This is a genomic window from Pseudomonas nitroreducens (assembly GCF_024170165.1).
GTDB classification, from domain to species: Bacteria; Pseudomonadota; Gammaproteobacteria; order Pseudomonadales; family Pseudomonadaceae; genus Pseudomonas; species Pseudomonas nitroreducens_C.
This window is the reverse complement of record NZ_JALJXP010000005.1, coordinates 172,002-284,521: the sequence shown is the minus strand read 5'-3', so window position 1 is coordinate 284,521 and position 112,520 is coordinate 172,002. Positions and strand designations below refer to the sequence as shown.

General features: G+C 66.1%; 101 protein-coding genes (2 of these 101 cut by a window edge). 36 read left to right on the top strand and 65 right to left on the bottom strand.

From position 1 onward, the window contains the following. The 10 genes from J2T47_RS12610 to J2T47_RS12565 all read right to left on the bottom strand — a co-directional run. Window positions 1-167, bottom strand: the 5' portion of a protein-coding gene (locus J2T47_RS12610; RefSeq protein ID WP_253446972.1) for a mechanosensitive ion channel domain-containing protein. 1,294 nt of this gene lie to the left of the window's left edge; 167 of the gene's 1,461 nt are visible here — the first part of the coding sequence; its start codon is at window positions 165-167; its stop codon lies off the left edge, out of view. 60 nt (window positions 168-227) lie between these two features. Beyond that, window positions 228-845: a histidine phosphatase family protein gene (locus J2T47_RS12605; RefSeq protein ID WP_253446969.1), complete on the bottom strand. Its 618-nt coding sequence runs from the start codon at window positions 843-845 to the stop codon at window positions 228-230. 136 nt (window positions 846-981) lie between these two features. After that, on the bottom strand, window positions 982-1,941 hold the full coding sequence (locus J2T47_RS12600; protein WP_253446966.1) for an HlyD family efflux transporter periplasmic adaptor subunit: 960 nt from the start codon (window positions 1,939-1,941) through the stop codon (window positions 982-984). Next, a complete protein-coding gene (locus J2T47_RS12595) occupies window positions 1,942-2,148 on the bottom strand; it encodes a DUF1656 domain-containing protein (protein ID WP_045207441.1) in 207 nt (68 codons plus the stop codon). It abuts the gene before it with no gap. Further along, window positions 2,138-4,303 (bottom strand): FUSC family protein, encoded by a 2,166-nt coding sequence (locus tag J2T47_RS12590; RefSeq protein WP_253446963.1) that lies wholly within the window; start codon window positions 4,301-4,303, stop codon window positions 2,138-2,140. Before J2T47_RS12590 ends, J2T47_RS12595 begins: the two co-directional genes overlap by 11 nt. 101 nt (window positions 4,304-4,404) lie before the next feature. After that, window positions 4,405-5,310 (bottom strand): LysR family transcriptional regulator, encoded by a 906-nt coding sequence (locus tag J2T47_RS12585; protein ID WP_253446960.1) that lies wholly within the window; start codon window positions 5,308-5,310, stop codon window positions 4,405-4,407. A gap of 159 nt (window positions 5,311-5,469) precedes the next feature. Further along, a complete protein-coding gene (locus J2T47_RS12580; RefSeq protein ID WP_253446957.1) occupies window positions 5,470-6,252 on the bottom strand; it encodes an SDR family oxidoreductase in 783 nt (260 codons plus the stop codon). A 168-nt stretch (window positions 6,253-6,420) separates the two neighbouring features. Next, window positions 6,421-7,431, bottom strand: coding sequence for a zinc-binding dehydrogenase (locus J2T47_RS12575; protein WP_253446954.1), 1,011 nt, complete (start codon window positions 7,429-7,431; stop codon window positions 6,421-6,423). A 58-nt stretch (window positions 7,432-7,489) separates the two neighbouring features. Beyond that, window positions 7,490-8,293, bottom strand: a complete 804-nt coding sequence (dkgB, locus tag J2T47_RS12570; protein WP_253446949.1) for a 2,5-didehydrogluconate reductase DkgB — start codon at window positions 8,291-8,293, stop codon at window positions 7,490-7,492. 19 nt (window positions 8,294-8,312) lie between these two features. Then, window positions 8,313-9,512: an MFS transporter gene (locus tag J2T47_RS12565; protein ID WP_253446946.1), complete on the bottom strand. Its 1,200-nt coding sequence runs from the start codon at window positions 9,510-9,512 to the stop codon at window positions 8,313-8,315. A gap of 153 nt (window positions 9,513-9,665) precedes the next feature. Between J2T47_RS12565 and J2T47_RS12560 the strand changes: the two genes are divergently transcribed. After that, window positions 9,666-10,022 (top strand): GFA family protein, encoded by a 357-nt coding sequence (locus tag J2T47_RS12560; RefSeq protein WP_253446943.1) that lies wholly within the window; start codon window positions 9,666-9,668, stop codon window positions 10,020-10,022. Between the two features lie 117 nt (window positions 10,023-10,139). Here J2T47_RS12560 and paaZ read toward each other — a convergent pair whose 3' ends face one another. The 13 genes from paaZ to paaF all read right to left on the bottom strand — a co-directional run bounded on the left by paaZ (window position 10,140) and on the right by paaF (window position 23,660). Then, window positions 10,140-12,191: a phenylacetic acid degradation bifunctional protein PaaZ gene (gene paaZ, locus J2T47_RS12555; RefSeq protein ID WP_253446940.1), complete on the bottom strand. Its 2,052-nt coding sequence runs from the start codon at window positions 12,189-12,191 to the stop codon at window positions 10,140-10,142. Window positions 12,192-12,551: 360 nt separating this feature from the next. Next, window positions 12,552-13,628 carry a 1,2-phenylacetyl-CoA epoxidase subunit PaaE gene (paaE, locus tag J2T47_RS12550; RefSeq protein WP_253446936.1) on the bottom strand — a complete coding sequence of 359 codons (1,077 nt, stop codon included), beginning with the start codon at window positions 13,626-13,628 and terminating at the stop codon, window positions 12,552-12,554. Window positions 13,629-13,653: 25 nt separating this feature from the next. After that, window positions 13,654-14,187, bottom strand: a complete 534-nt coding sequence (paaD, locus tag J2T47_RS12545) for a 1,2-phenylacetyl-CoA epoxidase subunit PaaD (protein ID WP_253446932.1) — start codon at window positions 14,185-14,187, stop codon at window positions 13,654-13,656. Continuing rightward, on the bottom strand, window positions 14,174-14,947 hold the full coding sequence (gene paaC, locus J2T47_RS12540; protein WP_253446927.1) for a 1,2-phenylacetyl-CoA epoxidase subunit PaaC: 774 nt from the start codon (window positions 14,945-14,947) through the stop codon (window positions 14,174-14,176). The genes paaD and paaC overlap by 14 nt, the downstream gene beginning before the upstream one ends. A 10-nt stretch (window positions 14,948-14,957) precedes the next feature. Further along, window positions 14,958-15,239 (bottom strand): 1,2-phenylacetyl-CoA epoxidase subunit PaaB, encoded by a 282-nt coding sequence (gene paaB / locus J2T47_RS12535; protein WP_017520939.1) that lies wholly within the window; start codon window positions 15,237-15,239, stop codon window positions 14,958-14,960. A 20-nt stretch (window positions 15,240-15,259) separates the two neighbouring features. Then, a complete protein-coding gene (gene paaA / locus J2T47_RS12530; protein ID WP_253446923.1) occupies window positions 15,260-16,252 on the bottom strand; it encodes a 1,2-phenylacetyl-CoA epoxidase subunit PaaA in 993 nt (330 codons plus the stop codon). A gap of 470 nt (window positions 16,253-16,722) precedes the next feature. Further along, window positions 16,723-17,076, bottom strand: coding sequence for a DUF1428 domain-containing protein (locus tag J2T47_RS12525; protein WP_253446918.1), 354 nt, complete (start codon window positions 17,074-17,076; stop codon window positions 16,723-16,725). Between the two features lie 288 nt (window positions 17,077-17,364). After that, window positions 17,365-18,684 carry a phenylacetate--CoA ligase PaaK gene (paaK, locus tag J2T47_RS12520; protein ID WP_253446913.1) on the bottom strand — a complete coding sequence of 440 codons (1,320 nt, stop codon included), beginning with the start codon at window positions 18,682-18,684 and terminating at the stop codon, window positions 17,365-17,367. A gap of 174 nt (window positions 18,685-18,858) precedes the next feature. Then, window positions 18,859-20,064 carry a 3-oxoadipyl-CoA thiolase gene (gene pcaF / locus J2T47_RS12515; protein WP_253447323.1) on the bottom strand — a complete coding sequence of 402 codons (1,206 nt, stop codon included), beginning with the start codon at window positions 20,062-20,064 and terminating at the stop codon, window positions 18,859-18,861. A gap of 5 nt (window positions 20,065-20,069) precedes the next feature. Next, entirely contained in the window at window positions 20,070-20,510 is a 441-nt protein-coding gene (paaI, locus tag J2T47_RS12510) for a hydroxyphenylacetyl-CoA thioesterase PaaI (RefSeq protein WP_301295496.1), read from the bottom strand. After that, window positions 20,507-22,036: a 3-hydroxyacyl-CoA dehydrogenase PaaH gene (paaH, locus tag J2T47_RS12505; RefSeq protein WP_253446908.1), complete on the bottom strand. Its 1,530-nt coding sequence runs from the start codon at window positions 22,034-22,036 to the stop codon at window positions 20,507-20,509. The genes paaI and paaH overlap by 4 nt, the downstream gene beginning before the upstream one ends. A 3-nt stretch (window positions 22,037-22,039) precedes the next feature. Beyond that, on the bottom strand, window positions 22,040-22,831 hold the full coding sequence (gene paaG, locus J2T47_RS12500; RefSeq protein WP_253446905.1) for a 2-(1,2-epoxy-1,2-dihydrophenyl)acetyl-CoA isomerase PaaG: 792 nt from the start codon (window positions 22,829-22,831) through the stop codon (window positions 22,040-22,042). A 55-nt stretch (window positions 22,832-22,886) separates the two neighbouring features. After that, the gene (gene paaF / locus J2T47_RS12495) at window positions 22,887-23,660 is read right to left on the bottom strand and encodes a 2,3-dehydroadipyl-CoA hydratase PaaF (RefSeq protein WP_253446896.1); all 774 of its coding nucleotides are present in this window, start codon (window positions 23,658-23,660) and stop codon (window positions 22,887-22,889) included. A 377-nt stretch (window positions 23,661-24,037) separates the two neighbouring features. Between paaF and paaY the strand changes: the two genes are divergently transcribed. The 5 genes from paaY to J2T47_RS12470 all read left to right on the top strand — a co-directional run bounded on the left by paaY (window position 24,038) and on the right by J2T47_RS12470 (window position 29,059). Beyond that, on the top strand, window positions 24,038-24,649 hold the full coding sequence (gene paaY, locus J2T47_RS12490; protein WP_253446892.1) for a phenylacetic acid degradation protein PaaY: 612 nt from the start codon (window positions 24,038-24,040) through the stop codon (window positions 24,647-24,649). 77 nt (window positions 24,650-24,726) lie between these two features. Further along, entirely contained in the window at window positions 24,727-25,650 is a 924-nt protein-coding gene (gene paaX, locus J2T47_RS12485) for a phenylacetic acid degradation operon negative regulatory protein PaaX (RefSeq protein WP_192210683.1), read from the top strand. A gap of 164 nt (window positions 25,651-25,814) precedes the next feature. Further along, window positions 25,815-26,732, top strand: coding sequence for a transcriptional regulator FeaR (feaR, locus tag J2T47_RS12480; RefSeq protein WP_253446886.1), 918 nt, complete (start codon window positions 25,815-25,817; stop codon window positions 26,730-26,732). A 415-nt stretch (window positions 26,733-27,147) separates the two neighbouring features. Further along, window positions 27,148-27,552 (top strand): c-type cytochrome, encoded by a 405-nt coding sequence (locus J2T47_RS12475; protein ID WP_253446883.1) that lies wholly within the window; start codon window positions 27,148-27,150, stop codon window positions 27,550-27,552. A gap of 16 nt (window positions 27,553-27,568) precedes the next feature. Further along, a complete protein-coding gene (locus J2T47_RS12470) occupies window positions 27,569-29,059 on the top strand; it encodes an aldehyde dehydrogenase family protein (RefSeq protein WP_253446879.1) in 1,491 nt (496 codons plus the stop codon). 269 nt (window positions 29,060-29,328) lie between these two features. Here the strand turns inward: J2T47_RS12470 and fahA are convergent, their stop codons facing one another. After that, window positions 29,329-30,633 (bottom strand): fumarylacetoacetase, encoded by a 1,305-nt coding sequence (fahA, locus tag J2T47_RS12465; protein ID WP_253446873.1) that lies wholly within the window; start codon window positions 30,631-30,633, stop codon window positions 29,329-29,331. A gap of 1 nt (window position 30,634) precedes the next feature. Then, window positions 30,635-31,927: a homogentisate 1,2-dioxygenase gene (gene hmgA, locus J2T47_RS12460; protein WP_253446869.1), complete on the bottom strand. Its 1,293-nt coding sequence runs from the start codon at window positions 31,925-31,927 to the stop codon at window positions 30,635-30,637. A gap of 99 nt (window positions 31,928-32,026) precedes the next feature. Here hmgA and J2T47_RS12455 point away from each other — a divergent pair, with 99 nt between their 5' ends. After that, window positions 32,027-32,758: an IclR family transcriptional regulator gene (locus J2T47_RS12455; RefSeq protein WP_253446864.1), complete on the top strand. Its 732-nt coding sequence runs from the start codon at window positions 32,027-32,029 to the stop codon at window positions 32,756-32,758. 107 nt (window positions 32,759-32,865) lie between these two features. On the opposite strand, the gene J2T47_RS12450 is transcribed toward J2T47_RS12455, so the two are convergent. Next, window positions 32,866-33,759, bottom strand: coding sequence for a LysR family transcriptional regulator (locus J2T47_RS12450; RefSeq protein WP_253446859.1), 894 nt, complete (start codon window positions 33,757-33,759; stop codon window positions 32,866-32,868). Window positions 33,760-33,884: 125 nt separating this feature from the next. Between J2T47_RS12450 and J2T47_RS12445 the strand changes: the two genes are divergently transcribed. From J2T47_RS12445 to J2T47_RS12430, 4 genes are all read left to right on the top strand, one after another. Then, a complete protein-coding gene (locus tag J2T47_RS12445; RefSeq protein ID WP_253446856.1) occupies window positions 33,885-34,583 on the top strand; it encodes a CoA transferase subunit A in 699 nt (232 codons plus the stop codon). A 26-nt stretch (window positions 34,584-34,609) separates the two neighbouring features. Beyond that, window positions 34,610-35,266, top strand: coding sequence for a CoA transferase subunit B (locus J2T47_RS12440; protein WP_253446853.1), 657 nt, complete (start codon window positions 34,610-34,612; stop codon window positions 35,264-35,266). Window positions 35,267-35,429: 163 nt separating this feature from the next. Next, window positions 35,430-36,611 carry an acetyl-CoA C-acetyltransferase gene (locus J2T47_RS12435; RefSeq protein ID WP_253446850.1) on the top strand — a complete coding sequence of 394 codons (1,182 nt, stop codon included), beginning with the start codon at window positions 35,430-35,432 and terminating at the stop codon, window positions 36,609-36,611. 250 nt (window positions 36,612-36,861) lie between these two features. Then, window positions 36,862-38,301, top strand: a complete 1,440-nt coding sequence (locus J2T47_RS12430; protein ID WP_253446847.1) for a short-chain fatty acid transporter — start codon at window positions 36,862-36,864, stop codon at window positions 38,299-38,301. A 76-nt stretch (window positions 38,302-38,377) separates the two neighbouring features. Here J2T47_RS12430 and J2T47_RS12425 read toward each other — a convergent pair whose 3' ends face one another. From J2T47_RS12425 to J2T47_RS12400, 6 genes are all read right to left on the bottom strand, one after another. Next, window positions 38,378-39,298, bottom strand: a complete 921-nt coding sequence (locus J2T47_RS12425) for a LysR family transcriptional regulator (protein WP_253446844.1) — start codon at window positions 39,296-39,298, stop codon at window positions 38,378-38,380. 19 nt (window positions 39,299-39,317) lie between these two features. Further along, window positions 39,318-39,845, bottom strand: coding sequence for a cysteine hydrolase family protein (locus tag J2T47_RS12420; RefSeq protein WP_253446841.1), 528 nt, complete (start codon window positions 39,843-39,845; stop codon window positions 39,318-39,320). A 60-nt stretch (window positions 39,846-39,905) separates the two neighbouring features. Beyond that, the gene (locus J2T47_RS12415; protein ID WP_253446838.1) at window positions 39,906-40,952 is read right to left on the bottom strand and encodes an AraC family transcriptional regulator; all 1,047 of its coding nucleotides are present in this window, start codon (window positions 40,950-40,952) and stop codon (window positions 39,906-39,908) included. Between the two features lie 116 nt (window positions 40,953-41,068). Next, on the bottom strand, window positions 41,069-42,460 hold the full coding sequence (locus tag J2T47_RS12410) for a DUF1254 domain-containing protein (RefSeq protein ID WP_253446835.1): 1,392 nt from the start codon (window positions 42,458-42,460) through the stop codon (window positions 41,069-41,071). 61 nt (window positions 42,461-42,521) lie between these two features. After that, window positions 42,522-43,868, bottom strand: a complete 1,347-nt coding sequence (locus tag J2T47_RS12405; protein WP_253446832.1) for a DUF1329 domain-containing protein — start codon at window positions 43,866-43,868, stop codon at window positions 42,522-42,524. A gap of 2 nt (window positions 43,869-43,870) precedes the next feature. After that, window positions 43,871-45,691: a DUF1302 domain-containing protein gene (locus tag J2T47_RS12400; RefSeq protein WP_253446829.1), complete on the bottom strand. Its 1,821-nt coding sequence runs from the start codon at window positions 45,689-45,691 to the stop codon at window positions 43,871-43,873. Between the two features lie 245 nt (window positions 45,692-45,936). Here J2T47_RS12400 and J2T47_RS12395 point away from each other — a divergent pair, with 245 nt between their 5' ends. The 5 genes from J2T47_RS12395 to nahK all read left to right on the top strand — a co-directional run bounded on the left by J2T47_RS12395 (window position 45,937) and on the right by nahK (window position 54,736). Then, window positions 45,937-46,869 (top strand): helix-turn-helix transcriptional regulator, encoded by a 933-nt coding sequence (locus J2T47_RS12395; RefSeq protein ID WP_253446826.1) that lies wholly within the window; start codon window positions 45,937-45,939, stop codon window positions 46,867-46,869. Between the two features lie 147 nt (window positions 46,870-47,016). Then, the gene (gene pqqF, locus J2T47_RS12390) at window positions 47,017-49,311 is read left to right on the top strand and encodes a pyrroloquinoline quinone biosynthesis protein PqqF (RefSeq protein ID WP_253446823.1); all 2,295 of its coding nucleotides are present in this window, start codon (window positions 47,017-47,019) and stop codon (window positions 49,309-49,311) included. Between the two features lie 287 nt (window positions 49,312-49,598). Continuing rightward, complete coding sequence (locus tag J2T47_RS12385; RefSeq protein WP_253446820.1) at window positions 49,599-50,801, top strand: porin; 1,203 nt, start codon at window positions 49,599-49,601, stop codon at window positions 50,799-50,801. 220 nt (window positions 50,802-51,021) lie between these two features. Next, window positions 51,022-52,179, top strand: a complete 1,158-nt coding sequence (gene nosP, locus J2T47_RS12380; protein ID WP_253446817.1) for a nitric oxide-sensing protein NosP — start codon at window positions 51,022-51,024, stop codon at window positions 52,177-52,179. Next, window positions 52,109-54,736, top strand: coding sequence for a hybrid sensor histidine kinase/response regulator NahK/ErcS' (nahK, locus tag J2T47_RS12375; protein ID WP_253446814.1), 2,628 nt, complete (start codon window positions 52,109-52,111; stop codon window positions 54,734-54,736). The genes nosP and nahK overlap by 71 nt, the downstream gene beginning before the upstream one ends. 198 nt (window positions 54,737-54,934) lie before the next feature. On the opposite strand, the gene J2T47_RS12370 is transcribed toward nahK, so the two are convergent. The 7 genes from J2T47_RS12370 to J2T47_RS12340 all read right to left on the bottom strand — a co-directional run bounded on the left by J2T47_RS12370 (window position 54,935) and on the right by J2T47_RS12340 (window position 60,959). After that, window positions 54,935-55,795 (bottom strand): DMT family transporter, encoded by an 861-nt coding sequence (locus J2T47_RS12370; protein ID WP_253446765.1) that lies wholly within the window; start codon window positions 55,793-55,795, stop codon window positions 54,935-54,937. A gap of 46 nt (window positions 55,796-55,841) precedes the next feature. Next, entirely contained in the window at window positions 55,842-56,507 is a 666-nt protein-coding gene (agmR, locus tag J2T47_RS12365; protein WP_192431265.1) for a response regulator AgmR, read from the bottom strand. 42 nt (window positions 56,508-56,549) lie between these two features. Next, window positions 56,550-57,113, bottom strand: coding sequence for a PQQ-dependent catabolism-associated CXXCW motif protein (locus J2T47_RS12360; protein WP_253446762.1), 564 nt, complete (start codon window positions 57,111-57,113; stop codon window positions 56,550-56,552). Window positions 57,114-57,218: 105 nt separating this feature from the next. Continuing rightward, window positions 57,219-58,037, bottom strand: a complete 819-nt coding sequence (locus tag J2T47_RS12355; RefSeq protein ID WP_253446759.1) for an ABC transporter permease — start codon at window positions 58,035-58,037, stop codon at window positions 57,219-57,221. Further along, a complete protein-coding gene (locus tag J2T47_RS12350; protein WP_253446756.1) occupies window positions 58,034-58,765 on the bottom strand; it encodes an ABC transporter ATP-binding protein in 732 nt (243 codons plus the stop codon). Before J2T47_RS12350 ends, J2T47_RS12355 begins: the two co-directional genes overlap by 4 nt. Then, entirely contained in the window at window positions 58,762-59,730 is a 969-nt protein-coding gene (locus J2T47_RS12345) for a YVTN family beta-propeller repeat protein (RefSeq protein ID WP_253446753.1), read from the bottom strand. Before J2T47_RS12345 ends, J2T47_RS12350 begins: the two co-directional genes overlap by 4 nt. An 11-nt stretch (window positions 59,731-59,741) precedes the next feature. After that, window positions 59,742-60,959: an ABC transporter substrate-binding protein gene (locus J2T47_RS12340; protein ID WP_253446750.1), complete on the bottom strand. Its 1,218-nt coding sequence runs from the start codon at window positions 60,957-60,959 to the stop codon at window positions 59,742-59,744. Window positions 60,960-61,119: 160 nt separating this feature from the next. On the opposite strand from J2T47_RS12340, the gene J2T47_RS12335 reads away from it, so the two are divergent. After that, window positions 61,120-61,278 carry a hypothetical protein gene (locus J2T47_RS12335; RefSeq protein WP_168190533.1) on the top strand — a complete coding sequence of 53 codons (159 nt, stop codon included), beginning with the start codon at window positions 61,120-61,122 and terminating at the stop codon, window positions 61,276-61,278. A 10-nt stretch (window positions 61,279-61,288) separates the two neighbouring features. Here the strand turns inward: J2T47_RS12335 and J2T47_RS12330 are convergent, their stop codons facing one another. Next, window positions 61,289-62,383, bottom strand: coding sequence for a GNAT family N-acetyltransferase/peptidase C39 family protein (locus J2T47_RS12330; RefSeq protein WP_253446747.1), 1,095 nt, complete (start codon window positions 62,381-62,383; stop codon window positions 61,289-61,291). A 141-nt stretch (window positions 62,384-62,524) separates the two neighbouring features. Between J2T47_RS12330 and J2T47_RS12325 the strand changes: the two genes are divergently transcribed. Together J2T47_RS12325 and J2T47_RS12320 are read left to right on the top strand one after the other, a co-directional pair. Further along, on the top strand, window positions 62,525-64,015 hold the full coding sequence (locus J2T47_RS12325) for a RimK family protein (RefSeq protein ID WP_253446744.1): 1,491 nt from the start codon (window positions 62,525-62,527) through the stop codon (window positions 64,013-64,015). Window positions 64,016-64,146: 131 nt separating this feature from the next. Next, entirely contained in the window at window positions 64,147-65,481 is a 1,335-nt protein-coding gene (locus J2T47_RS12320) for a sigma-54 dependent transcriptional regulator (RefSeq protein ID WP_253446741.1), read from the top strand. Between the two features lie 640 nt (window positions 65,482-66,121). Here J2T47_RS12320 and J2T47_RS12315 read toward each other — a convergent pair. The 6 genes from J2T47_RS12315 to J2T47_RS12290 form a co-directional block, all read right to left on the bottom strand. Further along, window positions 66,122-67,396, bottom strand: a complete 1,275-nt coding sequence (locus J2T47_RS12315) for a transporter (RefSeq protein ID WP_253446738.1) — start codon at window positions 67,394-67,396, stop codon at window positions 66,122-66,124. Between the two features lie 52 nt (window positions 67,397-67,448). Then, window positions 67,449-68,189, bottom strand: a complete 741-nt coding sequence (locus tag J2T47_RS12310) for a hypothetical protein (protein ID WP_253446735.1) — start codon at window positions 68,187-68,189, stop codon at window positions 67,449-67,451. Between the two features lie 46 nt (window positions 68,190-68,235). Then, window positions 68,236-68,916 carry a C39 family peptidase gene (locus J2T47_RS12305; RefSeq protein WP_253446732.1) on the bottom strand — a complete coding sequence of 227 codons (681 nt, stop codon included), beginning with the start codon at window positions 68,914-68,916 and terminating at the stop codon, window positions 68,236-68,238. A gap of 76 nt (window positions 68,917-68,992) precedes the next feature. Further along, a complete protein-coding gene (locus J2T47_RS12300) occupies window positions 68,993-69,991 on the bottom strand; it encodes a heme utilization protein (protein WP_253446729.1) in 999 nt (332 codons plus the stop codon). Window positions 69,992-70,046: 55 nt separating this feature from the next. Beyond that, a complete protein-coding gene (locus J2T47_RS12295) occupies window positions 70,047-70,625 on the bottom strand; it encodes an adhesin (protein ID WP_253446726.1) in 579 nt (192 codons plus the stop codon). A gap of 1 nt (window position 70,626) precedes the next feature. Beyond that, on the bottom strand, window positions 70,627-71,079 hold the full coding sequence (locus J2T47_RS12290; RefSeq protein WP_253446723.1) for a hypothetical protein: 453 nt from the start codon (window positions 71,077-71,079) through the stop codon (window positions 70,627-70,629). A gap of 628 nt (window positions 71,080-71,707) precedes the next feature. On the opposite strand from J2T47_RS12290, the gene J2T47_RS12285 reads away from it, so the two are divergent. Continuing rightward, window positions 71,708-72,538, top strand: coding sequence for an undecaprenyl-diphosphate phosphatase (locus tag J2T47_RS12285; protein ID WP_253446720.1), 831 nt, complete (start codon window positions 71,708-71,710; stop codon window positions 72,536-72,538). Window positions 72,539-72,555: 17 nt separating this feature from the next. Continuing rightward, window positions 72,556-73,266, top strand: coding sequence for a DUF1294 domain-containing protein (locus tag J2T47_RS29340; protein ID WP_253446716.1), 711 nt, complete (start codon window positions 72,556-72,558; stop codon window positions 73,264-73,266). 25 nt (window positions 73,267-73,291) lie between these two features. On the opposite strand, the gene J2T47_RS12275 is transcribed toward J2T47_RS29340, so the two are convergent. Continuing rightward, on the bottom strand, window positions 73,292-74,197 hold the full coding sequence (locus tag J2T47_RS12275; RefSeq protein ID WP_253446713.1) for a LysR substrate-binding domain-containing protein: 906 nt from the start codon (window positions 74,195-74,197) through the stop codon (window positions 73,292-73,294). A 131-nt stretch (window positions 74,198-74,328) separates the two neighbouring features. Here J2T47_RS12275 and J2T47_RS12270 point away from each other — a divergent pair, with 131 nt between their 5' ends. Then, window positions 74,329-74,937, top strand: coding sequence for an FMN-dependent NADH-azoreductase (locus J2T47_RS12270; RefSeq protein WP_253446710.1), 609 nt, complete (start codon window positions 74,329-74,331; stop codon window positions 74,935-74,937). 196 nt (window positions 74,938-75,133) lie between these two features. Then, window positions 75,134-76,147: an alpha/beta hydrolase family protein gene (locus tag J2T47_RS12265; protein ID WP_253446707.1), complete on the top strand. Its 1,014-nt coding sequence runs from the start codon at window positions 75,134-75,136 to the stop codon at window positions 76,145-76,147. 127 nt (window positions 76,148-76,274) lie between these two features. Here the strand turns inward: J2T47_RS12265 and J2T47_RS12260 are convergent, their stop codons facing one another. Beyond that, complete coding sequence (locus tag J2T47_RS12260; RefSeq protein WP_253447316.1) at window positions 76,275-77,864, bottom strand: ABC-F family ATPase; 1,590 nt, start codon at window positions 77,862-77,864, stop codon at window positions 76,275-76,277. Window positions 77,865-78,101: 237 nt separating this feature from the next. Here J2T47_RS12260 and J2T47_RS12255 point away from each other — a divergent pair, with 237 nt between their 5' ends. Both J2T47_RS12255 and J2T47_RS12250 read left to right on the top strand, forming a co-directional pair. Next, window positions 78,102-79,052, top strand: a complete 951-nt coding sequence (locus J2T47_RS12255; protein WP_253446704.1) for a phospholipase D family protein — start codon at window positions 78,102-78,104, stop codon at window positions 79,050-79,052. 154 nt (window positions 79,053-79,206) lie between these two features. Further along, a complete protein-coding gene (locus tag J2T47_RS12250) occupies window positions 79,207-79,488 on the top strand; it encodes a hypothetical protein (protein ID WP_253446701.1) in 282 nt (93 codons plus the stop codon). 87 nt (window positions 79,489-79,575) lie between these two features. On the opposite strand, the gene J2T47_RS12245 is transcribed toward J2T47_RS12250, so the two are convergent. The 5 genes from J2T47_RS12245 to J2T47_RS12225 all read right to left on the bottom strand — a co-directional run bounded on the left by J2T47_RS12245 (window position 79,576) and on the right by J2T47_RS12225 (window position 83,688). Continuing rightward, the gene (locus tag J2T47_RS12245; RefSeq protein ID WP_253446698.1) at window positions 79,576-80,868 is read right to left on the bottom strand and encodes an OprD family porin; all 1,293 of its coding nucleotides are present in this window, start codon (window positions 80,866-80,868) and stop codon (window positions 79,576-79,578) included. 281 nt (window positions 80,869-81,149) lie between these two features. Further along, on the bottom strand, window positions 81,150-82,331 hold the full coding sequence (locus J2T47_RS12240; RefSeq protein ID WP_253446695.1) for an MFS transporter: 1,182 nt from the start codon (window positions 82,329-82,331) through the stop codon (window positions 81,150-81,152). A gap of 127 nt (window positions 82,332-82,458) precedes the next feature. Then, window positions 82,459-83,016: a putative glycolipid-binding domain-containing protein gene (locus J2T47_RS12235; RefSeq protein WP_253446692.1), complete on the bottom strand. Its 558-nt coding sequence runs from the start codon at window positions 83,014-83,016 to the stop codon at window positions 82,459-82,461. Further along, window positions 83,013-83,375: an MmcQ/YjbR family DNA-binding protein gene (locus J2T47_RS12230; RefSeq protein WP_253446689.1), complete on the bottom strand. Its 363-nt coding sequence runs from the start codon at window positions 83,373-83,375 to the stop codon at window positions 83,013-83,015. The genes J2T47_RS12235 and J2T47_RS12230 overlap by 4 nt, the downstream gene beginning before the upstream one ends. A 34-nt stretch (window positions 83,376-83,409) precedes the next feature. Next, on the bottom strand, window positions 83,410-83,688 hold the full coding sequence (locus J2T47_RS12225; RefSeq protein ID WP_253446686.1) for a peptidylprolyl isomerase: 279 nt from the start codon (window positions 83,686-83,688) through the stop codon (window positions 83,410-83,412). 185 nt (window positions 83,689-83,873) lie between these two features. Between J2T47_RS12225 and J2T47_RS12220 the strand changes: the two genes are divergently transcribed. Then, a complete protein-coding gene (locus tag J2T47_RS12220) occupies window positions 83,874-85,103 on the top strand; it encodes a PilT/PilU family type 4a pilus ATPase (RefSeq protein WP_253446683.1) in 1,230 nt (409 codons plus the stop codon). Between the two features lie 196 nt (window positions 85,104-85,299). Here J2T47_RS12220 and J2T47_RS12215 read toward each other — a convergent pair whose 3' ends face one another. Then, on the bottom strand, window positions 85,300-86,550 hold the full coding sequence (locus tag J2T47_RS12215) for an OprD family porin (protein ID WP_253446680.1): 1,251 nt from the start codon (window positions 86,548-86,550) through the stop codon (window positions 85,300-85,302). A 516-nt stretch (window positions 86,551-87,066) separates the two neighbouring features. Between J2T47_RS12215 and J2T47_RS12210 the strand changes: the two genes are divergently transcribed. Continuing rightward, entirely contained in the window at window positions 87,067-87,951 is an 885-nt protein-coding gene (locus tag J2T47_RS12210) for a DMT family transporter (protein WP_253446677.1), read from the top strand. Between the two features lie 18 nt (window positions 87,952-87,969). On the opposite strand, the gene J2T47_RS12205 is transcribed toward J2T47_RS12210, so the two are convergent. Further along, a complete protein-coding gene (locus tag J2T47_RS12205) occupies window positions 87,970-88,788 on the bottom strand; it encodes a helix-turn-helix domain-containing protein (protein WP_253446674.1) in 819 nt (272 codons plus the stop codon). Window positions 88,789-88,955: 167 nt separating this feature from the next. Here J2T47_RS12205 and J2T47_RS12200 point away from each other — a divergent pair, with 167 nt between their 5' ends. Together J2T47_RS12200 and J2T47_RS12195 are read left to right on the top strand one after the other, a co-directional pair. Then, entirely contained in the window at window positions 88,956-90,398 is a 1,443-nt protein-coding gene (locus J2T47_RS12200) for an alanine/glycine:cation symporter family protein (protein ID WP_253446671.1), read from the top strand. An 86-nt stretch (window positions 90,399-90,484) separates the two neighbouring features. Beyond that, entirely contained in the window at window positions 90,485-91,474 is a 990-nt protein-coding gene (locus tag J2T47_RS12195) for an asparaginase (protein ID WP_253446658.1), read from the top strand. Between the two features lie 36 nt (window positions 91,475-91,510). On the opposite strand, the gene J2T47_RS12190 is transcribed toward J2T47_RS12195, so the two are convergent. Continuing rightward, window positions 91,511-92,137 (bottom strand): response regulator transcription factor, encoded by a 627-nt coding sequence (locus J2T47_RS12190; protein ID WP_253446654.1) that lies wholly within the window; start codon window positions 92,135-92,137, stop codon window positions 91,511-91,513. Between the two features lie 281 nt (window positions 92,138-92,418). On the opposite strand from J2T47_RS12190, the gene hpaC reads away from it, so the two are divergent. Together hpaC and catA are read left to right on the top strand one after the other, a co-directional pair. Continuing rightward, window positions 92,419-92,940, top strand: coding sequence for a 4-hydroxyphenylacetate 3-monooxygenase, reductase component (hpaC, locus tag J2T47_RS12185; protein ID WP_081519852.1), 522 nt, complete (start codon window positions 92,419-92,421; stop codon window positions 92,938-92,940). Between the two features lie 33 nt (window positions 92,941-92,973). Beyond that, window positions 92,974-93,906, top strand: a complete 933-nt coding sequence (gene catA, locus J2T47_RS12180; protein ID WP_253446651.1) for a catechol 1,2-dioxygenase — start codon at window positions 92,974-92,976, stop codon at window positions 93,904-93,906. 243 nt (window positions 93,907-94,149) lie between these two features. Here the strand turns inward: catA and fhuB are convergent, their stop codons facing one another. From fhuB to J2T47_RS12155, 5 genes are all read right to left on the bottom strand, one after another. Further along, window positions 94,150-96,159, bottom strand: a complete 2,010-nt coding sequence (gene fhuB, locus J2T47_RS12175) for a Fe(3+)-hydroxamate ABC transporter permease FhuB (RefSeq protein WP_253446648.1) — start codon at window positions 96,157-96,159, stop codon at window positions 94,150-94,152. After that, complete coding sequence (locus J2T47_RS12170; RefSeq protein ID WP_253446644.1) at window positions 96,152-97,057, bottom strand: ABC transporter substrate-binding protein; 906 nt, start codon at window positions 97,055-97,057, stop codon at window positions 96,152-96,154. The genes fhuB and J2T47_RS12170 overlap by 8 nt, the downstream gene beginning before the upstream one ends. A gap of 136 nt (window positions 97,058-97,193) precedes the next feature. Beyond that, window positions 97,194-99,590, bottom strand: coding sequence for a TonB-dependent siderophore receptor (locus J2T47_RS12165; protein ID WP_253446641.1), 2,397 nt, complete (start codon window positions 99,588-99,590; stop codon window positions 97,194-97,196). Window positions 99,591-99,762: 172 nt separating this feature from the next. Next, the gene (locus J2T47_RS12160; protein ID WP_253446637.1) at window positions 99,763-101,451 is read right to left on the bottom strand and encodes a cyclic peptide export ABC transporter; all 1,689 of its coding nucleotides are present in this window, start codon (window positions 101,449-101,451) and stop codon (window positions 99,763-99,765) included. Window positions 101,452-101,809: 358 nt separating this feature from the next. Further along, the gene (locus J2T47_RS12155) at window positions 101,810-102,835 is read right to left on the bottom strand and encodes a FecR family protein (protein WP_253446633.1); all 1,026 of its coding nucleotides are present in this window, start codon (window positions 102,833-102,835) and stop codon (window positions 101,810-101,812) included. Window positions 102,836-102,961: 126 nt separating this feature from the next. On the opposite strand from J2T47_RS12155, the gene J2T47_RS12150 reads away from it, so the two are divergent. From J2T47_RS12150 to fhuF, 4 genes are all read left to right on the top strand, one after another. Continuing rightward, window positions 102,962-103,468: a sigma-70 family RNA polymerase sigma factor gene (locus tag J2T47_RS12150; protein ID WP_437180977.1), complete on the top strand. Its 507-nt coding sequence runs from the start codon at window positions 102,962-102,964 to the stop codon at window positions 103,466-103,468. A 433-nt stretch (window positions 103,469-103,901) separates the two neighbouring features. Further along, entirely contained in the window at window positions 103,902-105,236 is a 1,335-nt protein-coding gene (locus J2T47_RS12145; protein ID WP_253446625.1) for a lysine N(6)-hydroxylase/L-ornithine N(5)-oxygenase family protein, read from the top strand. Window positions 105,237-105,335: 99 nt separating this feature from the next. Beyond that, window positions 105,336-106,322: a GNAT family N-acetyltransferase gene (locus J2T47_RS12140; RefSeq protein ID WP_253446622.1), complete on the top strand. Its 987-nt coding sequence runs from the start codon at window positions 105,336-105,338 to the stop codon at window positions 106,320-106,322. A 31-nt stretch (window positions 106,323-106,353) separates the two neighbouring features. Beyond that, entirely contained in the window at window positions 106,354-107,109 is a 756-nt protein-coding gene (gene fhuF, locus J2T47_RS12135; RefSeq protein ID WP_253446619.1) for a siderophore-iron reductase FhuF, read from the top strand. A 329-nt stretch (window positions 107,110-107,438) separates the two neighbouring features. Here the strand turns inward: fhuF and J2T47_RS12130 are convergent, their stop codons facing one another. Then, window positions 107,439-108,206: an ATP-binding cassette domain-containing protein gene (locus J2T47_RS12130; RefSeq protein WP_253446615.1), complete on the bottom strand. Its 768-nt coding sequence runs from the start codon at window positions 108,204-108,206 to the stop codon at window positions 107,439-107,441. Window positions 108,207-108,372: 166 nt separating this feature from the next. On the opposite strand from J2T47_RS12130, the gene J2T47_RS12125 reads away from it, so the two are divergent. After that, window positions 108,373-110,337 (top strand): DEAD/DEAH box helicase, encoded by a 1,965-nt coding sequence (locus J2T47_RS12125; protein WP_253446611.1) that lies wholly within the window; start codon window positions 108,373-108,375, stop codon window positions 110,335-110,337. A 15-nt stretch (window positions 110,338-110,352) separates the two neighbouring features. Here J2T47_RS12125 and J2T47_RS12120 read toward each other — a convergent pair whose 3' ends face one another. The 3 genes from J2T47_RS12120 to J2T47_RS12110 all read right to left on the bottom strand — a co-directional run. Continuing rightward, on the bottom strand, window positions 110,353-110,694 hold the full coding sequence (locus tag J2T47_RS12120; RefSeq protein WP_253446608.1) for an FKBP-type peptidyl-prolyl cis-trans isomerase: 342 nt from the start codon (window positions 110,692-110,694) through the stop codon (window positions 110,353-110,355). An 87-nt stretch (window positions 110,695-110,781) separates the two neighbouring features. Continuing rightward, window positions 110,782-111,798, bottom strand: coding sequence for an SLAC1 anion channel family protein (locus tag J2T47_RS12115; protein WP_253446605.1), 1,017 nt, complete (start codon window positions 111,796-111,798; stop codon window positions 110,782-110,784). A gap of 118 nt (window positions 111,799-111,916) precedes the next feature. Then, window positions 111,917-112,520: the 3' portion of a LysR substrate-binding domain-containing protein gene (locus J2T47_RS12110; protein WP_253446602.1), read on the bottom strand. 308 nt of this gene lie beyond the right edge of the window; the window shows 604 of its 912 coding nt (coding positions 309-912); its start codon lies off the right edge, out of view; its stop codon occupies window positions 111,917-111,919.

Here is a 112,520-nt window from a genome sequence, read left to right as displayed (position 1 = left end):
TTCATGCCGGCGTTGAACAGCAGCAGGCTGAACAGCAGGAAGCCGAGCAGGCGTACGGCCAGCCGCCAGTGCGGATGAGCCGGGCCGACCAGCCGCCAGAGCAGCAGGTCGATCAGCAGCAGAATGGGGGCGGCGAACAGCGGGTGACTGGTGAGCAGGGTGGGCATCGAGCCTCTCCTTGGAACGATCGCAAGAAGATGGCACAGAAAGCGCTTTCTGGCAGCGGCTCAGTGGGGCTTGTGCGGGTCCACCAGCGCCAGCCACTCATCGGTCTCGACTTCGCCGGCAATGCGCAGCTTCGGTTCGTTCTCGTCGAACAGCACCAGGGCGCTGCCGTACTCGGGTGTGTCGGATTCGCGCACCTTGAGATTCTCCCGCAGCAGGTCGAAGCACTCGCTGTGGGTGACCAGCACGAGGTTGCGGTGTACCGCCTTGTGTTCACGGATCTGCTCGGCGAGGTCGCCATCCTTGCAGGTGAGCAGCCAGTCCTGGCGCGCCACGCTGCGGTCGAACATCAGGTCGGCAGTCTGCATGGTGCGGTTGGCCGGGCTGCTGTAGATGTCGGTGGTGGTCAGGCCGAGTCGGGAGATGCTCTCGCCCATGCTCCTGGCCAGGGCAGCGGCGCGGGCGGTGATGCCGTCGGCGGCGCCCAGGCACTCGGCGGAGGAGCGATCGCAGCGCTCCATGTGGCGCACCAGCAGGACGACCCCGCCGCGGGCCCAGTTCTGTGCGAACAGGCTGCTGCTCGGCACGTCTTCCAGAGGCGAAGGCAACGCACGCCAGGCCACCAGGGCGAGGGTGGTGCAGGTCAGCAGGGAAGCGGCCAGAAGGCGAAAGCGGGGCAAGGGGCATCCTCATGCGCGGGCGTCCGCGCGGAATGCGGGAAGCTGGGGGCATGCTGCACCCGGCGGGTGACAATCACGCGATGGGTTGATGACGGGGCGATGATGAAAGTTCCGCCTGCCCATCGGAATATCGGTTTTATCGAGAGCCTTCGACCACGCTGACGGTCGCGGTGGTGCCTGCTCGCAGGCGTTCGCGGCCCTTGTAGTCGGGGTCGATGCTGAGGCGCACGGGGATGCGCTGGGCGAGCTTCACCCAGGTGTAGCTCGGGTTGATGTTGGCCAACAGGCGCGCGCCGGCGACGTTCTCGCGGTCGGTGATGGCGAAGGCGATGCTCTCGACGCGGCCGTCGAAGCGCTCGCCGCTCATCAGCTGCACGTCCACCGGATCACCCTCACGGATGCGCGGCAGCTTGGTCTCCTCGAAGTAGCCACCGACATAGAAGGAGTCGCTGTCCACCAGCGCCACCAGCGAATGGCCGGCGGTGGCGTAATCTCCGGCGCGGGTCAGCAGGTTGGTGACGTAGCCGTTCACCGGTGCCACCACCTGGGTGCGCTCCAGGTCCAGGCGGGCCTGTTGCTGTGCGGCTTCGGAGAGGGCCACACTGGCTTGAGCCAGGCCCAGGTTGGCCTGTTCGCGCAGCAACTGCGCCTCGGCCACGGTGACATCGGTCTGGGCCTTCTCCCACTCTTCGTTGGAGATCGCCGAGCGAGCCTTCAGCGCCCGGCGGCGGACTTCCTCGCTACGGCGCTGCTGCAACAGCGCCTGGTTGGCGGCGATCGCCGCCTGGGACTGGCCGAGCGCGGCGCGGGCGACTTCCACAGCGCGGTCGGCATGCAGCACCGCCAGCTCGTAGCGCGCCGGGTCGATGGTCAGCAGCAGCTCGCCCTTGCTGACGTGCTGGTTGTCCTTCACCCGCAGTTCGACGATGCGCCCGGTGACGTCCGCCGAGAGCGTCACCACGTCGGCGCGCACGCGGGCGTCGCGGGTCCAGGGCGCCCGGGTGTAGTAGGTCCAGGCGAAGTAGCCGAGGATCAGGGCGAGCGCGACCACGGCCAGGGTGAGCAGTGGCGGCAGGGCTTTGCGCAGGCTGGCCATTCAGTGCAGCGCTCCCATGAGCAGGATCAGGCCCGCGCAGATGCAGGCATAGAGCGCGCCTTCGAACAGCGCCTCGTGCCAGACCAGGCGCAGGACTCCGAGGCGACGCAGGCTCCAGTCCAGCAGCAGGAAGATGGGCAGGGCCAGCAGCAGGGCCTGGGCCAGCGGTGGCAGGTAGACCCCGCCCAGTTCGATATCAACGGGCATGCAGCGCGGCTTCCCCGTGGTCGTCGTGGAGGTCGGCGGATTCCCCGTAGAGGTCGCGGAAACGTTCCAGCAGGTCGGCGGCCACCAGCAGCGCAACGCCGCTGACGAATACCGGGCGCATGGCGTCGCCGCTGGGGTGGCTGCCTTGGCTCTGCAGCTCATCCAGCTCGTTGCCCAGCTCGCGCATGGCGGGCAGCACCCGGTGCAGCGGCGCGGCAGGCGGCTGGTCGAGGCAGGCGGCGAGTTCATCCAGCAGCAGTGACAGACGCTCGCGCAGGGCTTGCGGCAGGCCGTTGGCGTTCAGGCTCTCACGGCGCAACTGGTGCAGCACCACGCCCAGGGTCATGCTCGCCAGACTGCACTGGAAGCGCTCGCCGGACTGGCTGTCGCGCGCTGCCGGCAGCAACCCGAGCATGATCGCCAGGCGATCCAGCATGCGGCTCTCGAACAGGAAGCGGCGTGCCTCGCTGGGCTTGGACAGCAGCACCGCGCGCACTTCGGCGCGGGTGCGGCGCGACTGGCGGCGCAGGCGTGCATCGGCGTCGAAGGGGAAGACCCAGGCGTACACCAGCAAGGCCAGCACCCCGGCGCTGACGTAACCGCCAGCGAACTCGAACCATTGCAACGAGGTGTTGATCCAGGCGCCCTGGTTCTGCGGTCCGACCAGGAGGAAGGTGGACAGTCCCAGGCCGATGCCAATTCCGGCGGTCTGCGGGTTGGCCAGCCCCACTGCGATCACGTACAGCAGCGGTGTAAGGAACAGCGCGAGCATTTCGAAGTCGCCCACACTGGGCAGCAGCAGGAACTGCAGCAGCGCCGCCGCTACCAGAGCCATGGCCAGGCCGCGCATGTAGGCCAGGCTCGCCATCAGTGGGCGCGGGAAGGTGGCGAGCAGGGAGCAGAGGATGCCGACCAGGATCATCCCGGCACGGGCGCCGTCCCAGGCGGTCTCGATCCAGATCCAGCCGGCGCAGCACAGCGCGAGGAAAGCGCGGGTGGCGTTCATCGCGGCGAGGTGGAAGTCCAGATGCAACGCGTGGGCCTGGCTCTGCGGGTAGGAGCTGCTGCCGGGGCGGCCTTCCTGGATCGCTTCGCTCAGCTCGATCATCTCGTCCAGTTGCTGCATCAGCCGCGCCTGCTCGAAGCGCAGCGCCCAGGCCAGTGAGCGCAGTGAGGTGGGCAGTCCGTCCGCCAGCTCCTCGGCCTGCCTGGCGGCGGCGTCGAAGCGCTGGCGCAGCTGGGTAATACGCTTGCGGGTAGCGCTGGGCAGGTCGCGGCCGAACTCGGCCAGCTCGGCGAGGCAGGCCAGTTCGTCCTCGCGCAGGCGCCGCACCGATTCGGGCAATGGGCCGCTCAGGCGTGCCTCGATGAGCTTGCGCTGGCGCCGCAGGATCGCCAGTCGCGAGGTCATCAGTACCAGCTGGTTGGCCAGTTGCTGCACCAGTTCATCGGCGCCGCGCAGGCGAGGAGCGTCGAAATACAGGTGGCGGCGCAACATTTCCAGGGCGGCGATCTCGCCCAGCAGTTGTTTCTGCCGTTGCTGGAAGTCCTCCTCCAGCTCCTCGCCACGGATCACCGCGGCGGCGTGCACGGCAATCAGGCGGATCAGCTGGTCGACCTTGGCGAAATAGCCGCGCGCCACACTCTGCGGGCGGGCGAAGAACAGGCTGACCAGGGTCACGCAGGCGACGCCCAGCAGGGTTTCGGTGACGCGGGTGATGGCCAGGGTGTAGGTGGACTCGGGCGCCGGCTGGGCCAGCAACGCGACTATCACCGCGGTGAAGCCGCTGAGGACGAAGGCGTGGGAATAGGTGAAGCGCATCAGGGTGCCGCCGGCCGTGCACAGCGCCAGCCACAGCGCCAGGGTGACGATGAAGGGCAGCGGCGCCTGGGGAAACAGCGCCATGATCGCCACGGCGACCATGGCGCCGATGGTGGTACCGATGACCTGGGCGAAGCTTTTCTGCAGGGTCATGCCGGCCAGCGGGGTGCTGATGATCACCACCGTCATGGTCGCCCACTTGGGCTGGTCGAGGTCGAGCAGGAACGCCAGGTACAAGGTCAGCAGCCCGGCGAGCACAGTGCGCAGGGCGAACAGCAGGGTATCGCGGCCAGGATGGATGATGGCGCGCAGGTACAGCAGCATGGGTGACATGCCAGGCCCTCGATCTCGGCGGGAAGACGCCCCCGGCGTTGGAGCGTCGCGAACCCTGTTGAGTGTGGTCGAGGTTTTCCGGCTGTGGGAAATTTCTTGGCTTAGCCGGTGGCGTGCAGCGACTGCGCCAGGCGCTCCTGGATGAAGTCGAGGAAGCACTGGATACGCAGCGCCAGCTGCGAATTGCGGTAGTACACCGCGTGGATCGGCTGGCGGCGTTCGCTGGTCATCTCCGGCAGCACGCGCACCAGTCGCCCGGCGCGGATGTCATCGCAGGTCATGAAGCTGGCGAGGCAGGCGATGCCCTGGCCACCGATGGCCAGCTGGCGCAGGGTCTCGCCGCTGGAAGCGGACAGCGACGGATCGACTGTGAGGGTGTCGCCGCCGGCGTGGCGGATCGGCCAGACGTTCAGCGCCTCGGGCTGGGTGAAGCCCAGCAGCGAGTGGCCGAGTAGTTCCTCCAGGCTGGTCGGAGTGCCGTGGCGTTCCAGGTAGTCCGGTGCGGCGAGCAGGTTCAGGCGGCTGCTGCCCAGCGGACGGGCGTGCAGGCTGGAGTCGGCGAGGTGACCGATGCGGATGGCGATGTCGGTGCTCTGTTCCAGCAGGTCGATGTTGAGGTCGTTGGTGTTGAGCTGCAGCTCGATATCCGGGTAGCGCTCGCGGAAGGCGCCGATGTGCGGGACCACGGCGTGCAGCATGAAGGGCGACGCCGCGTTGATCCGCAGGCGCCCGGCCGGGGATTGCTGGCGCAGGGCCAGGCGTTCTTCCAGGGCGTCCATCTGCTCGAGGATAGGGCGGGCGTTCTCCAGAAAGAACTCGCCTTCCTCGGTCAGCTTCATGCGCCGGGTGGTGCGGTTGAGCAGGGTGGTGCCGAGCTTTTCCTCCAGCTTCGACAACGCCCGGCTCACGGCCGAGGGCGTCAGCCCCAGCTGTTCGGCGGCGGCGGTGATGGAGCCGCAGTCGATCACCGTGGCGAAGGTCTTGAGTTCGTCGGAGTGGGCTTTCATCGATGGGCCTGTTGGGGAGCGGCGGGGGGATTGTAGATCCAGGGGCGGTGATTGTAGGAGCGAGCTTGCTCGCGAACCGCATCGCAGCGGGGGCGGGTTCGCGAGCAAGAACTAGGCGTCCCCCTCGGTCCTACGAAAAGCGTTCAGATCACGGACGTATCAGTAGGTGCCCGGGTAAGCCCCGCCATCGAGCAGCAGGTTCTGCCCGGTCAGGTAGCCGGCGTGGGTGCTGCACAGGAAGGCACAGAAGGCACCGAATTCCTCGGCGCTGCCGAAACGCCCGGCGGGGATTTCCTGCTTGCCGGCCTCCACCAGTTCGCCTTCATCGCGGCCACTGAGGGTCGCCGCACGGTGGTAGCCGCTGCGCAGGCGGTCGGTATCGAACGAGCCGGGCAGCAGGCCGTTGATGGTGACGTTACGGCCAGCCACTTGCGGCTGGCGGGCAACGCCGGCGACGAAACCGGTCAGGCCGCTGCGCGCGCCGTTGGACAGGCCGAGGGTGGCGATGGGCGCTTTCACCGAGCCGGAGGTGATGTTGACGATGCGCCCGAAGCCGCGCTCGGCCATGCCGTCGAGGGTGGCCTTGATCAGCTCGATGGGCGTGAGCATGTTCAACTCCAGGGCGCGCAGCCAGTCCTCGCGCTCCCAGTCGCGGAAGTCGCCGGGCGGCGGGCCGCCGGCGTTGTTGACCAGGATGTCCACCTGCGGGCAGGCGGCGATCAGCGCGGCGCGCACGTCAGGCTGGCTGATGTCGCCGGCGACTTCGCGCACTTCCACGCCCAGCTGGCGCAGTTCGGCAGCGGTGGCGGCGAGGGTGTCGACGTCGCGGGCATTGATCGCCAGGTTCACGCCCTCGCGGGCCAGCGCCAGGGCGCAGCCCTTGCCCAGCCCCTTGCTGGCGGCGCAGACCACGGCCCAGCGGCCCTTGATGCCCAGATCCATGATGTTCTCCTGTTCGATGAGAGTGTTTGGCGGAACTGTCCGGGGAGCGCCTTTGTAGGATGGGTGGAGCGCAGCGATACCCATGCTGCAGGCGCATGGTATCGATGGGTATCGCTGCGCTCCACGCCATCCTACGAATTGTTCATCCTGCGAAATCGGTGTTGCCGATCAGGCGATGACCATCGGCGCCGGCAGGCGACTGATCCATTTACCGCTGCCTGCGCCGGACTTCAAGCGGCGCAGCGCTTCGGGCAGCTCGGCGAAGTCGAAAAACTGCTTCACCGGCGCCTGCAGCTGGCCATGGGCGACGCCCAGCATCAGGTGCTCTGCGCCGGCGTGCAGCTCCTGCCAGTCGAGGGTTTCGCCGTGGGCGTGGATGCTGTTGAGCGCCACTTCGTGCAGCGAGAGGGCAGTGCTGAAGGCCGGCAGCGGGGCGCTTTCCTGACGGTCCTGGATGCACACCAGGTGGCCGTTGTAGCCCAGCAGCGGAGCGAGGCTGGCGGCATGGTTGCCGCTGACGGTATCGAAGATGCCGTGCAGGCGGCGCGGGCCAAGGGCGGCGAGCAGTTGCTGGATCCATTGGCCGTCGCGGTAATCGAAGACCCCGGCGACACCCAGTTGCAGCAGGTGCTCACGGTGTTTCGCCGATGCCGTGACCCAGACGCGCAGGCCACGTTGCAGCGCAAGTTGTGCCAGCAGATAGCCGACCGCGCCGCCGGCGCCGGTCACCAGCACGTCGCGGTTACTGCAGGCCGGCAGTTTATCCAGTGCCTGCCAGGCGGTGAGGCCGGGGCAGGGCAGGCTGGCGGCGGTGGCGTCGTCCAGGGCCTCCGGCACCGGGTAGACGGCGCGGGCGCGCAGCAGGGTGACTTCGGCGAAGCTGCCACCGCGGGTCAGCGCCTGGTGATAGGCCACGCGGGCCCCGGCGCGCAGGTTCACCTCGCTGCCCACCGCAATGACGATGCCGACGCCATCCACGCCGGGCACCTGGCCTTGCTGCCAGTCGTCACGGCCCCAGTCGATCATCTTCCAGTCCACCGGGTTCAGCGCGATGGCGGTGTTGGCCACCAGTACTTCGTCCGGGCCCGGCATGGGGACTGGCAGACGCTTGAGGCTCAGGCCGTCGAGGCCGGCGCCGGGTGTCCAGGTCCAGGCTGCATAGTCGTTTGCTGCGCTCATCCGTACTCCTAGGCAATGGCAGAGCCGCCCCGAGGGGCGGCTGTCGATCAAGGGTGGGTCAGTCCCAGTCCGGGGCCAGGCTTTCCGGGCTGGTGATGCGCTCGTTGCGCTCCAGCGCGGCGATGGCGGCCATGTCGGCGTCGGTCAGACGCAGGTCGACGGCGCGCAGGTTGCCTTCGAGGTTCTCGCGTTTGGTCGACGACGGGATCACCGAGTAGCCCAGTTGCATGGCCCAGGCCAGGGTGACCTGCGCCGGCGTGACGCCGTGGCGCCTGGCGATCTGGATGATGGTTTCGTCGCCGAGCACCTTGCCGTAGCCCAGGGTCATGTACGAGGTGATGTGGATGCCCTGGCTCCTGGCGAAATCGACGACCTTGCGGTTCTGCAGGTAGGGGTGCAGTTCCACCTGGTTGGTGGCGATCTGGCCGGCGCCCACGGCGGCGATGGCTTCCTGCATCAGCGCGATGGTGAAGTTGGAGACGCCGATCTCGCTCGTCAGGCCCTGGGCCTTGGCTTCGGCCAGGGCGCCCATGAACTCGGCGACCGGCACTTCGCCCTTGGGCGACGGCCAGTGGATCAGGGTCAGTTCGACGCGGTCGGTACGCAACTTGTGCAGGCTGTCCTTGAGGCTGGGGATCAGCTTGTCGGCCGCGTAGTTCTCGGTCCAGATCTTGGTGGTCAGGTACAGCTCGTCACGCTTGATCTTGCTGCCGGCGATGGCTTCGCCGACGTCGGCTTCGTTGCCGTAGATCTGCGCGGTGTCGATGGCGCGATAGCCCAGGTCCAGCGCGGTGTGGATGGAGTCGATGACGGTCTGGCCCTTGAGGCGGAAAGTGCCGAGGCCGAATGCGGGAACGCTCATGGGAAGTCTCCTAGGTCGATCAGTGAGTGGGAACCGCGCCAGGGGCGGCGGGTTCCATGGAATTGCTACGGTCCAGGCGGCCGCTCAGGGCGGTCAGGCCGAAGGCGGCGAGGGTGACGACAGCGGCGATCCAGGGTGTATGGCCCAGGCCCAGGTGGCTGACGACGAGGCCGCCCGCCCAGGAACCGCCGGCCACGCCGAGGTTGAAAGCGGCGATGTTGAAGCCGGCGGCCACGTCCACGGCATCCGGCGCCACGCGCTCGGCCTGTTGCACGACATACACCTGCAGGCCGGGCACGTTGCCGAAGGCGACTGCGCCCCAGGCCAGCACCGTCAGCACCACCAGACACGGGTTACCGGCGGTGAAGGTCAGCACCAGCAGGACCGAAGCCAGCAGGCCGAAGATGAACTTCAGGGCGCTGACCGGGCCGCGTTTGTCGGCCAGGCGGCCGCCCCAGATATTGCCGATGGCCACCGAGACACCGTAGGCCAGGAGCACGGCGCCGACCATGTTCGGACTGAAACCGGCCAGGTCCTGGAGGATCGGCGCGAGGAAGGTGAAGGCGATCAGCGAGCCGCCGTAGCCCACCGCAGTCATCGCATAGACCAGCAGCAGGCGCGGCTGCAGCAGCACGCGGGCCTGGCGCAGCAGCGGTGCTGGCGGGCTGTGCTGGATGTTCTTCGGTACGAACAGCAGGCTGCCGAGCAGGGCGACCACGCCGAAGGCGGCGACCACCAGGAAGGTCACGCGCCAGCCCAGGTGCTGGCCGATGAAGGTGCCCAGCGGGATGCCGGTGACGAAGGCGACGGTCATGCCGCTGAACATGGTGGCGATGGCGCTGGCGGCCTTGTCCTTGCTCACCAGGTTGGTGGCGATGATCGAGCCGACCGAGAAGAACACGCCGTGGGCGAGACCGGTGAGGATCCGCGCGACGATCAGCGATTCGTAGCTGGGCGCCTGCCAGGCCACCAGGTTGCCGACGGTAAACAGCGCCATCAGCCCTACCAGCAAGGCCTTGCGCGGGATGCGCCCGGTCATGGCGGTGAGCAGCGGTGCGCCGATGGCGACGCTCAGGGCGTAGAGGCTGACCAGCAGGCCGGCGGAGGGCAGGGTGACGCCCAGGTCGCTGGCGATGGTCGGAATCAGGCCGACGATGACGAACTCCGTCGTACCGATGGCGAAAGCGCTGAGGGTCAGCGCCAGGAGTGCGAGGGGCATGCTGTGGGGCTCCGGACGAATGGGCTGCGATGGGAGGCATTGTCCGGAAGTCGGCCCATGAGAAAAACGCGATGAACGGCAAAGGATAGTTGAGCTGGAATCACGAATAGGCTCGCCGTCTAGGCTGAGTGCATCCATGACGAGGAATCAGCCATGCACTACACCGGCACCTGCCACTGCGGCGCGGTGGCTTTCGCCTTCGAGGCGGAGCTCGATGAACTGGTGCGCTGCGACTGCTCGCTGTGTCGCAAGCGCAACGCCCTGATGGCGACCGTGCCGAAGGACAACTTCCGATTGACCCGCGGGGATCAGGCCTTGCGCCTGTATCGCTGGAACAGCGGCGTGGCGCTGCATTACTTCTGCGGGACGTGCGGCATCTACGTCTACCACCAGCGCCGCAGCAATCCGGCGCTGCTCAGCGTGAATGCCTGCTGCATCGATGGCTTCGATCCGCAGTCGCTGCCGACGCGGCGGGTGGACGGCAAGAGCATGACCACCGTTGGCGACTGAAACCGCGGCCGACCTGCAGAGGCGCCCCGGGGGCCGTACGCCTCAGGGCCGACCGGCATAAAAAGACCGGCCCGAAGGCCGGTCGAAGATGACACCGGAGTCGCTGCGCTCAGCGCATCAAGCGCGCTTGAGCACCAGGGTGAGGATGTCGTAGCTGGCCACCAGTTCGCCGAGCTGGTTGGTGACTTCCACGTCCCAGGCCACCACGCCCTGCGGCTCGCCCTTGGGGCTCTTCTTGCCCTGGTCGATCTTGCGCTTGCAGGTCAGGCGCGCCTGGATGGTGTCGCCGATGCCCACCGGGTTGATGAAGCGCAGGGTGTCCAGGCCGTAGTTGGCCAGCACCGGGCCGACGCCGGGGGAAACGAACAGGCCAGCCGCTGCGGAGAGTACGAAGTAGCCGTGGGCGATGCGTTTGCCGAACTGCGAGTCCTTCGCCGCCAGCTCATCGAAGTGCATGTAGAAGTGATCGCCCGACAGGCAGCCGAAGTTGACCAGGTCGGCTTCGGTGACGGTGCGGCGGTGGGTCAGCAGCGATTCGCCGATCTTCAGGTCGTCGAAGAAGCGGCGGAACGGGTGCACCTCGGTCTCGTAGACCTTGGCGCCGCGCACGTATTCGCCGGTGACGGCCATCAGCATGGTCGGCGAGCCCTGTACCGCAGTGCGCTGCAGGTAGTGCTTCACCGCGCGCAGGCCGCCCAGTTCTTCACCGCCCCCGGCGCGGCCCGGGCCGCCGTGCTTGAGCACCGGCAGCGGCGAGCCGTGGCCGGTGGATTCGGCAGCGGATTCGCGGTCGAGGATGTGCAGGCGGCCGTGCAGCGCGCCCATGGCCGGGACGACTTTCGCCGCCACCTGCGGATCGCGGGTGATCAGGCTGGCCACCAGGCTGCCCTTGCCGCGAGCGGCCAGGGCGATGGCTTCGTCGATGTCGTCGTAGGCCATCAGGGTGCTCACCGGGCCGAAGGCCTCGATGTCGTGGGCGCCGCCTTCTGCGTGTGGATCACGGCTGCGCAGCAGGGTCGGGGCAAAGAACGCGCCTTCGCTGACGCCGTCGCCGCGCGGGGCGAAGCCGTCCTTGGCGCCGAAGACCAGTTCGCTGGATTTCAGCAGCGCTTCGACGCGCTCGGCGACGTCCGACTGCTGAGCGTGGGAAGCCAGAGCGCCCATCTTCACGCCTTCCACCGACGGGTCGCCGATCACCACCTTGGCCAGGCGCTCACGCAGGCGCTCGGCCACGGCGTCGATGTGTTTGGCGGGGACGATGGCGCGGCGGATGGCGGTGCACTTCTGTCCGGCCTTGGCGGTCATCTCGCGGGCCACTTCCTTGACGAAGAGGTCGAACTCTTCGTCGTCCGGGGTGACGTCCGGGGCGAGGATGGCGCAGTTCAGCGAGTCGGCCTCGGCGTTGAACGGCACCGAGTGGCGGATCAGGTTGGCGTTCACGCGCAGCTTGGCGGCGGTGTCGGCGGAGCCGGTGAAAGTCACCACGTCCTGGCCCTGCAGACGGTCCAGCAGGTCGCCGGTGCCGCCGATGATCAGCTGCAGGCTGCCGGCTGGCAGCAGGCCGGACTCATGCATCACCCGCACGGCGGCTTCGGTGATGTAGCTGGTGGCGGTAGCCGGTTTGACGATGCAGGGCATGCCGGCGAGGAAGCTCGGCGCGAACTTCTCCAGCATCCCCCAGATGGGGAAGTTGAAGGCGTTGATGTGCACGGCGATGCCGCCGCGCGGCACCAGGATGTGGCTGCCGGCGAACTTGCCGGTCTTGCCCAGCGGGATGGCCGGGCCTTCGTGGACGACGTTGCCCGACGGCAACTCGCGGCCACCGACGCCGGCGTAGGCGAACAGGGTGCCGGCACCGCCTTCGATGTCGATCCAGCTGTCGGCGCGGGTGGCGCCGCTGTGGCGGGAGATCTCGTAGAGCTGTTCCTTGCGCTCGGTCAGGTACAGCGCCAGGGCCTTCAGGCGCTGGGCGCGCTGCTGGAAGTCCATGGACATCAGTTCTTTCAGGCCCTGCTCGCGGGCATGGGCAACGGCTTGCCCGAAGTCCAGCACCTCCTCGTGGGTGCGCGCCACGGTCTGGCCGTTGAGCGCGCTACGCAGCACCTGGGCGCCGTGCTGGCCGACCCAGCGGCCGCCGATGAAACTTTGCAGGATTGGCTCTTGGGCCATGGTTGTCTTCCTCCGGATCGCTACGCAAGGGGGCCGGCTGCTGCCGGTGACCGCCGCGCTGGGTGGGCGTCGGCGGTACTTATGAAGTGGCGGGACTGGGCCGCCGGATTAGGTTCGCCAGGAGCCTTGTGAGCCGCTGGCGGTGGAGCCGAGTTGTTTTCCTTTCGTAGGAGCGAGCTTGCTCGCGAACCTGGTTGGCACCGGCTCTGCCGGCGAATCGCGGACAGAGTCCGCTCCTACTGTGGGATTGGCTTTCGTAGGAGCGGACTCCGTCCGCGATCAGGGTTCCGCTTCATGCCGGGATTTCGGCAGAGTGCGGTTCGCGAGCAAGCTCGCTCCTACGAGAAGCGAAAAGCGAAATCAGAGCTGATCGAAGTCGAGCACCACGCTGTCGCTGATCGGGTACGCCTGGCAGCTCAGCACGTAGCCGGCCGCCACTTCGTAGTCCTCCAGGGCGAAGTTGCTGTCCATCTCCACCTCGCCGGAAACCACCTTGCACTTGCAGGTCGAGCACACGCCGGCCTTGCAGGAGTAGGGCAGTTCGGCGCCGTGTTCGTTACCGGCATCGAGCACGCTGACGCTGTTGCGGGCCAGCTCGAAGGACAGCTCGCGGCCATCGCTGATCACGGTGATCTGGCTCTTCGCGCTGTCGATCGCGGCGGCGGCCTGGCGAGCCTCGCGCTTGCTCTCGCTGCCAGCGGCGGCGAACAGTTCGAAATGGATGCGCTCGGCCGACATGCCGTTGCCCTTGAGCTGGTCGCGCACGGTCTCGGTCATCGCCTGCGGGCCGCAGATGAAGGCAGCGTCGAGGCTCTTCACGTCGAGCCAGCGGCTGAACAGCTGGCCGCATTTGTCGGCGTCGATGCGGCCGTTGTAGAGGTCCACGTCCTGCTGTTCGCGGCTGAACACGAAGATCAGGTTGAGGCGCTGCAGGTAGCGGTTCTTCAGGTCTTCGAGCTGCTCGCGGAACATCGCGGCATTGCTGGAACGGTTGCCGTAGAGCAGGGTGACGCCGCTGTGCGGCTCGGTTTCCAGGGTGGTCTTGACGATCGACAGGATCGGCGTGATACCGCTGCCGGCGGCGACCGCCAGGTAGTTGCCGTGGCGCGCCGGGTCCAGCTGGACGTTGAAGTGGCCGGCCGGCGGCATCACTTCCAGGCTGGCGCCGACCTTCAGCGCTTCGTTGGCATAGGCGGAGAAACGCCCGCCCGGCACGCGCTTGATCGCCACGCGCAGCTCGCCGTCATTGACGCCGCTGCAGATGGAATAGGAGCGGCGCACTTCCTCGCCATCGAGCTGGGTGCGCATGACCAGGTGCTGGCCGTGCTGGAAGCGGAAGCTGTCGGCGAGGGCCGCCGGGACGTCGAAGGCGATGGACACGGCGTCACGGGTTTCCGCGCGCACTTCCTTGATTTTCAGGCTGTGGAACTTGCTCATTGTTCTTCTCCGGCGGCGTCGCCGCTCAGATGCACTTGAAGTAGTCGAACGGTTCGCGGCAGTCGACGCAGCGGTACAGCGCCTTGCAGGCGGTCGAGCCGAACTCGCTGAGCAGCTCGGTGTGCGCGCTGCCGCACTGCGGGCAGCAGACTTCCGGGCTTTCGCCGAGCAGGCTGCGCTTGCTGGTGCTGCCGGCCGGCGGGGCGATGCCGTAGACGCGCAACGCTTCGCGGCCGCTGTCGCTGATCCAGTCGGTGGTCCAGGCCGGGTTCAGCCGGCGTTCCAGTTGCGGCGCGGCGAAGCCGGCGTGCTCCAGGGCGTGCTGGATGTCCTGCTCGATGACCTCGGTGGCCGGGCAGCCGGAGTAGGTGGGGGTGACCACCACGTGCAAGTGCCCGTCCTGCCAGTCGAGCCCGCGCACGATGCCCAGTTCGACGACGCTGACCACCGGCACTTCCGGGTCCATCACCGCGCCGAGCACGTTCCAGGCGCGGCTGAGGTCGTCAGCCGTGCCTGCGCGCGCGCCGCGGTCGCTGGTAATCAGCTCACCAGGTCGCATCGGGGTAGGCCCGCTGGAGGAACTGCATCTCGGCCAGGAGAATGCCCAGATGCTCGGTGTGCACACCGCGACGACCACTGAGGTAGAAGTTCACCGCAGGCTCGGGCAGCGGCAGGGTCGCGGCGGCGAAGATGTCGGCGACCTTGGCTTTCCAGGCGGCGGCGAGTTCTTCCGGGTTCGGCGCGACGCCTTCGGCGAACAGCCGCTGCTCGATCTCGTCGGCTTGCTCTTGAGAGGGGCACAGCTCGACGGTGAAGCGCCACACCTGCGGGATCGCCGCGAGCATGCGCGCATGGCTTTGCTCGGTGCCATCACCCAGGCGCTGCATCCACTCGCCGGAGCGGCGCAGGTGGTAGGTGACTTCCTTCAGACCCTTGGCGGCGATGGCGGCGATGCGTTCGTCGCTGGAGGCGCTCAGGGCGTGCAGCACGTGGAAGTGCCAGGCGTCATAGAGGAACTGCTTGGTGATGGTCACGGCGAAGTCGCCGTTGGGCTGCTCCACCAGCAGCAGATTGCGGAAGGCGCGCTCGTCGCGGCGGAAGGCCAGGGCGTCGGCGTCGCGGCCGTCGTCCAGCAGCTCCACGGCGTACTCGTACCAGTTGCGCGCCTGGCCCACGAGGTCGAGGCCGACGTTCATCAGCGCCAGTTCTTCTTCCAGCGCCGGGGCGTGGCCGCACCATTCGCACAGGCGCTGGCCCTGGATCAGGGCGCTGTCGGCGAGGCGCAGCAGGTATTCGATCTTGTCGGAATTCGGATTCATCGCACGCGTCTCACATGTGGCCGACTTCGGGCGGCAGCTCGTAGAAGCTGGCGTGGCGGTAGACCTTGTCCTGCGACGGGTCGAACAGCGGGTCCTTCTCGTCGGGGGAGGAGGCGGTGATCAGCGCGGAGGGCACGACCCACAGGCTCACGCCTTCGTTGCGGCGGGTGTACAGCTCGCGGGCGTTCTCGATGGCCATGGCGGCGTCGGCGGCGTGGACGCTGCCGACGTGCTTGTGATTGAGCCCGTGCTTGCTGCGTACGAACACTTCAAAAAGGGTCCACTCGGACATGACTTCTCTCTCCTCGCGGCTCAGGCGGCGTCGCGTTTCTGTTGTTGTTTGCGGGCGTAGGCGACCGCGGCTTCGCGGACCCAGGCGCCGTCCTCGATGGCCTTGCGGCGGGTGGCGACGCGCTCGGTGTTGCACGGGCCGTTGCCCTTGAGCACTTCGTAGAACTCTTCCCACTGGATGTCGCCGAAGTCGTAGTGGCCGCGTTCCTCGTTCCACTTCAGGTCCGGGTCCGGCGCGGTGCAGCCGAGCAGTTCGAGCTGCGGCACGGTCTGGTCGACGAAGCGCTGGCGCAGTTCGTCGTTGCTCTGCCGTTTGATCTTCCAGGCCATGGACTGGGCGCTGTTGGGGGAGTCGGCGTCGCTCGGGCCGAACATCATCAGGGCCGGCCACCAGAGGCGGTTGATGGCGTCCTGGACCATGTCCTTCTGCGCCGGGTTGCCATGGCGCATCATGGTCAGGAGGATTTCGTAGCCCTGGCGCTGGTGGAAACTTTCTTCCTTGCAGATGCGGATCATCGCGCGGGAGTACGGGCCGTAGGAGGTGCGCTGGAGCACCACCTGGTTGACGATGGCGGCGCCGTCCACCAGCCAGCCCACTGCGCCCATGTCGGCCCAGTTCAGCGTCGGGTAGTTGAAGATGCTCGAGTACTTGGCCTTGCCCGAATGCAGCTTGGCGATCTCGGCGTCACGGTCGGCGCCCAGGGTTTCCATGGCGCTGTAGAGGTACAGGCCGTGGCCGGCCTCGTCCTGGATCTTCGCCATCAGTTGCAGCTTGCGCTTCAGGGTCGGCGCGCGGGTCACCCAGTTGCCTTCGGGCAGCATGCCGACGATCTCGGAGTGGGCGTGCTGGGAAATCTGCCGGATCAGCGTCTGGCGGTAGGCGTCGGGCATCCAGTTCTTCGCTTCGATCTTGATCTCGGCATCGATCTTTTCCTGGAAGGCGCGTTCCTCGGGGGACATCTCCTCCAGCGCCTTGATGCGCTTCACGCCGGTCTCAACCAGTTGTGCGTACATGCTGTGTCTCCAGCCTTTTGTCTTGTTCGTGGGACGGCCTTGGCCATGGCTGTATTTTTAAATGATACAGAAATGAATGTCTAACACTAAATGATGTGTCGTAATTGATTTTGGTATCGCTTGGGCGAGTTTTTGGGGTGTCGCGCAGGGTGAGAAAACGGCGAATAGGGTCTCTATTTCGGAGATATGTGCAGAAAATAGGAGGTATGTGGATTGTCTGAGGCGGTCATGTGCGACGACGTCCGGTCGTCGTCCTATGCTTTTAAAAAGCTGACGTGATACGGATATTCGCATTAAAGATGGATTTATTGCGGAGGAACTGCAGGATTCTATAGGGGCGAGCTTGCTCGCGAACGGCACTCGCCGATGTGTCAGCGCTGCTTGGGGGCGATCGCGAACAGAGTCCGCTCCTGCGCATCGACCTGCCGCGCGGGAGGGGCTCTGTTCTCGATCTGCTGCCTGCCTGGGCGTCAGGCTTGGACGATGACTTCGAAGCCGCCGAAGATCATGCGCTGGCCATCGAAGGGCATGTCGGCGAATTCGGTCTTCATCCGCGGGTCTTCCATGAACTGCTTCATGCCCGCGTCGCGCACCTCCTTGCTCGGCCAGGTGATCCAGGAGAACACCACGGTTTCGTCCTCCTTGAGCTTCACCGCCATGGGGAAGGAGGTCACCTTGCCTTCGGGCACGTCATGGCCCCAGCACTCCACGACGCCCAGCGCGCCGTACTCCCTGAACATCGCCGCCGCCTTGCGCGCGACCTCTATGTAGCGCTCGCGCTTGGTAGTGGGTACCGGTACGAGGAAGCCATCGACATAGTTCATCGTTCATCTCCTGCGGTGTGCGGACGGCCGTATGCCGCCTGCTTTTGAGGAATAGTCGAAGGGAGGGGCGGGAGATCGACAGCAAAGGGTGGTGGGGCGACGGGTGGTCGCGAGTCAGGCGCCGGAGTGAGGAGCAACCCGCCGAGGTTTCAGGCTATCTGTAGGAGCGAGCTTGCTCGCGAACCCGCCTGACGCCGGCGTTGCCTGCGATTCGCGAGCAAGCTCGCTCCTACGAAGAGCGCAAAAGCAAAAGCCCCGCCGAGGCGGGGCTTTCGATCACGCGATGACTCAGCCCTTCGGCCGATTGTCATACACGTGGCAGGCCTTGCCCTCCGAGCGCTTGAGGCTGTGCGAAGGCTGCACCAGCACGCGGGCGCTGACGCCGATGTGGGTCTTGATCTGCTTGCCGAGCTCGCTGCCGATGGCTTTCTGCTCGTCCGCCGAGAGGCCCTGCAGGTCGTGGCGCAGTTCGACGTGGATGTCGATGCAATCAAGGTTGCCGTTGCGGTGCAGGTGGATCTCGTAGCACTCGGCGAGCTGCTTGATCTTCAGCACCTGCTCCTCGACCTGGGTCGGGAAGACGTTGACGCCACGGATGATCAGCATGTCGTCGCTGCGCCCGGTGATCTTGTCGATGCGTCGCATCGGCCGCGCGGTGCCCGGCAGCAGGCGGGTCAAATCGCGGGTGCGGTAGCGGATCATCGGCAGCGCTTCCTTGGACAGCGAGGTGAACACCAGTTCGCCGTATTGGCCGTCGGGCAGCACGGCGCCAGTCGCCGGGTCGATGATCTCGGGGTAGAAGTGGTCTTCCCAGACGGTCGGGCCGTCCTTGGTCTCGGCGCACTCCATGGCCACGCCCGGGCCCATGATTTCCGAGAGGCCGTAGATGTCCAGGGCGGTGATGCCCATGCGCTCTTCCACGGCGCGGCGCAGTTCGGCGGTCCAGGGTTCGGCGCCGAAGATGCCCAGGCGCAGCTTGAGGCTGTGCGGGTCGACGCCCTGGCGCTCGATCTCGTCGGCGATGTTGAGCATGTAGGACGGGGTGACCATGATGATGTCCGGCTGGAAGTCGCGGATCAGCTGGACCTGCTTCTCGGTCTGGCCGCCGGACATCGGGATCACGGTGCAACCCAGACGCTCGGCGCCGTAGTGCGCGCCCAAGCCGCCGGTGAACAGGCCGTAGCCGTAGGACACGTGCACCTTGTCACCCTTGCGGCCGCCGGCGGCGCGGATGGAACGGGCGACCACGTTGGCCCAGGTGTCGATGTCGTTCTGCGTGTAGCCGACCACCGTGGGTTTGCCGGTGGTGCCGCTGGAGGCGTGCAGGCGCACGATTTCCTGCTGCGGCACGGCGAACATGCCGTAGGGGTAGTTGTCGCGCAGGTCGTTCTTGCCGGTGAAGGGGAATTTGGCGAGATCGTCCAGGGAGGTCAGGTCGTCCGGGTGTACGCCGGCTTCAGCGAAGCGTTTGCGGTACAGCGGGACGTTGTCGTGGGCGTGCTTGAGGCTCCAGCGCAGGCGCTCCAGCTGGTGCTGGCGCAGCTCGTCGACACTGGCGGTCTCCATCGGGTCAAGCAGGGCACGTTCGGCATCATGGTACATGTTCATGGGTTCACTCGATTTGTTCTTGTACGCCAGCCCTGGTGAGGGCTGCGAGTGTCATGGGAGCAGCATAGCGCCCCCGTTCGCGGAAGGATTCGAACCCCTGCCAGAGACTTTGCTCGGCCTGCCAGTCGTTGCACGAAGGCGACTGGCGGTGCGGGGTTCGATCCCGCCGATGGATCAGATTCGTTCGATGATCAGGGCGATACCCTGGCCGACGCCGATGCACATGGTGCACAGCGCGTAGCGGCCGCCGCGTTCCTCCAGTTCATGCAGGGCGGTGGTGACCAGGCGCGCGCCGCTCATGCCCAGCGGATGGCCGAGGGCGATGGCGCCGCCGTTGGGGTTGACCCGCGCGTCGTCGTCCGCCAGGCCCAGCTCGCGCAGCACGGCGAGGCCCTGGGCGGCAAAGGCTTCGTTCAGCTCGATCACGTCCATGTCGTTCAGCGACAGGCCGGCCAGTTCCAGCACCTTGCGGGTCGCCGGTACCGGGCCGATGCCCATGATTCGAGGCTCGACGCCGGCGGTGGCCATGGCCACCACGCGGGCGCGAGCCTTCAGGCCGTGGCGCGCGGCGGCAGCCGGGGTTGCCAGCAGCAGCGCGCAGGCGCCGTCGTTGACGCCCGAGGCGTTGCCGGCGGTGACGCTGCCGTTTTCGCGGAACGGCGTGCCGAGCCTGGCCAGTTGTTCCAGGGTGGTGTCGCCGCGCGGGTGTTCATCCTGCTCGACGACCTTGGCCGGGCCTTTGCGCTGGGGGATCTCCACCGGGACGATTTCCTTCGCCAGGCGGCCGTTGGCTTGCGCGGCGGCGGCCTTGTGCTGGCTGCGCAGGGCGAAGGCATCCTGGTCGGCGCGGCTGATGTTGAACTGCTCGGCGACGTTCTCCGCCGTCTCCGGCATGGAGTCGATGCCGAACTGCTGCTTCATCAGCTTGTTGACGAAGCGCCAGCCGATGGTGGTGTCGAAGATTTCCGCGCTGCGGCCGAAGGCCTGCTCCGATTTGCCCATGACGAAGGGCGCGCGGGACATGGATTCCACGCCGCCGGCCAGCATCAGCCCGGCTTCGTTGCAGCGCAGGGCGCGCGCGGCGCTGCCAACGGCATCCAGGCCCGAGCCGCACAGGCGGTTCAACGTGGTGCCGGGCACGCTCACCGGCAGGCCGGCCAGCAGCGAGGCCATGTGGGCGACGTTGCGGTTGTCTTCGCCGGCCTGGTTGGCGCAGCCGAAGATCACGTCGTCGATGGCGCTCCAGTCCAGCTCCGGGTGGCGCTGCATCAGGGCCTTCATCGGGATCGCCGCGAGGTCGTCGGCGCGCACGCCGGACAGGGCGCCGGCGTAGCGACCGATGGGCGTGCGCACGGCGTCGATGATCAGGGCGTCGGTCATATCGCTCATTCGGAGGTCTCCTGCGCCAGCACGGTGCCGCGCACTTTGTAGGATTTGCCGTGGAACAGGGCGATCAGCTGGCCCTGGGAATTCTCGATGCGCACGTCGTAGTTGCCGGTGCGGCCGCTGCGGCTCTGCTCGAAGGCGCTGGCGATCAGCTCGTCGCCTTCGCGGGCCGGCGCCACGTAATCGATGCTGCAGCCGATGGCGACGGTGGCGTCGTTGTAGCTGTTGCAGGCGAAGGCGAAGGCCGAGTCGGCGAGGGCGAACAGGTAGCCGCCGTGGCAGGTGCCGTGGCCCTGGATCATGTCTTCGCGCACGCGCATCGACAGCTTCGCGCTGCCCGGGCCGGCATCCAGCAACTGGATGCCCATGCGGCGGGTGGCCAGGTCGCGCTCGTACATGGCTTCGGCGCAGTCGCGGGCCAGTTGGGTGGCGTCAGTCATGGAAATTGCTCTCCTCGACAAGCGGGCGCTTCGGCTTGCAGGCGGCGCAACAGCAGTGAGGGGCGATAACGGTCCTCGCCGTAGGCGGCCTGCAGGTTGTCCAGTACGCGCAGCACAGTGCCGATGCCGATCTGCCCGGCCCAGGTCAGCGGACCTTGCGGGTAGTTCACCCCGGCACGCATGGCGAGGTCGATGTCGCCAGCGCTGCCCACGCCTTGCAGAACCGCATCGGCGCCTTCGTTGGCGAGCATGGCGACGGTGCGCAGCACGGCGAGGCCGGGTGTGTCGCTCAGGCGGCTGGCGGCGATGCCGGCCTTGGCGAGCAGGGCGACGACCTGGTCCAGTGCTGCGGGCGTGGTGTCCGCCGAGGCGGAAATGCCCAGGCGCGAAGCCTTGCTGTAATCCAGTGCGAGGTCGATCAGCACCAGGTTGCGCAGGCCGTCTTCCCTGGCGCGCTGGCTGGCGAGGCGGCCATCGGACAGGGCGACTACCGCATCGCCCACGCGCAGCAGGCCGCTGCCGGCGCGCCGGGTGATCTCGATACCGGCATCCTGCAGGCGCTGAACCAGCGGCTGGGCGACGCCCAGATCACCTTCGAGTACGCAGGAGGTGACGCTGGCGCTGCTGCTCAGGCTCGCCGGCTGCGGGCGCTCGGCGCCTTCGGCGTAGTCGTAGAAGCCCCGGCCGCTCTTGCGGCCGAGGCGGCCGGCATCCACCAGCTCCTTCTGGATCAGCGAGGGCTGGAAGCGGAAGTCGCCATAGTAGGCGGCGAACACCGAGCAGGTGACGGCGTAGTTGACGTCGTGGCCGATCAGGTCGGTCAGCTCGAAGGCGCCCATGCGGAAGCCGCCGGCGTCGCGCAGCAGCGCATCCAGCGTGGCGCAGTCGGCGGCGCCTTCCTGCAGCAGGCGCAGGCTTTCGGCATAGAAGGGGCGCGCCACGCGGTTGACGATGAAGCCCGGTGTGGATTTGGTGTGAACCGGCTTCTTGCCCCAGGCCAGCGAGGTGGCATACAGGCTGTCGGCCAGCGCCGGGTCGGTGGCGAGGCCGGAAACGACCTCCACCAGCGCCATCAGCGGCGCCGGGTTGAAGAAGTGCATGCCGGCCACTTGCTGCGGGCGTTCGAGGCCGGCCGCCAGGCTGGTAATGGACAGCGACGAGGTGTTGGTGGCGAGGATGCAGTCTTCGGCGCACAGCGCTTCGAGCTGCTGGAACAGGCCGCGCTTGACCTCCAGGTTCTCGACGATGGCTTCGATCACCAGCTTCGAATCGGCCAGCGCCTCGATGGCTTCCACCGGCTGCAGACGGGCCACGATGGCGCCGCGGGCAGTGGCGTCGAGCTTGCCTTTTTCTACCAGGCGACCGAGCTGGCGGTCGATGCCATCGATGGCCTGGGCGGCGGCGCCGGGGCGGTTGTCATAGAGCTTCACCGGGTGCCCGGCTTGGGCGGCTACCTGGGCGATGCCTGCGCCCATGGCGCCGGCGCCGATCACTGCGACTTTTGCGTCTTTCGAAAGTGCGCTCATCGATCAACGGCCCTTGAAGCTGGGGGTGCGTTTTTCCATGAAGGCGGAAACGCCTTCGCGGTAATCCTCGCTGCGGCCGGCCAGGCGCTGCAGGTCACGCTCCAGCTCCAGCTGCTCGTCGAAGCTGTTGTTCAGGCTGGCGTTAAGGCTGCGCTTGATCAGCGCCAGGCCGTAAGTCGGCTGGGTGGCCAGGTGGCGGGCGAGCTTGAGGGCTTCCTCGCGCAGATTGGCGTCATCCACCACCTGGTAGATCAGCCCCCATTGCTCGGCCTGTTCGGCGGTCAGGCGATTGCCCAGCAGTGCGAGCGCCTTGGCGCGGGCCATGCCGACCAGTCGCGGCAGGGTCCAGGTGCCGCCGGAATCGGGGATCAGGCCGATCTTGCAGAAGGCCTGGATGAAGCTGGCCGAACGCGCCGCCAGGACCAGGTCGCAGGCCAGCGGGATGTTCGCGCCGGCGCCGGCGGCCACGCCGTTGACCGCGCAGATGACCGGCAGTGGCAGGTCGCGCAGGGTGCGGATCAGCGGGTTGTAGAACTGCTCGATGGACTGGCCGAGGTCCGGCACTTCCGCGCCGGGGGCAACGTTGCGGTCGGAGAGGTCCTGGCCCGCGCAGAAGCCACGGCCTTCGCCGGTCAGCAGCAGGACGCGGGCTTCCGGGTTCTGCCGGACCTGCTTGAGCGCCTCGCGCACTTCGCCATGCATGGCGGCGTTGAAGCTGTTGAGCTGCTCCGGGCGGTTCAGGCTGAGGAGGGCGACGCCGTCCTCGATGGAAAACAGGATGTGCTCGAAGTTCATGGGCGGGTTCGCTCCATCAATGGGCTGGCTGTTGCCAGAACGAAAGGGGATGGGCTCAGCAGCCCTGATAAACGGGTTTGCGCTTTTCCTGGAAGGCACGGATGCCTTCGTCGCGGTCGGCAGTGCCGGCCAGCAGGGTGAAGGCGTGGCGTTCGAAGCGCAGGCCGCTGGCCAGGTCGGTGTCCTGCGCCTTGAGCAGCGCTTCCTTGGCCAGGCGCACGGCCAGCGGCGCCTTGGCGGCGATGCTGCGGGCGATCTGCAGGGAGCGCTCGACGGTGAGCTCGGGTTGGGTGACTTCGCTGACCAGGCCGGCGCGCTGGGCGTGACGGGCATCGATGGCCTCACCGGTAAGCACCATCTGCATCGCCAGCGGCTTGCCCACGGCGCGCAGCAGGCGCTGGGTGCCGCCGGCGCCGGGCATGATGCCGAGGTTGATTTCCGGTTGGCCGAAACGGGCGTCTTCGCCGGCGACAAGAATGTCGGCGTGCATGGCCAGCTCGCAGCCACCGCCCAGGGCGAAGCCGTTGACGGCGGCGATCAGTGGTTTGGAGAAGGCGGCGATGCGCTGCCAGTAGCCGACGCGGGGATCATTGAGGATGCCGACCAGATCGCGCTCGGCCATCTCCTTGATGTCGGCGCCGGCAGCGAAGGCCTTGCGGCTGCCGGTCAGCACCACGGCGCGGGTTTCGCTGTCCTGCTCGGCGGCGTCGAGTTCGGCGGCCAGTTCGCCGAGCAGTTCGGTGTTCAGGGCGTTGAGCGCCTCGGGGCGCTGCAGGGTGATCAGGCGGACGCCCGCTTCAGGCATCTGAACGTCAAGGGTGCGAGGCATGACATCGTCCTCAGGCTGCACGCGCGGCTTCGTGGCCGGCTGTATTGGAATTATGGGAGGCAGGCGCTGCCCGTCTCCGGCTTTCCCGCAGTATAGGCCTAAAGCGATACGGAAAAACAACTACAAAAGTTGAATCGCGTGTCTAAAGTATTTCTGTCGGTGCCACTGAATGGGTAGCCCGTGTCGCTGGATGATGGGCTGTCGATGGCGTATTTGCTGGATTATCAGGCATTTCCAGCGCTCTGCCATGGTCGCCAGGAAGTGATACGTGAGATTTAGGTTGGAGGCTTCTTGGTTGATGTGATACAAGATTTTCAAAAGAACAAATCGCTTTGTGCGGTGATGCCCGAATGCCGGCAGCGCCGCGGGAGAACCCGATGCCCTGCTACAGCCTCGAAGGCGTGCGCCCGGTCGTCCACCCGACCGCCTATGTCCATCCCACCGCCGTGCTGATCGGCGACGTCATCGTCGGCCCTGGTTGCTATGTCGGCCCGCTGGCGGCGCTGCGCGGCGACTTCGGGCGGATCGTCCTCGAAGAAGGTGCGAACCTACAGGACACCTGCGTCATGCACGGGTTCCCGGACAGCGACACCGTCGTCGAGCGCAACGGCCATATCGGCCACGGCGCCGTGCTGCACGGATGCCGCATCGGCGAGGACGCCCTGGTGGGGATGAACGCCGTGGTGATGGATTACGCGCAGATCGGCGCGCGCTCCATCGTTTCCGCCGCCGCCTTCGTCAAGGCCAGGTTCGATTGCCCGCCGCAGAGCCTGGTGATGGGCGCGCCGGCCAGCGTCAAGCGCAGCCTGAGCGACGAAGAGATCGCCTGGAAGCGCCGTGGCACCGAGGAATACCAGGCGCTGGCCAGGCGCTGCATTGAAAGCCTGGTGGAATGCCAGCCGCTGGCGGAAATAGAAGAAGCGCGCCCGCGCCTGGGTGATTCCGGTTTCCGGCCCAAGGCCGAGGCAGGGGCAGGGAAGGGCGCATGAGTACTGGGGTTCGCTCCAATGGCCAGGCGGTGCGGCGGGCAGGTATAGTCGCCGCTCCTTCGCCTGCGCAACGTGCCATGACCGCTCTAGCACCGCTGAATCAGCTGATCAATCGCTTCCAGGAACAGACGCCGATCCGCGCCAGTTCGCTGATCATCACCCTCTATGGCGATGCCATCGAACCTCACGGCGGCACCGTCTGGCTGGGCAGCTTGATCAATCTACTGGAGCCGTTCGGCATCAACGAGCGGCTGATCCGCACCTCGATCTTCCGCCTGACCAAGGAAGACTGGCTGACCGCCGAGAAGGTCGGCCGGCGCAGCTACTACAGCCTGACCGGCACCGGCCGGCGGCGTTTCGAGAAGGCCTTCAAGCGCGTCTACAGCTCCAGCCTGCCGGCCTGGGACGGGTCCTGGACCCTGGTGATGCTTTCGCAGATCGCCGCCGACAAGCGCAAGCAGGTTCGCGAGGAGCTGGAATGGCAAGGCTTCGGCGCCCTTTCGCCGACCGTCATGGCCTGCCCGCGCGCCGACCGCAGCGATGTCATGGCGACCCTGCAGGACCTCGACGTGGCCGACGACTGCATCGTCTTCGAAACCCGCGCCCAGGACGTGCTGGCTTCCCGCGCCATGCGCATGCAGGTGCGCGAAAGCTGGAAGATCGACGAACTCGGCGAGCACTACAGCGAATTCATCCAGCTGTTCCGCCCGCTCTGGCAAGCGCTGCGCGAGCAGGACCAGCTGCGCCCGGAAGACTGCTTCCTGGCGCGCACCTTGTTGATCCACGAATACCGCCGGCTGCTCCTGCGTGATCCACAACTGCCCGACGAGCTGCTGCCGGGTGATTGGGAAGGACGCGCGGCGCGGCAGCTGTGCCGCAACATCTACCGACTGATCCACGCCAAGGCCGAGGACTGGCTGAACCGCAACCTGGAGACCGCCGACGGTCCGCTACCGGATGTCGGCGAAAGCTTCTACAAGCGCTTCGGCGGATTGAACTGACAGGAGTTGGCGTGAAAAATGCTCCCGCCTTGCAACGCTGCGGTTGCAGGGCTGGGACAGTGCGGTGCGAGCTTCGTTATGGAAGGCCGCCGCGAACGATGACGACAGGCCCTGGAGGCCGTCGCTGAATAACAACAAACAATGCGTGTGAGGCTTTGCAGGTCATGAATTCTTCATCGACATTGAGGGATGACGCTTTCGAGGCGTGGCTGGGACAGGTCAACCGGGCGTGCGGTCGTTTCGATGCGCGCACCCTTGGCCCCCAGTTCCATGGACGGTTGCGCGAATACCAGGGCGGTGCGATCAAGCTTTCCGTGGTCGACATGGCCCAGGTGCACCTGTACCGGACCAGCAAGGAAGTCGGCACCAGTGCCGGTGGGCACTACTACGCGGTGTTCCAGCTCGAAGGGCGCTCGCGCCTGGAGCAGGGCGACAACCGCGTGGAGCTGTCGCGCGGCGACATCAGCCTGATCGACGCCAGCCGGCCCAGCGACATGACCTACCTGGAGGAATCCCGGCAGCTCTCGCTGATCCTGCCGCGCCAGGTGATCGAGCGCGGCCTGCGCATGTCGGAAGTGACCTGCGCGTCGAAGATCCCGGCCAGCTCGCCGATCGCCGTACTGGCCAACCGCCTGATCGTCGAGACCAGCCAGCAGGAAAGCCTCGGCATGCTGGAAAGCGAGGCGACCCTGGACGCCCTGGTGACCCTGCTGCGCCCGGCGCTGGCCAGCCAGGACGCCGAGCAGGACAACCACGAACGCATGTTCCGCAAGGCCACCGGCTTCATCGACCAGCACATCGGCGCCGAAGAGCTGTGCCCCGAGCTGATCGCCCGTGAAGTGGGCATTTCGGTGCGCGGCCTGTACCGCATGTTCGCCAAGAAGGGCCTGGTGGTGGCGCAGTACATCAAGAACCGTCGCCTGGACTTCTGCGCCGAGACCCTGCGCAACGCCCAGTTCGAGCAGAAGCTGTCGGCGCTCGGTTACGCCTGGGGCTTCTCCGATTCGAGCTACTTCTCCACGGCCTTCAAGGGTCGCTTCGGGGTGTCGCCGGGCGAGTATCGCAAGCGCTACGCGAATTGATTCTGGCGGTGGACGGCGATACCCGGCGGTCTTGTGCCGCCTATTGATGGGTATCGCTGCGCTCCACGCCATCCTACGCTGACGCCCGCCTGCGCCATCATCCCCGACTGACTCCTTTGTAGGATGGTGTGGAGCGAAGCGATACCCATGCTGCCTGCCTCCGGCTTATACGCCAGCCGGGTTCGCGAGCAAGCTCGCTCCTACGAAGAGCGGCTGTGGCGTATCCGGGGAACGTAGGAACGAGCTTGCTCGCGAACGCTTTCCCGCCATGACCGTGGTCACCTGAGCGCCACCTTGGCACTCCCGCCAACACGTCTGGCACAGAGGAAAAGACCCCGCCCGGCGCCGCTGGCAACAATCACCTTCGATGACGCGCGCCATCCGGCCGCAAGCTGTACACGAAGGTGATTTCCCGATGTCCCGCAACAAGCTCCGATTCGGCGCCCTCGGCCTGCTGCTGGCCGGCGCGCTGCTGCAGCCGATCCTGGCTTTCGCCGGCGACTGCCCGGCCAACGACGCCCAGCAGGGCGAGACCGTGTTCGCCCGCGACTGCTCGATCTGCCACACCGCCAAGGCCGACGGCCCCGGCATGATGGGTCCCAACCTGCATGGCGTGGTCGGTCGCATGGCCGGTTCGCTCGCCGGCTTCAGCTATTCCCAGGCGATGAAGACCAAGGGTGCGGCCTGGTCGCGCGACAACCTCGACGCCTTCGTCAGCCAACCCCAGGCCGCCGTGCCGGGAACCTACATGCCCTTCGCAGGCCTGGCCGACGCGGCCGAGCGGCGGGCGCTCACCTGCTGGCTGAGCCAGCAGCACTGATCTTTCAGGAGAGACCATGAACGTCACACAGACCCTGCCTCAGGTCACTGCCTTCCTCGCCCGCAAGCACGGCTGCTTCATCGACGGCGCCTGGGTGGTGCCCGAGGGTGCCCGCACCGACGTGCTGAACCCGGCCACCGGCCAGGCGATCTCCAGCGTCGCCGACATCGACACCGACCTGCTCGACCGTGCCGTGCAGTCCGCCCAGGCGGCCTACAAGTCCCGTGTCTGGGCCGACCTGCGCCCGGCCGACCGCGAGCGCATCCTGCTGCGCTTCGCCGACCTGGTGGAAGCCAACGGCGAGGAACTGGCCCAGCTGGAAACCCTCAGCCAGGGCAAGTCGATCAACATCGCGCGCATGCTGGATGTCGGCGCCACCGTCGAATTCATGCGCTACATGGCCGGCTGGGCGACCAAGATCGAAGGCCAGTCGCTGAACGTCTCCATCCCGCTGCCGCCCGGAGCCAAGTTCACCGCCTATACCCGTCGCGAGCCGGTGGGCGTGGTGGCTGGCATCGTGCCGTGGAACTTCCCGCTGATGATCGCCGTGTGGAAGCTGATCCCGGCGCTGGCCACCGGCAACAGCGTGGTGATCAAGCCCGCTTCGGAAACCCCGCTGACCGCCCTGCGCCTGGCCGAACTGGCCTTCGAGGCCGGCGTGCCGGCAGGCGTGTTCAACCTGGTGACCGGCGATGGCCCGCGCATCGGTGGCGGCCTGGCCAGCCACAAGCTGATCAACAAGGTCTCCTTCACCGGCTCCACCGCGGTGGGACGCAGCGTCGGCCTGGCCGCCGTGCAGAACATGACCCGCTTCGCCCTGGAGCTGGGTGGCAAGAACCCGATGATCGTCCTCGCCGACGCCAACATCGACAACGCCGTGCAGGGCGCGCTGCTGGGCGGCCTGCTGAACAACGGCCAGGTCTGCGCTGCGGCTTCGCGCTTCTATGTGCACCGTTCGCGCTATGACGAGTTCGTCGAGAAACTGGCCGCCGCCGTGGCCGGCATGAGCCTGGGCGAGGGCATGGACCCGACCGCGCAGATCAATCCGCTGGTTTCCGCCAAGCAGCAGCGCAGCGTGCTGAACCACATCGCCCGCGCTGGCGAGCAGGGTGCGCGCATCGTCTGCGGTGGCGAGCAGGTCGGCGGCACTGGCTTCTACGTGCAGCCCACTGTGCTGGCCGATGTGACCATGCAGATGGCCGTGGCCCGTGACGAAGTCTTCGGCCCGGTGCTGGCGGTGCTGCCGTTCGACGAGGACGAGCAGGCCATCGAGATGGCCAACGACAGTGAATACGGCCTGGGCGCGAGCCTGTGGACCAACGACCTGTCCAAGGCGATGAACATGGTCCCGCGCATCGAGTCCGGCACCGTGTGGGTCAATGCCCACGTGCTGCTCGACCCGAGCATGCCCTTCGGCGGCGTCAAGCAGTCGGGCATGGGCCGCGAGTTCGGTCGCGCGGTGGTCGAGGCCTATACCGAGATCAAATCGGTGTGCATCGCGCACTGATTGATAGTGAGAGCAACACCCTCGTTTAGCAGCGGGCCTTCGGGCCCGTCTTTTTTGCGCAGGGTTTGGGTAGGGGAAGCCTATAGGAGCGAGCTTGCTCGCGAACCGCCCAGCAGCGGTGCCACCGGCTGTTCGCGAGCAAGCTCGCTCCTACGAAAAGCTCCTGCGCAGAGCGGGAGATGGAGTAGGGCGCATAACCTGGAACAGGTTATCCGCCGGCTGCCCGGCGGATAACGCTGGCGCGTTATGCGCCCTACGAAGAGCAACACTCAATGGGCTGGCAGGATCCGTCCGCGGCATTCGCCGAAGCCGATGGACGCATGCCCCTCGCGGCGGCAGCGGGCGCGCAGGATGATCTCGTCGCCGTCTTCGAGGAAGCGCCGCTCCTCGCCATTGGCCAGTACGATCGGCTGCTTGCCGCCGCTGGTGAGCTCCAGCAGGCTGCCGAAGCTGTCCGGGGTTTCCCCGGAGAGGGTGCCCGAGCCGAACAGGTCGCCGGCTTGCAGTCGGCAGCCATTGACGCTGTGGTGCGCGACCATCTGCGCCACCGTCCAGTACATGTTCAGCGTGTTGCTCAGGGCGATGCGTTCCGGGGCCTGGTGCTCGTGGCGCATGCGCGCGGTGTGCAGCAGGACTTCCAGTTCGATGTCCAGCGCGCCGCGTTGCTGGTCGCCTTCGTCGTACAGGTACGGCAGCGGCTGCGGGTCGCCTTCCGGGCGGGCCGGCTGGGCCACGCGGAAGGGCTCCAGCGCCTCGGCGGTGACTACCCAGGGCGAGACTGTGGTGGCGAAGCTCTTCGACAGGAACGGGCCCAGCGGCTGGTACTCCCAGGCCTGCACGTCACGCGCGGACCAGTCGTTGAGCAGGCAGAAACCGGCGATATGGCCGGAGGCGGCGTTGATCGGGATGGCCTTGCCCTGGTCGTTGCCCTGACCGATCCAGATGCCCAGTTCCAGCTCCAGATCCATCCGCGCGCAGGGGCCGAAGACCGGCACGTCGAGGCCGGCGGGCAGGGTCTGGCCATTGGGACGGCGTACTTCGGTGCCCGAAGGCACGACGGTGGAGGCGCGGCCGTGGTAGCCGATGGGCACGTACTTGTAGTTGGGCAGCAGCGGGTTGTCCGGGCGGAACAGCTTGCCGACGTTCTTCGCGTGGTGGATGCCGACGTAGAAGTCGGTGTAGTCGCCCACCCTGGCCGGCAGGTGCATGCGGCAGGCGGCCTGGGGCTTGAGCAGCGCGGCGCCCAGGTGCTCCATGCGTTTCTGCTCGCCGCTGCCTTCGCTGAGCAGATGGATCAGCGCTTCGCGCAGAGTACGACGTGCAGTGCCGCCGAGGGCGAAGAAGGCGTTCAGGCTGTCGCCGCTGGCCACCAGCGCGGCCTGGTGCGCGGCGCCGTGGAAGAGGCCGGTCTCGCAGGCAGTCTTCAGGTCGAAGATGTAGTCGCCGATGGCGACGCCGCCGCGGGGCGAGTCCCCTGGCGGGCTGAACACGCCCAGCGGCAGGTTCTGCAGGGGAAAGTCCGGGTGGCCGTTGGCCGATTCGATCCAGCTCTGGGTGGTGTGGGCGGCGCTCATGTTACTGCTCCTGGGAAGGGTCGAAGGTCTTCTGCATGCCGCTCCAGCAGCTGTCGTAGTCACGCTGCAGCTGCGGGCAGTCGAGGGCGAAGCGGCTGGGGCGCAGCACGCGGCCGGTCTCGAACATGAAGGCCATGGTCTGGTCGATCTTGTGGGGTTTGAGGTCGGCGGCAATCGCCTGCACGGTGGTGGCGTTGTCCGGGCCGTGGGCGCTCATGCAGTTGTGCAGCGAGGCGCCGCCGGGGACGAAGCCGTCGGCCTTGGCGTCGTACACGCCCTGGATCAGGCCCATGAATTCGTTCATCAGGTTGCGGTGGAACCACGGCGGGCGGAAGGTGCTCTCGGCCACCATCCAGCGCGGCGGGAAGATCACGAAGTCCATGTTGGCCATGCCGGGGGTGTCGCTGGGTGAGGTCAGCACGGTGAAGATGGACGGGTCCGGGTGGTCGTAGCTGATCGAACCGATGGTGTTGAAGCGGCGCAGGTCGTACTTGTAGGGCACGTTGTTGCCGTGCCAGGCGACCACGTCCAGCGGCGAGTGGTCGAGCTGGGTGGCCCAGAGTTCGCCGAGGAACTTCTGCACCAGCTGCACCGGGCCTTCCAGGTCTTCGTAGTGCGCGACCGGGGCGAGGAAGTCGCGGGCGTTGGCCAGTCCGTTACTGCCGATGGGGCCGAGGTCGGGCAGACGCAGCGCGGCGCCGTGGTTCTCCGCCACGTAGCCGGCGGCCTCGGCTTCCAGCAGTTCGACCCGCAGGCGCATGCCGCGCGGGATCACGGCAATCTCCAGCGGCTCCAGCTCCAGCACGCCCAGTTCGGTGACCAGGCGCAGGCGGCCGGCCTGGGGCACGATCAGCAGCTCGCCGTCGGCATTGAAGAACACCCGGCGCATGGAGATGTTGGCGCGGTAGGCGTACAGGCTGACGCCGCTGCAGGCCTCCGCCACGGCGTTGGCGGCCATGCATAGCAGGCCGTCGACGAAGTCGGTAGGCTCCTCGGGCGTCGCGAAGCTGTTCCAGCGCAGGCGATTGGGGGTGACGGGGCCGAGGGCGGTGCCGGTGATCTGCCGCTCCAGGCGCTCGAAGCGCGGGTGCGCGGCGGACGGGCGGATGCGGTACAGCCAGGTGCGCCGGGCCTCGCTGCGCGGGACGGTGAAGGCGGTGCCGGAGAACTGCTCGGCGTAGAGTCCCAGCGGCACCTGCTGCGGCGAGTTCATGCCCACGGGCAGGGCGCCCGGCAGGGCCTCGCTGGCGAATTCGTTGCCGAACCCGGATTGGTAGGCAGGAGAGGCGATCATGGTGGTTTCACTCTTTTTATCGTAATTGAATTACGATTAACGTAATTTCGTGTCAACGGGCCGTCAAGTCCGTCTGGGAGTTCCTTTAAGTTGAAGACCATGAACGACGCAGAAGACTCCGTCCCGACGAAGGGCGCCAAGGTGCAGTCCGCCGAAGTCGGCACGCAGATCCTCAAGGCCCTGGCTGAGCTGGCGCCGAGCACCTCGCTCAAGCGCCTGGGCGAGCACCTGGAGATGCCGGCGGCCAAGGTCCATCGCTACCTGCAGGCGCTGATCGCCAGCGGTTTCGCCGAGCAGGATCCGCAGACCAACCATTACGGCCTGGGACGCGAGGCGCTTTACGTCGGCCTGGCGGCGATCCGCCGGCTCGACGTGGTGAAGGTGGCGAGCCCGGCGCTGGCCGATCTGCGTGACCAGTTGGGGCAGACCTGTTTCCTCGCCATCTGGGGCAGCCACGGGCCGACCGTGGTGCAGGTGGAGCCGGCGCAGGGCATGGTCACGCTGGTGACCCAGGTGGGCTCGGTGCTGCCGCTGCACGGCTCATCCACCGGGCTGGTGTTTGCGGCCTTCAAGGACGGGCTGGAGGAGGGCGCTGATCTGGCGGTGCTGGAAGGCATTCGCAGCGCACGCCTGCATGCGATCCATGGTCTTTTGATGCCGGGGGTGAATGCGCTGTCGGTGCCGCTGTTCAAGACCGGCCGCGAACTGGCTGGGGTGATTACCGTGGTGGGTTCGCAGGCGAGCTTTGCTGCCGAGCCCCAGGGGGAGGCGGCGCGGGTGCTGCTGGAGATGGCGCGGGAGGTGAGTTTGCGGATGGGGGGAGAGGTTTGAAGTCGATCAGCCAGGGAGTCGAACTGTAGGAGCGGGCCATGCCCGCGATCGCGTGCATGGCGCGCTCCTACAAGGTGTGCGCAGAAGTTGGTTATCGAAGAGTCCCGTCACTCCCGCTCCATCCCCGCCCAATCCGTTCCCTTCACCAGTACATCGCTCAGCGCCTGCGCGGCGCTGGATAGCTGGTGCTCCGCCAGGCAGAACAGCCCCACGCGGCGTTCGATACGCGGATCTTCCAGCGCCACACAGCGCGCGCCGAGTTCCTCCATCTGCTGCCGGCACAGGCGTGGCACGGCGCTCACCCCCAGCCCTTCGGCCACCATCCGGCCCACGGTCACCAACTGGTGGCTTTCAAATGCCACCGGCAGTCGCCCCTGCAGCTGCTCTTCCAGCAGCAGTCGCACGGCCGACGGGCGTTGCAGGGTAATGAAATGGTCTTCCAGCAACTGCTCCCAGGTGATCCGATCCTCGTTTGCCAGCGCTGAGTCCGCCGGCAGCACCGCGACGAAGCGGTCGGTGTAGAAAGGCGTGAAGGTCAGGCCATCGAGGCTGTCCGGCTCCAGGGCGATGCCCAGCTCCACGCGACGGTTGCGCACCATCTCCAGCACCTGCTCGTTGATCACGTCATGCACCGCCACGTTCACCTTCGGGTGGCGGTCGCGGAAGGTGCGCAGCACGGCGGGCAGCAAGTTGCCGGCGAAGGAGGGCATGGCAGCGATGGAGACCCTGCCCAGCTGCAGGGTGAAGTGCTGGTGCATCACTTCCTCGGCGTTGTCCCAGTCCGCCAGCAGGCGGCGGGCCAGGGGCAGCAGCGTTTCGCCCTCCGGCGTCAGCGCCACGCTGCGGGTGGTGCGCACCAGCAACTGGCCGCCGAGGGACTCTTCCAGGCTCTTGATCGCCAGGCTCAGCGCCGGTTGCGACAGGTGCAGGCGTTCGCAGGCCTGGGCGAAGCTCAGGCTCTGGGCGACGGCGAGGAAGGCGCGCAATTGCTTGACGGTCATATTGATAAGAAAACCGGATCAATCGATTGGAAAAACAAACTTAACAAATCAGTCCCCGCCGGTGAAGCTGCAGACGTTCTCTGACCACTGAGTCGGACATTCCAAATACAAGAGGCAGCAGCAACATGGCAGGACTCGACAAGCGTGTAGGCAGTTACGAGGAAGCCCTGGCCGGGCTCACCGACGACATGACGGTGCTGGCGGGCGGCTTCGGCATCTGCGGCATCCCGGAAAACCTCATTGCGCACATCCGCAAGCTGGGCGTGAAGGGCCTGACCGTGGTCTCCAACAACTGCGGCATCGACGGCTTCGGCCTCGGCGTGCTGCTGGAGGACCGGCAGATCCGCAAGATGATCGCGTCCTACGTTGGCGAAAACGCACTGTTCGAGCAGCAGCTGCTGTCCGGTGAACTGGAGGTCGAACTGACCCCGCAGGGCACCCTGGCTGAGAAACTCCGTGCTGGCGGCGCCGGTATCCCGGCCTTCTTCACCGCCACCGGCTACGGCACCCCGGTCGCCGACGGCAAGGAAGTGCGCGAGTTTGAAGGGCGCCACTACGTGATGGAGCGCGCCATCACCGGCGACTTCGCCATCGTCAAGGGCTGGAAGGCCGACCACTACGGCAACGTCATCTATCGCCACACCGCACAGAACTTCAATCCGGTAGTCGCCACCGCAGGCCGTATCACGGTCGTCGAGGTGGAGGAAATCGTCGAGCCGGGTGAGCTGGACCCCACCCAGATCCATACCCCCGGCATCTACGTCGACCGCATCATCCAGGGAACCTTCGAAAAGCGTATCGAGAAACGCACCGTACGTTCCTGAGCCCACCGGACAAGAGAGACAAGAACATGGCATTGACCCGCGAACAGATGGCTCAGCGCGTGGCGCGCGAGCTGCAGGACGGCTTCTACGTGAACCTGGGCATCGGCATCCCGACCCTGGTCGCCAACTACGTGCCCGAGGGCATGGAAGTGATGCTGCAATCGGAGAACGGCCTGCTCGGCATGGGCGCGTTCCCCACCGAAGACACAGTCGACGCCGACATGATCAACGCCGGCAAGCAGACCGTGACCGCCGTGAAGGGCGCGTCGATTTTCTCCTCCGCCGAATCCTTCGCGATGATCCGCGGCGGCCATGTCGACCTCACCGTGCTCGGTGCCTTCGAGGTGGACGTGCAGGGCAACATCGCCTCCTGGATGATCCCCGGCAAGCTGGTGAAAGGCATGGGCGGCGCCATGGACCTGGTGGCCGGCGCAGACAATATCATCGTGACCATGACCCACGCTTCCAAGGACGGCGAATCCAAGCTGCTGGACCGCTGCTCGCTGCCGCTGACCGGCGCCGGCTGCATCCGCAAGGTCCTCACCGACCTGGCCTACCTGGAGATCGAGAATGGCGCCTTCATCCTGCGCGAGACCGCGCCGGGCGTCAGCGTCGAAGAGATCGCCGAGAAGACCGCCGGCCGCCTCATCGTGCCGGACGATGTGAAGGAAATGACCTTCTGAGTTAATCGTCGATTCCCTCTCCCCAACCCTCTCCCTGAAGGGAGAGGGAGCTGGTTCGGTGCCTGGATTGGCACTGGAGTTCGCCTGACGCGGACGGCGCCCTCTCCCGCTTGCGGGAGAGGGCGGGGGGAGAGGGCAGCCCAAGCCTTCCGGAGAGTAATCCATGCAAGACGTAGTCATTGTCGCCGCCACCCGTACCGCCATCGGCGCCTTCCAGGGCAGCCTGGCAAACATTCCCGCCCATGAACTGGGCAGCCTGGTCATCCGCTCGCTGCTCGAACGCAGCGGCGTGAAGGCCGAGCAGATCGACGAAGTCATCCTCGGCCAGGTGCTCACCGCCGGTGCCGGGCAGAACCCCGCGCGCCAGGCCGCCATCGGCGCCGGCCTGCCGGTGGAAGTACCGGCGATGACCATCAACAAGCTCTGCGGCTCGGGCCTCAAGGCGCTGTTCCTTGGCGTCCAGGCAATCCGTTGCGGCGACGCCGACGCCATCATCGCCGGCGGCCAGGAGAGCATGAGCCTCGCGCCCTACGTGCTGCCCAAGGCCCGTACCGGCCTGCGCATGGGCCATGCCGAGCTGCAGGACACCCTGCTGCGCGACGGCCTGATCGACGCTTTCAACGATTACCACATGGGCATCACCGCCGAGAACCTGGCCGAGAAATTCGGCATCAGCCGCGAGGCGCAGGACGCCTTCGCCGCGCAGTCCCAGCTGAAAGCCGCGTCGGCCATCGAGGCCGGCCGCTTCAAGGACGAGATCACCCCGGTGCTGATTCCGCAGCGCAAGGGCGAGCCGCTGTCCTTCGACACCGATGAGCAACCGCGCGCCGGCACCACCGCCGAATCCCTGGGCAAGCTCAAGCCGGCCTTCAAGAAGGACGGCACCGTCACCGCCGGCAACGCCTCCACCCTCAACGATGGCGCTGCCGCCGTGCTGCTGATGAGCGCCGAGCGCGCACGCAGTCTGAACCTCCCGGTTCTGGCACGCATCCAAGCCTATGCGAGCAGTGGCGTCGACCCGTCGATCATGGGCATCGCCCCGGTGACCGCGACTCGCAGCTGCCTGGAAAAGGCCGGCTGGAGCCTCGACGACGTCGAGCTGATCGAGGCCAACGAAGCCTTCGCTGCCCAGGCCCTGTCGGTCGGCAAGGAGCTGGGCTGGAACGCCGAGAAGGTCAACGTCAACGGCGGCGCCGTCGCCCTTGGCCACCCGATCGGCGCCTCGGGCGCCCGCGTGCTGGTGACGCTGCTCCACGAAATGCTCCGTCGCGATGCGAAGAAGGGTCTGGCGACCCTGTGCATCGGCGGCGGCCAGGGCGTTGCCATGGCCCTCGTCCGGGACTGAGGAATGCACGACTAACGATTCATTGGCGAGCGCCGGGCGGCATGTACCCATGCCACCGGCAGGCGGGATGGTGGGTGGGCACACCGACAGACGAACATCCTGCCGCGGTTGTCGGCGTCCCCCGGCGTCGGCAAACCCTTGCGTCACCGCTCGGCCCCACGCAGGCCGGGCGGTTTTTCATTCCAGGACGGGCATTGCCACAAGCCCCGTTCGACGATGAGCCACTACAAGAACAACGAGGTAGACCATTATGACTTCCCACGTGCATAACCCCGGCACTGCCGTGCAGGACAGCCGCTCGGCGCGTTTCGCCATGGCCTGTTCCAATTGGGCCGAGCGCTGGTTCCCCGACTCCTGGGTCTTCGCCGCACTGGCGGTGCTGATCGTCAGCATTGCCGCGCTGGCCATCGGCGCGCCGGCCACTGAGACCGCCAAGGCCTTTGGTGACGGCTTCTGGAGCCTGATTCCCTTCACCATGCAGATGGCCTTCGTGGTCATCGGCGGCTACGTGGTCGCCAGCTCCGGCCCGGCCTCCAGGCTCATCGACCTGTTCGCCCGCGTGCCGAAGAACGGCCGTTCGGCAGTGGCCTGGGTCGCGGTGATCTCCATGCTCGCCTCGCTGCTCAACTGGGGCCTGTCCCTGGTATTCGGCGGCCTGCTGGTGCGTGCCCTGGCGCGCCGCGAAGATCTGAAGATGGACTACCGCGCCGCCGGCGCCGCTGCCTACCTGGGCCTGGGCGCCGTGTGGGCGCTGGGCCTGTCGTCGTCGGCTGCACAGCTGCAGGCCAACCCGGCCAGCCTGCCGCCGTCGATCCTGGCGATCACCGGCGTCATCCCGTTCACCGAGACCATCTTCCTCTGGCAATCCGGCGTGATGCTGCTGGCGCTGGTGCTGGTGTCGCTGGTCATCGCCTACATGACCGCCCCCGGCGCAGCCAGCGCCCGTGACGCCAAGGCCTGCGGCGTGGACGTCAGCTTCACCCCGCCGAGCGCGCCCAAAGCCACCCGCCCGGGCGAATGGCTGGAGCACAGCCCGCTGCTGATCCTGATGCTGGTGGCGCTGGCTGCGGGCTGGCTGGTCCACGAGTTCAGCACCAAGCCGGCGATCACCGCGATCTCCGGGCTGAACACCTATAACCTGCTGTTCCTCATGGTCGGCGCGCTGCTGCACTGGCGCCCGCGCAACTTCCTCGACGCCGTGGCCCGCGCCGTGCCGACCACCACCGGGGTGCTGATCCAGTTCCCGCTGTACGGTTCCATCGCGGCGATCATGACCACCGTGAAGGGCGGCGACGGCTCCACCATCGCCCACCATGTCTCCACCTTCTTCGTGCAGATCGCTTCCCACGACACCTACGCGCTGTTGATGGGCGTGTACTCGGCGGTGCTGGGCTTCTTCATCCCGTCCGGCGGCGGCAAGTGGATCATCGAGGCGCCCTACGTGATGCAGGTGGCCAACGAACTGCAATACCACCTGGGCTGGGCAGTGCAGATATACAACGCCGCCGAGGCGCTGCCGAACCTGATCAACCCGTTCTACATGCTGCCGCTGCTCGGCGTATTGGGCCTGAAGGCCCGCGACCTGATCGGCTTCAGCTTCGTCCAGCTGCTTGTCCACGTGCCCCTGGTGCTGTTCCTGCTCTGGGCGCTGGGCACCACCCTGCAGTACCTGCCGCCGGTCCAGCCGTAACCACGCATTCGGCCCCGACGGCAAAACGCCCGGATGTCGCGAGACATCCGGGCTTTTTCCTGTCTTCGGGAAGCGCTCAGCCCCGGCTGACTTCCACCGCGCCGAGCGAGCGGCCGTCCAGGTGTTCGCCGCTGAGTTGCGCGGCGTCCTGGTCGAACACTTCGCGCAGCCAGTCGCTGACCGCCTGGAAGCGGCCGATGCGCCCGGCGTCGCGGTGGGCGAGCAGCCAGATTTCCCGCACCACCACTGCACCGGAGAGGCGCACCAGTCCCTCTCGCTCGCCGAGGAAGCAGGGCAGGAGGGCCATGCCCAGGCCGCTCTCGCAGGCGTGGATCAGCGTGGTCACGCTGCTCGCGCGCAGGGCGAAATTGGCCTCGGGGACGAAGCGCCGCAGCCAGCACATCTCCGGGGTGTCATCGAGGTCTTCGCCGTAACCCAGCCAGGGCTGCTGCGGCCATTGTTCGGCCGGCACCTGGGCGAAGGGTGTGGCGGCGTAGATGGCGAAGCCGATGTCGGCGACCTTGCGCATTACCAGCGCGGCGTCTTCCGCCGGGCGTGCCAGGCGCAGGGCGAAGTCGGCCTCGCGACGGGTGAAGGACAATGCGCGGTTTGCCGGGATCAGTTGCAGCTGCAGGTTGGGATAGGTGCGCGCCAGTTGCGGCATGTGCTGCACCAGCCAGTGGCTGAACAGGAAGTCCACCGCGGTGATGCGTACCGAGCCACTGATGGCGCTGGCCTCGTTGCGCGTTTCCAGCAGCATGCTCTGCACGTCACCGAGGATACGCTCGGCATAGCCGAGGAAGGCCGTGCCGGCGTCGGTGGCCTTGTAGCCCGCGTTGTCACGGATGAACAGGCGGGTCTGCAGCGCGCTTTCCGCCGCCACCAGGCGCCGGCTCATGGTCGAGGGGTCGACACCCAGCGCGCGGCCGGCGGCGCTCATGCTGCCGTGGCGGGCGAGGGCGAGGAGGATCGGGATGTCGTTCCAGTCGAAGTTCACGGCGATGACCTCGCAGGCTTCAGAAATGCACGTCGGCGGCCGGGACCACCTTGGCCCGTGGGCCGAAGCTGCTGATGCTGCCCAGCACCGCGTTATGGTGCGCGCTGATCTGCGCGGCCTTGAGCACGGCATTGTCGACGGTGGAGTGGGCATCACCCACCAGCGTCACCGCGTACCCCTGAGCCAGGGCACGGCGGGTGGTGGTGTCGACGCAGTAGTCGCTCTGCAGGCCGCAGACCACCAGGTGGTCGATGCCGCGTGCTTCCAGCAGCTGGGCGAGGTCAGTACGCAGGAAGGAGTCCGGGGTGGTCTTGCGCACCCTGAGGTCCGCAGGGGCGGTGAGCAGGCGCGTTTCCAGCTGCCAGCCGGCGCTGCCATGCTGCAGGTCGGCGTCCTCGTGCTGCACCAGGATCACCGGCACACCGGCCTCTCGCGCCGCGCTGCTCATGGCGTTGATGCGCTGCAGCACATTGTCGATGTCGAAACAGGCGTAGTCGCCGGTGCACAGGTCGGACTGGACGTCGATGATCAGCAGGGCGGTGCTCATGGCGGTTTCCTGGAGAGCGGGAGGAAGGCCAACGAGGGTAGTGGCTGCGTGCGTCCCGGGCTAGTCCCTGAGGCCCAGTTCGCGCTTGCGATACGCCAGCGGGGTCATGCCCTGCCAGCGACGGAAGGCCCGTACGAGGCTGCTGGCGCTACTGAAACCGATGCGTTCGGCGATCTGCTCCATCGGCCACTGCGGGTCGCGCAACAGCTGCAGGGCCTGGGCCTCGCGGGTCTGGTCGAGCAACTGGGAAAAGCTCACGCCGTGTTGCTGCAGCGTCAGGTCCAGTTGCGCCCGGGCAATGCCCAGATTGCCGGCCAGGGTTTCCAGTGAGTGGCGGGTTGTCAGTTGTTCGGACAGGCGTGCGCGAAGGGCACTCAAGGGTAGCGGCATGCCGTGCTGGGCGAGGTACTGCAGGATCGGCCGCTCCACCTGGGCCAGCAGTCGCGGGTTGGCGCCGGGCAGGGGCAGCTCCCAGGCGTCCTGGCGGAACACCAGGGCGCTCACGGGCAAGGCGAACTTTACCGGTACCTGCAGGCTTTCCCACACGCCAAGGTCGGCGGGGCTTTCCCGGGCCAGCTCCAATCCTCGCAGAAAGGTGGATGCCGGCTTGCCGGTCAGGCGCTCGAACATGCGCACGTGGAAGTGCCAGTAGAAGTCCCGCGCTACCGTGGTCGGCATGTAGTCGCCCTGCACACGGAACTCCATCCGCCAATCGCCCTGTTCATCCCGGAGCAGGGATGGCTGGCCAACCGTGCTGGCCAGATTGACCAGCTGTATGTGGCGCTGCACCGCTTCACCCAGGGTGGGGCAGGCATACAGCGCGAGGTCCATGCCGTAGAGGTTGGCGGACTGGTGATAGCGCACGGCGCGCACACCGAAGTCCGCATCGCCGGTGGCTTCGACACAGAGCAGCCACAGCGGGCTCATGGCACTCATGGGCAGCCGCGCATCGATGTCCTGCAGGATGCCCGGGTCGATTCCCACGCGTTGCAGCAGCGGCAGCGGATCGATTGCGTAGTGCTGGCTGAGGGTCGTGGCGATACAGCGTACGACGGTGGCGAGCGTGCTGGGCGGCAGGGGCGTGGACTTGTGCGGTAGGCCGGTCATGAACGGTCGAGGGCAGTGGCTGGTCGCTCGAGCATGGCTGTGCCAACCCGGGCGTTCAACCCGTTCGGAAAAAAAGCCCCGGCCAGGCCGGGGCGCAAGGGAGCAGCCGTCATGCTTCAGGACTGACGCTGTACCAGCGGCGGCAGCCATTCGCGCTGGAGTACCTCGGGGCCGGGCCAGTACAGGCGCAGGAACAGGCTGAATTCCGAGTCTGGCGCGGGCAGCCAGTTGTTGCGCAGCTCCGGGAGCTCGGGCGCTTCGTGCTGGATATACAGGTCCAGCGAACCGTCGGCGTTGTAGTGCAGATCGTCACGGTCGCCGACGGCGTAGCGGTTCAGCGGGTTGTCGGCGAGCAGCAGGTGGGGGTTGTACAGCGTCAGCGACCAGAAGCCCTTCACCGGTGGCAACTGTGCCTTGTCGAAGTGGATCACGTAGCGATGTTGTCCACTGAGCAGCTGGCCATCCTTGTCGGCACGGGTATTGGGATAGACCGCATCCTCCGCCGTGTTGGCGCCGAGGCCGAACTTGGCCACCAGCGCGCGCTGCGCATAGCGGTCGCCATAGGCGCCCAGGTCGTAGCTGATCTTCCAGCCGTTGACGCCTGGCAGCTTGTCACGCAGCTCCTCGGCATGCGCCATCAGCTTGGTGACCTTGCCGTAGCCGAGGCGGCTGCCCAGGCGCTGCCAGGCGGATTGATGCGGCTGGCAATCCTCGCTGAGCAGGCCGGCCTTCCTGATGCGGTGCATCTGCGCGTCGTCGGTGCCGCTGGGCGGGTTGTCCGCGAGCAATTGGCAGAAGGCCGAGAAGAACTCGTCCTGGGACCACCCCTGCAACTGTTGATCCGGCGGCAAGTCGGCGCTCAGCCTGGGCAGACGGGCCATGGCCGGGTTGATCTGTGCGGAGGCATCGGCGCTCTGTTGCTGGCCGAGTGGGCGCAGGTCGAACTGGCGTTGCAGGGCGTTGACCTCGGCGTAGTCGCTCGGGCCGCGGCTCTTGAAGCGGCCGATGATCCAGGCCATCTGTGTTGGCACCCGGATGAGCTGCATGCCCTCCGGTACACTGCCCTGCCATAGCGGGCCGGCGATCAGGACACGGCGGGGCTGGCTACCCTGGGTGCGGGTGCCGGGGCTGGCCACCACGTTGGTCCAGGCGTCCAGGATCGGCATCATGTAGTAGTGCCCGGTCGTGTCGGGAATGCTCAGCACCACCGGCCCCGAACGCAGGTCCAGGTGAGACAGCGAATAGAGCGTGTCGACGTTCGGCGCGACGACGCTGTTGAAACGGTAATCGGGGAAACGCAGACGGTGATTGAGCTGGTTCACCGAGGTCTGGCCGCGACCCAGCTGGTATTGCTTGGTCAGCTCCATGATCACCAGCGGATAGCCGAAGGCGTAGGCTTCGGCAGTGGCGCGGGCCTGCTGATAAAGGCTGTAGCCGGCACCTGCGGCGGCTAACAGGGCAGCACCGGTCAGCCCCAGGCCGATACGGGTTCGCTTGGAAAATGGCATCTGTGATCGATCCTCATCGGTAGGGTTCGCAGGGGCCGTGCCTCACGGCCCCTGTCCGCGCTTACTTGCCCAGGCGCTTGAGTTCAGCCGGGGTGAACTCGGCTTCCGTCACTTCCTTGCCGAACTCGGCGCGGTGATCGATCGCGTTGGTCAGGTAGTTCACCGCATAGATCCCGGAGATCAGGTCATAGGTGGCTTCGGCCGCGGTCATCGGCAGCTGCAGGTCGTGGTACATGGTCAGGAACGACTCGTAGTTGCGCCACAGCTCGCCACGGTTGTCGTAGATGTCGCTGGCCATGACCTGCCAGGTGTCTTCGTCGATGTAGAAACGCCGCTTGCCGTAGACATGCCGTGCGCCCGGCTTGAGCGTGGCCTCGATGACCCAGACGCGGTGTTTCTCGTAGCGGTTGACGTCCGGGTTGATGTAGCCGGGCTTGAGCATCTCGTCATAGCCGAGCTGCTTGCTGGCGAGGCCGAAGGCGTTGTAGCCCACCAGCATTTCGCGCTTGCCGATCAGTTTCCAGTCGTAGCGGTCCGGCGCACCGTTGAAGCCATCGACGCTGTCGGAGACCACCTGGCCGAAGCTGTACCGTGCGCTGTTGTCGTAGGCCACCGTCGGCGCGCGCCGCACGCGGCGCTGACCGGGGTTGTACTGCCAGGCCGCACGCGGGGTGGAGACCTGGTTGATCGGCTCCTGCACCAGGGTCACTTCGCCGGCATATCGTGACGGACTGTTGGTCTGCACACGGGTGTAGAACAGCAGGTTCGCCTCCGGGTTGAGGTCGTGGATCTTCTCGCGGAAGCCCACCAGCTGGCGGTAGGTCACCAGGGTGTAATCGCCCTTGGCCTGTACCGTGGCGGAGGAAAAGTCACGCCCGATGGAGCCGCCGCGGTAGCGGGTGATGTGGTTCCACAGCACTTCCAGCGCTTCGGTGGGTTCCGGGAAGGGAACGCCGAAGTGGTAGTTGGTCAGGCCGTTGCCGTTGTCTGCCAGGCCTGTCTGGGCAAGGTTCTTGCGCGACTCGTCCAGATACGCCTGGGGAATGACCGCACTGCGATGGCTGGGGAAGACACGCATGCGGTAGTCGGGGTAACGGATGAACATGGCCTGCTGGCCGGGGCTGAGCAGGTCCCTGTATTGCGCCAGGTTGGCCTTGCTGACCACATACAGCGGCTGTTCGCTGGCAAACGGGTCGCTGTAGTCACCATTGCTGGCAATAGCGGCGGCGCCAGCCTGCATGCCGCCGGTCCAGGCAGGAATGCTGCCGTCGGCGTTTGCCGCGCGTTCGGCACCTGCCGGAGTGAGCTTGCCGTCAAGCAGCGAGGCGTCGGTCTGCTTGGCCTGGGCCAGGCCACAGGCGGCTACGAGAGCCACAGCCAGGGAAAGTTTGCAGAGGAGTGGGCGCATGGCTAGAAGCTCGCTTTCAGGGTGACGGAGGCGAAGTCACGGTCATCGACCGTGGAGAACTCGTTGGAACCGAAGAAGCTGTTGTAGGCCAGCTCCAGCGAGTAGTTGTTGCGGTAGTCGAAGGTCAGGGCGAGTCCCGCCGCCTGCTGGCCTTCCTGGAAGTTCGGACCGTAGCCCTGCACGTCGTGGCGCCAGTTGATCGAGGGCGTCACCACCGTCGCCGGCAGCAGGTCCTCGTAGTTCAGCGCCAGACGCAGGCGATAGCCCCAGGAGAAGTGGCTCATCAGTCCGTCGTCGTTGCAGTTGTCGGCGTTGTAATCGGCCAGTTGCTGCGCGGTGACGCCCCCCGGAATGCCGGCGGCAGAAGCGGCGCTGCACTGCACGCCATTGGTGGGCGGCGTACGGCCGAACGAGCCGGGGCGGCCGAGGCGATCGTCACCGATGCCCTGGATCAGGTTGGCCCCTGCCTCACCCGCCCAGGCCAGGCGGGTGGCGCCCAGGACGTTGTTCACCGTGTCGGTGGCGCCAAGGCTGAACTGCCAGACCGGCAATCGCACGTAGCCCTGCACTTCATCCCCCCTGGCGGCACTGAGCTCGGCGGCGGTCATCGGCAGGATCGGTGTATTGGCCTGCCCGGAGAGCAGCGCCACCAGGTCGGCCGGGTTGTAGCCCAGCGGCATGTTCGGCCGGTAGCTGAGCTCGCCGAACAGTGCGGTGGTGCCCGCCACGCCGCTCATGCTCAGGCCGAACATATGGATGTCTTCGGGATAGACGGTGTAGTAGTCACCCGTGTTGAGGTTGGTGCGTGTCGCCGATACCGGCCCCTTGCGGGCGATCACCCCGTTAATCAGGGGCGTGCGACTGTGGTAGTTGGCGTAGTAGACGCCCAGGTCCGCATCGTTGAGCGCTTCGATCACGTAGTGCATGGCCAGGCCGTACTGCCCTGTGTCGCTGGGCTCGTCAGTGGCGGTGCGCTGCAGGTAACGGCCCTGGGCCAATGCCTGGCCGGTGGTGCCGGTGCCGCCGGAAACCATGTAATCGACCTGGCAGCCTTCGGCGATGTTGTCGTTGCTGCTGAAGAAAGTGCCGCAGCCATCCAGCACGGTCGGGCGGAAGTTGTACTGCCAGAAGCCTTCCAGGCTGAGCGAGTCCGCGAGGTCGTAGTTGAAGCTGACCATCTCCACCGGCAGCTGGCCTTCCTTGAGCTCCACGCCGGGACGGTTGAAAGCCGAGGCATCCAGCGGGTTGATGGCGTTGATGCCGTTCTGCAGGAACAGCGCCTCGCCCCAGCTGAGCACCTGCTTGCCGACTTTCACGCCCAGCTTGCGATCGGCGACCTGGAAGTCTTTCCAGGCATACGCGTCAAGGTTCTTGAAGCCCTGGAACTTCACCAGGTCCTGCCAGCCGGAATCGTCGAAACGATGGAAGTCACCGTTACCGTCTTCCATGGCCTGGTCGTACCAGTACTTGAAGCGCAGGAACACCCCTTGCGAGCCGTCCTGCACGTCCAGGTCGGTCAGCCCCTTGAACAGCGTCGAGATGGTGTCGTTCTTGCGGTAGTTGAGCTTGCCGTCGTCGCCGTTGTAGTTGATGCCACTGCCCTCGTGGCCGATGCTGCGCGCGTCCGCGCCGGTCAGCAGGTGCTTGTCGGGGTTCTCCAGTGCCCAGCTGGTGCCGAGGCTGAGCGTGGTATTGGAGGTGGCGCTCCAGTCGTCGTTGAGCTGCCAGGTGACACCCTGGGCGCCAGGGCTGATGGCGGCGCCGATGCACAGCGCGAGCAGGCTGGGGCGTGCGATGCCCCGGGCATGCAGAAGGTGATTCATGCTGAGACGTACCTGTAGTTGTTGTAGTTGGCAGGTCGGGGACGAAGGTAGTTGCCGGCAACGCTGGACGGCCACTACATTCCTGTCCCGGGCGCGGACTGGCCGCGACCTGTGGGCACGATGGGAGCAGGGCAGTGCAGGCAGATAGTCGCGAGGGGACAAATAGTTTTCCCGCGCACCGATATAGAGGCGCGTTATGTGGCTCCATCATCCTGTCGTGGGTGCAGGGCCTCGAGCAGAAGGGTGTGGATCTGCCGCGCTTCTGTGCGGCCTGGGGCGTGGACCCGATCGCCCTGCGCGCGAGCAACCTGCGTCTGCCGCTGTTCCTCGCCCGCCGCTTCTGGGACGTGGCGCTGGAGCACAGTTGCGATCCAGCCATCGGTCTTGAGTTGGCGCGGCAGAATGACCCGGTGCAACTGCAGGGGTTGGCCTATCTGATGCAGCTGATGCCGAGTCGCCTCGCGGCCCTTCAGCAGATGCTGCACTTCTGGCCATTGGTGGCTGCCCATATCGACCAGTATCTGGAGTTCGAGGGCGACCGCGTGCGCCTGGTCCTGAGGCCCTGCAACGGGTTCCGGCCGGCCAGTGCCGAGGTGGATTTCTGGATGGCGCGCCAGCTCTGGCATTTGCGTGGCGCGCCGGGCGCACCCTCCGCCATTCGGGAGGTGCGCCTGTGCCGCCCTGAGCCAGCCTGCGCTGAGCCCTGGCAGCGGGTCGCGCGCGCGCCGATCACTTTCGCGGCCCCACGGGACGAGCTGCTGCTCGACCTGGAGGCTCTCAAGGAACCGCGTGGCGAGGGCAGCCTGGCGATTCGCCAGGCGCTGGAGCTGTCGCTGCACGACTACGCGGCGCAGACCGAGGCCGGCTCGGAGCTGGAGCGTGTCTGCGCCGAAGTGCTGCACGGCCTGGCGAGCACCCCGGGACTGGAAGAGGTCGCCGAGCGCCTGCATCTGACTCCCCGGACCCTGCACCGGGCCCTGCAGCGCGATGGCTGGAGCTACAGCGCCATCGTCGAGGAGCACCGCCGCCTGCTGGCAGTCGATCTGCTGCAAAGCACCGATTTCACTATCGGACAGGTATCGGATCGGCTGGGCTTCGACGAACAGTCCAGTTTCATCCGCGCATTTCGTCGCTGGTACGGCACAACGCCCGGTGCCTATCGCCTGGAGCGTGGCTGAGGCGGTGGTGGTCACCGACCACCCTGATGGAGCATCATCGGATTGCCGGCCGGCTCGCCGCACCCGCGCCGCCACAGACCAAAGCAGCATTTGCAGAAGGCGGGCCAGTCACGATCTTTGCCCTATTCCTCTCCAGGCACGTTGCCCATGTCCGACCCTGACGCGTCCCGTTTCCTGACCCTCGCCAACGGCCTGCGCGCCACCGTCATCCAGACTCCCGGCGCGAGCCGCGCCGCCGCGCTGTTGCGGATCGCCCGTGGCAGCCACGACGAGCCGGAAGCCTTCCCCGGCCTCGCGCATTTCGTCGAGCACCTGCTGTTTCTCTGTGGCGAGCGCTTCGTCGAGGGCGAGCGGCTGATGCCCTGGGTACAGGCCCGTGGCGGGCGGCTCAATGCCAGTACCCGTGCGCGGCAGACCGACTACTTCTTCGAGGTGCCCGCCGAGGATCTGGGGGATGGGCTGGCGCGGCTGGTGGATATGCTGGCGCGGCCGCGGCTGGACGAGGCCGTGCAGGTCGCCGAACGTGAAGTGCTGGAAGCCGAATTCCTGGCTCGCGGGCGCGACCCTGACACCCTGATCGATGCCGCCCTGGCGCTGGCGGTGGCGCCGGGGCACCCGCTGGGACGTTTCGTGGCCGGTCGCCGCGACAGCCTCAAGGTGGAAAGCGCCGGCTTCCAGAAGGCGTTGCGTGACTTCATCCGCTCCTGTCAGGCGAGCGGGGCGCTGGAGCTTTGGCTGCAGGGCCCGCAATCGCTGGAAGAGTTGGCGGCCCTGGTGGAGCGCGAAGCGGCTGTGTTTGCGCCGGGTGTGCTGGCCAAGTCCGTCAGCGACGAATCCCTGCTGCCGTTGGCCGGTCAGGAGCTGAAGCTGCGCCTGAGCGGTGCGCCGCGACTGGTCCTGGCCTTTGCCCTCGAGGGCATGGCGGGAGCGGGTGGCGCGCTGCTGGAACAGGTGCAAGGCTGGCTGGCCGACGAGGCGCCTGGATCGCTGCTGGCCTGCCTGGGGCAGAACGGATTGGCCGACAGCGCCCGTGCGCGCCTGAGCCGCTTCGCCAACGGCCAGGCGTTGCTGCGTTTCGATTTCGAACTGGCCGAAGCCGCCACCGCTGATCTCGTGGAATCGGCCTTCCTCTCCTGGCTGGAGGCGCTGGGCAAATTGCCGGCGGATAGCCTTGCCGCCGCTCCTGCCGATGCGCCCGGCGGCGCCCTGGAACAGTTGCAACGCCGTGCGGGAAGCGCCCATCCATCGGTATGGCTCGGTCAGCTGGTGACACCGCGGATGATCCGCCTGCTCGCCTGCGAGTCGGTCATCGGCGAGTCGCTGACCTCGGCCGGCTTCATCCTCGACGTCGCCCGTAGCCCGCAGCGCCGCATCGAACCGCTGCGGGGCGAGCCGTGGACCTTCTCGCCGACGCAAACGGCCACGCAAGCCGAGCCCGCCGCGCTTTACCTGCGCTGGCGCTTCCCGCAGACACCGGGCCGGCAGGCATTCCTTTGCGCCCGGCAGGCGCTGCGCCCATTGGCAGGTGCAGCGCGGCACGAGGGCGCCAGCCTGCGCCTGGAGGCCATGGAAAGTGACTGGACGCTCATGCTGTCGGGGGCGAAGAACCACCTTGCCGAGCTGGCCGAGTGCGCGATTCACACGCTTCAGCATCCCGCCGCCGCTGTGCTGGGGCAGGGCGCGCGTCTGCACGCCGCGGAACGCCGCCGCCGCGAAGGAGACATGCCGATCCGCCAGCTGCTCGACCTGCTGCCGCTGATGCTGGCCGGAGACAGTGACGCCTCACCGGACTGGTCCGCCGCCCATTGGGACGACCTGACCCGCGGCATCGAGCTGCCGGACACCCTGGCTGGCTACTCGACCACCAGCGCATTGCCGCCGCGCAGCGGCCCGGCCGGTCGGCATCGCCAGGTGCTGGAGCTGCCGGGCGAAGCGGCGCTGTTGCTGTTCTGCCCGCTGGCGTCCCGCTCGGCGGCCGATGAAGCCGGGTGGCGTCTGCTGGCCCGCGTCCTGGAGCCGGCCTTCTTCCACTGGCTGCGCGGCGAGCGGCAACTGGCCTATGCGTTGTACTGCGGTTTCCGTCAGGTGGGCATGCGCCGCGGCATTCTGTTCGCCGTGCAGTCGCCGTTGCTCTCGGCGGTGGAGCTGCAGGCCGAGGTCGACAGCTTCCTCTACCGCCAGGGCGAAGCCCTGCTGCGTATCGACCCGCAGCGTGTCGACAGCCTGCGTGCGCCTCTGGCCGCCGAGCTGGCGCGCGCGCCGGGCGACTTCGCCGAGCGGCTGCAGCAGGCCTGGAGCGACCAGTTGGCCGGTGTCGGGCCCGCGCACCGCGAGGCCATGGCCCAGGCGCTCGGCAACCTTTGCGCCACCGAGCTGCGCGCTGCGCATTCGGCGCTCAGCTCCGCCCAGGGCGGTCACTGGCTGCTGCTCAGCCACGCCTGATCCCCGTACTTTCGGCCCGGGGTGCCGTCCGCAAGGCGGTGCCACGGCCGACTTTTGCCTTACGTCCGGCGTGCTGGCCCAAGGTGGCCGGCCGGCGGTCGCGAGCACTCGCGACCATTGCCATGAGCCCGAGGTAGCGGTAGTCGCAGAGCCTTGTGCAGCGCTCCCGCAGGACGCCTGAAACGCCCGTGGAACCGGAGCCAAAGCAGCGTATGGCGAGGCCCCGGGGCGTTTCGATAATCGCCTCCGACACGACTGAGCACAGTCGATTCCAACCGGAGAGCGCCATGAACAAGAACAAGATCGCCGTCCGCCGCCAGCTGTTGCCGCTGGCACTGGCCACCCTGGCCCTGACGTCACTGTCCAGCGGGGCACGTGCCGACATCGTGCTGTACGACAAGGACGACACGACCTTTTCCACCGACGGCTACTTCAACGCCTTCTATGTCAACAGCGACGTCGACCGTAATGGCGAAACCTACGACCGCCGCCAGTCGCGGGTGAAGATGGGCTTCCTGCCCAACTACATCGGCTTCAACTTCGGCAAGAAGATCGACGGCCTGACCCTCACCGGGCGCTCTTCGTTCTGGGTGACCATCAACGACAGCGAGCAGGATGGCACCGACACCGCCATCGACGTCCGCCAGTTCTACGGCAACGTCGCCGGCGACTGGGGTGAGGTGCTGATCGGCAAGGACTTCGGCCTGTTCTCGCGCTCCAACATCTTCCTCGACGAGCTGCTTGCCGGCTTCGGCAACGCCAGCGATACCCTCGGTCTGGTGGACGGCAAGGGCGTGTCCTTCGGCAACATCGGCACCGGCTACCCGTACCCGTTCCCGACCTCGCAGATCACCTACCGCAACAACAACCTGGTGGAAGGCCTGCACATCGCGGTGGGCATCATGGACCCGATCGACACCAACCAGATCGACAAGGACGCCAGCGACGGCCTCGACGACAAGGCCTACCAGGACAACCCGCGCTACGAGAGCGAGGTCAGCTACCAGTTCGACCTCGGCGGGGCGAAGATCTACAGCTGGGTCAACGGTGCGTACCAGACCTCGAAGAACACCAACGACGAAGTCGACAGCGTGACCTCCAAGGGCCTGGGCTACGGCCTCCAGGCGAAGATGGGCGGCTTCTCGCTGACCGGCTCGGGGTTCACCGCCAAGGGCATCAACCCGTTCTTCACCAACAACGCCGGCGAAGCCGCGCTGCGTGAGGTGGACAGCCGCGGCGTGCTGCTCCAGGGCTCCTACAGCTGGGGCAAGAACCGCGTGGCGCTGTCCACCGGCAAGACCCGCGACGACGGCAACGGTCTGGGCAGCGCGGCGGACTATTCCACCCAGGGCATCGCCTACTTCCGCACCATCAACGACAACCTGAAGCTGGTGGCCGAGTACAACGTCTACGAGATCGATGGCCGCAAGGGCTCCACCGTCAGCGAGGATACCGACACCTTCGCGGTGGGCGCCGTGCTCAACTGGTAGGTCTCTCCCAACTCCTTTGGCTCAACTTCAGCGGGTCGGCACTTGTGTCGCCCGCTTTTTTTCGTCTGGTGGATGAGTTGCCGGATGTGCTGCGCCCGCGACCACAATCGCACCACCATCCCGCTACTTTCGGATAGCCCCGCCGCGACCCAAGTAGCATGGGGCGCGCCCCGGCCGCTTCGTAGAATGCCAAGGTCGATATCCTGACTGGGCGTACGCCATGCACGAAACACAAGGAGTCGTTCGCGGCATGTCCAGCGCCCGCGACGTCGAGGCGGTCGCCCAGGACCTGGCGCGCCAGCTGCTCCATCCCAACCTCGGCTTCGTGCTGTTCTTCTGTTCCGCCGAATACGACCTGCCGGGGCTGGCCGCCGCGCTGGAGCAGTACTTCGGTGGCATCGACCTGGCCGGTTGCACCACCGCCGGGGAGATCACTCCGCAGGGCTACGGCCGCGGTTGCGTGACTGCGGTGGGCTTCGACCTGCGCAGCTTTGCCATCTCCTGCGCGCTGGTGGACGAGATGGAGCGCTTCAGCCTGATCGACGCGCAGCAGATGGTCGAGTCACTGGTGGCCGACTGCCGCAGCGCCGGGCTGGCACCGATCAAGGACCACAGCTTCGCGCTGACCCTGCTCGACGGCCTTTCCAGCCGCGAGGAAGTGGTGCTCGCCGCGCTCAGTGCGGCGCTCGGTGCCATCCCGCATTTCGGCGGCTCGGCGGGTGACGACAACCACCTGACCCACACCCACGTCTATTACCAGGGCCAGTTCCACACCGGCGCGGCAGTGGTGGTGCTGTTCAATACCTGGCTGGACTTCGAGGTGTTCACCACCCACCACGTGCTGCCCAGCGAGGAGAAGCTGGTGGTCACCCGCGCCGACAGCGACAGCCGCCGGGTGCTGGAGCTCAACGCCGAGCCGGCGGCGCTGGAGTTCGCCCGCCTGGTCGGGGTGCCGCTGGAGCAGCTGGACTTCTCGCTGTTCCCGGCGCACCCGCTGGCGGTTCGGCTGCGCGACCAGTACTACGTGCGCTCGATCCAGCAGATCAACGACGACCTCAGCCTGACCTTCTACTGCGCGGTGGAGAACGGCATCGTCCTTACCGCCATGAGTACCGGCCCGCTGCTGCCGGGGCTGCAGGCACAGTTCCAGCGCCTGCACGAGCGCCTCGGCCCGCCGCTGCTGACCATCGGCTGCGACTGCTTCCTGCGTCGCCTGGAGCTGGAGGTGGCCGGCGATACCGAGCCCACCGCCGAGTTTCTCCGCAGCCAGCAGGTGATCGGCTTCAACACCTACGGGGAACAATTCAATGGCATGCATATCAACCAGACCTTCACCGGTGTCGCCATTGGCCGTCCTCGGGGCAATCCCGGACGCTGAGCTGCGCGCGCGCATCGACGAGCTGCAGCGCGACAACCACAAGCTGCAGCGGATCAACGCGGCGCTGATCGAGCGCGTCGAATCGGCCACCTCGCGCGGTGACAACGCCTATGGCGCTTTCCAGCATTCGGTGGTGCTGGCCGAGCAGGTGCGCGAGCGCACCGATGCGCTCAGCGAGGCGATGGTGGAGCTGAAGTCGAGCAACCAGCTGCTCAGTGACGCCCGCCTGCGCGCGGAGACCGCGCACCAGCACCTGCTGGACGCCGTCGAGAGCATCTCCGACGCCTTCGTGCTGTTCGACCCGCAGCAGCGCATCGTCCTCTACAACGAGCGCTTCCGTGCCTTCTGGGCGCAGACCCGTGCCCGCGTTGGCGCCGGTACGCGGCTCGCCGAAGTGCGCCGGCTGGCGCAGAGCAGCGGGCTGATCGTCGAGGAGCAGCGCAGCAGCGACGACGAACACACCCTCTATCGCCTGCGCAACGACCGCTGGGTGCGCGTCACCGAGCGGCCGACCCGCGATGGCGGGCTGGTGGTGCTCTACAGCGACATCACCGAGATCAAGCAGAACGAGATGGCCCGCCGCGAGCAGGCGGTGGCGCAGAAATCGCACCTGCTGCAGCGCGCCGTGGACAACCTGTCCCAGGGCGTGGCCATGGTCGGCGCCGATGGCGCGCTGGAACTGTGGAACCGGCGCTTCCTGGAGCTTTGCGGGCTGGCGCCGATCGAAGCGCACCGACCCTTCGCCGAGGTCATGGCGGACAGCGAACTGCCGCTGCTGACCCCGCGCAGCCGACCGCGCAAGGGCGAGACGGAAGGAGTGATCGAGCAGCGCCTGTTCGACGGGCGCATGCTGGAAATCCGTACCCACGCGCTGCCCACCGGCGGCTTCGTCAACACCTTCACCGACATCACCGAGCGCTATCGCCACGCCGAGGCGCTGCGCGAAAGCGAGCGCTGGATCCGCCTGATCACCGACCAGGTGCCGGCGCTGATCGCCTACCTGACCGCCGACCTGGACTACGACTTCACCAACAAGGTTTACGAGGAATGGTACCGCTGGCCCAGCGGCTCGATGCTCGGGCGCAACCTGCGCGAGGTGCACAGCGCCGAGCACTGCCAGCGCCTGGAACCCTACTTCGAACGCGCGCTGTCGGGCGAAAGCGTCACCTTCGAGATCGCCGAAACCAACCTCGCCGGGCAGGAGCGCTACATGCAGCGCTCCTATGTGCCCAACCGCCAGGCCGACGGCACGGTGAGCGGGCTGTTCGTGCTGATCCGCGACATCACCGAGCGCCGCCGCACCGCCGAGGCGCTGCACCAGGCCTACCAGAACCTGGAGCAACGGGTGCGCGAGCGCACGGCCGAGCTGACCAGCCTGAACGACCAGCTCAAGCGTGAGATCGACGAACGCAGCCAGGTCGAAGGGCGCCTGCGCGAGGCCAAGCGCGAGGCGGAGCAGGCCAACCTGTCGAAAACCAAGTTCCTCGCCGCCGTGAGTCACGACCTGCTGCAACCGCTGAACGCCGCGCGGCTGTTCACCAGTGCCCTGCAGGAGCGAAGTGGTGAAGCGCTGGTGCGCAACATCAGCCAGTCGCTGGAGGACGTGGAGACGCTGCTCTGCACCCTGGTGGACATTTCCAAGCTGGATGCCGGGGTGATCAAGCCGGATATCGCGTCATTCGAGGTCAGCGAGCTGCTCGGCAACCTTGCCGCCGAGTTCAGCCAGGTTGCCACCAGCGAAGGCCTGGTACTGGACTTCGTGCCCAGCGGTGCGCAGGTGCGCAGCGATATCCAGCTGCTCGCGCGAATCCTCCGCAACCTGCTGACCAATGCCATCCGCTACACGCCTTCGGGCCGCGTGCTGCTGGGCTGCCGGCGGCGCCGCCACAGCCTGTGGATCGAGGTCTGGGACACCGGTGTGGGCATCGCTGCCGACAAGCTCGGCGAAATCTTCCAGGAATTCAAGCGCGGCGATGTGCAGCGCTTCCACCAGGATCGCGGGTTGGGCCTGGGTCTGGCCATCGTCGAGAAGATCGCGCGCATGCTCGGCCACCGCATCCAGGTGGACTCGGTGCCGGGCAAGGGCTCGCGCTTCGCCATCGAAGTTCCGCTGGCGCGCCGTGTGGCCCGCAGCGCGCCGGAGCCGGAGCGCACCGCCGACGACCTGGTGGAACGCCTGCGCGGCTCCCGCGTGTGGGTGCTGGATAACGATGCCTCGATCTGCGCCGGCATGCGCACGCTGCTGGAAACCTGGGGCTGCCGGGTGGTAACGGCGCTGTCGGAGGAAGACCTGGCGCGGCAGGTGGACAACTTCCACGCCGAGTCGGACCTGCTGATCGTCGATTATCACCTCGACGACGGGCTGAACGGGGTCGACGCGGTGGCCTCGATCAACGCCCGCCGCGGCACGCCGCTGCCGGCGCTGATGATCACCGCCAACTACAGCAACGAGCTGAAGCAACAGGTCCGCGAGCTGGGGCACACGCTGATGCACAAGCCGGTGCGGCCGATGAAGCTGAAGACCGCGCTGTGCCATCTGATCGATAGCGCTCATTGAACGCTGCAGGTATGAGCGTGCGGCACTTGTCGGAGCGGAACGCCTCCGCGATCACCGCGATAGCGGTGCCAGTCGGCAGGATTCGCGGACAGGGTCCGCTCCTACAGGTTAAGCCCCGCTCTCACGGGAGGAACTCTACGTAGGATGGCGTGGAGCGCAGCGATACCCATCGATGCGCCCAGCAGCCTGTAGGGCGGATCAGGCGCGCTGGGCGACGGGGGCGCGCACCTTGGCCAGCAGGATCAGGGCGATGCCGCCCAGCACGGCGAGGGACACCAGCGCCAGGCGCAGGCTGATCGCCTCGCCCAGCAAGACGGCGCCGGACAGGGCGGCGAGGATTGGCACGCTCAGTTGTACCGATGCGCCCTGAATGGCAGACAGTCCCGGCAGTGCGCTGTACCAGATGGCATAGCCGATCCCCGAGGCCACCGCGCCGGACAGCACGGCATACACGCTGCCCATCACATCCACCCGCAGGTCGGTATGGAAGAACGCCGCCAGCAATGCCGCCAAGGCAATGGCGCGGACGAAGTTGCCGGTGCTGATCGCCAGCGGGTCGCTGCCCTGGCGCCCGAGCAGCGAGTACAGCCCCCAGGCCACCCCCGACAGCAGCATCAGCAGCGCGCCGGCCAGGGGCGGCGCACTGGCGCTGGGCAGCAGTTGCACCAGCAAGCCGCCAAGGGCCAGAAGAAAACCCACCAGGGCCTGCCCGCGCAGGCTTTCGCCGCGCAGCAGGCCGACCAGGATCATGGTCACCTGCACCGCGCCGAACAGCAGCAGCGCCCCGGTGCCGGCATCCAGTTGCACGTAGGCGTAGGAGAACGCCGCGGCATAGACGAACAACGCCGCCGCCGCGCGCCAGTTGCCGCCTTCACTGGCCACGCGGCGGCGCAGTTTCAGCAGCAGGGCGAGCATCAGTGCCCCGGAGAAGATGCGGATGCCGGTGAAGCTCACCGCGTCGATGCCGGTGGCCTTGAGGGCCAGGCGGCAGAGAATGGAGTTGCCGGCGAAGGCGATCATCGCCAGGCCGGTGAGGCTCAGGGTGCGGGTGGAGGGCATCGAGTGGTTCCCGGTAGCGGTCTGCGCAGCACGGACGGTTGGCGCGTCAGCGACGCAGGTAGGCGGCGAAGTCGATATCACCCGCGCAGAGGATGGCCTGCACGCGGTTGTGCACCTTCAGCTTGCGCAGGATAGCGGAGACGTGGGCTTTCACCGTGGTTTCGGCGATCTCCAGGTTGTAGGCGATCTGCTTGTTGGATTCGCCCTTGGTCATCCGCTCCAGCACCAGCAGCTGCTTGCGGGTCAGCGCCTGCAGCAGTTCCGGCGGGATGCTGTGGTCTTCCTGGCCGCTGCGCCGCGGCGAGGATTTCTGCGTGCGGATGATGTCCGACGGCAGGTAGACGTTGCCGTTGAGGATCTGCTCGATGGCCTCGGTCATCTGCAGGCGCGGCGACGACTTGGTGATGAAGCCCACCGCGCCGTAGGTGATGGCCTGCAGCACGACCTGCTTGTCCTGCTCGGCGGAGACGATCACCACCGGGATGGTCGGCGCCTCGTTGCGCAGGCTCATCAGGCCGTTGAGGCCATGCATGCCGGGCATGTTCAGGTCGAGCAGGATGAGGTCGAGATCGTCGTGTTCCTGGGTCAGGCCCAGGGCGCTGTCGAGGTCGGCGGTCTCCATCACTTCGCTGCCGGGGAAGCCGTCGGCGATGACGTTGTGGATGGCTTCGCGGAACAGCGGGTGATCGTCGGCGATCAGGATCTTGTACATGGCCTGCACCTCGTTGTTGTCGTTATGGGCGGTGATCGCAAGTTACTTCAGGGGTTGCGGTTGCGCATCCTGCAGGGGCAGTCCTGCCTGTTCCCAGGCATCGATTCCATCACGGTACCAGTAGAGGCTGGCATAGCCCAGCGCATGTGCGCGGCGGATGGCATTCCAGCTCATCCAGCAGTCGGAACGACAGTAGAACACCAGCGGGCGCTTGGCATCGCCGTCGGTGAGGTGGGCGAGATTCTGCTCCAGGTAGGCTTGCCACTGCGGTTCCAGGGTGCCGGTGCCGACATTGGCCAGCCACAGGCTGCCGGGCAGGTTGCGGTGCGGTTCGTCCGCGACGAACTGGCCGTTGAGGAAGGTGCGGCGGTAGACGTCCACCAGCCGGGTCTGCGGCTCGCGCTGGAGCAGCGCCTGCAGGGCGGGGGTGTCGAGGGTGGTGGCGTGGTCGGCGGAAGGCGGCGTCGGGCTGCGGTACTGGGCCTGGCGGTAGCCGTCGGCGGAAAACAGCGGCGCGTCCTCGGCCAGCGCAGTCGGCAGTGCCAGGGTGAGACTGATCAGGCAGGCGGCCAGGCAGCCGGGCACGGCAGTAGCAAGGCGAGGCATGGCGGTATCTCTGTTGGTTTTTCTTGTAGTGACCATTAGATGCCGGCTGTGCGGCTTTGGAAATTCGACGTCCGGAGGGGCGAACCGCTACCAAAGTAGTAGGTTTCAGCCCTTGCGCAGGGCGGCGTGCTGCGGGTTGAAGGTGAGCACGGCGAGGCCGGCGAAGAGCAGCGTCAGCCCCAGGCAGGCGCCGCTGGCCAGCGGGTTGAAGCGCTCGTAGAGAGCGAAACGCACCAGCTCCACGGCGTGGCTGAACGGGTTCAGCGCGCACAGCCAGTACAGCCACTGGCTCGCCTCGCGCATCTTCCACAGCGGGTAAAGCGCAGAAGAGAGGAAGAACAGCGGGAAGATGACGAAATTCATTACCCCGGCGAAGTTCTCCAGCTGGCGGATGCCGTTGGACAGCAGCAGCCCCAGCGCGCCGAGCAGCAGGGCGGCCAGCAGCAACGCCGGTAGCGCGGCGAGCAGCCCCAGGGGCGGCGGCTGCACGCCATACAGCCAGGCGATCAGCAGGAAGGCGTAGACCTGCAGCAGTGAGACCAGCGCTGTGGCCAGCAGTTTGCTCGCTAGCAGGAAGGCGCGCGGCAGCGGGCTGGTCAGCAGCACGCGCATGCTGCCCATCTCGCGGTCGTAGACCATCGACAGCGAGCCCTGCATGCCGTTGAACAGCAGGATCATGCAGCACAGCCCCGGCACTATGTAGGTCTCGTAGGTGACGTAGGTGTCGTACGGCTCGATGATCGAGATGCCCAGCGCCGCGCGGAAACCGGCGGCGAATACCAGCAGCCAGAGCAACGGCCGCACCAGCGCGCTGAGGAAGCGCGAGCGCTGCAGGACGAAGCGCAGCCATTCGCGCATGACGATGCCGCACAGGCACTGCCAGTAGGCGGCGGGGCCGAGGCGCGGGATTTCCAGGGTGCTCATGCGCAGGCCTCCAGGCGGGTGAGGCGGTGGAAGGTGCGCTCCAGGTTACCGGCGTCTGGGGCGCAGATATCCCGCGCCTCGCCACGGGCGACCAAGCGGCCGCGGTCTAGCACCAGCAGCGCATCCTCGTCGCGCACTTCATCCAGCAGGTGGGTGGTCCAGAGCACCGCCAGGCCGTCCTCGCGGCACAGCCGGCGCACATGGTTGTTGAGCGCCTGGCGTGATGCCGGGTCGAGGCCGACGCTGGCTTCGTCGAGCAACAGCAGGCGCGGACGATGCAGCAGCGCACGGGCGATTTCCACTCGCCGACGATGTCCACCATTGAGCGCGCGGACCTTGTCGCGGCGGCGCTCCTGCAACTGCTGTCGCGCCAGTTCGGCGTCGATCCGCTCGTTCGCCACGCTGCGCGGCAGGCCGTGCAGGGCGGCGTGGTAGCGCAGGTTCTGCTCCACGCTCAGGTCCAGGTCCAGGGTGCTCTGCTGGAACACCACGCCCAGCTCCCGCAGGGCCAGGCGCGGCTGGCGACGCAGGCTGCAACCGAGCACCTCGATTTCGCCCTGTTGCAGGTCGTAGAGGCGGGTGAGCAGGGCGACCAGGGTGGACTTTCCGGCGCCATTGGGGCCCAGCAAGGCGGTGAAGCGCCCGGCGGGCAGCTCGAACTCCAGGCCGTCGAGGGCGCGCCGCGCGCCGTAGGAGAAGCCGAGCCCCGTCACTGTCAGTGCGTTCATGGCGTCACCACCACGCCCCAGGGGTAGCGGCCGACCTTGATCGACCTGGTGACCTTGCGCGAATCGACATCGATCACCGACACATCGCCGCTGACGCCATTGGTGGCCAGCAGGGTCTTCTCGTCCGGGGTGAACGCCAGGTGCCAGACGCGGCGGCCCACCAGCAGATAGTCGAGCACCTCGAAGGTCTTCGCATCCACCACCGCCACGTGGTTGGCCGGGCCGAGGGCGACGAAGGCGTACTTGCCGTCACGGGTCAGCTGCACGCCCACCGGCTGCACCTTGTCCGGGTGTACGCCCTGGATGGCGAAGCGCAAGGTCTTGAGGATCTTGCGGCTGGCGGTATCGACCACGCTGACGGTGCCGCCGATCTCCGCCGAGACCCAGACCTGCGAGCCGTCGTGGGTGAACTCGGCGTGTCGCGGGCGCTGGTCCACCAGGGTGCTGTCCACCAGCTTCTGGGTCGAGGTATCGATCCAGTGCAGCATGTTGGTGGTTTCGCTGGTGTTCACCGCCCACTTGCCATCCGGGCTCACTGCCATGCCTTCGGGCTCGACGCCGACGTCGATCTGCCCGAGCACCTGGGCGGTCTGGGTATCGACCACCGTGACCAGCGCATCGTCCTCGTTGGAGACGTACAGCCAGCGGTCATTGGGGTGCAGGGCGAACTGCTCGGGGTCGGCACCCGAGGGCAGCTGCTTGATGATCTTGCGCGTGGCGAGGTCGAGCACCTGTACGGTGTCCGAGTCGCTGGCGCAGATGTACAGCAGCTTGTTGTCGTGGGACAGCGCCAGCCCGCGCGGGCGCTTGCCGGTGTCGATAGTGCCGGTGACGGCCAGCGTGTCCAGGTCGATGACGCTGAGGTTGTTGTCCTTCTCGTTGGACACGTAGGCGGTGGCGGCAAAGGCGGGCGGCACCAGCCCGAGGGCGAGGTTCAGGCAGGAGAGGGCAAGCAGGCGGGGCATGGGCAGGGTCCTCATGGGCGTTCTTCTTGTGGATTGGCTTGGGCGAGGTGGCACTGGCTTTCCGGTGCATCGAGGCCGAGGCTGTCGAGTTCGCTGGCGGGGTGCAGGAAGCCTTCCTGCGGCGAGGTACTGACCAGGGCGCGAGGCTGCACCAGCGGGATCGGCTGGCGCAGCTGGCCGTCCCAGGGGCGGAAGCCGAGCTTGTAGCCCTTGAAACCGTCCAGTGGCAGGTCGGGGGACAGCGACAGCTTGCGGATCGCCACCGGGTCGGCGTCGCGCAGGCGGGTGACGGCGCTGGCGATGCTGCGCACGGCGATCCAGGCGGCGAAGTCGCGGTCATTCATCCAGCGCCCGGCGTGCTCTTCGAAGCGCTTCTGCAACTGGGCGGCGCCATAGGTCTCCACGGTCTTGTGCCAGCCCGTGGCGACCAGCCCCTGGGTGCCGGCGACCGGGCGCGGCAGCCAGGTGTTGTAAGGCACGTACTCGCCGAAGTCGCCGTGTTCGTCGGCCACCAGCACGGCGTCGTAGTCCTCGCTGGACTGAGTGAACAGGGCCATGTCGGCCTGGGCGCTGCGACGCTGGTCGTTGTCGAAGGTGAAGGGCTTTTCCTCGACGATCTTCGCGCCGAAGCGCTTGGCCGAACGGCGCAGGGCGGTGGCGTACAAGGCGTCTTCCGGGCGTTGGCCGACGATCAGCAGCCAGCGCGTCCACTTGCGCAGCACCAGGAACTGGGTGAGGGCATCGGTCAGCATCAACCGGCTGGGCAGGGTGTGCAGCACGTTCACCGCGCACTGGCTGGCGCGCAGCTCGTCATCGGCGGCGCCGGCGTTGAACAGCAGGCTGTCCGGCAGCGCGGCGGCCAGTTGGCGCAGGGTGTCGGCGGGAGCGTTGACCACGAACAGGCGCAAGCCGGCGTCGTGCAGACGCTTGGCCTCGGCGAGCAGTTTTTCCGGGGTGTCGGTGCTGGCGGCTTGCAGGCTGTAGCGGTGCTTGAGGAAGCGTCCGGTGCTGTTGCTGTCGGTGATTGCCAGCTCCGCGCCGCGCAGGCCTGCGTCGGTAGGTTCCGGGATGACGTTGGACAGCAGCGGGCCGGGGTCGGGTGTGTAGCCCAGGTAGCCGATGCGGACTTCCAGCGCGGGAGCTTCTTCGGCGCGGGCGTCGAGACCGAAGGCAGCGGCGCACGCAACAGCCAGCAGATAGGCCACGCCGTGCAGGACGAACTGGCGCATGGGACGACTCCTTTCTGGTTCTTGTGCGGCCAGCATAGGAAGCGTCAGGGGTGCAGAAAATATGCAGAAAGTACCGGTTGGGGCAGTACCAAGGTAGTAGGTCGCGCGCCGCGCCCGCGTCCTAGGATGGCGCTACAAGAACCAGAAGAGGAGCGTCGCCATGCGTATCGCCGTCACTCTCGTCCTGCCGATCCTGCTGATGCTCAGCCTGTTCGGCTTCGACTTCCTCTACACCCGCAACGGCTACCTGCCGGCGGCGGAACTGCGTGCGCCCGTGGCCCCGGTGGGTTGCATCACGACCTGTCGCGGCGCGCCCTAGGTCTCCGCCTTCAGCGCTTGTAGAGGATCACTGCCGCGCGCAGCTTGCTGCGGCCGAAGCGGCTCATCTGCTCGAACTCCGCGTGGCTCACCGGGATGTGCTGGCAGTCCAGCGGTTCGCGGTGCTGACTGTGGTCGACGTCGGGGTCGTGCAGGTAGACGAAGTCTTCGTCGCAATCGGTAACCACCACCCAGTGCGGAGCCTTGGAGCGGGTCAGACGGTAGCTGCTGATCAGCACCAGCGGCTGGCCGCCGGCTTCCAGCGCGCCTTCGATATCCAGCTGGTTGACCAGCAACTGCTCCACGTCGCTCTGCGCCAGCTCGGCGCTGAAGTCTGCGTGGACCAGCCGCATCACCTCGCGCTTTTCCTCGCTGCGCACGCCATCGAGGAACAGCGGGCCATCCTCCGACAGCAGCAGGCGCACGCGGAAGCCGCGGCGCAACGCCGCCAGTGCCAGCCCCTGCGGGCTGCAGCCGCCGTGCCCGGCGGTCATGTAGATGGTGGTCGCCTCGCGCCACAGGCGCAGCTCTTCGACACGTTCCAGGCGGCGATAAGGCTCCAGCGCGCCCATGGCCATCAGCAAGGCGGAGGGCCCGCAGGTGAATTCCGTGGTCTGGCGGTAGTAGGGCACGTGGCGGTGGGTGCGTTCGTTGATATGGCGGATGCGCTTCTCGAAGCGCAGCGCTTCGCTGTGGTCTTCGTAGTAGTCGCGCACCGTCGCGAACGGCCGGTAGCCGTTGCGCTCGTAGAGCGCGATGGCGCCGCGGTTGTCCGGGCGCACTTCCAGGCGCAGGTAGGCGCAGTCGTTCTCCCGTGCCTCGGCCTCGGCGTGGTCCAGCAGCTTCTGGCCCAGGCCGATGCCGCGGGCGCGTTCGTCCACGGCAATGGAGTACAGCCGCGCCAGCGAGGTGCCCTGGTGGAACAGCACCAGCGCGTAGCCCAGCAACTGGCCGTCGGACTCGGCAACGGTGAGGCTGGCGTGGGCGCGGGTGATCATCCACTGGAAGTTGCGGCGGGACAGGCGGTCGTGCTCGAAACAGCGGTTTTCCATTTCGACCAGGGCTGGCAGGTCGTCGGCAGCGGCGGCGCGGAACTGGAGTTTCATAGGGTAAGGATTCGTTAACCTGCAGGGGGCAACTTGTTCACCAAGGGCTGCGAACGGGCGGCGGGGCACGCGGTCGAAGCAGCATCCAGTATTGTCCCCGGCCCTGGGCGCGGCAAGCGCAGGGGCCACTTCGGAGGTGTCGTGAGCAAGCTGTTCATCATCGTGGAGCGCAAGGAAGACTGGGCTTCGTACTATCCCAGCGAAGACGTGGTCAGCGCCCAGGAGTACCTGGAGATGCCCATCGACGACGATAACGGTAAGCGCGTGCAGGTGATCAACCTGTGCCGCAATTACCGGTACCTGGGCCACGGCTACTACTGCTCGCTGCTGGCCGAGGCGCGCGGGCACAAGGTCATCCCGTCGGTACGCAGCATCAGCGAGCTGGCGAAGAAGTCGCTGTACAGTCTGGCGCTGGAGGATCTGGAGAAGACCCTCGACAAGGCGCTGGCCGACCATCCCTACGGCAGTACCGACGGCTTCACCCTGACCCTGTACTTCGGCCGCACCGATATCGAGCCGCTGCAGGACCTGGCGCGCCAGCTGTTCGAAGCGTTGCCGTGCCCGATGCTGCTGGTGGAGTTCCGCAAGAACCGCGGCTGGCACATCGAAGGAGTTAAACCGGGCAACATCCACAAGCTGCGCGAGGACCAGGAAGAACTCTTTGCCAACGCGCTGGACGGCTTCAGCCGGCAGATCTGGCGCAAGCCGCGATCGCGCAAGCAGTACCGCTACGACCTGGCGATCCTCCACGACCCGGAGGAGGCCTTCCCGCCGTCCGACGCCAAGGCCCTGAAGAATTTCATCCGCGTCGGCCGCGGCCTCGGCATCGACGTCGAGCTGATCGAAAAGAAGGACTACTCGCGGCTGGCCGAGTACGACGCGTTGCTGATCCGCGAGACCACCAGTGTCAGCGACCATACCTATCGCTTCGCCAAGAAGGCCGAGAGCGAGGGGATGGTGGTGATGGACGATCCGGTGTCGATCCTGCGCTGCACCAACAAGGTGTATCTCGCTGACCTGCTGCGCAGCCACAAGCTGGGCATGCCGGCCACCGAGATCCTCTACAGGGACAACCCGCAGGAGCTGGAGAAGGTCGGCGAGCGCCTGGGCTTTCCGCTGGTGCTGAAGATTCCCGACGGCAGCTTCTCCCGCGGGGTGATCAAGGTCGGCAATCAGGGGGAACTGCTCAAGGCCAGCGCCGAGCTGTTCGAGCGTTCGGTGCTGCTGCTCGCCCAGGAGTTCTTCTATACCGAGTACGACTGGCGGATCGGCGTCTTGAACCAGAAACCCATATTCGCCTGCCAGTACTTCATGTCCAAGGGCCACTGGCAGATCTACGACCACAGCCCGGATGCCAAGGAGCTGAGCGGCGATTTCCGCACCATGGCCGTCCACGAGGCACCGCGCAAGGTGGTGGAACTGGCGGTGAAAACCGCCAACCTGATCGGCGATGGGCTCTATGGCGTGGACCTCAAACAGGCCGGTGACCGGGTGGTGGTGATCGAGGTGAACGACAACCCGAACATCGACTGCGGGGTCGAGGATGTGTACCTGGGGGATGACCTCTACAAGCTGGTGCTGGAGGAGTTCGTGAGGCGGCTGGAAGTCAAGCGACGGGGGCGCGGGTGGTGAGATCGATTCGGCATTGACCTTATAGGAAAACGGTCGATGTGCTGCGTCAAGATATTGCTAGCGTTACAAATTGGAGCGCCAACCAACTGTTTTTTAAAGTTTTTCAAAATAATGGCGCCAAGGAAGGGAGCATGCTCGAGGCAGCCACGAATCTTCGTCGCCTGCTGGTAGTCGATCCGTGCGACGACTGCCGCAGGTTATTACCCGGACTCCGGGCAGCAGGGTGGGAGGTAGACAGCTGCGAGCTGGACAGCGCCAGCAATCGCGGTTGTGACGTCGGCCTGCTGCGCCTCCAACCCCGGCATCTCGAACGCCGGGAGTCCGTCAAGGAACTCATCAGCCGCAGTGGTACGGAGTGGATAGCCGTGCTCAGCCCGGACGTGTTGCCCCTGAATGAAGTGGGCGATTTCGTCAGCGAATGGTTCTTCGATTTCCATACCTTGCCCTTCGATGTGGCGCGGGTGCAGGTCACCCTCGGCCGCGCGTTCGGCATGGCCCGCCTGCGCGGGCGCGGCAGCGTGCACAGCGATGAACACGAACATGAGCTGCTGGGTGAGAGCCGTGACGTGCGCGAGTTGCGCAAGCTGCTGGCGAAGTTCGCGCCGACCGAGTCGCCCGTGCTGATCCGCGGCGAGAGCGGCACCGGCAAGGAACTGGTGGCGCGCACGCTGCACCGCCAGTCACGGCGGGCGGTCAGGCCGTTCGTGGCGATCAACTGCGGGGCGATGCCCGAGGCGCTGATCCAGTCGGAGCTGTTCGGTCACGAGAAGGGCGCCTTTACCGGGGCGCACCAGCGCAAGATCGGGCGCTTCGAGCAGGCCAACGGCGGCACGCTGTTCCTCGACGAGGTGGGCGACCTGCCGCTGGAGCTGCAGGCCAACCTGCTGCGCGTGTTGCAGGAGAAGCAGATCGAACGGGTCGGCGGCAGCCAGCCGATCGATGTCGATGTGCGGGTGCTGGCGGCGACCCACGTGGACCTGGAACAGGCGATCCGCGCGGGGCAATTCCGCGAGGATCTCTATTACCGGCTCAACGTCCTGCAGGTGTCCACTTCGCCGCTGCGTGAGCGCAATGGCGACCTGGCGCTGCTGGCCAACCATTTTGCCCACCTGTACAGCGTCGAGACCGGCCGGCGTCCGCGGCGCTTCTCGGACGATGCACTGGCGGCGATGGCCGAGCACGGCTGGCCAGGCAACGTGCGCGAGCTGGCGAACCGGGTGCGGCGTGGCCTGGTGCTGGCCGAGGGACGACAGATCGAGGCCCGCGACCTGGGCCTGGAGCGGGAGAAGGGCCGCTCGGCGCACCTGCCGCTGGTGACCCTGGAGGAGTACAAGCTCGGCGCCGAGCGCCAGGCCATGTGCGACGCGCTGGCCCGGCACGGTGACAACCTCAGCGTGGCGGCGCGGATGCTGGGCATCTCGCGGCCGACTTTCTATCGCTTGTTGCACAAGCATCAGTTGCGCTAGGGCGGGGTGGTTGGCACGGCGGGCGGACGAAGGTTCGTCCCGCCTGTCTTCCCTATTTTTCCCGTGCCGGAACCCCACTTGTAGGACGGGCGGGGGCGCTTAGCCCATGCCCGTGATCCGTCGGTAGGGCCGACGTTGGTCGGGTTCGCGAGCAAGCTCGCTCCTACGAGGAACTCCGCCTTCGTGTCTTCAAGCTCTGGCTCTTGAGGTTTTCCAGCGAAACATCCGCACGCTCCGGAGTGTCCCTTTCAGGAGGCCGAAGGTGATCGGAGTTCCAGGGGTTGAGCGACATGGATGTCGCGAGAGCCACGATGGGCCAGGGACGGCCCTTCGTGGCGGGCCCCTGGAACTCCGAAGAACCGAGGGTACTTTTCGCGAAGCGAAAAGCCAGATGTCAGGGACGAGCCTTTTGGTTACTTTCTGGCGTTTGAGAAAGTAACTCGCCCGAGGGGGCGAAACACGAATCTCGCGCGCACGCCGAAGCGGCGCGGAAACATCTAATCCAAAGCAATAGATCAACAGCGATCCAGAAGCAAACGCCGGCCCTTTCGGCGTGCGGGCATTGCCCGCTCCTGAAGGGGATATCCTGGAAATGACAAAGGCCCCGAAAAGGGGCCTTTGCAGTTGGACAGCCAAACCGTCAGAAGTAATACGGGAATTTCACGCTGAAGCTGAAATCCGGCGCATCCGGCGAGATGCCGATGGACAGGTTCGGCACGATGGTCAGGTTGGGGCTCCAGGCGTAGGTCAGGCCCCAGTTGAAGTACGCCGCGTTGGCGTCGCTGCCGGTGACGGTGGTCCAGTCGCCGCCGTCGGCCTTGATCTTGCTCTTCTGGGCGATCAGGTCGGAGAAGGAGAACGACATGCTGGTCTTCTCGTTGAGGGCGAAGGCGACGCCCGCACCGATCTGGAACCAGTCGCCGAGATCGACCTTGCCTTTCTGCTTCACGCCCTCGGTGGGGCTGATGTCGTCGAAGGACTCCTCCATGTTGTAGGTGTAGGAGAAGCTGCCGAACAGCACGGCGGGGTCGACGGTCTTGACCAGCGAGATGCCGGGGGTGACCGACCAGACGCCGTTGCCGGTGGGCAGGGATTCGGGGACGTTGAGGTTGTCGTTGTCCGAGGCGCGCTTGAGCTTGATGCCGTAGGGTTCCTTGCCGGTGGGCGCCTTGATCCGCAGGCTGACCACCGCGTCGGGGCGCGATTCGGTTTCGTCCATGAACTTGTAGGCGATGCCGAAGTTGACGTCGCCCAGGGTCGGGTCGCGGGTGACCTTCTCGTCGGTGGACTGCGCCGTGGAGTTGCCGGCGCCGGCCGATTCGAAGGTGCTCTCGCGGTACACCACGGGGGCGTTTATGTCGAACTGCCAGCGGTTGTTCCAGTTGTAGCGGCCGGTGAGGTCCAGGGTCCAGTTGTCGGCGTTGATGTTGTCCACGCCGATGTTGCCCAGGAAGATCGTGTCCAGCGCCAGGAAGCCGTTGAGGATCAGCTGCTTGGTGTCGTAGTGGGTGTAGGTGATGCCCGTTTCGAAACTGAACGCGCCATTGCCGAAGAAGCCGCTGGCCTCATCGTAGAGGTTCTCCACACTCTTGGGCGGGCTGCTGTCGTCCTTGAGCGATTCGCCATAGGAGCTGCCGCTGGAGGCAACGGTGTTGCCCGTTCCAGGTGGCGTCGGCTTGCCGGTGGCGGTGACCAGGCGCTTGGGCTGGGCGGGGGCGGCCGGTGCTTCTTCGACCTGCCTGACCCGTTGTTCCAGCACCATCAGGGCCTTCTGCTGGGATTCGTAACGCTGCTTGAGTTCCAGCAGCTCCTGTTTCAACGCCTCCACCTCGGCTTCCGTCGCCGCGGCGGCGTTGGTCGAGGGGAGTAAAGCGGATACACAGATTGCAGTTCCTAGCGATAGCGATCGGTGCATGGCGCGCTGTCCTTCTTATAGATGGGACTTCACAGTCGCACTGGAGCGTAGATCACATACCCATGGTGCGAAGCCCTTTGAGTTGGTCGAGATTGCAGTCGAGCGCTCCAGACGACGGAAGGTTGTTTTTCAGTACCACGCTCAGCTGTGCCAGGTTGTTGACGGCATTATTTCCACCCACCATCTGCGCCGCCTGGAGCAACCCGCCAGCAGCGAGTTGTTGCATGGCAACGCCCTGGCCGTTGGCATTGATCGCCAGCTGCACGCCGCCATTGGTGGGCGATACGCTGACTGTGCCGGCGCCGTTGCTGGCGGTCACGGGGTTGGTGTCCAGCGGCGTTCCCTGCGGGGCAGCGACAGGCGGCGCCTGGTTGGCTTCTTTCACGTCGATGCTGACGTTGTTCGAGGCGGTGTTGTAATCCCCCGCGGCGCGAACGCTCTGGCTCACGCCCTGGGTCTGGTTGAGCCCTGCGCCGCCGGTGACGGTGCCTGTGCCGGCAGCCGGTGCCGCACCATTGCCTTTCTCGTCGATGGTGGACACGTAGAACTGCGGTTTGATGGTCGATTCCTGGATCTGCATGCTGACCTTGGCGCCGATGTTGTCGCCCACGGCGTTCTTCCAGGTGCTGCTCATGACGATGCCGAAGCTGATGACCCGGCCGGGCATCACGTATTTGCCGCGCAGTTGGGCCAGCTCCTGATCCTTGAGCTCGATCGGCTTGAAGACGCTTTCCGCCTGGACCGGCAGGCAGGCCACTATGCAGGTGGCGGCAAGCAGCGGGATCATTTTCATTGGGGTTCTCCCCGGAAGGATTCCTGCCTTCCGTTATTGTGCGGTCTTAGAGGAAGTCGCTCTGGATAAAGCCGAATTCCATGAGCTCCGCGTCCTTGACCGGGCTGAACGCATTGATCCGGTCCTTCGCCGTCAGTGGATCGGGCGGGCTCATCAGCGCGTTGGCCTGTTGGTAGCCCGGGCCGATGACGGCGAAGATGATGCCGTTCCAGCCTTTGAGGAAATCTTCCTGGGTGAAGCGCTTGTGGCCCAGCACCGGGTCGCCGATGTAGACGTAGCCCTTGTAGGCGCGTTGCATCACGACGAAGTGTTTGTAGCCACGGATATCCATCAGCACTATCACCGGGATCGTCAGCTTCTCCAGCGACGCCGGCGGGATTCGGTACCCGCGTGCGCGCATGCCGATGGCTTCCAGGTAGGTCTTCATGTCGAGCATGGAGAACCCCTGTGTGCGCACCAGGTCCGGGTCGGCCCGGACCAGCATCCCCTTGATCACGAATTCCTCGTCCACGTCCAGCGCATAGGCCTGGCGGAGGATCGTCGCCAGTGCGGCGGCGCCGCAGCTGAAGTCGGTCTTCTGCTGAACCAGGTTGCTGAACTTGCGCTCGCGGATGCTCTCGACGTGTTTGTAGGCCATCGACCCGCCGGGAAGAATGGCGAAGGGGAGTTGCGCGGCCTGCGTCGTGAGGCTGAAGAGGGCGAGCAAAAGCAGGGCGGACGTACGCATGATCGTGACGCCTGGGGAGTGGCTTGCGGAGAAGGAGGCTCCGTTGCCGGAGCCTCCAGGTACCACGCTGGATCGCTTACATGCAGGATTTGCAGCCTGCGGCGATGGACAGCGAGTTGCTCTGCTGGTTGCCGACACCGGCAGCGATGTTCGCCCCAACGTTACCCGACACGTTGTTCAGCGAATTGTTCATGCTGGCGTCGTTCTTGACCGGATCCTTCCAGCCGGTTTGTACCAGGACCTGGGAGGTAGCCTGGCCACGCAGATCGACAGTACCTGCCTCGACGAAGAACAGCGGATCGAGGTCCGGTTTGCTGCTGCCGTGACGGTCATCCTTGCCACCGCTGCGGCCCGAATCATCCACGACTACACCCACGCCAGCGCCCTTGTACGTGCCATGGGCACGGAACTCGGTCTTCAGCGTTTCCTTGTCGTAGGTGGCGAGTGCCGCGTTGGCTACACCATTGCCGGAAGAGGTCTGCTCGGCGCCGCTGTAGGACTCGGCGGAGCGACCACCGGAGACGGCGGCAGCCATGTCGTTTTTCTGTTGGTTGTAGTTGCCGGCCGTCACGTTGATGCCGATGTTGCCGGAGGAGTTGTTGCCGGAGTTGTTGAGTGAAGCCTTGTTGGTGGTGGAGAAGTTCCAGGCCTGGTTCGCGGTGTTGGTCTGGGTCACGCTGGTGGACGCGTAGGCGGTACCGAAGATGAATTTCTCATCCGCGGTGGCCAGTGCGGCGGCATTGGCCTGTTGGTTCATGTCGCCTGCGGCCACGTTGGCGCCAACGTTCCCGGATGCGCTCCCCAGCGATCCGTCGATGGTGGCGGTGTTCTTCGTGCCCTGGTTGACCACGATGTTGTCTTCGCTGGTCTGGCTGTCTTCCACTTCGGCGCTGGCGCCGGCGTCGATCCGCGGGTCCTTGTAGGGATCGTACGGGGTTTGCGGTTGATGTTGTTCATGGCCGTGACCGTTGCCATGACCATGCCCTCTGTCGTTACGATTATCGGCGTGCACTGCTACAGCCATGATCGCTGCCACAGCGAATACCAGGGGCTTGAGAGCCATTGTCGGTTTCATGGTGTATCTCCTTTGCTTTGTTTGGCGTGCTTAGTGTTTTAGGAGTTGGCTTGGGTCAATCCGCGACCCGGATGCTCAGGGTGTTGGCAATGCGATTGCCGACCCCGGCGCTCTGGCTCACCTGGACCACCCCTCGGCTGCCGGCAAAGGCCTGGTCGCTGGTAGCGACCTGCCGGCTTCCCGTGGTGGAGCCCGATGGGCCCGAGTTCACTGGCAGCGCGACGTTCTGCTGGGAAAGCACGCTGTCATCGACGCTCTGCGGAATGGCGCTGACGCTGATCCGCATGACGTTCACTTGCTGGTTGGCGGTCCCGGCGGCCTGGTTCACGCCCAGTGCACCGTTACCGTTGGAGAAGGCGTTGCCGTTGATGCTGGCGGACGCGGCCTGGCTGAGGTCGGCATGGGTATTGACCGACTGGCGCAGAGCGGTGGTGGCCTGGGCGTTGCTGCCGATGGCGATGGCCCGGGCGTTGGCCTGTTGCTGCTCGTCACCGGCAGCCTGGTTCACGCTGGCCACGCCGCGGTAGTTGCGCATCGCGCTGTCGATGCTGGCGTTGTTGATCGTGGCGGGGTCGTCGGCGAGGGCGACGACGCTGCAGAGCAGGAGGGGTAGAGCGAGCAGGCGGGCGTTCATCTCAGCGATCCCCCGTCAGCATGCGCAGGGGCGAGAGCCCTTGCTGGACGGTGCGGTTTACCGAGTTGGAGATGCCGGCACCGCCGCCGGCCGCGCCGGCGCCCATGCTATTGCCGTTCAGGCTCTGGTTGCTGCCGTTGTCCATGCCCACCAGTTGCCCGCCCGGCAGGATGTGCCGTTGCAGGCTCGAGCCGCTGGTGACCCCGGCAAAATCGCTGTCGCTCAGTTCGGCATTGCCGGTCTGGCGCACGACCTGCTCGGAGATGTTCGGGTTGATGGTGACTGGATTAGGGTCGGGAATGTCGGTGGGTCGCGTGGCGACGCGCGGCTGGACCACGCGTTGCAGGACGATGGTGCCGTCGCCGGCTTGTGCGACCGGGCACAGCGTGACGCTGGCCGCGCCGCATGCGAGCGTGACGAGAATGCCGACTATCCGTGAGTCGATGTTCCCCATGATGGCGGTTCCTTCTTGGTGCGCTGAGCCCTAACCAGCGGTACCAAGGTGGAGCAGGGGCCGTGCCGCTTTTGAACAGTCATTGCGAATCAATGACTTGGCACGAGGCTCTGCGAGCCATTGCGGAGCCTGTGTTTCCGCGCTGATACAGAACGACCGTACGAAACACTGCCGAGGCCCTAGCACGGGGGCCGGATCACCGATGAAGCGGATTTTGTTTCGCCGGTGAAACACAACTTTGGATTGGGGTGGGTGAAGCGCAGCGGGCCGGCGTTTGCGGCGATTTCAGTGTTTCGCCGGGCTTACACAACTCATGGTTTTGTAGGCTTTCTGGTACTTGAGTACTGCAGTCTTTTCAATGGATTAGGCATTTTGCATGATGGCACGAACCCTCCTGGATCGTGGTTGTCTGCATCTTCCGGGCGAGGGAGCGCCTGGTTTTTCTCAGCGAAGTGCCAACACCTTCGCTACCGGGACGAGCCAAGAGAAATTTTTGTGAATTTCATAGCGATCTGCAGGCAATGCATTAGCATGCCGACGCCGCTGCGGCGCTTGCGCGCCAGGAGCAGGCAGCGGACATAAATCATTAGAAACGTGCGAGCCAGCGTGCCTCGCGGGGGACAGTAGTATGGATCTGTGGAGTGCCGTCCAGGCCTTCATCCTTGGCGTGGTTGAGGGGCTCACCGAGTTCCTGCCGATCTCCAGTACCGGCCACCAGATCATCGTGGCGGACCTCATCGGCTTTGGCGGCGAACGCGCCGAAGCCTTCAACATCATCATCCAGCTGGCCGCCATCCTGGCGGTGGTCTGGGAGTTCCGCCGCAAGATCCTCGAGATCGTCGTGGGCCTGCCCTCCCAGCGCAAGGCACAGCGCTTCACCGTCAACCTGCTGATTGCGTTCTTCCCCGCCGTGGTGCTGGGCGTGGCCTTCGCCGACTACATCCACCACTACCTGTTCAACCCGATCACCGTGGCCGTGGCCCTGGTGGTCGGCGGCGTGATCATGCTCTGGGCGGAGAAACGCCAGCACGTGGTCCATGCCGAAACCGTCGACGACATGACCTGGAAGGAAGCCCTCAAGGTCGGCTGCTGCCAGTGCCTGGCACTGATCCCGGGCACCTCGCGCTCCGGTGCCACCATCATCGGCGGTCTGCTGTTCGGCCTGTCGCGCAAGGCGGCCACCGAGTTCTCGTTCTTCCTGGCGATGCCGACCATGGTCGGCGCCGCGGTCTACTCCGGGTACAAGTACCGCGACATCTTCCAGCCCTCGGACCTGCCGGTATTCGCCATCGGCTTCGTTACCTCGTTCATCTTCGCGATGATCGCCGTGCGCGGCCTGCTCAAGTTCATCGCCAACCACAGCTATGCGGCCTTCGCCTGGTACCGTATCGTGTTCGGCCTGCTGATCCTGGCGACCTGGCAGTTCGCCCTGATCGACTGGAGCAGCGTCAAACCCTGACCCGATAGCGAGTGAACGTGGAAAAGAACGGCACCATCAGTCGCTGGGACGATGACAAGGGCTTCGGCTTCATCCGTCCCCAGGCCGGCGGCAAGGACGTCTTCCTGCACATTTCCGACTTCCGTGGCGACCGCCGCCCGGAAGCGGGCGACCAGGTCCGTTACGTCGAAGGCACCGGCAAGGACGGCCGTCCCCGCGCCGATCATGCCCGCCTTGCCGGGCTGGCCATCGACACCCCGGCGATTCGCCGCAAGCCCGCGGCCACTGCCACCCGCGAGCGGGTTCGCAGCGGCCGCGAAGTCGCCTTCCCCAGCGCGCCGAAGCGCTCGCTGGGCAAGGCGCTGGCGATCCTCGCCGTGCTGCTGGCGCTGCCGGTCATCGGCTCCGTGCTCTGGCTGAAGGACGCCTACTTCGTCTGGTTCCTGCTGCTCTATCCGGTCTTCAGCGTCCTGGCCTTCTTCGCTTACTGGCGCGACAAACGCAGCGCTGAACGCAACGCCTGGCGCACCCCCGAACAGAGCCTGCACCTGCTGGAACTGCTCGGCGGCTGGCCGGGCGCTTTCCTCGCCCAGCAGCTGTTCCGTCACAAGACCCGCAAACTGTCCTTCCAGCTGGTGTTCTGGGCCATCGTCCTGCTGCACCAGTTGTTCTGGGTCGACTGGCTGAGCGGCGGCCGGCTGCTGAGCTGGATCGGCGCGCTGATGGGACTGGGCGCCAATCCGGCGTAAGCGGTTTTCTGTGGCTGGCCGGCCGTCAGACCGGCCAGTCGTCCTTCGAAAATCCCTCCTGCAGATAATCGAGCAGTGCTCGCACCGCCGGCAGAATGCCGCGGCGGTGCGGGTACACCGCCTGCAGGTAGGCCTCCGGCTCGCTCCAGGCCGGCAGCACGCGTACCAGGCGGCCATCCTCCAGTTCCTCGGTGCAGTAGTGCAGCGGCAGCAGCGTCACGCCCAGTCCTGCCAGTGCCACGTTCTTGCGCAGGTTGAAGTCTTCCACCGCCAGGCGCGCCTCCAGTGCCACTTCCTTCACCTCGCCCTGCGGGCCGGTCAGCTTCATGTGCACGCGGCGATCGTTGTCGATGGCGCCAAGAACGGGCAGGGCGGCCAGGTCCTCCGGCGCGCGCAGTTTGACGCCCCTGAGCAGTGACGGTGCGGCCACCAGCGCCGTCTTCGCCAGGCGCAGGCGCCGCGAGATCAGCGACAGGTCCTCATCTCCCGGAGCCCGAACGCGTAGCGCGACGTCGATGCTTTCGTTGAGCAGGTCGACGCGGCGATTGGTCAGCATCAGCTCCAGATTCACCTGCGGATAGGCTGCGAGAAAACCGGGCAGCATCTCGTTCAGCGAGGTTTCCGCCAGCGCCACGGGGCACGACAGGCGCACTCGTCCACGCGGCTCAGCACTCAATTGCGCGGCAACTTCGTCCGCCATTTCGGCTTCCACGAGCATCGCCTGGCAGTGCCGGTAATAGCGTTCGCCCAGGTCGGTGAGCGCCAGTTTGCGGGTTGTACGTTGCAGCAGGCGCACATCCAGCCGCGCTTCCAGTTCCGCTACACGCCGCGACAGGCGCGACTTCGGCAGGCCCAGCAGGCGCCCGGCGGCGGCGAAGCCGCCGGCTTCCACCACCTTGGCGAAATAGAAGAGGTCATTGAGGTCCTGCATGGGATTGTCCTGCTGGTGAGACGAATCATTGCATTTTTGCCGACTTATCGAGGATTGGCTACATGTGTAGTCTTGCCTTCAACGACGAATTCCTCCGCCAACTCACTTGGCAACCTTCCTGGAGAACACACATGAAACTGCTGCACATCGACTCGAGCATCCTCGGCGACAACTCCGCTTCCCGCCAACTGAGCGCCGAGCTGGTCGCCGCCTGGGCCGCCGCCGAGCCGGGCGTCGAAGTCACCTACCGTGACCTGGCTGCCGACGCCATCAGCCACCTGTCCTCCGCCAGCCTGGTGGCCGCCGGCACCCCGGCCGAGCTGCGTGACGCTGCGCAGAAACACGAAGCTGCGCTGGGTGAAAAGAGCATCGAGGAATTCCTCGGCGCCGATGCCATCGTCATCGGCGCGCCGATGTACAACTTCTCGATCCCCAGCCAGCTGAAGGCCTGGATCGACCGCATCGCCGTCGCCGGCAAGACTTTCCGCTACACCGAGAACGGCCCGGAAGGCCTGGCGGGCGGCAAGAAGGTGATCATCGTCTCCACCGCGGGTGGCATCCACGCCGGTCAACCGACGGGCATCGCCCACGAGAACTACCTGGAACTGGTGCTGAACTTCCTCGGCATCACCGACATCGAGGTCGTTCGCGCTGAAGGCCTGGCCTACGGTGACGAACCGCGCCGCAACGCCATTGCCGGCGCTCAGGCGAGCATTGCCAGCCAGTTCGCCGCTGCCTGACCGCTTCCCCGAGAAAAAGCCCCGCCCAGGCGGGGCTTTTTTGTGCCCGGGCGATACCGCCTGTCTGCGGGCACGGAGCGAGTCCCGCTGGCGCGTACTATGCAGAAGTTCCCTCCAGGCGGTGCCCGACGGTCTCTGCATTACCCAGCATGCCCCGTGGCGCCTGATCCGGAGACAAATCGGAGCGAACTGCACCATGGCGAGGCGCCTGTTCTGGTTCCTGCTGCTCGTTACTTTCAGTACCGCGAGTTGGGCGGCACAAGGCTGGAATGTGGGTTTTCACCGCCTGCAGGTGAGCGACCCGCTGGACCAGCAGCCGATGAAGGCCATCGCCTTCTACCCCACGCGCGCGCCGGAACAACCCCTGCACCTGGGCAACTTCATCCTCGACGTCGCCTACGAAGGGCAGACCGCCAACGGTCGCTTCCCGCTGCTGGTGATGTCCCACGGCAACTACGGCACACCGCTGGCCCACCGCGACCTGATCGAGGCGCTGGTGCGCAAGGGCTTCGTGGTGGTGACCTTGCTGCACCCCGGCGACAACCTGCATGACCACAGCCGCCTGGGCGCCAAGAGCAACCTCTACGGGCGGCCGCTGCAGGTGTCGGAAACCATCAGTGCCGCGCTGCTCGATCCCAAGGTCGCGGCCATCGCCGATCCGCGCAAGGTCGGCGTGATCGGTTATTCCGCCGGCGGTGAAACGGCGCTGATCCTGGCCGGTGCCCAGCCGCGACTGGAGCGACTGATCAAGTATTGCCAGGAACGCCCGGAAGACGCCGACGCCTGCAGTGAGAAGGGCGAGGTACGCGCCGATCGCAACGACCTGGTGCCCATGGCCGATCCGCGCATTGGCGCCTTGCTGCTGCTGGCGCCGCTGAGCCTGATGTATGGGGTCCACGAGCTGGAAGACGTGCAGGTGCCGGTGCTGCTTTACACCGGCAACGACGACCAGATCCTCGACTGGAAGAAGAATGCCGGCGCGCTGGCTCGCAAGCTGCCACAGCAGGCGGACCTGCGGGTGCTGGATGGGGCAGGGCACTTCGTCTTCATGTCGCCCTGCTCGGAGGAGGAGGTGGAGGCCACCCCGGACCTGTGCACCGACACCCAGGGCGTGGACCGCAAGGCCATCCACCGTGACCTGGCGGCCTCGGCGGCGGAGTTCTTCGACATCAGCCTGGGCAGCGCGACGCTGCAGACGTCAGGGCGCTGATCACGCGCCATGCGCCCCCTGCAGGAGCGGGCCATGCCCGCGAGCCGCGGACAATGTCCGCGCCCGAGAAACATCCAAGAAAAAGCCCCGCACTTGGCGGGGCTTTCTCATCGCAGCGAGGCGTTGATCAGACGATCACGCCCTGGCTGCGCAGATAATCATCGTAGGTGCCGCTGAAGTCGGTCACGCCGTTTTCCGACAGCTCGATGATGCGGGTGGCCAGGGAGGACACGAACTCGCGGTCATGGCTGACGAAGATCAGGGTGCCCGGGTAGTTTTCCAGCGCCAGGTTGAGCGACTCGATGGACTCCATGTCCAGGTGGTTGGTCGGCTCGTCCATCACCAGCACGTTGGGGCGTTTGAGGATCAGCTTGCCGAACAGCATGCGGCCCTGTTCGCCACCGGAGATCACCTTCACCGACTTCTTGATGTCGTCGTTGGAGAACAACATGCGGCCGAGGGTGCCGCGCACCAGCTGCTCGCCGCCCTGGGTCCACTGGGCCATCCAGTCGAACAGGTTGTAGTCGTCCTCAAAATCCTCGGCGTGGTCCTGGGCGAAGTAGCCCACGTCCGCGCTGTCGGTCCACTTCACTTCACCGCCGGTGGGCGCCATCTCGCCGACCAGGGTGCGCAGCAGGGTGGTCTTGCCGATGCCGTTGGGGCCGATGATCGCGATGCGCTCGCCAGCTTCCACCTGCATGCTCAGGTTCTTGAACAGCGAGCCGCCGTCGAAGCCCTGGCTGACCTTTTCCAGGGTCACCGCCTGGCGGTGCAGCTTCTTGTGCTGCTCGAAGCGGATGAACGGGCTGACGCGGCTGGACGGCTTGACCTCTTCCAGCTGGATCTTGTCGATCTGGCGCGCGCGGCTGGTGGCCTGCTTGGCCTTGGAGGCGTTGGCCGAGAAGCGGCTGACGAAGGTCTGCAGCTCGGCGATCTGGGCTTTCTTCTTGGCGTTGTCCGAGAGCAGGCGCTCGCGGGCCTGCTCGGCCGCGGTCATGTACTCGTCGTAGTTGCCCGGGAACAGGCGCAGCTCGCCATAGTCCAGGTCCGCCATGTGGGTGCAGACGCTGTTCAGGAAGTGACGGTCGTGGGAAATGATGATCATGGTGCTGTTACGCGCCGTGATGACGTTTTCCAGCCAGCGGATGGTGTTGATGTCCAGGTGGTTGGTCGGTTCGTCGAGCAGCAGCAGGTCCGGATCGGAGAACAGCGCCTGCGCCAGCAGCACGCGCAGTTTCCAGCCCGGAGCGACGGCGCTCATCGGGCCGAAGTGCTGGTCCAGCGGAATACCCAGGCCCAGCAGCAGCTCGCCGGCGCGGGATTCGGCGGTGTAGCCGTCGAACTCGGCGAACTGGACTTCCAGCTCGGCCACGGCCATGCCGTCTTCTTCGCTCATTTCCGGCAGGGAGTAGATGCGATCGCGCTCGGCCTTGACCTTCCACAGTTCCTCGTGGCCCATGATCACGGTATCGATCACGCTGAAGTCTTCATAGGCGAACTGGTCCTGGCGCAGCTTGCCCAGGCGCACGCCGTTCTCCAGCATCACCTGGCCGCCGGAAGGCTCAAGCTCACCGCCGAGGATCTTCATGAAGGTGGACTTGCCGCAACCGTTGGCGCCGATCAGGCCATAGCGGTTGCCGTTGCCGAACTTGACGGAAACGTTTTCGAACAGCGGCTTGGCGCCAAACTGCATGGTGATGTTCGCGGTGGAAATCAACTGGGTAACCCTTGGCTGGAACATGATGCGCGCCGGGCGCGAGCGGCGCGGGCGGGCAGGGAAGGCGGGCGCTCGGAGGCGGCCTGACAAAGCCGCCTATTATGCCACAGCCGGGGCTGATCTTGCATGCCTTGCCGCTACAGCGCCCAGCCTGCGGGCATAAGGTGCGAGCTGACAGTTGAAACCCGCCAGTGTCCTGCATCAGAATTCGGTGTTCAGAATTCTGGTGGGGGCTGTATGAAAATCCTAAACGCTCAAAACTCGCTCAGGCACTACCTGGAGCAGGTCAGCGGCAAGCTGATCACTGTGGTCTCGGCCTCCGCCAGTGAAACCGAGTCACTGATCGAAACCCTGGTGGAGAAGGGCAACCGCCTCGATCTGCTGGTGGGCACCATCAACTCCTTCAGTTCGCCGGACTTCATCGATTTCTGCGTCCGCGATGCCGGTGGCAACGTCACCCTGCACGTCGACTTCCGGGCGCAGAACAGCGTGCACTGGAAGCTGATCCTGATCGAGCCGGACGTGGTCGTGCTGGGCAGCGCCAACTTCACCGAGGTCGGCCTGAGCCTAACCCGCGACACCTGCACCGTGATCCAGAGCGCGGCGCTGTATGCTGAATACCTGGCGCGCGTCGCCGAAATCAAAGGTATGGAGGGCGTGGTGCTGGGCGAGGATGCGCCGGCCTTCGACGAGCAGCTGGAGGAATACCGCCAGAGCCACCGCCGTGTGCAGGCAAGCCTGGCGCGCAGTGCGCAGTACCTGGACGGCGAGAGCTGGCTGGGCGACGAGACCAACCAGAGCATCCCGCTGTTCATCTGGTACAGCGATCACTCCGATGATTCCGAGGAGAAGGCCGAGGCCTTCCTGCACGCCAGCAGCGATGGTGTGGACTGGGACGACGTGCGCGAGTTCTTCACCTACGAGTGCGCCGAAGGCGTGCTGCCCTACGAAGAGGGCGACATGGTGCTGACGGCCCGCTGCAACGGCACGCACATCGGCTTCTACACCTTCGACCGCATCCTCTATCGCGACGGCACCTACTACATCTACTCCTACCGCAAGAAGCGCTACACCCAGCCGTTCAAGCTGGAGGACGCCAAGGAGCGCCTGAAGGACGTGATCCCGGAGTGGTACGAGGAAATGCGCACTTCGCTCAACCGTCACGACATCAATAGCGTGGTGCGCTGAGCAGCCATTCATCGGCGCACAGCCTGCGACCCGACGGTCGCGCGCTGTGCGACTTGGCATTCTGCACGATGATGGCTAGCATCCTGCCAATATCTCGACGTCGCATTCCGCAGTAGCGTGAGGCCGTCAGAAACTTGTCAGGAGGCAATGGATCATGCCGCAACTTCCCCCCGATGAAGTCCCCGTCCGCCGCCGCATGCGCTGGCATTGGCGGCTGTTGACGCTGAAGATCTACGTCCTCTCGGTGTTCCTGCTGGCCTGTATGCTCGGCGGCAGCGCGATGCTGTTCCTCAATGTACTCAACGACATGCTCGAGCCGGCTCAGCGCCTTGGCTCCTTCGTTGCCGGCGCGCTGATCCTGCTGCTGAGCTTCCACATACTGCGCATGGCATTGCCGCCGATGCCCTGGCTGCCCAGGCGCCGCTCTCTGGAGTAAGCCGTCTGGAACAGAACCGCGCTGGAATGAAAAACGCCCCGTGGCATCGCTGCCACGGGGCGTTTTCTTTCGAGCCCGATCAGGTCATCAGAAGATGTTGACCGGGTACTCGACAAACACACGGACTTCGTTGCCGTCGGTGTTGTACTGCCAGGCATCGTTCGATACGCGAACCCAGGAACCGCGCAGCTTGACCGACAGGTCCTTGGCCGGGCCATCCTGAACAACGTACTTCAGCTGGTTGAAGATCTCGCGCTCGGTGCCGTCGCTGGTGGTGTCGGTCTTGATGTTGTCGCCGTAGACGTAGGCCACGCTGTAGCTCAGCCCCGGCACACCGTATTCGGTGAAGTCCAGGCTGTAGCTGCCCTGCCAGGAGCGCTCGTCCTCGCCGTTGAAGTCCGACCAGTAGGAGTTGGCCAGCCAGATGGTGGTGCCGCCGTCACCCAGGCCGCCTTCGTTCTGGTACCAGCCGTAGTTGTAGCCGGAGTCGCCGTTGCTGCGCTGGTGCGCGACCATGAAGGTGTGGGCGCCGATGTTGTAGGCGGCCGACAGGCTCCAGATGGTGTTCTTGGTGCCGTCGATGCCGTTGTCGGCAGCGAAGTCGTCGTTCACGCGGGTGCGGTAGCCGTTGAAGTCCAGGGTCAGGGACTGCTTGTCGGCCACCGGGATGACGTAGTTCAGGTTCATGTACTGCTTGCGAGCGACGTCTTCGCTCTCGTAGCCGTACAGCGAGCCGCTGAAGTTGTCGGTGAACTTGTAGCTGCCGCCGAACACGTCGATGCGTTTCAGGCCGCCGCTGTCACGCCCTTCGGCGCTCTTGCGGGTTTCCGAAGTGAAACGGCCGACGTTCAGCTCCAGGCCTTCGATCTCCTTGGAGGTGATCAGGGTGCCGGTGAAGCTTTCCGGCAGCAGGCGGGAGTTGTCGTAGCTCAGCACCGGCAGGGCCGGCATCTGGTCGCCGTACTTGATCACGGTGTTGGAGAAGCGTGCCTTCACTACGCCACCGGCGCGAGCCAGGTCGCTGGCGGCTTCGCCGCTGTCACCCTGCTTGAAGAAATCGATGCCCGGGGCGCCGCTCTTGCCCTTGCCGCCGTCCAGACGCACAGCGTACATGCCGAAGGCATCGACGCCGAAGCCGACGGTACCCTGGGTGAAGCCGGAGGTGAAGGTGGCGGTGGCGGCCTGGCCCCACTCGGCCTTGTCATGGGCCTGGCCATTGGGAGTGGCGTGCCACTTGTCGCGGTTCATGTAGGCGTTGCGGAAGAACAGGTCCAGGTGGCTGTCTTCGACGAAGCCCTTGGCGGTGGACTGGTCTTCGGCCATGGCGGTGGTCGAGGCGAGGATCCCCAGTGCGAGCAGACTGATCCGGTGGTTCAGCATTTTGATTCCTTAATGGTGCAGCGCCGACGAACAGAAAGAAAAAAGCTCCCCGCCCCGAAGTGCGTGATCGGGGTAGGTGGAGGTCTGCGTCGGCTTGTTCTTTTGGTTGTATTCGGGGCGTGGTCGCCCCGGCGCGGCCGGATGATAGCAGAGGTTCGAACTTTTTCGTCCAGCCCCTGTCATGCGTCCGTCATGTTTACTTGATCAACGGTTTTGGCCGCCGGATCGCGGCGGCTCGCGGGGGATGGGCGAAGTCGCGTCGGATTGCCGCGCCCGCGGCGTCAGCGCGAGAACGAGCGCTGGAACAGCCAGAGGCTGAGGATCAGCCCGCTGAATGCTGCGAGTGCGGCGCAGAGGAAGATCGAGCCGAAGCCAAAGCCGTTGGCGACGGCGCCCATCAGCGGCCCGGTAACGCCCAGGGACACATCGATGAACAGCGAATAGGCGCCCAGCGCGGCGCCTCGGCTGGAGGCGGGCACCAGGCCTACCGCTTCCACGCCCAGTGCGGGGAATACGAGGGAGAACCCGAAGCCCGTCAGCGCCGCGCCGGCCAGGGCGATCCAGGGCGTCGGTGCGCTCCACAGCAGGAGCAGGCCGAGGCTTTCCACCGACAGACAGGCGATGGCGACGCGGAAGCCGCCGTGGCGGTTGATGGCATTGGCGAACAGCAGGCGCGCGCCGATGAAGCAGCCGCCGAAGGCGGTCAGGCAGTAGACCGCGTCCTTCCAGCCAAGGCTGGCGTAATACAGCGTGATGAAGGTGGCGATGGTGCCAAAGCCGATGCCGCCCAGCGCCAGACCCATGCCGTGGGGGAGTACCCGGCCGAGCACGTGGTGGAAGGGCATGCGTTCGCCATGCACCAAAGCGGCCGCACGCTTGGGCCAGGCCAGGGCGAAACCCAGTGCGGCCAGCAGGACGACACTGCCGCCCAGGCTGGCCAGCCCGAGCTGGCCGACCATCAGCACGCCGAGCGGTGCGCCGATGGCGAGGGCGCCATAGCTGGCGATGCCGTTCCAGGAGATGACTTTTGCGGTGTTCGCGGCGCCAACGCGGTCAATGCCCCAGGCGATCGAGGCGCTGCCGACCAGACTTTCCGAGGTACCCAGCACCAGACGCGCGACCATCAATAGGCCGAGGCTGAGCAATGGCAGACCCTGCATCGCCCAGGAGCCGAGCATCAGCGCGCCGCTGCACGCACAGCCGAGCATGCCGTAGAGCACGGCGCGCTTGGGCCCGAGGGTGTCGATGACCTTGCCGGCGTACGGTCGGGTGAGAAGGGTGGCGAGGTACTGGATGCTGATGACCAGACCGGCCATTACCGAGCCGAAACCCAGGTCGCTGTGCACGTAGCCGGGCAGCACGGCCAGCGGGATGCCGATGGTCAGGTAGGCGATGAAGGTGAAAAGCACGACGGACACCACCTGCAGGGTGGTGGACGAAGATGGGCGGGAATCGGCGGACATGTGCAGTGGTTCGGTACGGCGAGTGGTCCTACATGATGGACCGCGTCTGGCATGTAGGAAAGCTAGCTAACGAACTACCTTTGTCGGACCCCGGCCTGCAGGAGCGCGCGATACCCGCTCCTGCAGATCAGACCCGGCGGAACAGGGTGGGGTAATCGATCACCAGCCCTTCGTCATCCACTGTCAGCCGTGCCTGGAAGTCCGTGCCTTCCAGGTTCTCATAGAGATAGTGATGCGCATCGAGCCGCGTGTAGCCCTGGCGCATCCGCACCGGCTTGAGCCTGGGCGCCTCCAGATAGACCACCGCCAGTTCCCGGCGCTCACCGTCTGCCAGGTGCAGGCGGCGGATGGGGAAGGTGTTGGTAAAGGGTGATGGCCAGATGTCGATGTCCAGGCAGCCCTCCAGTTCCTTCAGTGAGTCACCCTCGGCGTTCCGCCAGTGGCCCTCGCCGTCGGTCAGCAGGTGCAACTGATGTGTACCGTGGGCCCTTTCCACGCTGAAACGCGCTTCGCGCAGGCGCCAGTGGTCATCCCAGTCCAGCTGGTAGTCGAGCTGATAGGACGGCCCGCCTGCTTCATCGATGGCGCGCAGCTGGCTCTCGGCGCGGTGCTCGCCCAGTTGCAGCGACTCCCAGCTGGCCGTCGGTGCGTGCCAGATGCCCTCCCAGGTCAGCGTACGCATCATGGTGCCTCCAGCACGAGGCCCAGGCGCTGGCGCTTGGGCAGGCGGGCGACCACCAGTTGGTGCGAGCGGGTCAGCGCTTCGCGCAGTTCGGCATCGCCCATGGGGTAGGGACGTTGCATGGCAATCCAGAAGGCCCGCGCCAGATACGGCGCCGGGCGGATGCCGGGGCGGTCGACGTAGCCCAGGAACAGCTCCGGGCCGACCTTGAAGGCCAGGCCGCCATTACCGCTGTCGAGAAAGTCGAGGATCGCGAACATCTTGTTGCCGGCCACCGAGAACACCCGATTGCTGCCCCACTTGATGTCTTCGCGGGCGCCGGGCAGCTCCAGGCAGAAGCGGGCGATCTGTTGTGGCGTCATGGGCGTGCGTTCCTTCGTTGACTCGCGCATTCAGTCAGTCACGGAAATATACCTCGACCAGATGGTAGCCGAACTGGCTTTTGACCGGCCCGTGAACCACCCCGACCGGCTTCTTGAAGATCACCTGGTCGATGCTGCGGACCATCTGGCCGCGGCGCACCTCGCCCAGGTCGCCGCCGCGCTTGCCGGAGGCGCAGGTGGAGTGCTTGCGCGCCAGGGCGGCGAAATCCTCGCCCTTGGCCAGGCGCTGCTTGATCTGCTCGGCTTCGGCAGCGGTCTTGACCAGGATGTGGCGGGCCATGGCGACGGGCATTGGTTGTGTCCTTGAATGAAAGCGTCTGGGCGGCATTGTACGGCAGCAGTGACACAGGTCGCATTTCGCGATGGGTTGCATTGTCTGGCGCAGGAGCGCTCCATAGAGTCAATAAGCAAATTCTTATCTATAGGACGCTGCTTACAGACAGCGTCCGCCGCCACCTTGCGTACGGATGCAGTTCAATGGATATCCAAGCGATGCTCAAGATCCTGGCCACCCAGGATGGTTCGGATCTTTACCTGTCCACCGGCGCTCCGCCTTGCGCCAAGTTCAACGGTGTCCTCAAGCCCCTGACCAACGAACCGATGAAGGCCGGCGACGTCGCCCGCATCGGCTACGGGCTGATGGACGAGGAGCAGCGCGCGGAGTTCGACCGTGAGCTGGAGATGAACCTGGCGATTTCCGTACCCGGCGTCGGCCGCTTCCGTATCAACCTGTTCAAGCAGCGCAACGAAGTGTCCATCGTGGCGCGGAACATCAAGCTGGATATCCCGCTGTTCGCCGACCTGAACCTGCCCGAAGTGCTGCTCAAGGTGGTGATGGAGAAGCGTGGCCTGGTGCTCTTCGTCGGCGGTACCGGCTCGGGCAAGTCCACCTCCCTGGCAGCGCTGATCGACCACCGCAACCGCAACAGCGGCGGCCACATCATCACCATCGAAGACCCCATCGAGTATGTGCACCGGCACCGCAAGTCGATCATCAACCAGCGTGAGGTGGGCGTGGACACCCGCAGCTTCCACGCCGCGCTGAAGAACACCCTGCGCCAGGCGCCGGATGTGATCCTGATCGGCGAGATCCGTGACCGCGAGACCATGGAGCACGCGCTGGCCTTTGCTGACACCGGCCACCTGGCGATCTCCACGCTGCACGCGAACAACGCCAACCAGGCGCTGGACCGCATCATCAACTTCTTCCCCGAAGAGCGCCGGCCGCAGTTGCTCAATGACCTGGGCAACAACCTCAAGGCCTTCGTCTCCCAGCGCCTGGTGCGTACCCAGGACGGCAAACGCCGCGCGGCGGTGGAGGTGCTGCTGGGCACGGCGACCATCAGCGACATCATCAAGCGCGGCGACTTCAGCTCGATCAAGGAGATCATGGACAAGTCCCGCGCCCTGGGCATGCAGACCTTCGACCAGGCGCTGTTCGACCTCGCGGTGGAAGGGGCGATCACCGAGGAAGAGGCGGTGAAGAACGCCGACTCGGCGAACAACCTGCGCCTGAAGCTCAAGCTCTACAAGGACAACCCCGGTAGCGTCGGCAGTGCGGCCACGCCCGCGGCGTCCAAGCCAGCCGCGCCGGCTCCGGTTGCACCTCCCGTGGCCGCCCAGCCGGTGGAGGCCTCCAGCTGGGGGTTGGAACTGGCGCTGGAAGAGATCGAGGCGGAAGACGCCGAGAAGCCGGGCGGCCAATAATCGCAGCTGAATGAAAAAGCCCCGGCATGCCGGGGCTTTTTCATGGGTGCTCCTACAAAGCTGGCAATTCCTGGCGTAGGAGCGGACTCCGTCCGCGATCGTTTCGTCGCCGCTCCGACTGGCCCGGGAGTTGGGGGAAGTCATCGCGGACGGAGTCCGCTCCTACGGTTGCCGGGAGTATCGGCGGTGGCGCGGTTCACAGCAGCGACAACGGATAACTGATGATCAGCCGGTTCTCGTCGAAGCTGTTGGTGCCGCCCCAGTCGCGGCGCAGGGTGGAGTTGCGCCATTTGACGTTCAGCGTCCTGAAGGTGCCGCTCTGCACGGTGTACCCCAGTTCGCTCTCGCGACCCCACTCACGACCATCGTCGGTGCTGCTGTTGTGCACGTTGCGGCCCTGGATGTAGCGGTTCATCAGGGTCAGGCCGGGCATGCCGAAGGCGGCGAAGTCGTAGTCGTGGCGCAGCTGCCAGGAATGTTCCTTCGCGCTCTCGTAGCTGGCGTTGTAGCTGTCATTGGCCAGGGTGCCGCCGCTGGTGCCGTTGACGCGGAACCACTCGTCCTCGCCCATGACCTTCTGCAGGCCGAGGTAGAAGGTGCTTGCGCCGTACTTCGCCGAGAACAATCCGGAGAAAGTGCGGTTGTCGAGGTCGCCAGCGCGGGCGCTGCCGTCCTCCTTGCCCCAGAAGTAGCCGATATTCGCACCGAGTACCCAGTCGCCCAGTGGCTGGCTGTGCTGCAGTTGCAGGTACTGTTGCTGGTAGATGTCCTTCAGTTGCGCACTCCACAGGCCGACCAGGGTGCGGTCGCCGTTGAAGCGGTATTCGCCACCGGCGAAGTTGAAGCGATCCGAGGTGAAGGCCGGGCGGTTGAACAGCGACAGGTCTTCCATGCTCGCATCGTTGCGCGGGCTGTTCTGGCGGAACTGGCCGCCGTAGAGGGTCAGGCCGGCGATTTCCTTCGAGGTGACCTGCGCGCCCTGGAAGGTCTGCGGTAGCGAGCGGCCGTCGTCCGAGCGGAGGATCGGCAGCACCACCATCCATTCGCCGGCCTTGAGTTCGGTCTTCGATACCTTGGCCTTGCCGGCGACCGCCAGGCGCCCGAAATCGTCGGCGGGGCGGCCATCGTCGTGGGTCGGCAGCAGCTGGGTGCCGGCCGTGCCCTTTCCGCCGTCGAGCTTCAGGCTGTACAGGCCGAGCACGTCCAGGCCTAGCCCGACGGTGCCCTGGGTGTAGCCGGAGCGGGCATCGAGGATGAAGCTCTGGGTCCATTCCTCTGCCTTGTTCTGCCGGGCTTCGCCGACGTAGTTGCGGTTGATGTAGAAATTGCGCAGTAGCAGGCTGGCCTTGGCGTCTTCGAGGAAGCCGCCTTCGTCGGCATGGGCCAGGACGGGCAGGGCGGGCAGCAGGCAGGCGCCTGCAGCCAGGCGAGACAGGTGACGGAGCATGGGTGTTCCCTCGGCATTCTTGTCGTTGTTCGGGGCGAGCGGGGGCCTCCGCACGGCTCTGGCGGGAGCAGCGGATGACGGGCGGAAGCGATCAGATGGCGTGGGTCAGGCGATCAGCCAGGTGCAACAGAAATGCGGGGAACAGCGGCGGCGGTGATGCACGCGCGCAGGCGTGCCAGGGAGAGCGTGAGCATGTGAACGGACCTTTCTTATAGTTGTTGGCGCCGCATCGGGGCGGCGGCTGGGCCCATAGTGGTGCTCCCCGAAGACTCGCCGCAATTCGCCCAGGGCGTAACTGTTCGCTGTTCGAACATGAATTAACCAAATGGAACATTTGTGTAGGGCGATTCCGCGTAGCATGGCTCGCACAACGCCGTGCGGGACTCGTAGCGCCCGGCCTTCCAGCGGACCCGCAAGGTCCGCGCGCAGGCGGGGGATGGATTGTTTCCCCGGCACAGCTTGCTAGGCTGTCGAGTCGCTTGCGCCAACCTTTCTGCCCAGTGATTCCATGAGTCGATGAGTACCCGCCAATCGCCGTTGTCCGGCGTCCACCAGCCCTTCAAGGGCATCCTGCTCATCGTCCTGGCGACCTTCCTGTTCTCCAGCCATGACGCCCTGTCCAAGTACCTGGCGAGCATCTATCCGATCGTCATGGTGGTGTGGGCGCGCTATGTGGTGCACACGCTGCTGATGGCGGGCATCTTCCTGCCGCGTGCCGGCCTTGCGGTGCTGCGCACCCGCCACCCGTTCCTGCAGACGGCGCGCGCGCTGTGCCTGCTGGGTACCAGCTTCCTGTTCACCACGGGTCTGCAGTACATCCCGCTGGCCGAGGCGACCTCGGTGAACTTCCTCGCACCGCTGCTGGTGACGGCGCTGTCGGTGCCGCTGCTGGGCGAGCGGGTGACCTTCGGGCAATGGGCGGCGGTGCTGGTCGGCTTCAGCGGTGTGCTGATCATCGTCCATCCCGGTGGCGACCTGTTCACCCCGGCGGTGCTGCTGCCGTTCGGCTCGGCGCTGTGCTTCAGCTTCTACCAGTTGCTGACGCGCAAGCTCAGCCAGGTGGACAGCCCGACCACCAGCAACTTCTTTGCCGGGCTGTGCAATACCCTGATCGTCAGTGCGCTGGTGCCGTTCTTCTGGCAATGGCCGGGGCTGGTGCATGGCCTGATGATGCTGGCCCTGGGCACTTGCGGGATGACCGCGCACCTGTTCCTGACCCAGGCCTTCAGGCATGCCGCGCCCGCGTTGCTGGCACCCTTCAGTTATTGCCAGATCGTCTTCGCCGGGCTGCTGGGCTTCGTGATCTTCGGCCATACGCCGGAGCCGTCGGCGCTGCTGGGAATCGCGGTGATCTGCGGCAGCGGGCTGGCGGCGGCCTGGCTGCAGAGCCGCAAAAGGTAGATTCCTACCCGGTCAGGATCATTCGATTTCGAACAGGCCGTGGCGGATCGGCCCGGCCTGCAGGCGCAGGCGTACGTCATCGTCGATACGCGGGTCGTCCGGCTGGTACAGCTTCACCTGGCGATAGGCGCTGATGCGGTTGATCTCCGGCCCCAGGTACTCCCAGACCACGCGGGTGCACGCCGGGGTGCGCCGATCGCCGCTGGAGACGCCGGTCTTCAGGCCGTTCAGGCGGGTGATGCGGCTCTTGAAGCTGGGAATGAGGATGGTCTGGCTCATCTCGTTGACGGTGAGCGACTCGTAGTCCATCAGGAACAGCCGGTCCTGCAGCTGGAAGGCCGCTCCCAGGTAGCGGCAACGTACCCAGTCCTCGGCCTGCACGTCGGTACTGCTGGAGCGTTCCTGGCGTTCCTGGCGTTCGAAGAGGAAGTTGCCGTCCTGTTCGTACAGGTGCACCAGCGACAGCAGGATCGACCCCGGCACCGACATGCAGTTGGAATACTCGAAGTAGTAGCCGCAGTAGCGCGACAGGTTGCCCGCGTGGTCGCGCAGCGGGCGCAGCATCTCCAGCAACGGGTCGTCGCGCTGCACGTTGGCCGGCGATGTGCCCCGGGCGCCGATCAGGCGGGCGAACTGCTCCGGCGGCAATTGCAGCTCGTAGTCCTCGACGCCGAAGAAATCTCCAATCTTCTTGAGGTTGAATGGAGTGGGTTGGCTCTGCCCGCCGAGGTACTTGTTGAACTGCGCGCGATTGATCGAAAGCTTGCGGCAAACCTCCGAGATAGAGCGGTAGTGCGCACAAAGCAGCTTGAGGTTGGGGCCGAGGTTTTCGGACATTGGTACCAGGTCCAGGTGATGCGACTGGCGCAATTATAGCGTCAGGTAGCATCAATTCGTAGCAAGCCGCGAAATTGTTTCGGGAGGCTTCGGGCGCAACCATGCGCCCCAGTGAACGGACCAGCCCCAGGTCCGTGCTCCCACAATAACAATCGAGGCCCCAGCACATGCTCGACGCGATCAACGATTTCCTCTCCGGGAAAGTCCTCATCGTCCTCATCGTAGGACTCGGTGCGTACTTCACCATCCGCTCCCGTTTCGTCCAGTTCCGTCACTTCGGCCACATGTTTGGCGTGTTCAAGGAATCGATCCGCGGCCAATCCGGCCAGCTGAGCTCGTTCCAGGCGCTGATGCTGTCACTGGCTGGTCGCGTGGGCGCCGGCAACATCGCCGGTGTCGGCATCGCCGTGACCCTGGGCGGCCCCGGCGCCGTGTTCTGGATGTGGGTCACCGCGCTGGTGGGCATGTCCAGCAGCTTCTTCGAGTGCACCCTGGCCCAGGTCTACAAGCGCAGCGACGGCGACGGCCTGTACCGCGGCGGCCCGGCCTACTACATCCAGCACGGCCTGAAGCTGCGCTGGATGGCCATGACCTTCGCGGTCCTGCTGCTGGTCACCTACGGCTTCGCCTTCAACGGCCTGCAGGCCTTCACCGTGACCCACTCGCTGCAGAACGCCTTCGACATCCCGGTGCTGTACTCGGGCATCGCCCTGGCCGTGCTGCTGGCCGTGGTGTTCTTCGGTGGCATCCAGCGCATCGCTGCGGTCTCCGACCTGCTGGTACCGGTGAAGACCCTGGCCTACATCGCCGTGACCCTGTACGTGATCGTCACCCAGATCGAGCTGGTGCCGGGCATGCTGAGCACCATCGTGAAGAGCGCCTTCGGCCTGGAACCGGCCTTCGCCGGCCTGCTGGGCAGCGCCATCGTGATGGGCGTGAAGCGTGGCGTGTTCGCCAACGAAGCGGGCCTGGGCAGTGCGCCGAACGTGGCCGCCGTTGCCGCCGTGCGCCACCCGGCGTCCCAGGGCGTGGTCCAGGCGTTCAGCGTGTTCCTCGACACCTTCGTCATCTGCACCTGCACCGCGCTGCTGATCCTGCTCTCGGGCTTCTACACCCCCGGCTTCGAAGGCGACGGCATCACCTTGACGCAGAACTCTCTGGCCGCCGTGGTCGGTGACTGGGGCCGCATCTTTGTCAGCGTCGCGCTGTCGCTGTTCGTGTTCACCTGCATCACCTACAACTACTACCTCGGCGAGAACGCCCTGCAGTTCATCGTCGGCCGCAGCCGCTCCGCGCTGATCGCCTTCCGCGTGCTGGTGCTGGGCCTGATCCTCTGGGGCTCGATGCAGAACCTGGGCACCGTGTTCGCCTTCGCCGACATCACCATGACCTGCCTGGCCTTCGTCAACCTGGTGGCCCTGGCGATGCTGATCAAGACCGGCCTGCGGGTGATGCGCGACTACGACGAGCAGCGCGCCGCCGGCATCGAGCGCCCGGTGTTCGACGCCAGCAAGTTCGCCGACCTGGACATCGACCACGATGCCTGGCGCGATGCCCACAAGATCAACTCGACCGCACCGGCCCACGGCAGCCTGCCGGCCCAGGGCTGATCCTCGGACCAAGGTCTGACACGCGAGGCCGGGACTTCTCCCGGCCTCGCGGTTTATCCTGTGAACTTTCCTACAAGAGCACTGGCATGCGTCGAGTGAAGAACCTCTTCGTCCTCTATACCGGCGGCACCATCGGCATGCTGCAGACCGCCGAAGGCCTGGCGCCGGCTGGCGGATTCGAAGCTCGCATGCGCGAACAACTGCAAGTCCACGGCGAGATTCGCCTGGACTGGTCCTTCGCCGAACTGCAACCGCTGCTCGACAGCGCCAACATGACCCAGGCCAACTGGCTGGCCATGCGCGACGCCATCGTCCATGCGGTGGAGCAGGGTGGCCATGACGGCGTGCTGGTACTGCATGGCACCGATACCCTGGCCTACAGCGCCGCTGCACTGTCCTTCCTGCTGCTGGGGCTGGATGTCCCGCTGATCCTGACGGGCTCCATGCAGCCCATGGGCGCGCCGGGCAGCGATGCGCCGGGCAACCTGCTCGGCGCACTGAAGGCGCTGGAAGCCGGTGTGGAGCCGGGCGTCTGGCTGTATTTTAATGGCGAGCTGATGCATGGCGCCCGGGTGACCAAGCTGCGCAGCGATGCTTTCGATGCGTTCGCGGTCCTGCCGCGCGAGCGTCAGGGCGAGCGCGCGCAATCGCTGCCTGCCGAGCTGAGCTACCGCCAGCCGCGCCAAGCGGTGAATCTCGCGGTGCTGCCGCTGTTTCCCGGCCTGCGTGCCGAGCACCTGCGCGCGCTGCTGGGTAGTGGTGTACGGGCGCTGCTGCTGGAGTGCTTCGGTAGCGGCACCGGCCCTTCGGACAATGAAGAGCTGCTGGCCGCGCTGCGCGAAGCCCATGCCCGTGGCGTCGTACTGGCAGCGATCAGCCAGTGCCCGCAGGGCCACGTTGCCTTCGATATCTACGCCGCCGGCAGTCGCCTGCGCGACGCCGGGCTGGTGTCCGGTGGCGGCATGACCCGCGAAGCGGCGCTGGGCAAGCTGTTCAGCCTGCTGGGCTGCGGCTTGCCGGCTGCGGAAGTGGAGCGCCTGTTCGCGCTCGACCTGTGCGGCGAGCGCGTCGACTGATCGACAGGTTGATTTATCGACAAGATTGCGCCCCGCTCAGGGGCGCGACTCTTCCACCGGCACGTTGAGCACCTCGCGCACCAGCATGGCGATGCTGCTGACGCCCATCTTCTCCTTGATCTTGGTGCGGTGCACATCGACCGTCTTGACGCTGATGTTCAGTTCGCGGGCAATGACCTTGCTGGCCTTGCCGTCCACCACCATCATCAGGATTTCCCGCTCCCGCCCGGTGAGCAGGTCGAGCTTGTGCTGCAGGTTCTGCTTCTGCTCCTGGCCCGCGTGCACCTGCACTGCGCTTTTCAGCGCGGCCTGGATGCGATCCAGCATCTGCTGCGGGTTGTAGGGCTTCTCGACGAAATCCAGCGCGCCGTTCTTCATCGCCTTCACCGACATCGGGATATCGCCGTGGGCGGTGACGAAGATGGTCGGCAGGTTGATGCCCCTGTCGTTGAGCATCTCCTGCAGCTGGAAGCCGCTGGTCTCGGGCATGCGCACGTCGAGGACCAGGCAGGCGGGGAGTCTGGGGTCGTATTCGCGCAGGAATTCCTCGGCGCCGCCGTAACAGAGCGATTCGATGCTGACCGATTCGAGCAGCCAGGCGAGGGAGGTGCGCAGGTCCTTGTCGTCGTCGACGATGTAGACCACGGGTTTTCTAGCTTCCATCAGGCGTTGCCACTTTCTTTCTTATCGTTGTGAAGCTGCACGTAGGCCGCGTACGCCGGGCTTTTGCCGCGGTCGTCGGAATGGCATGCCCGGAGCATACCCATAGTCGCCGGTGCTGACGATAAAGAAACCACCTAGATGACTAGCGGCCACCACCGCAAAGCGTGGTGATCGTCTGAATATGGCGCGCCGCCGTGCTGCCCTACGCTGGCCCCCTACAAGAAAGGCCGGGCGTGCCGGCCACTCCAGCACATGCCACTCCGGCAAACAGGAGCGAAGAAATGGCCAACACCCTCAGCCAGACCCAGATCGACTTCCGCAACGCCATGGCGCAGCTGCCGGCGGCGGTGAACATCATCACCACCAACGGCCCGGAAGGTCGCTGCGGCATCACCGCCAGCGCGGTCTGCTCGGTCACCGACTCGCCGCCCACCGTGCTGGTCTGCGTCAACCGCGGCAGCGCCACCCACGACGTGTTCCGCAGCAACGGCCACCTGTGCGTCAACGTGCTGTGCGGCGAGCAGGAAGAGCTGGCCAAGCACTTCGCCGGGATGACCAAGGTGTCCATGGAAGAGCGCTTCACCTGGGACCTCTGGGACGACGGTTACGCCGGCCTGCCGGTGCTGCGTCAGGCACTGGTCAGCCTGGAAGGGCGGATCAGCGACTGCAAGGAAGTCGGCTCGCACACGGTGATGTTCGTCGAGCTGGAAAAGGTCGCGGTGCGCGAGCGCCAGGACAGCCTGGTGTACTTCAACCGCGTCTTCCATCGCGTAGACCGCGAGGCCGTGCGCTGCGCCAGTTGATCCCTGTCTAACAACAAGAACGAGGTAATCACCGTGACCCTGAAGATTTCCCAGACTGCCGACATCCAGAGGTTCTTCGAAGAAGCCAGCGGCGCCCTGAACGATGCGGGCAACCCACGGGTGAAGAACCTTGTCCTGCGCATCCTGCAGGACACCGCCAAACTGATCGAAGACATGAACGTCACCCCCGACGAGTTCTGGAAAGCGGTGGACTACCTCAACCGTCTTGGCTCGCGCCAGGAAGCCGGTCTGGTCGTTGCTGGCCTCGGCGTGGAGCACTACCTTGACCTGCTGCTGGACGCCCAGGACGCCGCCGCCGGCATCGGCGGCGGCACCCCGCGCACTATCGAAGGCCCGCTGTATGTGGCCGGCGCGCCGCTGTCCGAAGGCGAGGCGCGGATGGACGACGGCAAGGACGCGGGTACCGTGATGTTCCTCTCCGGCCGCGTGTTCGACCCGCAGGGCAAGCCGCTGGCCGGCGCCGTGGTCGACCTCTGGCACGCCAACACCCAGGGCACCTACTCCTACTTCGACAGCACCCAGTCCGAGTTCAACCTGCGCCGGCGCATCGTCACCGACGCCGAAGGCCGCTACAAAGCCCGCAGCATCGTGCCCAGCGGTTACGGCTGCCCGCCGGACGGCCCGACCCAGGAACTGCTCGATCAGCTGGGCCGCCATGGCCAGCGTCCGGCGCACATCCATTTCTTCATTTCGGCGCCGGGGCATCGTCACCTGACCACGCAGATCAACCTCGCCGGTGATCAGTACCTGTGGGACGACTTCGCCTACGCCACCCGTGACGGGCTGATCGGCGAGGTGCGTTTCGTCGAGGACGCGGCCGCCGCCCAGGCGCGCGGTGTGGACGGGCGCTTCGCCGAGATCGAGTTCAACTTCCAGCTGCAGCAGGCGGTTTCTGCCGACGCCGAAGACCGCAGCAACCGCCCTCGCGCGCTGCAGGAAGCCTGATTCCCGGCCTGCCGGTAACCCCGACGTAGGATGGGTGGAGCGGAGCGATACCCATGCTGTCGGCGCACGGATTGGTGGGTATCGCTGCGCTCCACGCCATCCTACTCAGAGCACCCTGATGCTCCGCAGCTCGGGCTGTCGCAGGCATGGCCAGCTCCTACAAGGGCGGGATCGGCGCAGACCTGTAGGAGCGAGCCATGCTCGCGATCGCGGACAACGTCCGCGTAACCGCAGGCACCAGGTTCAGCCCCGCCGCTCCCGATGCATCAGCCAGAGGAAGTACGGGCAACCGATGAACGCCGCCAGCAATCCCGCCGACACCGGCCAGGGATAGGCAATGTTCCGCCCCAGCCAGTCCGCCACCACCATGATCAACGCCCCGGCCACCGCGCTGAGCAGCACTTGCGGTGCCGCGCGGCGCACGCCGAGGTGGCGGGCGATGTGCGGGCCGATCAGGCCGACGAAGCTCAGCGGGCCGACGATGATGGTCGCGGTGGCGGTGAGCACCGCGGCCGTCAGCAGAATCATCAGGTGACTCAGGCGCAGCCGCAGCCCCAGCGCAGTCGCCGTGCCATTGCCCAGCGTCAGCAGGTCCAGCGGGCGAGCCAGCAGCAGGCTGACGCCAATCATCAGCGCGCCAATCACCAGCCCGGTGCTCGCCGACAGCACGTCCACCTGGTAGGTCGAGCCGGTCATCCAGCTCATCATTGCGGTCATGCGCGGGTCGCCGCTGGCCAGCAGTAGAGTGCTCAACGAATGCAGGAGGGTCGTCAGGCACACGCCGGTGAGCAGCAGTCGCTCGGCATTGAAGGTCTTGCGCCAGGCGAACCACAGCAGCAGGCCGAGGGTGAGCAGCGCGCCGATGCTGGCCGCTGGGACCATGTAGGCCTGCGGCTGCGGCAGCACCAGGAACAGCACCAGTACGGCAATCGCCGAGCCGGAGGTGGCGCCGAGCACTTCCGGGCTGGCCATGGGGTTACCAGTCAGGCGCTGCACCAGCAGGCCGGCGACGGCAAGCATGGCGCCGGCAGCCAGCGAGCCGAGCACGCGCGGCAGGCGCCACTGCAGGATGGCATCGCTCAGGCCGGCGTCGCCCCAGTGCCAGCCTTTGGCGTCCACCGCGAAGTAGATCGCCGGCAAGGTCAGCAGGGCGAGGAGGATTGCCGCGCCGATGATCAGCCGCCAGGGATGTTCGCGCTGCGGCCTGGCCGGCGCCGGACGCGGGACGATGCCGCCGCTGCGCTGGCGGCTGAGCAGCCACAGCAGCAGCGGCACGCTGAAGATGCCGGTGAGGATGCCGGCGGGAATTTCTCCGGCGAAGCGCGACAGTTCGCGGGCGATCTGGTCGACCACGCAGAGCAGCGCGGCACCCAGCAGTGGCGCCCAGATCAAGCGTTGCTTGAGCGTGCGCGCCCCGCACAACCGGGCAATGGCCGGTGCGGCAAGGCCGACGAAAGCCAGCATGCCCACGGCGCTGGTGACGAACGCACTCAGCGCCACGGCTACGGCCAGGCCAAGTACGCGGGTGCGCAGCAGGTTCACGCCCACCGCGGCGGCACCTTCGTCCTCCAGTCCCAGTGCTGCCAGCGGGCGCACCATCAGCAGCGCGATGACCATGGCCACTGCCAGGCGCGGGGCGAGGTAAAGGGCGCCATCCCAGCCGCTCTGGTTCAGCGAGCCGGCCTGCCAGAGCAGCAGGTCGATCAGGTAGTCGTGGTTGAACAGCACCAGCAGCGCGTTGAGCGACACGCAGTACAGGCTGATGACCATGCCGGCGAGGATGAAGCGCAGCGGCGACAGGGTGCGCCCCCAGGCAAAGGCAAACAGCAGGCAGGCCGCCAGTGCCGCGCCGCTCAGGGTGACGGCTTCCAGGCCGTGCACCAGCAGGGTCGGGGCGAAGATGGTGGCGGCCGACAGGGCCAGGTTGGCGCCGGCAGAGACGCCGAGGGTCACCGGTTCCGCCAGCGGGTTGCGCAGTATCTGCTGGAACAGCGTGCCGGCCAGGGCCAGCGCGGCCCCGGCCATCAGGCTCACCGCCAGACGCGGGAAGAAGCTGAAGTGCAGCAGCACCTGACGCACGTCATCCAGGTCCGGCGCCCACAGCGCCTGCCACCAGAGGTCGCGGGGCAGGGCGCCTTGCAGGCCATGGAACACCAGCAGACCGGCGAGAATCGCCAGCACCAGGGTGCAGGTCGCCGGGCCAAGGCCCAGGCTGCGGCGCGGGGCGGCGAGGCCGAGCGTCGATTCAGACATGGGCAACCTCCGTGGCGCTGTCCAGGTAGGCCGCGATGCGTTCGGCAAGGTCGAGCACCGAGGCGGCGCCGGCATAGGGGTAGAAACGTTGCAGCGTCAGCGTGTGCCCCCGGCGCACGGCGGGCAGGTTGGCCCAGAGGTCGTTGGGTTGCCGCAGGCTCTGCAGGCGCGCCGAGGTGGTGGGGATGTCGACATAGACCAGGTGCGCGTCCGCGCGCTCGGCCAGCCGCTCGATGCTGACCATCGCCAGCCCCACCGGGCCGACCGGGCCTTGCCAGGCGTTCTCGACGCCGAGCCGGTCGAGTACGTCCTGCACCATGCTGTTCCTGCCGTAGACGGCGGCGTGGCGGCCATCCTGGTTGAGCACGGCGACGCACACCGGCGGCAGCTTGCGGTTCGCCAGCCTGGCGCGCAGCTCGGCGAGGCGCTGCTCGCCGGCAGCGATGTAATCGGTGGAGACCTGTTCGACGCCGAGGCGGCGGGCGAGATCGCCCATGAATTCAGTGGTGGCGCGCCAGGCGCCGTCAGCAGCCGGGTAGATGGCCACGCGCTCGGTCGGTGCGATGCCGTTCAGGCGGCGCTGCAGAGTCGGGGTCATGGGGTCGCTGAGGATCAGTTGCGGTTGCAGCTGCTGGATCAGTTCGAGGTTCGGTTCCCAGTACGGCCCGACGTCACGCACGCTCTCGGGCAGCGGCTGGGTGGGCATGCGCACGCGGTAGTAGCGGTCGTCGGAGATCGCCAGGGGCGGCACGCCCAGGGTCAGCAGCGTCTCGGCGGCCACCCAGTTGAGCGCGACGATCCGCGTCAGGCGCTCGCCGGCGAGCACCGGCAGGCCGGAGGCGCAGGCCAGCCCGCCAATGGCAAGGCCCTGCAACAGGTGGCGACGGGTGAGGGACATGCACTACTCCTCGCGGTTGAAGCGGTATGCAACAGGCTTCAGAAACAACCTGCTTCAGAAACAAGAAAGGGCCCCCTGCGAACAGGGAGCCCGGAAACAGCTGGCGGCGCCGGCGCGAGCCGACCCCGCCGCTGCCTTACCAGCTGTACTTCACGCTGGTCATGACGGTGCGGCGCAGGCCCGGGTAGCAGGAGATCGGGCTGTCGCAGGTCGCGGCATATTCCTCGTCCAGCAGGTTCTGGGCGTTCACCGAGAGGGTCACGTTCTTGTTCAGCGGGTAGCTCACGCCGGCGTCGAACAGGGTGTAGTTGTCGACGTGGTAGGTGTTGGCGTTGTTGCCGTAGAGCGAGCCGGTGTAGCGCACGCCGCCGCCGATGGAGAGGCCGTCGACCGCACCTTCGTGGAAGGTGTAATTCAGCCAGCCGTTGGCCATGTGCTCGGGCACGTTGGCCGGACGGTTGCCCTCGTTGGCGTCGTTGCTCTTGGTGATCTTGGCCTTGGTGTAGGTGTACGAGGCCAGCAGGTCCCAGTTCTGGTCCAGCTTGGCTTTCAGCTCCGCTTCGATGCCGCGCGAACGCTGCTCGCCGGTGGCCTCGCTGTAACCGGTGGGCACGCCGTTGGCGTTCAGCTGGTTGGTGAGGATGTTTTCCTTGGTCAGCTCGTAGGCCGCCAGGGTGATCAGCAAGGTTTCGTCCGGCTGGAACTTCACGCCCGCTTCGTACTGGTGGGCTTCGCTGGCCTTGAAGGCGCTGCCGTCGGAGGTGAGGCCAGTGTTGGGCACGAAGGACTCGGAGTAGCTGACGTAGGGCGCCAGGCCGAAATCGGTCAGGTAGGTCACGCCGACGCGGCCGGTGAAGGCGTTGTCCTTCTGCATGGTGTGGGCGCCGACGTGGTTGTCCAGGTCGTTGCGCACGTAGTCGTAGCGGCCGCCGGCAGTGAGGATCCAGTGGTCGTCGAACTTGACCTGGTCCTGCAGGTAGGCGCCGACCTGCTCGATGTTCTGGTTGTAGTCGATGGCCTGGCCGGCGAGGGTGGTGTCCTTGGTCGGGCGCTGCACGCTCTGGCCATACGCCGGGTTGTCCAGGTTCAGCGACGGGCCGAGGGTGCGCCAGCGGGCGATGTCGGCGTCCTGCCAGCTGTAGTCCGCGCCCATCAGCAGGGTGTGCTTGATGGTGCCGGTGTCGAAGTTGGCCTGGAACTGGTTGTCCAGGTTGAAGGTGTCCATGTGCTGGTCGAAGCGATCCGCGGTGCGGATGATGTTGCGCCCCACCTGCAGCTGCGGCAGCAGGTTGGCGAATTTCAGGTCGACCTGGCCGTAGCGTGCGTTCTGGCGGAACTCCCAGGTGTCGTTCAGGCGATGGCGAAATTCGTAGCCCAGGGTGTACTGGTCCTGGTCGAAGTGGTTGTAGCTGTGGTCGCCCAGCAGGGTGCCGGTGGGGTGGCCGTTGACGCTGTAGTCGAAGATCGAGCCGGAGTTGCGGTCCCGCAGGAAGTCGGTGAGGAAGGTCAGGCTGGTGTCTTCGTCCGGCGCCCAGGTGAAGGACGGGGCGATGTAGTAGCGGTCGTCCTCGACCTCATGGCCATCGTCGTACTCGGCCTGGGTGTTGGCGTCGCGGGCCAGGCCCACCACGCGGTAGAGGAACTGGTTCTGCTCGTCCAGCGCGCCGCCGAGGTCGAACTGGCCCTGCTTGCGGTCATGGTTGCCGCCAGTCAGCTCGACTTCGTTGACGTGGTTGGCGGTGGGCTTCTTGCTCACCCGGTTGACGATGCCGCCGGCGTCGCCCATGCCGAACAGGCTGGAGGACGGGCCACGGACCACGTCGATGCGCTCGAAGGCATAGGGCTCGCTGCGAAAGAAGGCGTAGCTGTTGTTCTGCTGACGCAGGCCGTTGAGGTAATCGCTGGTGGCCTGGGCGTTGAAGCCGCGGATGTACATCCAGTCGAAGCCCTTCGGGTCGAGGCCGTAGGCTTCGACCTTGACGCCGGGCACATAGCGCAGTGCTTCGGTCACGGTCTGGGCGCCCTGGGCATCCATCTGCTTGCGGGTGATCACCGAGATCGACTGGGGGATTTCCAGCAGCGGGGTGTCGGTCTTGCTGCCGCTGTTGGAGGTGCGCGGCACGTAACTGTCTTCACCTTCGACGGCGCCGGTGATGACCTGGGCGGACATGTTCAGGGTGTCGCCGCTGGCGGAGTCGGCGCCCAGCAGGGTGACGCGGCTGCCTTCGACCTGGTACTTGATGCCGGTGCCCTGCAGCAGGCGTTCCAGCGCCTGGGTGGGCTCCATTTCGCCGCGCACGCCGGGGGCGCGCAGGTTCTGCACCTGGGTCTGGTTGAAGACGATCTGCAGGTTCGACTGCGCGCCCAGGCTGGTGAGGGCGGAGGCCAGGGACTGGGCCGGGATATCGATGCGGACCGGGGCGGCTTCGACGGCGGAGGCCGCCAGGACCATCCCCAGGGCAGTGGCGCGGACCAGACGGGCCAGGGGTTTCACCTTGTGCCGGGTTTGCAGCGCAGTACGGGTGCGACTCACTTGTTTAGCTCCTTTGACCTTGAAGGCATGATCTTGTAATGCAGTTTCTAATAAGAATGATTCAGCTTTATGTGACGCGCCGGTTGGAAAAAACCGGAAAAATCCGTTCGATCTTTTTTTTGTTGCTGAGCGACGACGGGGTGAAAGGGCGGCCATCCGGGCCGCCGCGCCGTCAATGCATCGCCAGGCCGGAACCGCTCCCGGACGCCGTGGCTCGGTGGTCTTCGATTGCCACGATCTGCCCGGCGCGCATCCGCAGCAGGCGGTCGGCGACGTCGAAATAGCGGTCGTCGTGGGAGATCACGATCAGCGTCTTGCCCTGGGAGCGCAGCTCGGGCAGCAGCTCGGTGTAGAAAATCCGCCGGAACTCCGGGTCCTGGTCCGCCGCCCACTCGTCGAACACCAGCACCGGACGTTTCTCCAGCCACGCCTGCACCAGCGCCAGGCGCTTGCGCTGGCCGGTGGACAGATCGGTCGTTGAGAATTCCCGGCCCTGCAGGCTGACCTTGTGGGCAATCTCCAGGCGCTCCAGGTAGCGGCCGGCCTCGGCCGGGATGTCCTGGCTGCCCTTGAGCAGGTCTTCGAAGAGGAAGTAGTCGGCAAAGATGGTGGTGAACAGCTGGCGGTAATCGTCGCGGCCGGCGTCGGTCACCGGCTCGCCGTTGAGCAGCAGCTCGCCGCCCTGTGGGGGGTAGAGTCCGAGCAGCAGCTTGATCATCGTGGTCTTGCCGCAACCGTTCTCACCGGCAATGAAGAGGATTTCTCCGCGGCTGACCTTGAGGTTCAGCGGGCCGACGCCGAAACCGTGGGAGCCATCGTCGGTGGGGTAGTGATAGGCCAGCTCGCGCAACTCGATGGAGTGGAAGTCCAGCGCCTGGCGACCGTCATCGGCCAGCAGCAGGTTCGGCTCCGGCGAGGAGAATCGCACCGACAGCTCGGCGATGCGGCGGAACGCGACCTGGGCGCGGGTCACCACTGGCAGCTGGCCGATCAGGCCTTCCAGCGGCCCTTTCATGTACAGCAGCACCAGGATGAAACCGGACAGCGTCGCCTGGTCGGTGCTCGGCCATAGCGACTGGTAGGCCAGGGCCACGCCGATGACGATGAAGAACAGCGTCGAGCCGAAGCCCTTGGCCACGTTGAACAGGTTGATCGAGCGCAGCTGGATGTCGCAGATCTCGTCGGCGGTGCCCTGCAGGCGCTCGCTGTAATGCTGGAAGCGGCGTGGGCGGCTGATGCGCAGCTCCTTGGCGCCCTCGGCGATGGCGCGGTAGTGCTTCTGCAGTTCGTCTTCCTTGTCCCGCGCCTCGAAGAAGCCCTTGATGCCCTTGGCCCGCGCGACGTACTGCACGGCGCTGCCGACGACGATGGCGATGGCGGTGGCGAGGAACATCGGCGGCGACAGCCAGGCCAGGTAGCCCAGGCAGCCGAGGGTGGTGGTCAGCGCGACGGCCAGGGGCGCGAAGGCGAAGGCGAAATCGCTGATGGTGTCGATGTCGTGGGTCAGCACCGGGATCAGCCGGTGGCTGCGGTAGCGCTCGATCTGCTCGATGGGCGCGGAAATGATCTTGCTGCCCAGGTCCTTGCGCAGCCGCGCAATCACGTGCTGGCCGACGTAGTTGGTGCCCATGTCGGAGATGATTGAGCCCAGCAGTGCCAGTACGCACAAGCCGGCGAAACCCAGCAGCAAGCCGGCGGGCATGCCGCCTTGGGAATGCAGGCTGTAGTTGATGGTGGCGAGCAGCGCGGTGATGGCGGAGCCGCCGAGAATCCCCAGCAGGGTGGCGGCGGTCAGCGGCAGCCAGTGCGGCCGCAGCAGTTTGAGCATCTCGCGAAAGGCGCTTGGAGCGGGTGTTTGCATCGTCTTTTCCTGGACCCGGCCTGCCAGGGGGCAGGCCGCACAACGGGACGAGACGGCGCGCGAATCAGGACATCATCGGCAAATCCGAATCGTTCCTATCAAGACGAATGAGCGGGGAGAAAACTGAAGAGAATTTGCGAATTCATCGCAAATAGCAGCGAGTAAGGGCAGGCAGTGCTCCCCGACGTTTGCCGGTGACCGCCAATTCCGCGGCATCGGCTTTCGCGAGCAAGCTCGCTCCTACGAAGAGCGCTCCGCGGCTGGGCGGGACTGTAGGAGCGAGCTTGCTCGCGAACGGGCGTGCCACCGAGCTCAAGCGTAGGGCGAATAACCCGGAACGGGTTATCCGCCAGCCCGGCTAGAGCGAAACGTACCGGCTGGCGAGAACGGTGCGCCCCTGGTTGTCCTTGCGCAGCTCCAGCGGCAGGACCTTGGGCAGCGAATCCACCAGCGCCTGCAGGTCGTCGGTGCGGTAGATGCCGCCGATGCGCATGGCGGCGACAGTGGCGTCGTCGAGGAACACCGGCTGCTTGAGGTAGCGGTTGATCAGCGGAATGGCCGATTGCAGCGTCAGGTCGTCGATCACCAGCTTGCCCTCGATCCAGGCGATGGCGCCGGCCGGTGCCACCTGGGCCAGTTCGATACGCTGGCTGCCCTGGGTGAAGCGCGCCTGCATGCCCGGCGTGAGCTGGGCGCTGTTGCCGTCGACGCTGTCGGGCGGGCTGACCACCACCGAGCCTTCGAGCAGAGTGACCAGCATCTGGTGCGAGTCGGTCCAGACGTTGAAGCGCGTGCCAGTGACCCGCACGCTGCCGTTGTCGGTGTAGACCGAGAAGGGCTGCAGGGTGTCGTGGACAACGCGGAAATACGCCTCGCCGCCGCTTTTCAGCCAGGCGCTGCGGCGGTCGCGGAAGTCGGCGAAGAACAGTTGCGAGTTGCTGTTGAGCTCGACGGTCGAGCCGTCGGCCAGTTGCACCTCGCGGGTGCCCGGCTGCGCCGCGTAGTAACCGACCTTCGAGGGGAGCCAGCCGGCAGACCAGCCTGCCGACCAGACGGCACCGATGGCCACCAGCACGCCGGCGGCCACGGCGGCGATGCGCTTGCCGCTGCGCGGACGGCGAGACGTGCGGGGGCGGCGGTCGCTCAATGGCGTTGGCGCTATGGGTGCGGGTATGGCCCGCGGCGTCGGCGGCAGCAATTCCGAGAGCTGCCAGATCTCCAGCATCGCCTGGTATTCCACCTCGTGCCGCGTATCGAGCGCGAGCCATTGCGCGAACTCGGCGCGCTCGGCGTCGCTGCACTCTTCGTCGTGCAGACGCGCGCACCAGTGCGCAGCTTCGGCGCTGATGCGGTCATCGTCGAACGGGGCGGGGGAGCTGGTCATCGGGAATCTCGGTAAGGCCGTTTGCGGCCGATATCACACTTTCTTTTCGCGTTGATGCGAGTGATTATAAATAAGCCTGACTCGGACTGTCAGCAGGCGCCTGCAGCCTCGACTGTTTTTCATAGGATGCCCGACGGGGTGGAAAGCGCGTTCATCCGCTATTACAAGGAACTGGTCCTGTACCTCAATCGCAGCCTTGGCGACCGCCAGGCGGCTGCTGATGTGACCCAGGAGGCCTTCCTGCGCCTGCTCGACCGCAAGGGTGACGAGCATATCGAACAACCCCGCGCATTTCTCTATCGCACGGCGGTCAACCTCAGCATCGACCTGCACCGGCGCGGCCGCGTGCGCCGCACCGAAGAGCTGGCAACCCTCGACCGCGAAGGCTGCCTCGACGAGCGCTGCCCGCAGGAAGAAGCCAGCCGCCAGCAGCAGCTGCAACTGCTCCAGCGCGCCCTCGGCGAACTGCCCGAGGCCTGCCGCCGTGCCTTCGTCCTGCGCAAGGTCGAGGGCTGCAGCCATGTCGAGATCGCGCAGACCATGGGCATCTCCCGCGACATGGTGGAGAAGCACATCGTCAACGCGATGAAGCATTGCCGGCTGCGCCTCAAGGCGTGGAGCGGGCAGGACTGAGGCCAGTCTTTGTCTGCTTCCGCTCATTGTTGCCTGGGGCGCCGCCTCTGGTTCGCGAGCAAGCTCGCTCCTACAGTCACAGGTCGCGCTCTTCGTAGGAGCGAGCTTGCTCGCGAACGGCATTTACAGACACAGACGCATGGCGTGTGCCGGGAATTAGTCCCACGCGGCCCGCGCGGGTTTTCCGGGAAAGATTCCGGCCTCGATTGCTGGCCGTCATTCTGAAATTTTCATGACTTAGTGAGAATCATTCTAAATTTCGCCAAGCCTGTCTCGTCTCTCCAGATAACGCGCTATCGACAGCGCAAATCATGGGCGACACGCAGGAGCGAGCGCCGACCGCCCGATGGCGGGGCGCTCCGGGCAGAGCAGTAAGCCGCCGACTCCCGCGTGGTCACGCCCCACGGCCATCGCGATACAGGACATTGGCACCATGACCCAGATGATCACCCCGACCTACGACGTGCTCGGCATCGGTTTCGGCCCCTCCAACCTGGCGCTGGCGATCGCCCTGCAGGAGCAGGCGCGACGCGAGGGTCGCCATTACCACGCGCTGTTCCTCGACAAGCAGGCGGATTACCGCTGGCACGGCAATACCCTGGTGGCGCAGAGCGAGCTGCAGATTTCCTTCCTCAAGGACCTGGTGACCCTGCGCAACCCCACCAGCCCGTACAGCTTCGTCAACTACCTGCACGCCATGGGTCGGCTGATCGACTTCACCAACCTGGGCACCTTCTACCCGTGCCGCATGGAGTACAACGACTACCTGCGCTGGGTCAGCGAGCAGTTCGCCGAGCAGCGCGTCTGCGGCGAGACCGTCAGCCGCGTCGAACCGGTGCAGGGCCCGGATGGCATCGAGCTGGTCAAGGTGCTCTCCACCGACGCCCGTGGTCACGAGCGCTTCCGCCTGGCGCGCAGCGTGGTGGTGAGCACCGGCGGCACGCCGCGCTTCCCGTCGGCCTTCAGTCACCTGCGTGACGACCCGCGGGTGTTCCACCACGCCCGCTACCTGGAGTGCATGGCCAGGCAACGCTGCAACCAGAACGAGCCGATGCGCATCGCGGTGATCGGCGGCGGCCAGAGCGCGGCCGAAGCCTTCATCGACCTGAACGACAGCTTCCCCTCGGTGCAGGTCGACATGGTCCTGCGCGCAGCGGTGCTCAAGCCGGCCGACGACAGCCCCTTCGTCAACGAAATCTTCGCCCCGCGCTACACCGACCTGGTGTTCAACGAGCCCAAGGCCGAGCGCGAGAAGCTGATCCAGGAATTCCACAACACCAACTACTCGGTGGTGGACCTGGACCTGATCGAGCGCATCTACGGCATCTTCTACCGGCAGAAAGTGGCCGGCGTGGACCGCCACGCCTTCCTCTGCCGCCGCATCGTCGAAGCCGCCAGGGCCGACGCCGATGGCATCGAGCTGACCCTGCGCGACAGCGCCACCGGCGCGGTGGAAACCCACCGCTACGACGCGGTGATCCTCGCCACCGGCTACGAGCGCAAGTCGCACCGCGAACTGCTCGCGCCGCTGCAGGACTACCTCGGCGACTTCGAAGTCGGCCGCGACTACCGCGTGCTGGCCGACAAGCGCCTGCACGCCGGCATCTACCTGCAGGGTTTCACCCAGGACAGCCATGGCCTGAGCGACACGCTGCTGTCGGTGCTGCCGATGCGCGCGCAGGAAATCGCCGCGTCGATGTTCGAGCACCTGCCGCCCCACGAGACCGCGCACAAGCCGACGCGCCCGCTGACTGCGGAAAGCGCCTGAGCCACCTCGGCCGGAATTGATTTTTCGGCCGACTAAATTCCTGCCGACCCTGCTCGTCATACGAGCGGGGTCGTTGCATTCACGAGAAGGGAACCCACCATGACGCCCAGTTTCTCCCTGCCGCTGCCCGACGGCCGCAAGCTCTCCGCCGACCATGGCACCCAAGGCCTGACCCTGCTGCTGGACGGCCAGCCGCTGCTGAGCGCACAACGCGAAGGCGAGTGCTGGCAGCTGAGTTCTGCGCCAACTCTGGAGGCGCTGTGGGCGCTGGCCTACTGGACCTTCGCTGGTGATGCGCAGAGTGAGCGCGTGCAGTTCGCCGCCGCCAACGTCCCGGTCGAAGCGTTCGAGCAGGGACTGGTGAGCCTGGATGAAGTCGGTGGACGCCTGCAGATCGAGCGCGCCGCCTTCTGGCAACTGCCCGCTGCCTGGCACAAGGGCGTGGCCAGCGCCAACTACCCGCAGGTCTACCGTATCAGCGGTGGCCGTCGCCATCCGCTGCGCGCACCCAAGCCCAAGGGCGAGGTCTATCGTCGCTTCGACGCCAGGCTGGGCCAGTGGATTGCCCTGCGCACCCTGGACATCGAGCTGGATCTGGAGCGCTTCAGCCGCTGGCAGAACAGCCCGCGCGTGCTGGAGTTCTGGCAGGAAGGCGGCACCCTGGAACAGCACCGCGCCTACCTGGAGAAAGCCGCCGCCGACCCGCACACCACCACCCTGATCGGCTGCATCGACGACGAACCCTTCGCCTACTACGAAGCCTACTGGGCCAAGGAAGACCGCATCGCACCGTTCTATGAAGTGGGCGACTACGACCGCGGCATCCACATGCTGGTGGGTGAGGAAAGCCACCGCGGCCCGCACAAGGTGGAAAGCTGGATGACCGCGCTGGTGCACTACCTGTTGCTGGACGATCCGCGCACCCAGCGTATCGTTGCCGAACCGCGCGCCGACAACGCGAAGATGATCGGCCACATGCAGCGCCTGGGCTTCTGGCGCGAGAAGGAATTCAACTTCCCGCACAAGCGTGCCGCGCTGATGGTGCAGAGCCGGGAAACCTTCTTCGAGCGTTGCGGCCTGTGCTGACAGCGGCTCAATGCGTGCCTGAGGGCTGCCGGTGATCGCAGCCCTCGCTCCCCTGTATTTCGGCGAGTTCGCCAGCTACCGCGAGGTGCTGGTGACCCGCGACGATCCCCGTCCTTCGATCCCGGTGCGTGCCTTGCTGGAGCCGGAGAGGCTCGACAGCGTGCTGCGCCGCTTCGACCCGCCCCACGCCGATGGCGACCGCCGCGCACTGGCATCGCAATGGTCCAAGTGGTATCTCGTCCGCCTGATCCCCCCGGTGGTGGCTGCCGCGCTGGTCCTCGGTCGCAGGTTGCCGCTGGCGTTCGACGAGGTGGAAGTGGTGCTGGATGCCCAGGGGATTCCCGAGGCTTTCAAACTACCAGGGGAGGGCGGGCCTTTCTCCGCGCCGCCGGGCGACCCTTTCCAGCGCTTCGCCCATCTGCTCGAAGGCCACCTGCAACCCTTCATCCAGACCCTGGCCGCCGAGGTGCGCCTGTCGCCCAGGGTGCTCTGGAGCAATGCCGGCAACTACTTCGAATGGTTCATCGGCGAGATGGCCAGGCTGCCACCGCTGGCCCCGCTGCTCGGCCACGGCCGCGAACTGCTGGAGACCGAGCGTCGCCCGGACGGTACACGCAACCCGCTATTCAAGCCGATCCAGTATGTCGAGGTTTCGTGCGAGCAGCGGGCCAACGGGCTATGGCGGCAACGGCGAACCTGCTGCATTCGCTATCGGCTGGGCACCATCGGCCATTGCGACAACTGCCCGCTGATCGACGAGCCGCCGCCAGAGCCAAGCGACCTCTGATCCCCGCGTCTGCGGACGTTCTGTTCGCGAGCAAGCTCGCTCCTGCAATGAGCCGCCGGACCCGGGCCTGCTGCGAAATGTGCAGTCGCTGGCAAACACCAACGTAATCCCACCGGTAGGAGCGAGCTTGCTCGCGAACCGCATGGCACCGCCCTACGACCGGCTCACACGGGAATCTCGGTGGTGTACGGACGTAGGATGGCGTGGAGCGCAGCGATACCCATCAATACCCGCGCGCTCGCAGCAGCATGGGTATCGCAAGCTCCACCCATCCTACCGACGCGCTCGCCGGGAGGGGTGTCAGGGAGCCGTTCGCCTCCGATAGGGGCTCAGCGCAGATAGCTGATCGGCGACCCATCCACCGGGTTGCTCAGTACGCCCATGGGAATCCCGTAGATGTCTTCCAGTGTCTCGCCGCGCATCAGTTCCGCCGGCGTGCCCTGGGCCAGCAGGCGGCCACCGTGCAGGGCGATCAGGTGGTCGCAGTAGCGTGCGGCCATATTGATGTCGTGCAGCACCACCAGCACGCCCAGCCCCAGCTCGCGGCTGAGTTCATGCACACGGGAGAGCACCTCCACCTGGTGGGCGATGTCCAGCGCCGAGGTCGGCTCGTCCAGCAGCAGGTAGCGGCTGTTCTGCGCCAGCAGCATGGCCAGCCAGACACGCTGGCGTTCGCCGCCCGAAAGCAGGTCCACCGGGCGGTCGGCGAAGGCGAGGGTGTCGGTCAGGTCCAGCGCACGGTCGATCTGCTGGCGGTCCTCGCCGGTAAAGCGTCCCAGCGCGCCATGCCACGGATAGCGGCCGAAGGCGACCAGCTCGCGCACGGTCAGGCCGTCGGTCTGCGGCAACTGCTGAGGCAGGTACGCCACCTGGCGCGCGAAGTCGCGGTTGCCCCAGTCCTGCAGCGGCTTGCCGTCCAGGCGGATGCTGCCGCCGCTGGCCTGTTGCTGGCGGGCCAGCAGCTTGAGCAGCGTGGACTTGCCCGAACCGTTGTGGCCGATCAGGCCGATCATGTTGCCGTCGGCCAGTTGCAGGCTCAGCGGTTGCAGGAGGGTGCGACCGGGGACGCTGAAACTGACATTTTCCAGTTCGAACATGGGGTCATCCGTAAGGGCAGCGTGGCCGGAAAAAGCGGGAGTCCGACTCTAATCCAATTGCTAATGGTTATCAATTTTCCGGGGCCTTGCGGAACCGGCGAACGGATTGCCTGTCCCTGTCCGAAAGCGCTTATGATTCAACGCTGTAACTGATCTGGTAGGGCCCATGGAGTCTGCTGTCGAACGCTACAAGCGGCTGGTTGCCGAAGCCCTTGCGCGTTATTTCCCCCGCACCACCGAATACCTGCGCGCCGAGCGCGAAGCGGCGCAGCCCAAATCCGGCGCGCGCGGCAAGGCGAAGGGCAAGGCGAAGGCGCCGGCAAAACGCCCCGCCAAGGCCAGGAAGGACGGTGACGCGCCTGCTCCCAAACGCCCACGAGCCGTAGCTGCCGCCGGCATCTATGGCACTGCCACTGCGCCGGATGAGCAGCACGCCCTCGACATGCGCCAGCGCGTGGCCCAGGCCGCCGCCCACGGGATTGTCAGCCTGCCGTCGGACGAGCAGTGGGCGATGATCCTCGCGCCCGAGCCGCTGACCCGCATCTTCGCCGGCGCCGGCTCCGGCAAGTCCACAACGCTGGTCCTGCGGGTGGTCTACATGCTTTGCCACCTGGGGATAGATGCCGAGAAGGTTACGGTGATTTCCTTCACCAACGCCTCCTGCGCGCAACTGCGCGAGCAGTTGGTGAAGGTGCTTGGCTACTGGGGCCACCCGTTCGACGCGGCGCAGGCGCGGCAATGCGTGCGGACCTTCCATTCGGCCATGGGCACCCTGGCGAAAGTGGCGCTGAAGAACCCGCGCTGGTTCGAGCAACTGGACGAACGCGACCCTGCCAGCGAGCTGGACAACCCCTTGCTCGCCGGCCGCCTGCGCCCGGCGCAGCAGCGCCTGCTCAAGCAGGTCTACCAGCAGTGCTACGCCGATCAGCCGGCGTTCCGCGCCTTGACTCACCAGTTGCTGAGCCTGCCGCCTCCCCCTGAAGCCAGCGAAGACGGCAAGCCGCCACGCATCGGCAAGGCGCCGCTGGATGCCTTCAAGCTGCCGGGCGAATTCATTGCGCTGCCGCTGTTCGAGGCCTTCTACGCCCAGTCCGGTTTCATCGAGAGCATCGGCTTGCGTATCGACCAGTTGCAGCCAAAGAAGCTCGCCTGCCCGCCACGCGAGCGTCAGTTCATCGAGGCGCTGCAGCTGTTCTGGGCGGCCTTCGATTCGGCGTTGCAGGATCAGGGCCTGCTGACCTTCAACCTGGCCTTCCAGCGCCTGACCGACCAGCTCGGCGACGGCAAGCTGCCGGCCGAAGCCCTGGCGCCGTTCCAGCATCTGCTGATCGACGAGTTCCAGGACGTCTCGCCGCAGATCGTGCAGTGGCTGCAGGCGCTGCACCGGGACCTCGCCAAGCGCGGCGAAGCGGTCAGCCTGATGGCCATCGGTGATGACTGGCAGTCCATCTATGCCTGGCGCGGCAGCTCACCGGAGCTGTTCATGGACTTCGACCGGCACTTCCCCAGCAAGGGCCGGCGCAAGAGCCGCGTGCTGCTGCTGGAAACCAACTACCGCAGCATCGACCCGGTGATCCGCGACGGCGAGCGGGTGCTGGTGGGCGTTGCCAGCAAGCAGGCCAAGACCTGTCGCGCGTTCAAGACGGCAGAGGCGGGCGACCATGGGGTGAAACTGGTGCAGCGCTTCGACGCGCGCAACAGCCTGCCGCTCCTGCTGGAGGAAATCCGCAAGCAGTGCGAGCACGTTGCCGCGCGCGGCTCGCGGGAGAAGACCGCGGTGCTGCTGCTCAGCCGGCGCAATGAAACCCTGCAGACCATCCTCGCCGAGCTGGACCGCAAGCTGCCGGTGAAGGGCATGACCATCCACCGCGCCAAGGGGTTGCAGGCGGAAGTGGCGATCATCGTCGATGACTGCGCGCCGCCGGAGAAGCACCCGCTGCGCAGCGCGCTGTACGCGGCTTCGGGTTTCTTCGCCAGCAGCTATGACCAGGCCCAGCAGGATGAACAGCTGCGTCTGGCCTACGTGGCGATCACCCGCGGCGTGAGCCGGGTCTTCTGGTTCACCCGCAAGGCCCAGGGGCCGACGGCTATCCTGGCGCTGCGGCGCAACGTGGAGACCGTGCCGGCCTGAGCCTGGAGGCGGGCATCAGTCGTCGCGGGTGAGGACTTCCAGCAGCTCGATCTCGAACAGCAGGTTGGAGTTGGGCTGGATGTGCGCGCCCACCTGGCGCTCGCCGTAGGCCAGGTGCGCGGGTACGAAGAGCTTGCGCTTGCCGCCGACCTGCATGCCCATCAGGCCCTGGTCCCAGCCCTTGATCACCCGGCCGGTGCCGATCACGCACTGGAAGGGGCGGCCCTTGTCGTACGACGAGTCGAAGACGGTGCCGTCCTCCAGGGTGCCCTTGTACTGGGTGGTGATCAGGGCGCCCTTGACCACGGCCTTGCCGTCGCCGACGACGATATCTTCGATCTGCAGTTCGCTGCTCATGGCGTTCTCCGGTGCTGCGGGTACGGCACGTACGCCGCGAGGGCGTGCGTTTTCGCAGGATTCGTCGGCAATGGCAAGCCGCGCGGCTCAGGTGGCGAGGTTGCGCAACTGGCCTGTCACCACGCCGATCAGCGTGCGCAGGCCCATGCCGAGGATGACGACCGTCGCGGTGGCCAGCAGGAACAGCGCTACGCCGTTGGTGAAGGGCCCGGGTGCATGCCCCGCGTAGCGGAGCGCACAACCAGCCGCGGCGGCCAGCGGAAAACCGACCGACCACCAGGCCAGGCGGAACGGGCAGTTGCGCGCCAGATGGCGCAGGCGCCCGGCAAGCACCGCGAGCATGAACAGCGTGAGCATGTACAGGGCGCTGGCGAAGCGATCGACCTCGCCGACGATGCTGACATAGGCGGAGAAGCCCACCGCGAAAGGTGCCAGGAGGATCAGCAGGGAAGGTTGCAGGCCGACGCCCAGCGGCTCCTCGAACAGCAGCCGCGAGAGGATCAGGGTGAACAGCGGCACGGCGAAGAACAGCGCCACCGCCAGGGAGAAGAAGGCGATATCGGCGGCGCCTGGCCACTGCAGCAGCGGCACGGCCAGCGGGATATCCGCCAGGCCCACCACCGGTACGATCCAGGCCGGCGTGGCGTGGGCCGCCTGCTGGCGTTGGCCGAGCCAGCGGGAAATGATCAGCCAGGCGAAGGGCAGCATGCCGGCCGTGCCGATCAGCCAGGAGGCGCGAGCCAGGTTCAGGCTGTATTCGCTCAGGGGGATGGGCAGCAGCAACAGGCTGATGAACAGCGTGCCGAACAGGTTGCCGGCGATAGGATGGAGAAACTCCGCCTTCACTGCGTGGGGGCCGGTGACGGCCTTGACCGCGTAGCCGATGCCGACCGCGACAAAGGCCAGCAGCGCCAGCAGGCCGACGGCTTGTGACACCCACAGCGGCGCGCCGTAGATCACCGAGGCCAGCTTCCAGGCCGAAGACAGCCCCGCCAGCCCCATCACCGAGCCGAACAGGGCGACGGGCAGGTAGCCGAGCCGGCCTTCGCGGGCGGTTTCCTTGGGAGCGCCAAAGGCGGCGGCGGTGTCGATGTTCTCGGTCATGGGGTGAAGCTTCCCTGTCTATGCGAAGAACAATCCGAATGCTCGGATTGCGTTGTCGCACAGAGTAGACGTGAAAGATCCTACGGCAATACCTCCGTGGGTGAATGGCGCGGCACGCCTAGACCGCCATTTCCCCGAGTACCCAGTCGCGGAACGCCTTGACCCGCGGATCATCTGCGCTGGTCTGCGGATAGACCAGGTTGTAGGCGTAGTCCTCCGCGACCCGCACGCCCAGCTCGAACGGTTGCACCAGCAGGCCCTGCTCCAGTTCGCGGGCGACCATGGCGTGGTCGGCCAGCCCGACTGCGCCGCCTTCGAGCACCGCTTGCACCACGTGGCTGGTGTCCTCGAAGGTGACGCAGCCACTGGCATCGAAATCCTCCACGCCGGCCGCCGCCATCCAGCGCGACCAGTCCGGCCAGGCCGCGCCTTCGGTTTCGCACACCACGTGGCACAGCGTGTGGGCCTGCAGGTCGCGCGGTTCGCGCAGGGGCGGGCCGTCTTCCAGCAGGCTCGGGCAGCACACCGGGACGATCTGCGTGTCGAACAGGCGCTCGGCCAGCAGGCCGGGATAGCGCCCGCTGCCGAAGCGGATGGCGAGGTCGATGTCGTCGACGGCGAAGTCGCGCAGTTCGTCGCTGACGTCGAAGCTGAGCTTCAGCCCCGGATGCAGCGCGCGGAACTGCGGCAGGCGCGGCAGCAGCCAGTGGGTGGCGAAGCGC

Coding starts and splice junctions, on each gene's coding strand:
- J2T47_RS12600 (WP_253446966.1), bottom strand. CDS start 1,941: ATGGCCAGCCTGCGCAAAGCCCTGCCGCCACTGCTCACCCTGGCCGTG.
- J2T47_RS12595 (WP_045207441.1), bottom strand. CDS start 2,148: ATGCCCGTTGATATCGAACTGGGCGGGGTCTACCTGCCACCGCTGGCC.
- J2T47_RS12590 (WP_253446963.1), bottom strand. CDS start 4,303: ATGTCACCCATGCTGCTGTACCTGCGCGCCATCATCCATCCTGGCCGC.
- J2T47_RS12585 (WP_253446960.1), bottom strand. CDS start 5,310: ATGAAAGCCCACTCCGACGAACTCAAGACCTTCGCCACGGTGATCGAC.
- J2T47_RS12580 (WP_253446957.1), bottom strand. CDS start 6,252: ATGGATCTGGGCATCAAGGGCCGCTGGGCCGTGGTCTGCGCCGCCAGC.
- J2T47_RS12575 (WP_253446954.1), bottom strand. CDS start 7,431: ATGAGCGCAGCAAACGACTATGCAGCCTGGACCTGGACACCCGGCGCC.
- dkgB (WP_253446949.1), bottom strand. CDS start 8,293: ATGAGCGTTCCCGCATTCGGCCTCGGCACTTTCCGCCTCAAGGGCCAG.
- J2T47_RS12565 (WP_253446946.1), bottom strand. CDS start 9,512: ATGCCCCTCGCACTCCTGGCGCTGACCCTCAGCGCTTTCGCCATCGGT.
- J2T47_RS12560 (WP_253446943.1), top strand. CDS start 9,666: ATGCACTACACCGGCACCTGCCACTGCGGCGCGGTGGCTTTCGCCTTC.
- paaZ (WP_253446940.1), bottom strand. CDS start 12,191: ATGGCCCAAGAGCCAATCCTGCAAAGTTTCATCGGCGGCCGCTGGGTC.
- paaE (WP_253446936.1), bottom strand. CDS start 13,628: ATGAGCAAGTTCCACAGCCTGAAAATCAAGGAAGTGCGCGCGGAAACC.
- paaD (WP_253446932.1), bottom strand. CDS start 14,187: ATGCGACCTGGTGAGCTGATTACCAGCGACCGCGGCGCGCGCGCAGGC.
- paaC (WP_253446927.1), bottom strand. CDS start 14,947: ATGAATCCGAATTCCGACAAGATCGAATACCTGCTGCGCCTCGCCGAC.
- paaB (WP_017520939.1), bottom strand. CDS start 15,239: ATGTCCGAGTGGACCCTTTTTGAAGTGTTCGTACGCAGCAAGCACGGG.
- paaA (WP_253446923.1), bottom strand. CDS start 16,252: ATGTACGCACAACTGGTTGAGACCGGCGTGAAGCGCATCAAGGCGCTG.
- J2T47_RS12525 (WP_253446918.1), bottom strand. CDS start 17,076: ATGAACTATGTCGATGGCTTCCTCGTACCGGTACCCACTACCAAGCGC.
- paaK (WP_253446913.1), bottom strand. CDS start 18,684: ATGAACATGTACCATGATGCCGAACGTGCCCTGCTTGACCCGATGGAG.
- pcaF (WP_253447323.1), bottom strand. CDS start 20,064: ATGACCGACGCCCTGATCATCGACGCCGTGCGCACGCCCATCGGTCGC.
- paaI (WP_301295496.1), bottom strand. CDS start 20,510: ATGACTGACGCCACCCAACTGGCCCGCGACTGCGCCGAAGCCATGTAC.
- paaH (WP_253446908.1), bottom strand. CDS start 22,036: ATGAGCGCACTTTCGAAAGACGCAAAAGTCGCAGTGATCGGCGCCGGC.
- paaG (WP_253446905.1), bottom strand. CDS start 22,831: ATGAACTTCGAGCACATCCTGTTTTCCATCGAGGACGGCGTCGCCCTC.
- paaF (WP_253446896.1), bottom strand. CDS start 23,660: ATGCCTCGCACCCTTGACGTTCAGATGCCTGAAGCGGGCGTCCGCCTG.
- paaY (WP_253446892.1), top strand. CDS start 24,038: ATGCCCTGCTACAGCCTCGAAGGCGTGCGCCCGGTCGTCCACCCGACC.
- paaX (WP_192210683.1), top strand. CDS start 24,727: ATGACCGCTCTAGCACCGCTGAATCAGCTGATCAATCGCTTCCAGGAA.
- feaR (WP_253446886.1), top strand. CDS start 25,815: ATGAATTCTTCATCGACATTGAGGGATGACGCTTTCGAGGCGTGGCTG.
- J2T47_RS12475 (WP_253446883.1), top strand. CDS start 27,148: ATGTCCCGCAACAAGCTCCGATTCGGCGCCCTCGGCCTGCTGCTGGCC.
- J2T47_RS12470 (WP_253446879.1), top strand. CDS start 27,569: ATGAACGTCACACAGACCCTGCCTCAGGTCACTGCCTTCCTCGCCCGC.
- fahA (WP_253446873.1), bottom strand. CDS start 30,633: ATGAGCGCCGCCCACACCACCCAGAGCTGGATCGAATCGGCCAACGGC.
- hmgA (WP_253446869.1), bottom strand. CDS start 31,927: ATGATCGCCTCTCCTGCCTACCAATCCGGGTTCGGCAACGAATTCGCC.
- J2T47_RS12455 (WP_253446864.1), top strand. CDS start 32,027: ATGAACGACGCAGAAGACTCCGTCCCGACGAAGGGCGCCAAGGTGCAG.
- J2T47_RS12450 (WP_253446859.1), bottom strand. CDS start 33,759: ATGACCGTCAAGCAATTGCGCGCCTTCCTCGCCGTCGCCCAGAGCCTG.
- J2T47_RS12445 (WP_253446856.1), top strand. CDS start 33,885: ATGGCAGGACTCGACAAGCGTGTAGGCAGTTACGAGGAAGCCCTGGCC.
- J2T47_RS12440 (WP_253446853.1), top strand. CDS start 34,610: ATGGCATTGACCCGCGAACAGATGGCTCAGCGCGTGGCGCGCGAGCTG.
- J2T47_RS12435 (WP_253446850.1), top strand. CDS start 35,430: ATGCAAGACGTAGTCATTGTCGCCGCCACCCGTACCGCCATCGGCGCC.
- J2T47_RS12430 (WP_253446847.1), top strand. CDS start 36,862: ATGACTTCCCACGTGCATAACCCCGGCACTGCCGTGCAGGACAGCCGC.
- J2T47_RS12420 (WP_253446841.1), bottom strand. CDS start 39,845: ATGAGCACCGCCCTGCTGATCATCGACGTCCAGTCCGACCTGTGCACC.
- J2T47_RS12415 (WP_253446838.1), bottom strand. CDS start 40,952: ATGACCGGCCTACCGCACAAGTCCACGCCCCTGCCGCCCAGCACGCTC.
- J2T47_RS12410 (WP_253446835.1), bottom strand. CDS start 42,460: ATGCCATTTTCCAAGCGAACCCGTATCGGCCTGGGGCTGACCGGTGCT.
- J2T47_RS12405 (WP_253446832.1), bottom strand. CDS start 43,868: ATGCGCCCACTCCTCTGCAAACTTTCCCTGGCTGTGGCTCTCGTAGCC.
- J2T47_RS12400 (WP_253446829.1), bottom strand. CDS start 45,691: ATGAATCACCTTCTGCATGCCCGGGGCATCGCACGCCCCAGCCTGCTC.
- pqqF (WP_253446823.1), top strand. CDS start 47,017: ATGTCCGACCCTGACGCGTCCCGTTTCCTGACCCTCGCCAACGGCCTG.
- J2T47_RS12385 (WP_253446820.1), top strand. CDS start 49,599: ATGAACAAGAACAAGATCGCCGTCCGCCGCCAGCTGTTGCCGCTGGCA.
- nosP (WP_253446817.1), top strand. CDS start 51,022: ATGCACGAAACACAAGGAGTCGTTCGCGGCATGTCCAGCGCCCGCGAC.
- nahK (WP_253446814.1), top strand. CDS start 52,109: ATGGCATGCATATCAACCAGACCTTCACCGGTGTCGCCATTGGCCGTC.
- J2T47_RS12370 (WP_253446765.1), bottom strand. CDS start 55,795: ATGCCCTCCACCCGCACCCTGAGCCTCACCGGCCTGGCGATGATCGCC.
- agmR (WP_192431265.1), bottom strand. CDS start 56,507: ATGTACAAGATCCTGATCGCCGACGATCACCCGCTGTTCCGCGAAGCC.
- J2T47_RS12360 (WP_253446762.1), bottom strand. CDS start 57,113: ATGCCTCGCCTTGCTACTGCCGTGCCCGGCTGCCTGGCCGCCTGCCTG.
- J2T47_RS12355 (WP_253446759.1), bottom strand. CDS start 58,037: ATGAGCACCCTGGAAATCCCGCGCCTCGGCCCCGCCGCCTACTGGCAG.
- J2T47_RS12350 (WP_253446756.1), bottom strand. CDS start 58,765: ATGAACGCACTGACAGTGACGGGGCTCGGCTTCTCCTACGGCGCGCGG.
- J2T47_RS12345 (WP_253446753.1), bottom strand. CDS start 59,730: ATGCCCCGCCTGCTTGCCCTCTCCTGCCTGAACCTCGCCCTCGGGCTG.
- J2T47_RS12340 (WP_253446750.1), bottom strand. CDS start 60,959: ATGCGCCAGTTCGTCCTGCACGGCGTGGCCTATCTGCTGGCTGTTGCG.
- J2T47_RS12335 (WP_168190533.1), top strand. CDS start 61,120: ATGCGTATCGCCGTCACTCTCGTCCTGCCGATCCTGCTGATGCTCAGC.
- J2T47_RS12330 (WP_253446747.1), bottom strand. CDS start 62,383: ATGAAACTCCAGTTCCGCGCCGCCGCTGCCGACGACCTGCCAGCCCTG.
- J2T47_RS12320 (WP_253446741.1), top strand. CDS start 64,147: ATGCTCGAGGCAGCCACGAATCTTCGTCGCCTGCTGGTAGTCGATCCG.
- J2T47_RS12315 (WP_253446738.1), bottom strand. CDS start 67,396: ATGCACCGATCGCTATCGCTAGGAACTGCAATCTGTGTATCCGCTTTA.
- J2T47_RS12310 (WP_253446735.1), bottom strand. CDS start 68,189: ATGAAAATGATCCCGCTGCTTGCCGCCACCTGCATAGTGGCCTGCCTG.
- J2T47_RS12305 (WP_253446732.1), bottom strand. CDS start 68,916: ATGCGTACGTCCGCCCTGCTTTTGCTCGCCCTCTTCAGCCTCACGACG.
- J2T47_RS12300 (WP_253446729.1), bottom strand. CDS start 69,991: ATGAAACCGACAATGGCTCTCAAGCCCCTGGTATTCGCTGTGGCAGCG.
- J2T47_RS12295 (WP_253446726.1), bottom strand. CDS start 70,625: ATGAACGCCCGCCTGCTCGCTCTACCCCTCCTGCTCTGCAGCGTCGTC.
- J2T47_RS12290 (WP_253446723.1), bottom strand. CDS start 71,079: ATGGGGAACATCGACTCACGGATAGTCGGCATTCTCGTCACGCTCGCA.
- J2T47_RS12285 (WP_253446720.1), top strand. CDS start 71,708: ATGGATCTGTGGAGTGCCGTCCAGGCCTTCATCCTTGGCGTGGTTGAG.
- J2T47_RS12275 (WP_253446713.1), bottom strand. CDS start 74,197: ATGCAGGACCTCAATGACCTCTTCTATTTCGCCAAGGTGGTGGAAGCC.
- J2T47_RS12270 (WP_253446710.1), top strand. CDS start 74,329: ATGAAACTGCTGCACATCGACTCGAGCATCCTCGGCGACAACTCCGCT.
- J2T47_RS12265 (WP_253446707.1), top strand. CDS start 75,134: ATGGCGAGGCGCCTGTTCTGGTTCCTGCTGCTCGTTACTTTCAGTACC.
- J2T47_RS12255 (WP_253446704.1), top strand. CDS start 78,102: ATGAAAATCCTAAACGCTCAAAACTCGCTCAGGCACTACCTGGAGCAG.
- J2T47_RS12250 (WP_253446701.1), top strand. CDS start 79,207: ATGCCGCAACTTCCCCCCGATGAAGTCCCCGTCCGCCGCCGCATGCGC.
- J2T47_RS12245 (WP_253446698.1), bottom strand. CDS start 80,868: ATGCTGAACCACCGGATCAGTCTGCTCGCACTGGGGATCCTCGCCTCG.
- J2T47_RS12240 (WP_253446695.1), bottom strand. CDS start 82,331: ATGTCCGCCGATTCCCGCCCATCTTCGTCCACCACCCTGCAGGTGGTG.
- J2T47_RS12235 (WP_253446692.1), bottom strand. CDS start 83,016: ATGATGCGTACGCTGACCTGGGAGGGCATCTGGCACGCACCGACGGCC.
- J2T47_RS12230 (WP_253446689.1), bottom strand. CDS start 83,375: ATGACGCCACAACAGATCGCCCGCTTCTGCCTGGAGCTGCCCGGCGCC.
- J2T47_RS12225 (WP_253446686.1), bottom strand. CDS start 83,688: ATGCCCGTCGCCATGGCCCGCCACATCCTGGTCAAGACCGCTGCCGAA.
- J2T47_RS12220 (WP_253446683.1), top strand. CDS start 83,874: ATGGATATCCAAGCGATGCTCAAGATCCTGGCCACCCAGGATGGTTCG.
- J2T47_RS12215 (WP_253446680.1), bottom strand. CDS start 86,550: ATGCTCCGTCACCTGTCTCGCCTGGCTGCAGGCGCCTGCCTGCTGCCC.
- J2T47_RS12210 (WP_253446677.1), top strand. CDS start 87,067: ATGAGTACCCGCCAATCGCCGTTGTCCGGCGTCCACCAGCCCTTCAAG.
- J2T47_RS12205 (WP_253446674.1), bottom strand. CDS start 88,788: ATGTCCGAAAACCTCGGCCCCAACCTCAAGCTGCTTTGTGCGCACTAC.
- J2T47_RS12200 (WP_253446671.1), top strand. CDS start 88,956: ATGCTCGACGCGATCAACGATTTCCTCTCCGGGAAAGTCCTCATCGTC.
- J2T47_RS12195 (WP_253446658.1), top strand. CDS start 90,485: ATGCGTCGAGTGAAGAACCTCTTCGTCCTCTATACCGGCGGCACCATC.
- J2T47_RS12190 (WP_253446654.1), bottom strand. CDS start 92,137: ATGGAAGCTAGAAAACCCGTGGTCTACATCGTCGACGACGACAAGGAC.
- hpaC (WP_081519852.1), top strand. CDS start 92,419: ATGGCCAACACCCTCAGCCAGACCCAGATCGACTTCCGCAACGCCATG.
- fhuB (WP_253446648.1), bottom strand. CDS start 96,159: ATGTCTGAATCGACGCTCGGCCTCGCCGCCCCGCGCCGCAGCCTGGGC.
- J2T47_RS12170 (WP_253446644.1), bottom strand. CDS start 97,057: ATGTCCCTCACCCGTCGCCACCTGTTGCAGGGCCTTGCCATTGGCGGG.
- J2T47_RS12160 (WP_253446637.1), bottom strand. CDS start 101,451: ATGCAAACACCCGCTCCAAGCGCCTTTCGCGAGATGCTCAAACTGCTG.
- J2T47_RS12155 (WP_253446633.1), bottom strand. CDS start 102,835: ATGACCAGCTCCCCCGCCCCGTTCGACGATGACCGCATCAGCGCCGAA.
- J2T47_RS12150 (WP_437180977.1), top strand. CDS start 102,962: ATGCCCGACGGGGTGGAAAGCGCGTTCATCCGCTATTACAAGGAACTG.
- J2T47_RS12145 (WP_253446625.1), top strand. CDS start 103,902: ATGACCCAGATGATCACCCCGACCTACGACGTGCTCGGCATCGGTTTC.
- J2T47_RS12140 (WP_253446622.1), top strand. CDS start 105,336: ATGACGCCCAGTTTCTCCCTGCCGCTGCCCGACGGCCGCAAGCTCTCC.
- J2T47_RS12130 (WP_253446615.1), bottom strand. CDS start 108,206: ATGTTCGAACTGGAAAATGTCAGTTTCAGCGTCCCCGGTCGCACCCTC.
- J2T47_RS12125 (WP_253446611.1), top strand. CDS start 108,373: ATGGAGTCTGCTGTCGAACGCTACAAGCGGCTGGTTGCCGAAGCCCTT.
- J2T47_RS12120 (WP_253446608.1), bottom strand. CDS start 110,694: ATGAGCAGCGAACTGCAGATCGAAGATATCGTCGTCGGCGACGGCAAG.
- J2T47_RS12115 (WP_253446605.1), bottom strand. CDS start 111,798: ATGACCGAGAACATCGACACCGCCGCCGCCTTTGGCGCTCCCAAGGAA.